The organism is Xenorhabdus szentirmaii DSM 16338 (assembly GCF_002632585.1).
Lineage (GTDB): Bacteria > Pseudomonadota > Gammaproteobacteria > Enterobacterales > Enterobacteriaceae > Xenorhabdus > Xenorhabdus szentirmaii.
Window position 1 is genome coordinate 1,630,561 of sequence record NZ_NIBV01000002.1, and the last position, 115,343, is coordinate 1,745,903.

General features: G+C 41.9%; 95 protein-coding genes and 3 pseudogenes (1 of these 98 running past the window's edge). 60 read left to right on the forward strand and 38 right to left on the reverse strand.

From position 1 onward, the window contains the following. The first annotated feature begins 142 nt into the window (after positions 1–142). Together Xsze_RS21865 and Xsze_RS17035 are read left to right on the forward strand one after the other, a co-directional pair. Positions 143–586, forward strand: a complete 444-nt coding sequence (locus Xsze_RS21865; RefSeq protein ID WP_141557196.1) for a carboxypeptidase-like regulatory domain-containing protein — start codon at positions 143–145, stop codon at positions 584–586. 313 nt (positions 587–899) lie between these two features. Next, the gene (locus tag Xsze_RS17035) at positions 900–1,436 is read left to right on the forward strand and encodes a hypothetical protein (RefSeq protein WP_038234929.1); all 537 of its coding nucleotides are present in this window, start codon (positions 900–902) and stop codon (positions 1,434–1,436) included. A gap of 126 nt (positions 1,437–1,562) precedes the next feature. On the opposite strand, the gene Xsze_RS22855 is transcribed toward Xsze_RS17035, so the two are convergent. The 3 genes from Xsze_RS22855 to Xsze_RS17050 form a co-directional block, all read right to left on the reverse strand. Then, positions 1,563–2,372, reverse strand: coding sequence for a VOC family protein (locus tag Xsze_RS22855; RefSeq protein WP_244431746.1), 810 nt, complete (start codon positions 2,370–2,372; stop codon positions 1,563–1,565). A gap of 248 nt (positions 2,373–2,620) precedes the next feature. Then, on the reverse strand, positions 2,621–2,836 hold the full coding sequence (locus Xsze_RS17045) for a DUF7823 domain-containing protein (protein ID WP_038234888.1): 216 nt from the start codon (positions 2,834–2,836) through the stop codon (positions 2,621–2,623). Positions 2,837–3,006: 170 nt separating this feature from the next. After that, the gene (locus tag Xsze_RS17050) at positions 3,007–3,693 is read right to left on the reverse strand and encodes a helix-turn-helix transcriptional regulator (RefSeq protein WP_038234886.1); all 687 of its coding nucleotides are present in this window, start codon (positions 3,691–3,693) and stop codon (positions 3,007–3,009) included. A gap of 215 nt (positions 3,694–3,908) precedes the next feature. Here Xsze_RS17050 and Xsze_RS17055 point away from each other — a divergent pair, with 215 nt between their 5' ends. The 7 genes and pseudogenes from Xsze_RS17055 (at position 3,909) to dauA (ending at position 11,292) form a co-directional block, all read left to right on the forward strand. Next, on the forward strand, positions 3,909–4,262 hold the full coding sequence (locus tag Xsze_RS17055; protein ID WP_244431745.1) for a hypothetical protein: 354 nt from the start codon (positions 3,909–3,911) through the stop codon (positions 4,260–4,262). 653 nt (positions 4,263–4,915) lie between these two features. After that, positions 4,916–5,548, forward strand: coding sequence for a CDP-alcohol phosphatidyltransferase family protein (locus Xsze_RS17060; RefSeq protein ID WP_038234882.1), 633 nt, complete (start codon positions 4,916–4,918; stop codon positions 5,546–5,548). A gap of 1 nt (position 5,549) precedes the next feature. Further along, complete coding sequence (locus Xsze_RS17065) at positions 5,550–7,328, forward strand: bifunctional alpha/beta hydrolase/class I SAM-dependent methyltransferase (protein ID WP_038234880.1); 1,779 nt, start codon at positions 5,550–5,552, stop codon at positions 7,326–7,328. Between the two features lie 5 nt (positions 7,329–7,333). After that, positions 7,334–8,677 carry a phosphatase PAP2/dual specificity phosphatase family protein gene (locus Xsze_RS17070; RefSeq protein ID WP_038234877.1) on the forward strand — a complete coding sequence of 448 codons (1,344 nt, stop codon included), beginning with the start codon at positions 7,334–7,336 and terminating at the stop codon, positions 8,675–8,677. Next, positions 8,677–9,078 (forward strand): hypothetical protein, encoded by a 402-nt coding sequence (locus tag Xsze_RS17075; protein WP_038234874.1) that lies wholly within the window; start codon positions 8,677–8,679, stop codon positions 9,076–9,078. The genes Xsze_RS17070 and Xsze_RS17075 overlap by 1 nt, the downstream gene beginning before the upstream one ends. Positions 9,079–9,164: 86 nt before the next feature. Further along, positions 9,165–9,353 (forward strand): annotated as a pseudogene (locus Xsze_RS23375) (transposase); the annotation flags it as partial. A gap of 232 nt (positions 9,354–9,585) precedes the next feature. Further along, complete coding sequence (gene dauA, locus Xsze_RS17085; RefSeq protein WP_038234923.1) at positions 9,586–11,292, forward strand: C4-dicarboxylic acid transporter DauA; 1,707 nt, start codon at positions 9,586–9,588, stop codon at positions 11,290–11,292. A gap of 79 nt (positions 11,293–11,371) precedes the next feature. Here dauA and Xsze_RS17090 read toward each other — a convergent pair whose 3' ends face one another. Beyond that, positions 11,372–14,374 (reverse strand): non-ribosomal peptide synthetase, encoded by a 3,003-nt coding sequence (locus Xsze_RS17090; RefSeq protein WP_038234872.1) that lies wholly within the window; start codon positions 14,372–14,374, stop codon positions 11,372–11,374. Between the two features lie 1,146 nt (positions 14,375–15,520). On the opposite strand from Xsze_RS17090, the gene Xsze_RS17095 reads away from it, so the two are divergent. The 3 genes from Xsze_RS17095 to Xsze_RS17105 are packed head-to-tail and all read left to right on the forward strand — an operon-like array spanning position 15,521 to position 16,847. Beyond that, positions 15,521–16,087 carry an alkaline phosphatase family protein gene (locus Xsze_RS17095; RefSeq protein WP_071991741.1) on the forward strand — a complete coding sequence of 189 codons (567 nt, stop codon included), beginning with the start codon at positions 15,521–15,523 and terminating at the stop codon, positions 16,085–16,087. Beyond that, positions 16,084–16,647: an alkaline phosphatase family protein gene (locus tag Xsze_RS17100; protein ID WP_051462299.1), complete on the forward strand. Its 564-nt coding sequence runs from the start codon at positions 16,084–16,086 to the stop codon at positions 16,645–16,647. The genes Xsze_RS17095 and Xsze_RS17100 overlap by 4 nt, the downstream gene beginning before the upstream one ends. Beyond that, the gene (locus Xsze_RS17105; protein WP_099138069.1) at positions 16,644–16,847 is read left to right on the forward strand and encodes a hypothetical protein; all 204 of its coding nucleotides are present in this window, start codon (positions 16,644–16,646) and stop codon (positions 16,845–16,847) included. Before Xsze_RS17100 ends, Xsze_RS17105 begins: the two co-directional genes overlap by 4 nt. Before the next feature lie 200 nt (positions 16,848–17,047). Here the strand turns inward: Xsze_RS17105 and Xsze_RS17110 are convergent, their stop codons facing one another. Further along, positions 17,048–18,226, reverse strand: a complete 1,179-nt coding sequence (locus Xsze_RS17110) for an FAD-dependent monooxygenase (RefSeq protein WP_038234862.1) — start codon at positions 18,224–18,226, stop codon at positions 17,048–17,050. Continuing rightward, a complete protein-coding gene (locus Xsze_RS17115) occupies positions 18,211–25,653 on the reverse strand; it encodes an amino acid adenylation domain-containing protein (protein WP_051462298.1) in 7,443 nt (2,480 codons plus the stop codon). Before Xsze_RS17115 ends, Xsze_RS17110 begins: the two co-directional genes overlap by 16 nt. A 446-nt stretch (positions 25,654–26,099) precedes the next feature. On the opposite strand from Xsze_RS17115, the gene Xsze_RS17120 reads away from it, so the two are divergent. Beyond that, on the forward strand, positions 26,100–27,074 hold the full coding sequence (locus Xsze_RS17120) for a methyltransferase (RefSeq protein WP_038234860.1): 975 nt from the start codon (positions 26,100–26,102) through the stop codon (positions 27,072–27,074). Between the two features lie 164 nt (positions 27,075–27,238). On the opposite strand, the gene Xsze_RS17125 is transcribed toward Xsze_RS17120, so the two are convergent. Continuing rightward, positions 27,239–29,170, reverse strand: a complete 1,932-nt coding sequence (locus tag Xsze_RS17125) for a sigma 54-interacting transcriptional regulator (protein WP_038234917.1) — start codon at positions 29,168–29,170, stop codon at positions 27,239–27,241. A gap of 263 nt (positions 29,171–29,433) precedes the next feature. Between Xsze_RS17125 and Xsze_RS17130 the strand changes: the two genes are divergently transcribed. Genes Xsze_RS17130 through Xsze_RS17160 form a run of 7 tightly spaced genes read left to right on the forward strand, consistent with a single transcriptional unit; the run spans position 29,434 to position 35,313 of the window. Continuing rightward, positions 29,434–29,916, forward strand: a complete 483-nt coding sequence (locus tag Xsze_RS17130) for an MSMEG_0572/Sll0783 family nitrogen starvation response protein (protein WP_038234857.1) — start codon at positions 29,434–29,436, stop codon at positions 29,914–29,916. 31 nt (positions 29,917–29,947) lie between these two features. Further along, positions 29,948–30,940, forward strand: a complete 993-nt coding sequence (locus tag Xsze_RS17135; protein WP_038234855.1) for a Nit6803 family nitrilase — start codon at positions 29,948–29,950, stop codon at positions 30,938–30,940. Between the two features lie 45 nt (positions 30,941–30,985). Continuing rightward, positions 30,986–32,086, forward strand: a complete 1,101-nt coding sequence (locus Xsze_RS17140) for an MSMEG_0568 family radical SAM protein (RefSeq protein WP_038234915.1) — start codon at positions 30,986–30,988, stop codon at positions 32,084–32,086. A 12-nt stretch (positions 32,087–32,098) separates the two neighbouring features. Then, positions 32,099–32,659 carry an MSMEG_0567/Sll0786 family nitrogen starvation N-acetyltransferase gene (locus tag Xsze_RS17145; RefSeq protein WP_038234853.1) on the forward strand — a complete coding sequence of 187 codons (561 nt, stop codon included), beginning with the start codon at positions 32,099–32,101 and terminating at the stop codon, positions 32,657–32,659. Further along, positions 32,656–33,717, forward strand: coding sequence for a sll0787 family AIR synthase-like protein (locus tag Xsze_RS17150; RefSeq protein WP_038234850.1), 1,062 nt, complete (start codon positions 32,656–32,658; stop codon positions 33,715–33,717). Before Xsze_RS17145 ends, Xsze_RS17150 begins: the two co-directional genes overlap by 4 nt. Next, on the forward strand, positions 33,705–33,995 hold the full coding sequence (locus tag Xsze_RS17155; RefSeq protein WP_038234847.1) for an MSMEG_0570 family nitrogen starvation response protein: 291 nt from the start codon (positions 33,705–33,707) through the stop codon (positions 33,993–33,995). The genes Xsze_RS17150 and Xsze_RS17155 overlap by 13 nt, the downstream gene beginning before the upstream one ends. Positions 33,996–34,011: 16 nt before the next feature. Next, positions 34,012–35,313: an MSMEG_0569 family flavin-dependent oxidoreductase gene (locus tag Xsze_RS17160; protein ID WP_038234845.1), complete on the forward strand. Its 1,302-nt coding sequence runs from the start codon at positions 34,012–34,014 to the stop codon at positions 35,311–35,313. Positions 35,314–35,432: 119 nt separating this feature from the next. Here the strand turns inward: Xsze_RS17160 and kdsA are convergent, their stop codons facing one another. The 5 genes from kdsA to hemA all read right to left on the reverse strand — a co-directional run bounded on the left by kdsA (position 35,433) and on the right by hemA (position 40,399). Continuing rightward, complete coding sequence (kdsA, locus tag Xsze_RS17165) at positions 35,433–36,287, reverse strand: 3-deoxy-8-phosphooctulonate synthase (RefSeq protein WP_038234843.1); 855 nt, start codon at positions 36,285–36,287, stop codon at positions 35,433–35,435. Positions 36,288–36,381: 94 nt separating this feature from the next. Beyond that, complete coding sequence (gene sirB1, locus Xsze_RS17170) at positions 36,382–37,191, reverse strand: invasion regulator SirB1 (RefSeq protein ID WP_038234841.1); 810 nt, start codon at positions 37,189–37,191, stop codon at positions 36,382–36,384. After that, positions 37,175–38,023: a peptide chain release factor N(5)-glutamine methyltransferase gene (gene prmC / locus Xsze_RS17175; RefSeq protein ID WP_038234838.1), complete on the reverse strand. Its 849-nt coding sequence runs from the start codon at positions 38,021–38,023 to the stop codon at positions 37,175–37,177. Before prmC ends, sirB1 begins: the two co-directional genes overlap by 17 nt. Beyond that, positions 38,023–39,105, reverse strand: coding sequence for a peptide chain release factor 1 (gene prfA / locus Xsze_RS17180; protein WP_038234835.1), 1,083 nt, complete (start codon positions 39,103–39,105; stop codon positions 38,023–38,025). The genes prmC and prfA overlap by 1 nt, the downstream gene beginning before the upstream one ends. 31 nt (positions 39,106–39,136) lie before the next feature. Continuing rightward, positions 39,137–40,399 carry a glutamyl-tRNA reductase gene (gene hemA / locus Xsze_RS17185; RefSeq protein WP_038234832.1) on the reverse strand — a complete coding sequence of 421 codons (1,263 nt, stop codon included), beginning with the start codon at positions 40,397–40,399 and terminating at the stop codon, positions 39,137–39,139. 288 nt (positions 40,400–40,687) lie between these two features. Here hemA and lolB point away from each other — a divergent pair, with 288 nt between their 5' ends. From lolB to Xsze_RS17210, 5 genes are all read left to right on the forward strand, one after another. Beyond that, positions 40,688–41,305, forward strand: a complete 618-nt coding sequence (gene lolB, locus Xsze_RS17190; protein WP_038234828.1) for a lipoprotein insertase outer membrane protein LolB — start codon at positions 40,688–40,690, stop codon at positions 41,303–41,305. Next, the gene (gene ispE / locus Xsze_RS17195) at positions 41,305–42,180 is read left to right on the forward strand and encodes a 4-(cytidine 5'-diphospho)-2-C-methyl-D-erythritol kinase (RefSeq protein WP_038234824.1); all 876 of its coding nucleotides are present in this window, start codon (positions 41,305–41,307) and stop codon (positions 42,178–42,180) included. The genes lolB and ispE overlap by 1 nt, the downstream gene beginning before the upstream one ends. Positions 42,181–42,238: 58 nt before the next feature. Further along, complete coding sequence (prs, locus tag Xsze_RS17200) at positions 42,239–43,186, forward strand: ribose-phosphate diphosphokinase (protein WP_038234822.1); 948 nt, start codon at positions 42,239–42,241, stop codon at positions 43,184–43,186. Positions 43,187–43,964: 778 nt separating this feature from the next. Continuing rightward, positions 43,965–46,148 (forward strand): autotransporter domain-containing esterase, encoded by a 2,184-nt coding sequence (locus tag Xsze_RS17205; RefSeq protein ID WP_038234820.1) that lies wholly within the window; start codon positions 43,965–43,967, stop codon positions 46,146–46,148. Positions 46,149–46,373: 225 nt separating this feature from the next. Then, positions 46,374–48,323 carry an autotransporter domain-containing esterase gene (locus Xsze_RS17210; protein ID WP_051462297.1) on the forward strand — a complete coding sequence of 650 codons (1,950 nt, stop codon included), beginning with the start codon at positions 46,374–46,376 and terminating at the stop codon, positions 48,321–48,323. Positions 48,324–48,649: 326 nt separating this feature from the next. Here Xsze_RS17210 and Xsze_RS17215 read toward each other — a convergent pair whose 3' ends face one another. Both Xsze_RS17215 and ychH read right to left on the reverse strand, forming a co-directional pair. Next, complete coding sequence (locus tag Xsze_RS17215; RefSeq protein WP_038234818.1) at positions 48,650–49,027, reverse strand: VOC family protein; 378 nt, start codon at positions 49,025–49,027, stop codon at positions 48,650–48,652. Positions 49,028–49,384: 357 nt separating this feature from the next. Next, the gene (gene ychH, locus Xsze_RS17220; RefSeq protein ID WP_038234817.1) at positions 49,385–49,660 is read right to left on the reverse strand and encodes a stress-induced protein YchH; all 276 of its coding nucleotides are present in this window, start codon (positions 49,658–49,660) and stop codon (positions 49,385–49,387) included. A gap of 315 nt (positions 49,661–49,975) precedes the next feature. On the opposite strand from ychH, the gene pth reads away from it, so the two are divergent. From pth to Xsze_RS17245, 5 genes are all read left to right on the forward strand, one after another. Continuing rightward, positions 49,976–50,566, forward strand: a complete 591-nt coding sequence (pth, locus tag Xsze_RS17225) for an aminoacyl-tRNA hydrolase (RefSeq protein ID WP_038234814.1) — start codon at positions 49,976–49,978, stop codon at positions 50,564–50,566. Positions 50,567–50,677: 111 nt separating this feature from the next. Beyond that, on the forward strand, positions 50,678–51,769 hold the full coding sequence (gene ychF, locus Xsze_RS17230; protein ID WP_038234812.1) for a redox-regulated ATPase YchF: 1,092 nt from the start codon (positions 50,678–50,680) through the stop codon (positions 51,767–51,769). A gap of 340 nt (positions 51,770–52,109) precedes the next feature. Then, positions 52,110–52,538, forward strand: a complete 429-nt coding sequence (gene umoC, locus Xsze_RS17235) for a lysozyme inhibitor LprI family protein (protein WP_051462296.1) — start codon at positions 52,110–52,112, stop codon at positions 52,536–52,538. A 300-nt stretch (positions 52,539–52,838) separates the two neighbouring features. After that, positions 52,839–53,840 carry an Rpn family recombination-promoting nuclease/putative transposase gene (locus Xsze_RS17240; protein WP_038234809.1) on the forward strand — a complete coding sequence of 334 codons (1,002 nt, stop codon included), beginning with the start codon at positions 52,839–52,841 and terminating at the stop codon, positions 53,838–53,840. A 248-nt stretch (positions 53,841–54,088) separates the two neighbouring features. Then, positions 54,089–54,412 carry an RpnC/YadD family protein gene (locus Xsze_RS17245; RefSeq protein WP_244590079.1) on the forward strand — a complete coding sequence of 108 codons (324 nt, stop codon included), beginning with the start codon at positions 54,089–54,091 and terminating at the stop codon, positions 54,410–54,412. An 892-nt stretch (positions 54,413–55,304) separates the two neighbouring features. On the opposite strand, the gene Xsze_RS17250 is transcribed toward Xsze_RS17245, so the two are convergent. The 3 genes from Xsze_RS17250 to Xsze_RS17260 form a co-directional block, all read right to left on the reverse strand. Then, the gene (locus Xsze_RS17250; protein WP_244431744.1) at positions 55,305–55,517 is read right to left on the reverse strand and encodes a hypothetical protein; all 213 of its coding nucleotides are present in this window, start codon (positions 55,515–55,517) and stop codon (positions 55,305–55,307) included. 75 nt (positions 55,518–55,592) lie between these two features. After that, positions 55,593–55,982, reverse strand: a complete 390-nt coding sequence (locus tag Xsze_RS17255; protein WP_051462294.1) for a hypothetical protein — start codon at positions 55,980–55,982, stop codon at positions 55,593–55,595. Positions 55,983–56,409: 427 nt separating this feature from the next. Next, positions 56,410–57,798 carry an amidohydrolase family protein gene (locus Xsze_RS17260; RefSeq protein WP_038234806.1) on the reverse strand — a complete coding sequence of 463 codons (1,389 nt, stop codon included), beginning with the start codon at positions 57,796–57,798 and terminating at the stop codon, positions 56,410–56,412. A 287-nt stretch (positions 57,799–58,085) separates the two neighbouring features. Here Xsze_RS17260 and Xsze_RS17265 point away from each other — a divergent pair, with 287 nt between their 5' ends. Then, positions 58,086–58,664 carry an NAD(P)H-dependent oxidoreductase gene (locus Xsze_RS17265; protein ID WP_038234804.1) on the forward strand — a complete coding sequence of 193 codons (579 nt, stop codon included), beginning with the start codon at positions 58,086–58,088 and terminating at the stop codon, positions 58,662–58,664. A 178-nt stretch (positions 58,665–58,842) separates the two neighbouring features. On the opposite strand, the gene Xsze_RS17270 is transcribed toward Xsze_RS17265, so the two are convergent. After that, on the reverse strand, positions 58,843–59,631 hold the full coding sequence (locus tag Xsze_RS17270) for an alpha/beta fold hydrolase (RefSeq protein WP_038234801.1): 789 nt from the start codon (positions 59,629–59,631) through the stop codon (positions 58,843–58,845). Positions 59,632–60,040: 409 nt separating this feature from the next. On the opposite strand from Xsze_RS17270, the gene Xsze_RS17275 reads away from it, so the two are divergent. Further along, on the forward strand, positions 60,041–61,057 hold the full coding sequence (locus Xsze_RS17275) for a TAXI family TRAP transporter solute-binding subunit (protein ID WP_038234799.1): 1,017 nt from the start codon (positions 60,041–60,043) through the stop codon (positions 61,055–61,057). 72 nt (positions 61,058–61,129) lie between these two features. Further along, a complete protein-coding gene (locus tag Xsze_RS17280) occupies positions 61,130–63,085 on the forward strand; it encodes a TRAP transporter permease (RefSeq protein WP_038234797.1) in 1,956 nt (651 codons plus the stop codon). An 80-nt stretch (positions 63,086–63,165) separates the two neighbouring features. Here Xsze_RS17280 and Xsze_RS17285 read toward each other — a convergent pair whose 3' ends face one another. The 4 genes from Xsze_RS17285 to Xsze_RS17300 form a co-directional block, all read right to left on the reverse strand. Next, positions 63,166–63,555 (reverse strand): hypothetical protein, encoded by a 390-nt coding sequence (locus tag Xsze_RS17285; protein WP_038234796.1) that lies wholly within the window; start codon positions 63,553–63,555, stop codon positions 63,166–63,168. Positions 63,556–63,819: 264 nt separating this feature from the next. After that, positions 63,820–64,101 carry a hypothetical protein gene (locus Xsze_RS17290; protein WP_038234793.1) on the reverse strand — a complete coding sequence of 94 codons (282 nt, stop codon included), beginning with the start codon at positions 64,099–64,101 and terminating at the stop codon, positions 63,820–63,822. Between the two features lie 129 nt (positions 64,102–64,230). Then, a complete protein-coding gene (locus Xsze_RS17295) occupies positions 64,231–64,800 on the reverse strand; it encodes a HutD/Ves family protein (RefSeq protein ID WP_038234791.1) in 570 nt (189 codons plus the stop codon). Positions 64,801–66,150: 1,350 nt separating this feature from the next. Beyond that, on the reverse strand, positions 66,151–67,566 hold the full coding sequence (locus Xsze_RS17300) for an aminotransferase-like domain-containing protein (RefSeq protein WP_038234789.1): 1,416 nt from the start codon (positions 67,564–67,566) through the stop codon (positions 66,151–66,153). A 375-nt stretch (positions 67,567–67,941) separates the two neighbouring features. Between Xsze_RS17300 and Xsze_RS17305 the strand changes: the two genes are divergently transcribed. From Xsze_RS17305 to Xsze_RS17320, 4 genes are all read left to right on the forward strand, one after another. Further along, positions 67,942–69,291 carry a cytochrome ubiquinol oxidase subunit I gene (locus Xsze_RS17305; RefSeq protein WP_099138064.1) on the forward strand — a complete coding sequence of 450 codons (1,350 nt, stop codon included), beginning with the start codon at positions 67,942–67,944 and terminating at the stop codon, positions 69,289–69,291. Beyond that, positions 69,281–70,288 (forward strand): cytochrome d ubiquinol oxidase subunit II, encoded by a 1,008-nt coding sequence (gene cydB, locus Xsze_RS17310; RefSeq protein ID WP_038234787.1) that lies wholly within the window; start codon positions 69,281–69,283, stop codon positions 70,286–70,288. The genes Xsze_RS17305 and cydB overlap by 11 nt, the downstream gene beginning before the upstream one ends. Beyond that, positions 70,269–70,427, forward strand: a complete 159-nt coding sequence (locus tag Xsze_RS17315) for a DUF2474 domain-containing protein (RefSeq protein WP_071991740.1) — start codon at positions 70,269–70,271, stop codon at positions 70,425–70,427. Before cydB ends, Xsze_RS17315 begins: the two co-directional genes overlap by 20 nt. 66 nt (positions 70,428–70,493) lie before the next feature. Then, entirely contained in the window at positions 70,494–71,720 is a 1,227-nt protein-coding gene (locus Xsze_RS17320; RefSeq protein WP_038234785.1) for an ATP-binding protein, read from the forward strand. A gap of 85 nt (positions 71,721–71,805) precedes the next feature. Here Xsze_RS17320 and phoH read toward each other — a convergent pair. Together phoH and Xsze_RS17330 are read right to left on the reverse strand one after the other, a co-directional pair. Then, positions 71,806–72,595 (reverse strand): annotated as a pseudogene (phoH, locus tag Xsze_RS17325) (phosphate starvation-inducible protein PhoH). Positions 72,596–73,021: 426 nt separating this feature from the next. Then, the gene (locus tag Xsze_RS17330) at positions 73,022–74,011 is read right to left on the reverse strand and encodes an endonuclease (protein WP_408909180.1); all 990 of its coding nucleotides are present in this window, start codon (positions 74,009–74,011) and stop codon (positions 73,022–73,024) included. A 287-nt stretch (positions 74,012–74,298) separates the two neighbouring features. Between Xsze_RS17330 and Xsze_RS17335 the strand changes: the two genes are divergently transcribed. After that, positions 74,299–74,481, forward strand: a complete 183-nt coding sequence (locus tag Xsze_RS17335) for a hypothetical protein (protein WP_038234783.1) — start codon at positions 74,299–74,301, stop codon at positions 74,479–74,481. Positions 74,482–75,004: 523 nt separating this feature from the next. After that, entirely contained in the window at positions 75,005–75,187 is a 183-nt protein-coding gene (locus tag Xsze_RS17340; RefSeq protein WP_038234781.1) for a hypothetical protein, read from the forward strand. 165 nt (positions 75,188–75,352) lie between these two features. Here Xsze_RS17340 and Xsze_RS17345 read toward each other — a convergent pair whose 3' ends face one another. The 7 genes from Xsze_RS17345 to Xsze_RS17375 form a co-directional block, all read right to left on the reverse strand. Then, on the reverse strand, positions 75,353–75,790 hold the full coding sequence (locus Xsze_RS17345; RefSeq protein ID WP_038234779.1) for a universal stress protein: 438 nt from the start codon (positions 75,788–75,790) through the stop codon (positions 75,353–75,355). 101 nt (positions 75,791–75,891) lie between these two features. Then, positions 75,892–76,320 carry a universal stress protein gene (locus Xsze_RS17350; RefSeq protein WP_038234776.1) on the reverse strand — a complete coding sequence of 143 codons (429 nt, stop codon included), beginning with the start codon at positions 76,318–76,320 and terminating at the stop codon, positions 75,892–75,894. Between the two features lie 568 nt (positions 76,321–76,888). Then, entirely contained in the window at positions 76,889–78,217 is a 1,329-nt protein-coding gene (gene adiC / locus Xsze_RS17355) for an arginine/agmatine antiporter (protein WP_038234773.1), read from the reverse strand. A gap of 17 nt (positions 78,218–78,234) precedes the next feature. Continuing rightward, positions 78,235–80,508, reverse strand: a complete 2,274-nt coding sequence (adiA, locus tag Xsze_RS17360) for an arginine decarboxylase (protein ID WP_038234771.1) — start codon at positions 80,506–80,508, stop codon at positions 78,235–78,237. A 580-nt stretch (positions 80,509–81,088) separates the two neighbouring features. Continuing rightward, complete coding sequence (locus Xsze_RS17365; RefSeq protein ID WP_038234769.1) at positions 81,089–81,337, reverse strand: hypothetical protein; 249 nt, start codon at positions 81,335–81,337, stop codon at positions 81,089–81,091. A 335-nt stretch (positions 81,338–81,672) separates the two neighbouring features. After that, positions 81,673–82,602, reverse strand: coding sequence for a hypothetical protein (locus Xsze_RS17370; protein ID WP_038234767.1), 930 nt, complete (start codon positions 82,600–82,602; stop codon positions 81,673–81,675). Positions 82,603–82,667: 65 nt separating this feature from the next. Beyond that, positions 82,668–83,096, reverse strand: coding sequence for a hypothetical protein (locus tag Xsze_RS17375; RefSeq protein ID WP_051462292.1), 429 nt, complete (start codon positions 83,094–83,096; stop codon positions 82,668–82,670). Between the two features lie 759 nt (positions 83,097–83,855). Here Xsze_RS17375 and Xsze_RS23380 point away from each other — a divergent pair. Further along, complete coding sequence (locus Xsze_RS23380; protein ID WP_407078827.1) at positions 83,856–84,068, forward strand: DUF6506 family protein; 213 nt, start codon at positions 83,856–83,858, stop codon at positions 84,066–84,068. Between the two features lie 302 nt (positions 84,069–84,370). Continuing rightward, the gene (locus tag Xsze_RS17385) at positions 84,371–85,687 is read left to right on the forward strand and encodes a hypothetical protein (protein WP_099138060.1); all 1,317 of its coding nucleotides are present in this window, start codon (positions 84,371–84,373) and stop codon (positions 85,685–85,687) included. 8 nt (positions 85,688–85,695) lie between these two features. Here Xsze_RS17385 and tnpA read toward each other — a convergent pair whose 3' ends face one another. After that, the gene (tnpA, locus tag Xsze_RS17390; protein ID WP_099138059.1) at positions 85,696–86,124 is read right to left on the reverse strand and encodes an IS200/IS605 family transposase; all 429 of its coding nucleotides are present in this window, start codon (positions 86,122–86,124) and stop codon (positions 85,696–85,698) included. 79 nt (positions 86,125–86,203) lie between these two features. On the opposite strand from tnpA, the pseudogene Xsze_RS17395 reads away from it, so the two are divergent. From Xsze_RS17395 to Xsze_RS17430, 9 genes and pseudogenes are all read left to right on the forward strand, one after another. Beyond that, a pseudogene (locus Xsze_RS17395) lies at positions 86,204–88,681 on the forward strand (DUF4132 domain-containing protein); the annotation flags it as partial. Positions 88,682–88,769: 88 nt separating this feature from the next. Then, positions 88,770–89,846 (forward strand): AAA family ATPase, encoded by a 1,077-nt coding sequence (locus tag Xsze_RS17400; protein WP_038239407.1) that lies wholly within the window; start codon positions 88,770–88,772, stop codon positions 89,844–89,846. A 64-nt stretch (positions 89,847–89,910) separates the two neighbouring features. Next, positions 89,911–92,526 carry a DUF5682 family protein gene (locus tag Xsze_RS17405; RefSeq protein ID WP_051462437.1) on the forward strand — a complete coding sequence of 872 codons (2,616 nt, stop codon included), beginning with the start codon at positions 89,911–89,913 and terminating at the stop codon, positions 92,524–92,526. Beyond that, complete coding sequence (locus Xsze_RS17410; protein ID WP_038239410.1) at positions 92,513–93,664, forward strand: VWA domain-containing protein; 1,152 nt, start codon at positions 92,513–92,515, stop codon at positions 93,662–93,664. The genes Xsze_RS17405 and Xsze_RS17410 overlap by 14 nt, the downstream gene beginning before the upstream one ends. Then, on the forward strand, positions 93,661–95,769 hold the full coding sequence (locus tag Xsze_RS17415; protein ID WP_038239412.1) for an SWIM zinc finger family protein: 2,109 nt from the start codon (positions 93,661–93,663) through the stop codon (positions 95,767–95,769). Before Xsze_RS17410 ends, Xsze_RS17415 begins: the two co-directional genes overlap by 4 nt. Before the next feature lie 346 nt (positions 95,770–96,115). Beyond that, positions 96,116–96,430: a phage holin, lambda family gene (locus Xsze_RS17420; RefSeq protein ID WP_038239414.1), complete on the forward strand. Its 315-nt coding sequence runs from the start codon at positions 96,116–96,118 to the stop codon at positions 96,428–96,430. Next, the gene (locus tag Xsze_RS17425) at positions 96,430–96,825 is read left to right on the forward strand and encodes a structural protein (protein ID WP_038239417.1); all 396 of its coding nucleotides are present in this window, start codon (positions 96,430–96,432) and stop codon (positions 96,823–96,825) included. The genes Xsze_RS17420 and Xsze_RS17425 overlap by 1 nt, the downstream gene beginning before the upstream one ends. A 343-nt stretch (positions 96,826–97,168) precedes the next feature. Continuing rightward, on the forward strand, positions 97,169–97,357 hold the full coding sequence (locus Xsze_RS22860) for a class I SAM-dependent methyltransferase (protein WP_244590080.1): 189 nt from the start codon (positions 97,169–97,171) through the stop codon (positions 97,355–97,357). A 29-nt stretch (positions 97,358–97,386) separates the two neighbouring features. Continuing rightward, positions 97,387–97,905, forward strand: coding sequence for a class I SAM-dependent methyltransferase (locus tag Xsze_RS17430; RefSeq protein WP_244431815.1), 519 nt, complete (start codon positions 97,387–97,389; stop codon positions 97,903–97,905). A gap of 313 nt (positions 97,906–98,218) precedes the next feature. Here the strand turns inward: Xsze_RS17430 and aphA are convergent, their stop codons facing one another. Together aphA and Xsze_RS17440 are read right to left on the reverse strand one after the other, a co-directional pair. Beyond that, positions 98,219–98,932, reverse strand: a complete 714-nt coding sequence (aphA, locus tag Xsze_RS17435; RefSeq protein ID WP_038239419.1) for an acid phosphatase AphA — start codon at positions 98,930–98,932, stop codon at positions 98,219–98,221. Between the two features lie 86 nt (positions 98,933–99,018). Beyond that, positions 99,019–99,888 carry a LysR family transcriptional regulator gene (locus tag Xsze_RS17440; protein WP_038239421.1) on the reverse strand — a complete coding sequence of 290 codons (870 nt, stop codon included), beginning with the start codon at positions 99,886–99,888 and terminating at the stop codon, positions 99,019–99,021. A gap of 372 nt (positions 99,889–100,260) precedes the next feature. Between Xsze_RS17440 and Xsze_RS17445 the strand changes: the two genes are divergently transcribed. The 10 genes from Xsze_RS17445 (at position 100,261) to Xsze_RS17490 (ending at position 110,237) form a co-directional block, all read left to right on the forward strand. Beyond that, positions 100,261–101,427, forward strand: a complete 1,167-nt coding sequence (locus tag Xsze_RS17445) for a serine/threonine protein kinase (RefSeq protein WP_038239424.1) — start codon at positions 100,261–100,263, stop codon at positions 101,425–101,427. Positions 101,428–101,517: 90 nt separating this feature from the next. After that, positions 101,518–102,618 (forward strand): tRNA pseudouridine(13) synthase TruD, encoded by a 1,101-nt coding sequence (gene truD / locus Xsze_RS17450; protein WP_038239427.1) that lies wholly within the window; start codon positions 101,518–101,520, stop codon positions 102,616–102,618. A gap of 16 nt (positions 102,619–102,634) precedes the next feature. Next, positions 102,635–103,978, forward strand: coding sequence for a B12-binding domain-containing radical SAM protein (locus tag Xsze_RS17455; RefSeq protein ID WP_038239429.1), 1,344 nt, complete (start codon positions 102,635–102,637; stop codon positions 103,976–103,978). Next, positions 103,975–104,604: a 2OG-Fe(II) oxygenase gene (locus Xsze_RS17460; protein ID WP_099138056.1), complete on the forward strand. Its 630-nt coding sequence runs from the start codon at positions 103,975–103,977 to the stop codon at positions 104,602–104,604. Before Xsze_RS17455 ends, Xsze_RS17460 begins: the two co-directional genes overlap by 4 nt. Before the next feature lie 20 nt (positions 104,605–104,624). Next, complete coding sequence (locus Xsze_RS17465; RefSeq protein ID WP_051462439.1) at positions 104,625–105,236, forward strand: 2OG-Fe(II) oxygenase family protein; 612 nt, start codon at positions 104,625–104,627, stop codon at positions 105,234–105,236. Positions 105,237–105,252: 16 nt separating this feature from the next. Continuing rightward, entirely contained in the window at positions 105,253–106,563 is a 1,311-nt protein-coding gene (locus tag Xsze_RS17470; protein WP_038239433.1) for a hypothetical protein, read from the forward strand. A gap of 23 nt (positions 106,564–106,586) precedes the next feature. Further along, entirely contained in the window at positions 106,587–107,702 is a 1,116-nt protein-coding gene (locus tag Xsze_RS17475; protein WP_038239435.1) for an aminotransferase class I/II-fold pyridoxal phosphate-dependent enzyme, read from the forward strand. Positions 107,703–107,718: 16 nt separating this feature from the next. Next, positions 107,719–108,414, forward strand: a complete 696-nt coding sequence (locus Xsze_RS17480) for a tyrosine-protein phosphatase (RefSeq protein WP_038239437.1) — start codon at positions 107,719–107,721, stop codon at positions 108,412–108,414. Further along, complete coding sequence (locus tag Xsze_RS17485; protein WP_051462440.1) at positions 108,404–108,931, forward strand: P-loop NTPase family protein; 528 nt, start codon at positions 108,404–108,406, stop codon at positions 108,929–108,931. The genes Xsze_RS17480 and Xsze_RS17485 overlap by 11 nt, the downstream gene beginning before the upstream one ends. 70 nt (positions 108,932–109,001) lie before the next feature. After that, positions 109,002–110,237 (forward strand): MFS transporter, encoded by a 1,236-nt coding sequence (locus tag Xsze_RS17490; RefSeq protein WP_244431816.1) that lies wholly within the window; start codon positions 109,002–109,004, stop codon positions 110,235–110,237. Positions 110,238–110,322: 85 nt separating this feature from the next. On the opposite strand, the gene Xsze_RS17495 is transcribed toward Xsze_RS17490, so the two are convergent. The 4 genes from Xsze_RS17495 to Xsze_RS17510 all read right to left on the reverse strand — a co-directional run. Further along, positions 110,323–111,657 carry a hypothetical protein gene (locus tag Xsze_RS17495; protein WP_051462441.1) on the reverse strand — a complete coding sequence of 445 codons (1,335 nt, stop codon included), beginning with the start codon at positions 111,655–111,657 and terminating at the stop codon, positions 110,323–110,325. Positions 111,658–111,757: 100 nt separating this feature from the next. After that, on the reverse strand, positions 111,758–112,999 hold the full coding sequence (locus tag Xsze_RS17500) for an ATP-grasp domain-containing protein (protein ID WP_051462442.1): 1,242 nt from the start codon (positions 112,997–112,999) through the stop codon (positions 111,758–111,760). Between the two features lie 49 nt (positions 113,000–113,048). Next, positions 113,049–114,932 carry a hypothetical protein gene (locus tag Xsze_RS17505; RefSeq protein WP_038239439.1) on the reverse strand — a complete coding sequence of 628 codons (1,884 nt, stop codon included), beginning with the start codon at positions 114,930–114,932 and terminating at the stop codon, positions 113,049–113,051. Between the two features lie 81 nt (positions 114,933–115,013). After that, positions 115,014–115,343, reverse strand: partial view of a 2OG-Fe(II) oxygenase gene (locus tag Xsze_RS17510; RefSeq protein WP_038239440.1) — the 3' end only. 336 nt of this gene lie beyond the right edge of the window; 330 of the gene's 666 nt are visible here — the last part of the coding sequence; its start codon lies beyond the right edge, outside the window; it ends in the stop codon at positions 115,014–115,016.

The following is a 115,343-nucleotide window of genomic DNA, read 5'->3' on the forward strand; positions in this document are numbered from 1 at the left end:
ACGCGCATAGGTCAAAAAATTAAAGTCAAAGTCACCGTCTAAAGACGGTGGTTTTTACCAATGATATTGAAATAAATTTCAAGATGCAAAGTTGTTGGCAAATACTTGAAAGACAGCAGGGACAGAGGATTCTGAATAAGCCATGAAAAAATCGATATATCGTTTAACTATAGCTGCATTGTGTTTTGCTCTTTCTGGGTGCATTGTCACAACCAGAACCATTACCTCACCATTCAGTGGGCAAATTATAGATAGAGAGACGAATAAACCGATAGCGAATGTGACTATTCATTCAACAGGTTTCGATCCTTCCAGTGACAAAACGAAAATAGAAACACAACAGTCTGACGACAACGGGAAATTTCACTTTAAGGGAATAAACAAATTAGTTGTTTACCCATTATTTTGCTGTGCATACCGGGCACCAGATATTCACATTCACATAAATGATCCTAAATATGGGGAATACAGTGATTCAATTGACTATTCATACTCATATTTAAAGAAAAATGTGATTATTTACTTACCACAAATAATCGACTCTACTCCAATGGATTTTCATTCAACAACACCATTATCTTATTAATAATAACGGCATATATTTTTCTTTTAATCGTCCGAAGAAGAAGATAACAAAACTTTATCATGCTTCAAAGGACGATTATTGTTCAAACATAACCCCTTTATTTTGCGAGGAAGAGTCACCTCCCTTTTCCAATCAAATCTTAGCCAGAAAATGATTAAACCATGTCATTGATTCAATGAATTTCAGAAAGGAATAGAGTGATATATTGCCATAGCATGATGATATTGTTTATCTAATCCAACAATGATAGAGTCGATGATAATGTCGTTTTTCCTTTAACAACTCATGTTTAAGTCCCAAGGAGAAACATATTGTGGCATTTTGTGGATTCGTCAGCAGGCAGGAGTATCAGGAATGGAAAAACCCTACATCCCTTTTACCCTGTTTTCATTTTTATGAACGTCATGAATCAAAAAAAATCAATGCACCCGCTAAAAAAATCATTCAAGAAGTAAAAAATTTCGATTTCTCAGACGATATATTCATTAATATTTTATCCGGCCTTCGAAATATCCCTTCTTACTTTTTTAAAAAAACACCCAACAATCATATTCAAGATGAGCCATTTGGTTTAAACACTTTTACGCTATTGAGTGAAAGTGATAATGAGATATCCATGGGATCAACAGGTCGATTCTGGCGAGCCGATTTAGGGATTATCCCCCAACCTGACCTTGAGTCATTTATGAATTTCAATGATGATTCAGCGGCTAAATTAGTTTTGCATTTTTTTGTTAAACCACATCCTGACGGGTATCACTCATTAGTCACCGAAACATTTATTTTCTGCCCGAATAAGAAAGTTAAAACGCGGTTTACGCCTTACTGGCTTACAATCGGGCCTGCCTGAGAGATTATCAACATTATTATTGGCAATTTTTCAGGCAATATCATTTGGAAAAAGAATGGTTTTAGATAAGGGGTAAACAGCCATGCATACCTTGATATTCAGAACCTGATCCCCTTCTCATGTGTTTTAATCCAAAGGACACACCCGGATAATGTGACCATCAGGATCTTTCACCAAAAAAGTACGGCCGAAAACATCAGTATATGGCTCTTGCTCAATTTTAATATTCGGATATTTCTTCCACTCTTCAAACTGTTGGTCAACATCTTTTCCGGATGGCAACATAATGCCGATTTCTGAAAACCGCTGAGTCACACTGTCCGGTTTTACCCCGCCACTCCAAATAGCGAAAAGTGCTTCGTTACCCGCAGAAAACGCCACGTATCTCGGGCTGGAAAAAACAGGTTCAGCATTAAAAATAGTTTTATAAAAATGAGTGGAATGTTCTATATCGGAAACATACACTAATTGAAGATTAGGTTTCGCAACAGCGGGCGCAATTACTTCGGCTTTTTCCACCACCGCCTTTAACCTTGATATGGTATCAACCAAATCTTGCGTAACCTGTTTAAAAAAACGCTCTGCCTGAATATCAGGAATGTCAGCATTAGGCTCAAAAGAGACGGTCACCTGCACACGATTTGCCATATTGTTTTCATCAGTCAAAATCTGGTGGCAAAAAGTTAATATGCCCATATGGGGAAAATTAACCTGATCCGTAAACTCTTTATTCACTTCGATTTTCACAAGATAAAAGCGGATCTCAGGCATACCATTCAATATCATTCTGCCATATTGCCCTGTCTTAATTTCTCCTTCGAATTGAAAGGACACTAAGTCAATTTCCCATTTTTTTCTCAATTCAAAATCAACATAGTGGGCCCAAATTCGGGATGGCTTTGCATGCAGCGATGTAGAAAAAGTAAGGGTTAGCATAAAAAACTCCAATGACCAGATAGATACTGAAACACAATATTAAGAGCCAGAAGAATAACAATAGGATGTGACAGTTTCTGTCAGCAGTGTTTTCATCACTTAGCCTTCAAATAAAATGAGTAAAAGTCCGCCTTCATAAAAAGCGGACACAATGTGGAAATAATGGAAATATGGAAGTGATTAAAGTGGCTGTGATGGCAAAAGCAAAAAAGCCATGTCAGAGCGTAGTCTTGGATTCAAGATTTAAGTTATTTCCAGTTGGAACAAAAATGCAACGTTTTGTCTACGTTTTGCTTCAATAAATCAACTAATTTTTTTGCATCGGCAGAATTATAGCGGAAAATTTTTCCATTATTAGAATATGAAGCGAAATCAAGATGATAAATTGAACCATCAACCATGACATCAAGGCTTTTATTCGGTAAATCTGGCTGGTTTTGAGTGTTAACGGTCAATTCTATCAAGTGAAAACTACCAACTGCATACGTATCCCTAATACACTGTAAGACCCCGTCCAGTGGGCTGTCTCCTGAGTGCGACCGGAAATCAAGAGACAAATGGATATTGATGACTGCCAATGATTATTAACAAATACAAATAACTAAATAAATGCATTTTGAATGAAGAATAAACGTTAATTGGGTATTTTTTCCTTTTCTCTCCATTCCTTAAGCAGAGATTGTCTTGACCGGGGATAACACCCCTTTTCTACGGTTAGATGGGCAATTCTATCCGACCTGAAGTGCCGGAATTCTGCCCGCAATTCACACCAACCGATGACAATAGTGATATTTTCAAAGTATCCCAATGCAAATGGCCATATTGTTCTTTCTGATTGATGGCCTTTCAAATCTAAATAAATGACTGTGATTTTATGCCTGTGGCGAATTGCCTGTCTTATTTGTTGAATATCAACAGTTGGCTGCGGGTTCTCAGAAGCAGGGCCAACCAATAACGCGCTGTTTTCCAAAAATTGTTTTAACTCTGCCGGGATCACTGCTGCGATTTTGTTTATTGCATTATTTGCAGCTGTTTTTAACTGTAAGTCTGTACGTTTGGCGACCCAGCTAATACCCAATGCCAACGCTTCTATTTCATTCTGTGTCAACATCAGCGGAGGTAAAACAAACCCCGGCCGCAGAACATAGCCTATACCGGCCTCCCCTTCAATGATGACCCCCTGAGCCTGTAAGGTTGCAATATCTCGATAAAGTGTCCTCAAACTGATGTTTAATTTCTGAGCGAGAACTTTACCTTGTACAGGAAAGTGGTAACCACGTAAAATTTCCATCAGAGATAACAAACGCTGCGCTCTGGACAATTCAACATTCCTTTAAACTGATTAGCCTATTTTTGTCATATCATGATACATCAATATCAGGCCCAATGGATTTCAGGATGCAGCACAGTATCAGAAGAGTTAACCCAGACACATGACAAACCGTGTATCGATAGAAAGAAGTATGAATTCAGGTAGTTTAGTGTTAAAAATTGGAAAGATTCATTATAACGCTTTAATTTAATATGGAACCGGTTATGCGGAACAAAGACTTAAATACCATCAATAAAATAGCCATATATAGCGATATGCTCGACAGAACCTTATCTCATATAAGAAGCATACAAACAAGTTCAATCTATAAAAAAGCATTTGATAAAACATGTTATCAAGAAGCAGAAATGTTGCATGATATTGTAAGATCATTATATCGACCAGAAGTGACCAAACATGATGTGTTTTTCTTAAACAGTCATGCCAGATACTATCTGGAACATGCTAATGAGAAGAAATATGCAAACTATAATGCCCATAAAAAATCTATAAAAGCTTTATTCAGTCTCGTTCCTGAACATTTGAGAGATAAACTTGAATGGAGTGGCCCACAATAATCTCTGTCAGAATATAATTATGATAGCGCTGGCTTATATTTATCATAAGAAATGGCTAATGAGGTCGCTCATTACATAAAACTAAGTTTATTTCTATATGAAGATGCTTGTTTATCCACCAAATAAGATATTTGGGAAATAATTTTTTTGATTGATGGAACGCTGATTGAACACCTCTGAAACCCATTTCAAACAGCGATTTTCATTTGGTTCATTATAGAAACTGACAATTCAATTCCCGCTAATTTAACAAAAAGAACAGAATGCCTTAATCAAAATAAAATATTTATTTTTACCGATATTGCGATATAAAATATCAAAAAATAGCAATGTAACAAGTAACAAGTAACAAGTAACAAAATCAATTATTTCAGTTATTGATTTAACAAGGTTTTTCAAATTCCTTGAAAAAACAATGAAGTTTACTAAGAAATGAAAATAATTGAATAATATGTCACACAAAACAACAACTCATTGTTTAATTAAAAAACTTTCTTTTTATTTAATTACCATTTACCATTTTTCATTGCATTAGAAACGATGCTAATGACTTCCATATTCAATCTGTACCCATTGGATTTCAAGATGTAACTTGAAAGACAACGGAGTATTTCAGTTCGAAAGTAAGAAGTATATAAAGGACTAAGGGCAATATGACCATATATAATCTTAAACCTCGTTTCCAAGAGCTATTACGCCCCACCGTAGCAATTCTGTATAAATACGGAGTTACAGCCAACCAAGTCACATTGGGTGCACTGTTCTTATCTGTCGCTGCGGGCTTTTTGTTAAGTTTGTATCCCTCTCCCGCCGTTTATGGGTTATTGCCCATTTTTCTGTTCATCCGCATGGCTCTCAATGCAATTGACGGTATGCTGGCGCGGGAGCACCACCAAAAATCTCATTTGGGTACCATTTATAATGAACTGGGAGATGTTATTTCTGATGTCGCACTCTATCTCCCTTTCTGTTTTCTGCCCGGTGTCAGCAGCGTTAATTTGTTCGTGGTTCTATTCCTGACCATTTTGACGGAATTCATTGGCATTTTGACCCAGGCTATTGGTGCATCACGGCGTTATGACGGCCCGATGGGAAAAAGTGATCGTGCCTTTGTATTCGGTTGCTATGGATTAATTATCGCTATTTCTCCTGCCGCATTGAGCTGGAGCCACTATTTGTTTCCTTTCATGATCATTTTACTTCTGGTGACTTGCTATCAGCGTGTTGTCAAAGCTTTGCGCGAAGTCCGGCTGGCTGAACAGTCACAATCCAAACAAAGGCACTAACATGATACAAAACACGAACCAACGCATTGCTGAAGAACATTATTTCACCACATCCGATCATGCTTCTCTGTTTTATCGTTATTGGCCACAACAACAGGATAAAACAGAGAAAGCCATTATCATTTTTCACCGTGGTCATGAACACTCAGGCAGAGTTCAACATGTGGTTGACGAACTTAATATGCCTGATGTGCCCATGTTTGCATGGGATTCCCGTGGACACGGGAAAACAGAAGGAATGCGTGGTCATAGCCCATCATTGGGAACCTCTGTTCGTGATGTCGATGAATTCGTCAGATTTATTTCCGCCGAATATGATATTGCAATGGGAAATATTGTCGTGATCGGTCAGAGTGTCGGGGCTGTTTTGGTGTCGGCTTGGGTACATGATTATGCCCCCAAAATCAGGGCGATGATCCTTGCCGCCCCGGCATTTGACATCAAATTGTACATCCCCTTTGCGGTTCAAGGGTTGCAATTGATGCAAAAAATGCGGGGGTTGTTTTTCGTCAACTCTTACGTCAAAGCAAAATTCCTGACTCATGATGAAACCCGCATCGCCTCTTATAACAATGACCCGCTGATCACCCGTGAGATCGCCGTTAATATACTGCTGGAGCTTTATCAAACTGCACAGCGTGTCGTAAAAAATGCAAACGCCATTACCTTACCTACCCAGCTGTTTATTTCTGGCAGCGATTATGTCGTCAATCATAAGCCGCAGCATCAGTTCTACCAGCGGCTGAATACGCCAATCAAAGAAAAGCACGTGATGGAAGGGTTCTATCACGATACGTTGGGTGAGAAAAATCGTCATCTTGTTTTCGAGAAAATACGCGCTTTTGTCGACCGTGTTTTCGCTATTCCACGTTATCAACATGATTACAGCCATGAAGATATCTGGGGCTATACCGCCGATGAATTTAGGTCACTGCTTCTTCCCCTGCCTCGCCTGTGTCCGAAAAACCTCAGCTATAAACTCATGCGAAAAGCCATGAACACATGTTGGGGACGGGCTTCTGAAGGTATTCGCATCGGTCTGGAAACCGGGTTTGATTCCGGCTCTACTCTGGATTATGTCTACCGCAATCAACCACAGGGCCTGGGTATTTGGGGGAGGATTGTGGATCAACAGTACCTCCGGGGGAATGTTGGGTGGCAGGGAATACGGCAGCGTAAACTCAATATGGAGACATTAATTCGTCAGGTTATCCACCAATTGCAACAACAAAACCAACCTGTTCATATCGTTGATATCGCTGCGGGACACGGCCGCTATGTACTTGATGCCATCAATGATTTCAGAAAAATTGATTCTGTTCTCTTGAGAGATTACAGCGAACTCAATGTCAGCCAAGGGCAAGCCTATATTGAAGAACGCAACCTGACTGACAAAATGCGCTTTGTCATTGGAGATGCCTTTGATGCAGCCAGTCTTGCGTCCATTACACCGGCAGCCACATTGGGTATTGTCTCCGGCCTTTATGAGCTGTTTCCCGACAATGCACTGATTAAAAATTCCCTGAGGGGTTTCGCTGAGGCTATCGTTGAAGAAGGTTATCTGATTTATACCGGCCAGCCCTGGCATCCACAACTTGAAATGATCGGCCGCGTTCTTTCCAGCCACCGTGAAAATCAGCCCTGGATTATGCGCAGGCGCACCCAGGGGGAGTTGGATGCATTAGTTGAGGCCGCCGGTTTTGAAAAGCAATATCAATTGACGGATGACTGGGGCATTTTCACTGTATCCATTGCCAAACGCGTCCATCGCCGAGAATAAAACAGATGAAAAACCCACCACGACTTCCCTTTGACAGCCTTCGGCCCTTGTGGATGAGTGCCTTTATATGGCTGTTGTTTCTGGCCCCATTCTTTTTTTTAACTTATGGTCAAGTTAATCAATTTACCGCGCAAAGAAACGATGTGGAAGTTGTTGTGTTCAGCTGGGAACAGGGCATTCCTTTCTGGTCATGGACGATCATTCCTTATTGGAGCATCGACCTCTTTTATGGCATATCCCTGTTCATCTGTGCCTGTCGCCGTGAACAATGGTTTCACGGCTGGCGATTGGTTACGGCATCAGGCATTGCCTGCCTCGGTTTTTTACTCTTCCCGCTGAAATTTTCGTTTTCCCGCCCGACAAACGAAGGAGTATTCGGCTGGTTATTCGATCAACTGGAGCTGTTTGATTTACCCTATAATCAGGCCCCTTCCCTGCATATTATTTTGCTGTGGTTACTCTGGCTGCGTTATTCGGCCCATCTGCATGGCTACTGGCGCTTTCTTCTGCATTTTTGGGCAGCTTTGATTGCATTATCCGTTCTCACAACCTGGCAGCATCATGTTATTGATGTGCTGACTGGCTTTGCCGTGGGTGTAATAATTAGTTACCTGTTACCCATCTCACACCGCTGGCATTGGCAACCAAATACAGATCGCCATGCACGAAAACTGTTTGTTTATTACCTGACAGGCAGCCTGTTATTTGCGATACCGGCATGGGAAATGGGAAATGCTTTTTGGCTTCTGCTGTGGCCCGCCCTTTCATTATTGATGGTTGCTCTTGGCTATGCAGGATTAGGCAGCTCGGTATTCCAAAAACAACCCGATGGCCGGATGTCATTGTCCGCTCGCTGGATACTGGCTCCCTATCAATTCGGAGCCTGGCTCTCTTATCTTTATTTCCGACGCAAAAGTGAGCCTTATAACGAAATTGTGAAAGGGCTTGTTCTCGGTAGTTTACCTTCTCAATCTGTCATCATATCCGCCAATGCAGATTGTGTATTGGATATGACGGCAGAATGGCACAGAAAACCCGCCTTCCCTCCAAAAGAGTATATTTGCCAACCGCAAATCGATTTACTGCCGCTGACGCCTGAAGCACTGCAATCCGCAGTATGTGAATTAAATAATTTGTATCATAAAGGCAGCGTTTTTATTCATTGCACATTAGGGTTATCCCGCAGTGCAATGGTGGTGGCGGCATGGTTACTGAAAAAGCACCCTGAATATAACCTTTCCACAGCCATGAGCATTTTGCGCCAAGCAAGGCCTCAGGTTGCTTTTAGGCAGACACATATGGATGCGCTGACTGATTGGGAAAAGATTTACCGGGATCAGGAAAATTAATGATGCAATCAGAAAATTTCACCCAAAAAGTCGTAATTGTCACATTGAAAAGCTGGCGCTTTGTTTCTGGTTTATCTCTGTTTATGGCGATTATGACAACCGTGCTATTTATCACTACCCAAAATGGTTTGGTAATTTATATTATATCGCTAGTCTTCGCTTTGTTCAGTCAATACTATTGCTGGCGCGTATGGCTTGATTGCCATTATTTTCAGCTCCTTGATTTGTATCCAGAGAAAGAGACAGAGTTCGATCAGGCGTTATTTTTGATATTCAATAAAAAACCCCGCATACGAACACCAAATGACCGCTTTCAAGGAGCAATAAAACTATTAAAACGCGCGGTTATCTGTTTTCTTCTGCAATTATTGTCTGTTTTTCTGTCTATCCAAATGAGGTAGTTACGACGCGCTAGTTAAAATAGCAAGAAATCCAAAATCTGTTCAAACTCAAGGATTATATCCCGATATTTTCCCACGATAATTACTTGGTCAGCGACAATCGAATGATAACCTTGAAGAAAAGCGCCCTGATCCCTTTGTGCGCTTTTCTTTCTTCACGTAAAGAAAAATCACAATGTATTGCCTTTATCGATCCCACCAAAATTGCGGTTTGTCATAACCTTCGCATTCCCCGTCATCGGGTATTTGAGGGAATAGCACAACGAGGAAAAACAAGATCACAAATTGAAATGAGTTAATATCCTGCGCTTCTAAGCTCCAGCTTCGTTTGCTTTATTATTTCACCGCATTGGCAAAACATGCTCACGCATTTGATTTTTGTTTTATGAGCGTTAATCTATTAGTTAACTTTTTGACATATAACACCTTTCTGGTCTGATAAAAGCGATATGCTGGCAACTCTTTTTTCAAACCGTCATGCGACGTTTTACTTTGGCTTTTATTTCAATGAATACTCGTAAAATTAAGGGCATACGCCCATTTAGTGCGTTTATTGACTCATGTTGGAAGGAATCTTACTCTTTTCCCCGTTTTATCAAGGATATGATTGCCGGGATAACCGTGGGAATTATTGCCATTCCATTGGCGATGGCATTGGCAATCGGCAGTGGTGTGGCGCCACAATATGGATTGTATACTGCGGCGATTGCCGGCATTGTCATCGCCATCACAGGCGGTTCTCGTTACAGTGTTTCCGGCCCCACCGCAGCTTTTGTTGTGATCCTTTATCCGGTTTCACAACAGTTTGGCCTGAGCGGCTTGCTCATCGCCACACTCATGTCAGGCATCATACTTGTTGTCATGGGGCTGGCACGATTGGGGCGACTCATTGAGTATATTCCGCTCTCCGTCACGCTGGGGTTTACATCCGGTATTGCCATCACTATTGCCACGATGCAGGTGCAAAATTTCTTTGGCCTGACGTTGGAACATGTGCCAGAGAATTATATCAATAAGGTCATCGCTCTTTTTCACACCCTGCCCTCGCTGCAAGTCAGCGATACACTCATTGGCTTAACGACTTTGCTGGTGTTGATCTTCTGGCCGAAACTGAGATTAAAGTTACCGGGTCACTTACCCGCGTTGATTGCCGGCACCGGCGTGATGGGCATCATGCATCTTCTGGGCCATGATGTGGCAACTATCGGTTCATCGTTCAGTTATACCCTGCCTGATGGGACGCAAGGCCAGGGCATTCCTCCCATTCTTCCTCAATTCATTTTGCCCTGGAATTTATCCGATACCCATGCTTTCGACGTCAGCTGGAATACGGTGTCAGCACTACTGCCTGCCGCGTTTTCAATGGCCATGTTGGGTGCAATTGAATCACTGTTATGTGCCGTTATTCTGGATGGCATGACCGGCAAAAAGCATCATTCCAACAGTGAGCTGCTGGGTCAGGGAATGGGAAATATCGTCGCGCCTTTCTTTGGCGGGATCACTGCCACTGCGGCAATCGCCCGTTCAGCCGCCAATGTCCGTGCCGGTGCAACATCCCCCATTGCGGCGGTCATTCATTCTCTGCTGGTATTACTGACATTGCTGGTTCTCGCCCCCATGCTCTCTTATCTGCCACTGGCTGCAATGTCAGCCATTTTGCTGATCGTGGCGTGGAATATGAGTGAAGCCCATAAAGTTATCGACCTCATTCGTCGTGCTCCCAAAGATGACATCGTCGTCATGCTGCTGTGCCTGTCTCTGACTGTTTTGTTTGATATGGTCATTGCGATCACAATCGGTATTGTTCTGGCTTCACTTCTGTTTATGCGCAAGATTGCCAATATGACCCGCATCAGTACATCACCTTTCACGAACTGCGACAAAGGGGTGCTGATTGTAAGAATCAATGGCCCTTTGTTCTTTGCTGCCGCAGAACGTATTTTTGCTGAACTCAAAGAAAAAAGTGCTGATTACAACACCATTATTATGCAATGGGATGCGGTTCCCGTGCTGGATGCCGGAGGCCTGCATGCCTTTCAGGGATTTATTCGGGACACAGGGAAGGAAAAGCATGTGGTTGTGTGCGATATCCTCTTCCAGCCCCTGAAAACATTGGCAAGAGCCAAAATCTCTCCCGTTGAAGGGAAATTGAGTTTTTACGCAACATTACCCAAGGCACTGGATGAACTTGGGGTTGATTGTCATTCAGACTGAATACCAAAGAAAACGGCACCATATACCGTTATTTTTGCGTGGGTGCTACCCGACAATCGTCGGGTAGCTGAGCGTTATGTCAGATTCCGTTAGGAAGATAATAGTTGAGGTATTTCGAGAGCAGTTCTTTTCCCATCGGCGTGAAATGCACCGGATACGTTGCATTGGACAATGCTGAAACGGTATTAGTGGTATCAAAAATTGGCATGTTTTCATTCACTTCCCAGCGTGTTAACTGTTTGTAAACACGTTCAGAAAGCATGGGGAGCAAGGACAATAAGGCATTGTTGTCCAAATGAGGGTCGGCGAGGAGTCTGGAAAGCCATTCGCTGTAAGGAAGTGACTGCAATGGATGTCCACAGCATTCTTCCAGAAGGCGGAAAAATTCATTAACGTCCGGGGACTGTGTTTCTCTGTCCGGCGGAACAAGGTGATAAGATTGCCCCAGATTTTTAATGTCACTTGCGATAGCCAAAAGCGCAGAACTGACATAATCAACGGAGACAAACTCCTTCCACTGACAGGGCAATTCCGGGCAAGCCCCGATGGCAATACACCCCACTATCAAGCGGGCAACGAAATCATTCTGATTACCAATACCAGTGACACTGTCACCCATAATGAAACCCGGCCGGTAAACAGACAACGGAATACCAAGTTCCCGGGCCTGCCAGACGAGCCGTTCTACAACCCATTTGCTTTGCGCATAACCGACATCATATTTCAGGCCTTCCATATAAGGAATGAGGCAATCATTTTCGTAAATATGGGTCGTCGAGTGCAGTAATCCCACGGGGCCAAATGCCGCAATCGTTGAGATATGATGCATGGATTTGGCTTTACCCTGCGTGGCGAAACGAAGAACGTTCAGTGTGCTATCGATATTGGAGGCACGTTGTGTTCTGTAAGGATGAATGTAATTAACATCTGCTGCTGAGTGAAAGACGACGTCGCTTGCGTTGGTCAATTCGTCATAGAGTTCATCGCTCAACCCCAATTTCGGGAGAGATAAGTCACCCGCAACAGCCCTGATGCGCTCAGCAAATATAGGGCTCCACAACCCGTATTTTGTCAGCGCACTTTTAATGCGTTTAAGTCCGGCGCCATCGTCTTTCGCTCGAACGAGGCAAATAACCTGTTTTATATTTTTTTGTATGTTTTCAATGGAGAGGAGATCCCGTAATAAGAATGACCCCAGAAATCCGGTCGCTCCCGTCAGAAAAATGGAGGCATCAGTAAGACTCGCCCAATCTTGCGGTGCTTCCGGCAATGGCCTGATGTCATCCGGCAGTTGCCCGTCGCACAACCATTCTTCTGTTTCATCATCCTGTGAATGCAGGAAGTTGCCTTGTGAAACAATTTTCGCCAGTTGGCGGAGAGTCGGTACTTCATAAATGGTCTGTGCCAAGAAATGTTGGTTAAACTCGCGGGCAAGTTCAATCACAAGGCGGGATGCTTGCAGGGAACTGCCTCCCAGTTGAAAAAAGTTATCATCAAGCGAGATATCACAGTTGTGCAGGATCTTGCCCCAGATGCGATATATCGCATATTCGGTATCAGTGAAACCAGCAGGCCGTTCATCACATGATTCCCGCGTTGTTAGCAACTCCATGAGCTTACGTTGATCTGCCTTTCCGTGTGGTGTCATTGGAATGTCTTCAACGACAAAAATACGGGGCAGCATGTACGCAGGCAGGTATCCGCTCAATTGCTGTATCAGTTGCTCCCGGTCGAAAGTATCCGGTGACTGCGGAACCACAAATGCAGCAAGGAAATCATCTTCCCCTTCATTTTTCACTGCGCAGACTTTGGTCAGGCGAACCTGCTTGTTTTCTAAAATATGAATTTCAATTTCTTCCAGCTCGATACGGTGACCACGGATTTTCACCTGGCTGTCAATGCGTCCTGAAAACATGAAGACACCGTCGTCACGTTGCCAACTGAGATCGCCGGTTTTATAAAGCCGCATTGGTTCAGAATGTCCGGGAATGGCCACATTGACGAAACGATCTGCGTTAAGTTCATCGCGATTCCAATATCCGCGCGATAGCCCTTCTCCACCAAGATAGAGCTGGCCCATGTTTCCCGGTTCCAGTGGCTCCAGGTTATCATTCAAAACAAATGCACTGGTGTAGTTGATGGGTACTCCGATGGGAACACTGCCATCAGCCAGATCATCCAGCGTGATATCGTGTGAAAGTGCAAATATCGTGCTTTCCGTTGGTCCATACGCATTAAGAAGGTGTTTGGGAGGCATGTCCGTTTCCAGAACCTGCTTCACCATGTGAGCATTGGGCGCTTCACCCACCAGCAAAAGATAGCGAATATTACGGAATGCCTGGGGGTATGTTTTTGCAATCAAATTAAACAGTGTTGCCGTAATGGAGATAATAGAAATTTCTTTCCTTTCTAGTTCAGCCTGAAAATACTCTATGTCCAGCACATCACTTTTAGAGGGCACGAAAACCATCGCGCCATTGAGAAGGGCTCCCCAGATTTCGAACAATGAAATATCAAATGTCGGGTTGCAAGTACAGGCAATGCGATCTTCAGGTGTAAAACGAACATACTCCGTATCAATAATCGTACGCATGATGCTTTTTAGCTCAATCTGCACGCCTTTCGGCTTGCCGGTTGTGCCGGAAGTAAAGAGAACATGGCTTCGGTGATTTGGCGACAAAGCGGTCATTTCACTATCATCTAAGCGCTTCCCTTTACACAGTTCAGAAAATGCAACACATGTGGTGTGTAATTGAAGAGAGTTGTCAGGTGAATCGGTGATGGTCCATTTCACATCCAAGTCCCCCAACATGTCATTCAAACGTGCAGGAGGTACATTAGGATCAAGGGGGACACAACTTCCACCCGCCATAAGAATGGCAAGTTGACTCGTGATTTGTTCAATACCCGGTGATAACAGGATCGCAACAGGCTCTTCATGTGTTACGCCAAGTTGCCGCAGTGACCCCGCAACGGAGGCTGCTTGCTGTTTCAGCGTTTGATAATCAAGTGAGTTTTCAGGTGTGGAAATGGCTATCTTGTCCGGATAACGACTAACCTGTTCCAGGAAATTAGGCAACATTCAAACCTCCAATAAGGCGATGGGATAATAATAATGTTTGTTTTGCAATTATTAGCTTTGTTATATTAACTAATGAAAATAGTAACGGTTATTTATTGTCCCGATAATGAATGAAGCCAATTTCGAATACAAGCCCCCTTATCCGACTTTTTAGCCTGTTTTTTGAGATCTATTTCAAAGATTTTTCTTTTTTTCTGACCAAAGCCTTCATCGGCTACCGAATGAACCGCTTTTTATTGAGATGGAATGGTGTAATTGAAACAGCCAAAATATCCGTGTTCTGATGAATTTAAGCTGGAAGGAATTCATGAGGTCGCTTGTCGTTATTCCTTTAACAATGAAGGGGGTCGATGGATCTGGATCCTATTCTTTCCCATTTAATCCGAAAAAATAAGTTAATTACATCTTTAATATCAGTTAATTAATGACTTAACAAATAATGGGCCGTTAAACCAAATCATGGATTATCAGTGATTGAGTGCTTTTTTCATCAAGTGGCGTTCGTTTTACGATTACGATATCGAAGCTATAATTAACATAACTCAGCTCACTTCGATGGGTGATTTTTTGGGTTTGTTGATTCATCAGATCGCTCAATTCGGATTGAGTCCTCTACCTGTGATTTATTACTTGGAATAGCCATTGACTCTGGCAGCAATGCCCCGTTCTTCAGTGCAAAATAAAAATAAGCTATTTGCTCACTGTTAAATCCGAAGCACAGGCCGATTTCCTGCCTTCCTTGGTCACAGAAAGCGATCTGAGCACGGAATTGGACCCGACGACCGAAATCATACCATTAGGTAATTATCTGCTGCTGTATTGGCCAAACACAGGTGCTTACCAGTGCCGCCGTTTTGATCCCTTCAGTAGTACCTTGATGCTTGCTGCTGAGAGTCCACAAAATCTCACCGGAAAATGGCGAACGATTAAAAACGCCGAGTTAATTCCGGTCGCAGGCTATGTTGTTAGTCGATACCGACATAACGGTGAATGTCATACGTGGATGTTCGATGGCGGAAATGCATCGAATATCTTACCGGGCAACAAAGTAACCAATATGCAGTGGACTATCGAGCCAAGTAAGAAACTCTGTACACTAGGCGACCGAATAGTGGCCTGGAGTCCCTCTTCCCGTGATATCACTCTTTGGCCTGTCGATCCCACCCAAGCTTTAATAGGGATGAATCCGGGGAAAAATTCTATCAAACCCAATACCCAGGGCAGAACGTTAACTATCCAACCGCAGATCCAGATCATTCATATACCGGAGTCAGCCAGCAGCTATTTGATGATTTCAGCGATCAATGGGAGCATGTTCAGCCGATCATGCCTCCCTTTGGCTTCTCAGCGAAGGAGGGGCAAGCAACGCCTCAGGCTCCTGATATGAAAGGCTTCATTAAAAGTTACAGTTCTCGAGGAAAAGAGCCATACGAAATGATGGGTTACTATGGCACGAGCTTAATGGAACCCCTCTCCTCGTTAGCAAAACAATTTGCGGTTTACGATGCTTGGTTCTGTTCTATGCCAGTCCCTACCGATCCGAACCGGGCTTTCTCATTGACAGGCTCATCTTTTAGCCAAGTGAGTAATTTCGAGACCGGAGAACTCTATACCAATTGGCCTGATGCACCACGCGGCCCTTCTGTCTGGATTGGAAACTCTACTACCACGCTACATGGGGAGATCTCTTCTATACCCATCAGTTGTTCTTGAAGGGACACATCCAGGAAGTAGACCAGAATCCCGATACCTATCTGGGAAAGATGGGCGATTTCTGGTCCGACGCAAAAGCCGGGACGTTGCCCGCCTTCAGTTTCATCGAGCCGGCATGGGTAGGAAATTCATCTGATATAGTACCAAACTCTTGCCATCCGCCGTCAGATATGGAATCTGGGTTAAAGTTGGTGTCAGACATATACAACGCCTTGCGACAGGGGCCAGACTTCGATCACACGCTACTGGTCATCACTTTCGATGAACATGGAGGCATTTACGATCACGTTCCGCCTCCCCTTGCAAACAACGCCTACCGCAATGATACTGACTGCGGGTTTGCTTTCGATCTACTGGGTGTACGTGTTCCGACAGTGCTCATCTCACCGTGGATAGATAATGCAACCGTATTCCGATCAACACAGGACGGGCGTGAATACGATTCCACTTCGTTTATTGCAACTTTATTGCGGTGGCAGGGAATTCCTGCATCGAATTGGTGGTTGGGTGATCGCATACGCGCAGCGATACACCATCCAGCGTGTTGGCTCCTGCTTTGAATCCCGAACAACGTGATATGCCGATGCATGATCTGCATCTACTCTTTATCACCCGCATTGTGCATAACTTGTGTAAAGGAATTTTATCCCCTGAAGAAGCAGAACGGGAGGCGAAAGGCATTTGTGCCCTGGGCAGCATCAGGCTCGCAGCAAAAGCGTTGGATAATCTGGAGACTCGCCTGCGGCGATTATGTGAGTGACTTACAGATTAAGGACAAGGATGAAGGATGAAAGAACAGGAAAGCCATCAGTCTTGTAAATTTGCGACACATTGTCAGGTAATGATGGAATTGTGAGTATGAGTCATAAGAGTTACCGGTTTTGTATAAGGATTACCTATCCCCATCAAAACCGGTAACTCTCAATCTTTCAAGACGCAATGTCAGATCAAGTGCCAGGACTATGCTGAAACCACATCAAGCTCATTCACAGGAAACTTCAATAAATTTTCAAAACTTTCCCGCAGTTTTTCCGTTGGTTCAAACCGCAAGGCGTCTTCCCTTTCCTGACAGGAAGTAGGCGTAGACAGCTGTTCAAGTTCACTTTGTGTATATGAAATATCCACAAACATTTCCGCCCTTGGAATGCGAATTTCTTCGTACTGACGCAGTGCCGCAACCGGATCTGTCTGCTGCTTCAGCATATGCCCCAAAACTGCCGCGTCTTCAATGGCCATACCGGCTCCCTGACCAAGGGTAGTTAACATGGGGTGTGCGGCATCGCCTAGCAATGTGACCCGGCCTTTCCCCCAAAGAGACGAAAAAGGCCTGTCTTGTGCGGCTACAGAGATGATATTTTCTGACGGCGTTTGTGAAATAATGTCGGAAACAATATCCGGCCATCCTTCATAATATGACAAAATATCACGGTTACTTCCTTGCCAGTGGTTGGCCTGTTCGGTCAGCATATTTGCCGTTCCCCACCAATAAATTTCACCGCCACCGATATCAATTATACCAACCCGTTTTCCCTCTCCCCAATAATGGGCAACGTAACCCGGTGTGATTTGCGGGTGCTGATAGCGAATAATCGCCAGCCAGCAAATATAATCGGCCTCACGGATTGGCTGATTTCCGCGGACATAGTCACGGACAAAAGAGTAGAACCCATCCGCACCAATAAGCAAATCACCCTGAGTTTCTCTGCCATCCGCAAAATGGACAGAAACCCCCTCGCCACTTTCAGTAATTTGAGTTACTTTCGTTCCGACATGAATGATATTCTTATCCAGCTGCTCCAACAGTGCTTCCTGAAGTGCCTTGCGTGAGATACAAACACTGTCAAATCCGTTGGAGGATGAAACCTCTGGGATAGGTAGTTCACGGATCAGCTGATCTTCGATGTTCCTGATTTCAACACATTTAACCGGAGCACCAAAATGCTCCAGATTCAGGTCAACACCAATAGAAGATAAGGCAGCAACCGCATTGGACATCACAGATAAACCTGAACCGGCTGTGCGCAACGTTGGCGCTTGTTCATAAACTTCAACCTGGCAACCAATATGACGTAAAACAACAGCCGCTGTTAATCCGCCAATACCGGCTCCAGCTATGATAACTTTCAATGGATGGGACATTCTTCCTCCGGGTACGCTAGTACTTGTTTTTTAGAGGACTTGTTCATTTCTTGCAAAATGACTTTTGCAACTTCCTCTATATAGGGTTCTTCCATAACTTCCAAATGATCACCGGGTACATCGATGACATTGATATGACCTGTTGTCTTGCTCCCCCAGCCATTTTTAGGGTCACGGTATTCACTTCCGACGGCATCATGCATGGAACGCAGAACCTCAGGTAACGGCCGTGTCGCATGTAATAAAGTCATGCTGACATCAGCCTTGCAAGCCGCGTAATCTGACGCCGCTTTCCAATTGGTTCTGTACACATCAAACAGCCTTTGTATTACCGCCCGGGAACTGCCTTGCGGAATTGCGCCGGTGGCAATCGCCTGTTCGGTGATGTATTCGAATTGTTCCTGCAAAGAAATCGTGTGCTCCGGTAAGCGTTGCGCAGGGAGCGTCGCCCCTTCATTCAGCCACAATAATTCCCAGAAAAACCAACGCAGCAACGCTTCTTCATTCACTTCCCGCTTCATTTCATTGCTGACAGCAACCGTATCCAGAACAAAAAGATCAGCAACCTCTTCTCCCTGCTCTTTCAACTGGCGAGCCATCTCAAATGCGACAAAACCGCCATAAGACCAGCCTCCGATTGAATACGGGCCATCAGGCTGAATTTGACGCATGGCTTGCAGATAATTTGCTGCCTGCTCCTGCACACTGGCCAGAGGTACAGATCCGGCATCAACGCCATGGGATTGCAACGCATAGAAGGGTTGATCCTCCGGGAAATATTTCACTAACCGCAAATAAGACAACACATTTCCCCCCATAGGATGGACAAAAAACAAAGGGGATTTATGGCCTGTTGTATTCCTGCCGTTTGTCCCTGTGAAGATTGGGCGCATGGGGACAAGCGGGCTGAAGGTGGGCAATCCTCCCTTTTCTCTGATATGTTCCGCTAACTGTGCAACTGTCGGATAACTGATAAAAAGGGATAAAGGGATCGTGGCGCCGAAATGTTTTTCGACCAGAACCACCATTCTCATCACTGTCAGTGAGGTGGCTCCGATATCAAACAAATTCTGATGAACCGATACTTCGGGTATTTTTAACAAATCCGCAGCCAAATCACACAGTACCTGCTCATATTGGTCCCGCGGAGCAATGCCCTCTGCCTGAGCATGTCTGTGAGTGATCCGCATTTGCCGTAATGCGGCATCGTCACGCTTGCCACTCGGTGTTTTGGGCAGTGGATCCAGCCACTCCATTTGAGATGGGAGCATGTGCTTGGGAAGCGTTTCAGACAAATGTCGCTGTACTTGCGCAACAAATGCGTCATCCTTTTCACCAATCAGGAAAGCCACCAGATAACCATCGTTTTCACCGTGTTGTTGAACAACAACGGCAACATCTTTCAATATGGTGTCAGCACCGGGCGCATTCGATATCGCCAACTCTACTTCTCCCAGCTCAATACGGTAACCCCTTACTTTAACCTGAGTATCTTTGCGGCCTAAACAGAGCATATTGCCATCCCTGAGTTTCACGCCCAAATCACCGGTGCGATACAGTGGGTTATTATCACCCTTGAGCATGATAAAGCGCTCTGCGGTCAATGCTGGCTGGCAATAGTAGCCCTGTGCGACAGGTAAACCACGGGCATAAATTTCCCCTTGCTCACCAAATGCAACTTCTTCTAACTGATCGTTAAGCAGCACAACCTCTGCATTGCTGATACTTTTACCAATAGGAGGAAGTGCAGGGAAAGAAGCCGGATTGCCCTGCATGGTAAATGCGGTGATGACATGTGTTTCCGTAGGGCCATACTGATTCTCAAGGATACCATTATTGATTTGACCAATAAGCAAGCGAATATCGTCAGTCACCCGGAGTTGTTCACCGGATGAAATAACCACTTTCAGGTTTTTCGGGTAAGTTTCCAGTGCGACGGCCGTTTCAGCCAATTGCTGAAGTGCCACATAAGGCAGATAAATTCTTTCTGTCTGGTAAGTATCGATAGTACGCAGTAACTGTAAAGGATCGCGCCGTTCATCTTCACTGATGAGGTGTAATTCTCCCCCAGCAGCGAGCGTAGAGAAAATTTCCTGGAAGGAAACATCAAAACTGAGCGGTGCATACTGCAAAGTCGAGCGAATGTTTTTACCTGTAACTGTCTCATTCTGCCAAACCACCATATTTGACAGGCTACGATGCGGCATTGCCACACCTTTCGGTTTACCTGTTGAACCTGATGTAAACAGCAAATAAGCCAGTTGTTCAGGATCTATTTCTCTCTCAGCCCCGTTTTCCAGCTCTCCACAGGATACGTGAGTATCGAGGTTTATCAGCGTGTCGGACCTCATTGTCGGAACAGCGACAACATCGAGTAACGGCTCTGATTTTTCATCGACAAGGGTCAGTATCGGTTGCGCCTGTTCCATCATGGCTTCAATACGCTGAATCGGATAACTCAGATCCAGAGGCAGGCAGATCCCCCCTGCTCTCATCACGCCAATTAATGATGCCACAAGTATTGGAGAACGTTCGAGCGCGATAGCCACAGGGGTATTTTGCACTGAACCTTGATAAACAGTTCCCCTATAAACCACACCTTCAGAAATCAGTGCAGAAGCAATTTTGCCTGATTCTGACCAGAGTTTTTTATAACTCCATTGCAGATCATGATAACGAATTGCGATGGCATCGGGTTGTTCCCGTACATTTTTCCCAATCATATTCAGCACTGACATAAAATCCTGACATGGAATTTCGTTGCTGCCTGGGATCTTATGTGTCATTTGTGCAAATGGCTGACTCAGCGTTGCCGGTTGATCACCATGACTGACCATCTTGTTCAGGACGGCCATATAGGTATCCATATAAGTGTCAGCCTGCACTTGTGAGAAAACACTGCCATCAAAATCACACCGCAGGTAATGCTGCCCTGTGTTGAAATCAGTCATGACATTAAACAAGACTTCGAAGTTAGTCTCTTCCCACGGATCAAATGCAATGAGGGATAAATCCGAGCCACCGAAAACGTCAGTCAGTATATGGAAATGAATATAATTAAATGCAGAGCTGATTTTGGCACCTTCACCCGCCACTTGCTGGATAGCGTTAAGCGGGTACTTACGGTATGGCGCATGACGCTGTTCAGCACTGAATACCGAATGGATACATTCTTTCCACGTCTTATTTTCGACAGAAAAACGAACGGGCAAAGTATTCAGGAATAAACCCAACGTTTGTTCTGAATGCTGTACATCCGGCCTGCCGTGAGTCACAAGCCCGGTCGCAATCTGATCTTGGCTCGTCACACCGGCCACTGTTAAACAATGCGCAGCAAAGAATACCGATTTAATTGAAACCTGTTCATGCTGTACCAAAATGCCCAGTTTTTCTTCAATCTCTTTGGGAATGATCGCTTTCTTTGCAAAAACCCGCTTCTTGGGCTGATTTTCATGCGTTCGGTTTTCATATAAGCGATAGGCAGGGAATTGGGTTCTGGCAAGCCCTTCGAACATTTCTTTCCAGAACAGGAGATGTTTTTGATCCTGTAAGACGTGAAGCTCAGCCTGTACATATAAAGCCGGTGACGGCAGGACATTTGCCTCAGATTCATTTTCCTCATTCTCATTCAGGTAACGGGAAAAAAGTTCATACAGCAAGTTTGCCACACTGCCACCATCCAGCAAGGCGTGATGGAAACTGAATACGACTTCTATAATGTCAGTCGCTGCGGTCTTGAATACACAGATGCGATATAGCGGTGCGTGATCAAACAGGTAATCCTGCCGACTGCTTTTTTCCATGTGCTCTTTGATGATGGATTCAGACTCATCCCATGTCAGCGAACTCAGATCTTCAATTTTCACTGCCTCATCAAGATCAATATTGTGATTGATGATTTGCAGGGGTTCACTGAAATCAGCCAGATTAAAGTGAGAACGAAGCACAGGATGCCGCTGAATAGTTGCTGCTGCACTTTGACGGAAGAGTTCCGGCTCCCATTCTCCTTTCCGCATATTTAATTTCAGTGTATAACGGAAAACATCTTTATAAGTGGCTGCATTTTTGCTCTGCTGACTATGGTAGATAAGGCCAAGCTGGAGCTGCGTCGCGGGGAATGCATCCGCATATTGCGCAAGCGACGCCCGCTCTTTTTCTTTGATCAGTGCAAAAGGCAGCAGTGCATTCTGGCGATTATTTTTTTGCGTTTCACGGTGATTATCAATGTGTTGGCTAAGTTCAGCTATTGTCAGGTACTGTGCCAGATCAGAGAGTGTGGCCGTGATCCCCGCCTTTTCTGCTTCGGAACGCACTTTTAACATCAAGATTGAATCACCGCCCAATGTGTAAAAATTCTCCTGCACACTGAGTTTTTCAATTTTTAATATTCGTTTCCAGATTTCAGCGAATTGATATTCAGTTTCAGTTTGGGCATCATCACGACTCCCTGAATCCTCTGTTTTCACCAATGACACGAGAGCATGGCGATCCACTTTGCCGTTTGGCGTAAGGGGAATAAAAGGAACGCGGAAGAATTTCTGTGGCACCATGAAATCAGGTAAAAACTCCAGCAACACGTTGCGCAGTTTTTCAGAAGTAAAATGCGCGTGATCTGCGGCACTTAATTCATTGGCCACATTTTGGGCATTCGCCATGTTTGGGGTATTCAGCGTGGTATTCAACGTATAGTATGCACAAAGGTAATCATCGCCCTGACTGTTCTTTTGAGGTAAAACCTCTGCCCGGTTGATTCCCTGAATACGCTCAAGGGTATTTTGGATCTCCCCTAATTCAATGCGATTGCCTCTGATTTTTACCTGATTATCAATTCGGCCCAAGTATTCAATGCTGCCATCAGGTAACCATCTGGCTAAATCCCCTGTGCGATACCAACGCTCACTTCCGGACAAAATGAATTTTTCGTCAGTTAATTCAGGCTTGTCATGATAACCACGGGCTAATCCAACACCGCCGATTTGTAACTCTCCGGCAATGCCGATTGCCTGCCGGGTGCCGTGCTGAGACATAATTCTCAGCGAAGTATTGTTGATCGGGTACCCAATAGGTACTCGACTGATAACATCATCATTTTCAGGGAAAAACTCGAAATATGAGACATCTACGGTTGCCTCTGTCGGGCCATAAAGGTTAATCAAAGCAGGCGCGTTTAAGCCAAGGACGGAGAAAATTTTACGGAACTGATTCACCCGTGTCGGAGGAAGGGCTTCACCGCTGGTAAATACCCGGCGCAGGCTGTTGAGTTCCTTCACTAACTCTGGTTGAGCTTCCAGAATATCCAGAAAAGGCTGGAGCATTGAGGGAACAAAGTGCAATGTTGTCACTCGGTGTGTACTGATCGCTTTTATTATCTCTAATGGATCTTTATGCGCTCCCGGTGGCAATAAATGGACAGAGGCCCCGGTAATCGACCACCAGAAAAGCTCCCAAACGGATACATCAAATGAAATCGGCGTTTTTTGCAATATGACATCGGTATTATCCAGCGGATACCGTTCTTGCATCCACTCAATCCGGTTCACCACGGAATAATGATTGATCATTACACCTTTTGGTTGCCCGGTAGAGCCGGAGGTATAAATCATATAAGCCAGAGAATCTGCTGTCGATAAATTGGCCTGCTCCGCACGGCTCTGAGTGCCCTGAGCGACAACCTTATTGCCATCAATCATGGTATAGGATCGGGCGCTCAAGGACTGATTCAGTTTGTCAGCGATGATGACCGTAACACCACTGTCCTCCAACATATAATCAATCCGCTCCTGCGGATAGTTAGGATCTACGGGTAAATAGGCAGCCCCTGCCTTTAATGCAGCAAAGATAGCCGTTAGCATTGCCGGGCTGCGGTCCATCAGAATCGCAACAATATCCCCTTTCCTGACCCCTGCTTTCAGTAAAACAGTGACCATATTGTCAATACGGGCCTGAAATTGAGTATAAGTCAGCGCAGATTGCCCGCCAGCATTGGCAATCGCGACAGCGTCTCCGTGTAATGAAACCTGAGCATCAAATAATGTTGATAACGTTTCCTGTTCTGAAAAACCAGTGACTGGCCCCTGTTCAAACAGCGCCAATTGGGCCATTTCTTCTGCGGAAGAGAGCGTTACCTGAGAAACTGTTTTTTCAGGTGAAGCAATAACTTGATCAATGACATGCCCCAGAGATGCAGTAAAGGTTTCAAATGAATAGTCTTCATCGAAAATATCCTCCGCGCCTGTGATATCAATGGCAACGTCACTATTGCCACCGTAGGTGTGCACATGAATCGCAATCGCATCATTTTCATGGGCAGTAGCGGCTGCATAAACACCTTCGTTTTGATAGGTGTCCCTGGAGGCGCCGGTCATCGGTGAATAGTTATGAGATACCGTCACATCAAACCCTTGGCGCACTACTGTTCCCATGAACTTCAGCAAACGCCCCAGAGGAATATGCTCAAACGTTTTTAGTTCTTTAGTTCCTGTTCTGATACGGCTTGCCAGTTCTGCCAGAGTATCTTCTGCGTTGACCGTCACAGCCAATGGCAATGTATTGGCCCATTGACCGGCAATATCAAGTTGGCTCATGCGCCGGTTAAGCAAAGGCACGCCCATTGTTAACCGGGTATTATTATGTATCCGTGACAACAAAACGGCGACCGCAGACATAACCGCCAGATACGGGTTAATTCCCTGAGAAAGGGTTTTCTCCATTTCTGCCTGAGTTAATATATGCCGGTGTTGCACAAAACGGGATAAATGCGTTTTCTTTTTCCGATTAAAAAAAGCAGGGTCATGATGCTGTGCAAGCGCAGCCAATGCTGTTATTTGTTGTTCTGTTTCCGGCTGTGACAGAATTTCTTCTTGCTCAAGGATAGCTGAGGTATATTTCTCAACATTTTTTTCAAAATGGCAAGGATCAGACAATACCTCTTCAGTAACTACATTATCCTGAATCAGGAGACTATCGTGATAACATTTAGCAATTTTTTTTGCTAGTTGGTTTATCCCCCAACCGTCACAAACAATATGGTGGGCACGAATAAAAATAGCCGTATCGTTATTTTTCAGGTTTTGTAACAGGGCAATTTCAAGCAGTGATTTTTCATCCAGATTAAAAACCCGCTTTGACCATTTTTTGAAGAGTTCATTCACTTCTTCCCCTTCAGCATTAATGATCTTGGCTTGATTGGTGACCGTATTCTGTATTTCCTGCTCCAACATCCCTTCATGTTCAATAATACGCAATCGGCATGTTATATCATTCTCAAGAACGGTATTAACAGAATGAAAAAGTTTTTCAAAGTTAATATTATTTTTTAATACGCGTGCAATGCTTATTGTAAATTGATTACTCTCCGGATTACGTTGAGTTTCGTAGTAAATTTCTTTTTGGTACTGAGTAAGAGGTAATGCCTGTAATGTGTACATAGCAACTCACATTATAATTAGGAAGGTTGATGCCTTTGGATTTCAAGATGCAACACGACGGCAAGGGAGCAATCCCCAGGAGCATAGATAAGTTTATGACTGAAGTGAGCGAAGCCAACAAAGCTGAAACTTGAAAAATGACAGGAGTATTCTATTAATTACTTGCTCGTCTATACAAGTGACATTGTTTTATATTTCATGACATTTTTTCTTCGTGGTATAACAAAAAACAAAATAGAAAATAAAATAATTTTTAAAATCGGAAAGATCAGATAATGAAATCATTATCTGATTTAAAAGTTTGAATATTATTTGTAATAGGAACTAAAACTATTTAATACATAGTTATATTTAGATATTCTCTAATTTAACGTAATGTAGTGTTAACATAAACCGATTATAACCTGAAACACTCTCTTTATAAGATTTTAATAAGGAATGAATGAATGTTAGTAGACATAGCCATAGCATATCGTAAATCCAGTGCCCTATTTGCTTTTGTAGAATCCCAAGCACCATTATATTTAAGCACTGAAAATGGCAAAACTGCAGAGCAACTCGCTCAATTATGCAATGTTTCTCAGGATCGGTTCCTTCGGTTATTGAACTACATGCAGTCACTTAATGTATTAACAAAAAAAGAAGACAAATTTTACCTTACTGAGTCATGTTCATCACTCAGTGATCCAAATAGCTTCTCAACAATGCATATAAAATTCGAATTAAGCCCGTCAACCTGGAGCGCCTGGTCAAAATATGGTCAGTCCCTAAATAAAATGAACGAAAAATCGGCTTTTGAACTCAGTCATCAAGAATCATTTTTTGAACATATTAGTCATGAACATAATAAGCCCCTTAAAATGGTTTTTGATAATCTTATGTCAAAAACAACCGATATAATGAGTGAACATATTCTTGAAAATATGCCACTGGAGGGTATTCATTCAATGATGGATATCGGTGGCGGTTTGGGGGCTTTAGCAAAATATATAAAAACTCACCGTCCACATATTCAATGTCATGTGATGGATCTGTATGATTTTGACAGACAGGAATCAGAAGGTGTAACCTTTATCAAAGGTGATTTCTTTTCCACTATTCCGGCAGCATATGATGCTTATAGCATAAAAAATGTTTTGCATAATTGGACAGATAATAAATCGGTTGAAATCCTGAGTAATATCCATAAAGCCATGCGGGAAGATTCTGTTTTATACATCATCGAAATGGTTAAAGAACCCCATGAAGCCGATTCAGAATCATTTGATTTATATATGGATATAACAGTATCAGGAAAATCCCGGAGTCTGCCAGAATTTGAATCAATAGCAAAACAAGCAGGGCTTTCTATCACAAATACTTACAAGATGCCGTTTTCCCTGACGGGAAGTAGTCAATATATTATTGAAATGAAAAAATAGACTGCGTTGTGCATGATATTCTTTTCCTTTTTGAAAAATGGGTATTGGCAAAGGCCAAAATTGCCCCTGTTTAAGGGCAATTAAACTTTCATGCAATTTTATATTCAAGGTACAGGAATAAATGGCAATATATTAATCAACCAGACTACTTCCGGATACGATTTTTAATAATCAATCCCCAATTTCTTTAAGCGTGAAATCAAGGTTGTTGGATTTATTCCCAACAACTTTGCTGCACCGTTATCCCCAAAAATTTTCCCTTTGCATTGTGTGACGGCAAGGGAAAAGTTTTGTACCTCTAACTCCTTAAATTGTTTTATCGTCAGCACCCCTTCTGTTTGTTGATATTCATGATGAATATTCTGATGCGGGATATTGGCTGGCGCTGGCGCTTGATCTTGTTCCAGCAAATATTTAAAAGAAACTGCCCCCTGCCTTGCCGTAATGAGCGCTCGTTCAATAACATTTTGCAGCTCGCGGATATTACCGGGCCAGTCATATTGTTGAAGTTCCAGAATATGCTTTTGTGAAAACGGCAGATATTTAATCTTACGGTTATCACAAATCAGTCGGGTGAAATGTGTAACCAACAGCGGAATATCTTCTTTACGGTCACGCAAGGCCGGAGCATGGATCGGAAATACATTCAAACGGAAATACAGATCTTCACGAAAGTGTTTTTTTCTCACATCTTCTTTTAAATTCCGGTTGGTGGCAGCAATAATTCGCACATTAACATGCCGTGTTTTTTCTTCACCGACCCGCTCAAAAGTACCTTCCTGCAACACACGCAGTAGCTTACTCTGCAACTCTGGTTGAATGTCACCAATTTCATCTAAAAATAATGTGCCTTGATCTGCCAATTCAAAACGGCCGATACGGTCACGCACGGCGCCGGTAAATGCCCCTTTGACATGCCCAAAAAATTCACTTTCAAACAGTTCCGAAGGAATGGCGGTACAATTGACCCGAATAAGTGGTTGCTGTTTACGGTGGCTGGATTGGTGAATAGCGCGGGCAATCAGTTCCTTGCCTGTACCGGATTCACCATAAATCATCACATTGGCATCCGTTGGGGCAACAACCTTGATTTTGTCGATAATCTGCAAAATCGAGGCGCTATTGCCAACAATTTCGTGGTATTTATTTTCTTGTAAAATTTCTTCCTGCAAATATTCGTTTTGCTGTTCCAGCCGGCTTTTTAAATCTTGCAGTTCTTCAAGGGCATGAGTCAGTTGTTTTTCGGTGTTCAACCGTGCGGTAATATCACGGAATACCACGACAGCCCCAATAATTTCACCGTCACGAATAACCGGGGTGCTGGTAAATTCCACCGGAAAGTAACTGCCATCACGCCGCCAAAAAATTTCCTGAATGCCTTCATACACAATGCCGTCATGTACAGCCGCGTAAATCGGACATTCCTCTACAGGATAATGATCACCATTTTCATGGGTATGGTGATGAATTTCATGAATATTATTACCCAGCACATCTTCAGGTTGCAGCCCCAGCATTTTGGCACCGGCAGGATTGATGAAGGTGCACAACCCTTGTTTGTTGATACTGTAAATACCATCACCGGCTGAACTCAGCAATAAATGTTTGCCTGTATCGGAGTCAATAAACAATTCTTGCAAGGATTGCCATTCTTTTAAATCTGTACGAATCGCTTTATCAGTATCTTGCTTGAAGCGACGCAGTTCTACATCCTTAATATCCACCAGCGACCAGATCAGCAATGTTTTGTTTCTATAGGGCAATGAAATGGAAGTGATATCTAACCGGATTTTTCCCCCATGTTTATCAAAGCAACATAACTCATTGCTCCAGGCCCAATCGTTTTCCAACGCTTCTTCGGTAAATGCCAGTAGTTGTGGTAGTTGGCTGAGGTGACCAAAAACGGAGCTGACTGTTTTTTGAATAATTTCATGACGCTCATAACGCAATAATCGGGTAGCACTGATATTCATATCAATAAACTGGTTTTGATGTGGGTCCAGCACAATTAATGCCTGTGATGTGTGTTCAAATGCCAGCGGGCGAATCGAATTTTCAGAAATGACCCAATCCGAAATGAAATCAATTTTATTCATGTTATCCATCATATTCGTATTATGAATTTCCGTAGTTTTAATTATGAAAACTCATAATACTACGAAAAATCATAGTGCAATAGCGACTTCAGTTATATTAATAAAAATATCTTATATAAATTTAAATTATATTTTTCAGTAAGTTAAACGCCATTACCTGCCCCGGAATATAACTTGGCACAGTTTTCGCTTTAACCCATAGCACAGCACTGGAAGACGACACATCGATTCATTCCAAAATAACATTGAACTAGGAGCGAGCTATGCCAAAAGTTGATATCGAGCAATATAAAGATGGCGATTTTCTTGTTGATTACGAAGAAAAAGTCTTTGAGGACGTCAAAGCACAGCCGGGTGAAAAAGCATTGCTGACTTTCCATACTGTTGCATTTGAAGGCTCAATCGGCCTAATCAATGTCTTGCAGGCGAAGCGTTTATTGCGCAAGGGTTTTGAAACCAAAATATTGCTTTACGGCCCGGGGGTGCAACTGGGAATTCAACGCGGTTTCCCAACGTTAGGGGCTGAGGCGTTTCCGGGCCATTTGGCCGTCAATAACCAGTTAAAAGCCTTTATGGAAGAAGGTGGGGAAGTCTATGCCTGCCGTTTTGCATTACAAGCCATGTATGGCCAGACAGAAAAAGCCCTTATTCCGGGAATTCGCCCAATTAATCCATTGGATGTGATGGATCTAAGACTGCTGATGCGTCGCGAAAATGCCGTAGTTATTGATACCTGGACTGTTTAAGTAAGCGCCAATTCTATAAGGGAAATAAGACATGAACCGAATCATTAAAGCTGCCGCCGTACAATGTAGCCCCGTGCTTTATAGTCAGGCCGAAACGGTAAAAAAAATCTGTGGCATTATTTCAGGGCTTGGAAAACAAGGGGTGCAATTTGCCGTTTTTCCTGAAACCGTCGTGCCTTATTACCCTTATTTTTCTTTTGTACAGCCGCCATTTGCCATGGGAAAAGAGCATTTGAAGCTGTTAAACGAATCGGTGGTGATACCTTCTGAAGCCACGCTCGCGATCGGTCAGGCCTGCCTTCAAGCTAACATGGTGGTATCAATTGGCGTTAATGAACGCGCAGGCGGTACGATTTATAACGCACAGCTGTTATTTGATGCCGATGGCTCAATCATTCAGCACCGCCGCAAAATTACGCCGACTTACCATGAACGGATGGTTTGGGGCCAGGGTGATGGCAGTGGCCTATGTGCCATTGACTCCGCCGTGGGGCGTGTTGGTTCACTGGCATGTTGGGAACATTACAACCCGCTGGCACGTTTTGCCTTAATGGCTGATGGTGAGCAAATCCATGCATCCATGTTTCCCGGTTCGTTGGTAGGACAGGTTTTTGCCGACCAAATCAAAGCAACCATTCAGCACCATGCCTTAGAATCCGGCTGTTTTGTGGTCAATGCCACCGCATGGCTTCATCCCGAACAACAACAACAAATTATGCAAGATACTGCTTGCGACATCGGCCCGATTTCAGGGGGATGCTTTACTGCCATTGTGTCTCCCGAAGGTAAGTTTTTAGCTGAGCCGCTCACACAAGAAGAAGGTTACTGCATTGCCGATCTGGATTTAAGCCTGATTGATAAACGCAAACGCATGATGGATTCGGTGGGACATTACAGCCGCCCTGAGTTGCTTAGTTTATTGATTGATCGCCGGCCGACAAATTTATTACACGAACTGAAAATTGAAACATCAGCACCGAATCACCCCGAAAAAGACGCAATATTTGATGAATCACAGATCTAAATCGTATTGACTAAACCCAAGTAATAGGGGGTAAAGATGTCTGCAATGCCATTACCTACAGTACCGTTACCGACAATACAATTATTGACCGATTTGCAATGCAACGGCCTGAAATGGGAAGGTGAATTTGGTTTATCCCGTAAAGGTGGTGCAGGCCCAAGCGATCATAAAGCGCTGAGCCTTGATGGTAAAACCATGATGATCCCGGTGCTGAACCTTGCAGCACAAGATTCGCCTTATACGGCAAAGCCTGAGTTGAACTCAGATAAGGTGACAGTCTTTAAAAACCGGATACCGGTGGCAACGTTAACTGTCCCTGCACGGCCCCGATTTTATGATTTAAAAACCGCCGAAGGGATTGCCTATGAGCAAATTGCAACCTTGCACAGCCATGATGTGTTGGCAACCACGGTGTTGCAACGTTGCATCCGCATGGATGATAAGGCAACCGCGTGTCAGTTTTGTTCCATTGATCAGTCCCTTATCGGCGGGAGAACCTTGATCCGCAAGCGTCCGGAACAACTGGCAGAAGTCGCGAAAGCTGCCGTTGAGCTGGATGGTGTCAAGCAAATGGTGATCACCACCGGAACACCCAATGCGAGAGATCGCGGCGCAAAAATATTATATGACTCCGTCAAGGCGATTAAGGCACAGGTCGATTTGCCAATACAGGTTCAGTGTGAGCCACCTGATGATTTTACCTGGTTTCAACGTCTGAAAGATGCGGGAGCGGTATCAATTGGCATGCACCTTGAAGCCGTGAGCGAACGTGTGCGGCAAAAAATTATGCCGGGCAAAGCTGAAGTTTCGCTGGAAACGTATTTTTCCGCATTTGAGGCCGCCGTTGCAGTATTCGGCCGCGGACAAGTCAGCACGTATATTTTGGCCGGGTTGGGTGATACCGAATCAGAAATCGTGGAAATGGCTGCCAAATTGACTGAAATGGGCGTGTATCCATTTGTCGTGCCCTTTGTTCCCATTCAGGGCACGCCATTGGAACATCACCCTAAACCGGATCACGCTTTTATGCAGTCCCTTTATCCAAAAATCGGATTGCAACTCAAAAAACATGGCCTGAACTCAGAAAACACTCAGGCAGGCTGCGCCAAATGCGGGGCTTGTTCCTCACTGAAAGCGTATGAATAAGGAGAATGTGATATGGAACTTTCTCGTTATTTTTGGCGGCTTCAACCCAATGAAAAGCAGAAACAATTTATCAGCGATGACATTGCCATCAAAATTGTGTCGGAAGATTGGGAACGTCATCAATATTATCACTTGCGTGAAGTCACCTTTCGCGATGAGCAAAAAATATTGAAAGAAGATCGTGACGAATATGATGTTAAGGCATTGGGTATTGTTGCCATTGGGAAAACACCCGGTCAGAGTGGCCGCGTCATTGGTGCCGTGCGAATTTTCCCCGGTGGGGCTCAAACGTGGTATGGCGGGCGTTTATGTGTCGAACCACGCTATCGGCGTCACCATACCATTGGGAAAGCGTTAATCAATGCTGCGGTATCAACGGCCAAGGACTTGGGCTGCCGTACTTTTTTAGCCACAGTGCAAAAGCAAAATGAACATTACTTCCAAAGGTTGGGTTGGAATAGCTTGCAGCAGCTCATTGTCGCCAATATCCCGCATGTGTTGATGCAGGCACAGATTGAGAATTATCCGTTGCAGTATATTCCGATGCAAAATCATACGCAGGGGGAGGTATGACAATGGAACTCAATGCATTGCTGGATCTATTGAAACACACCCCTGCCATGCGCTCCAAACAGGCGATTGAATCCAGTGTTGTTTCAGTCAATTCAATGGCAAAAAGTACCGTTTCATCAAATACAACTAATCATATTGATGCATGGGATCGGGAGAGTTTATATGCCTGCCCCGGAGATGACACGGCGGTACTGCCGTTAAAGGGTCAATATGTGTTGCACGCCTGTGAAGGCATGTTGCCAAGTTTTGTCGCCAATCATCCCTATTTTGCCGGGTGGTCTGCGGTAATGGCGAATATCAGTGATATTGCCGCGATGGGAGGTCGGGCGTTGTCAGTGGTGAACAGTATTTGGCACATCAACAGTGAACAGGCCCAATGGGTCATGCAAGGCATACGGGATGCCTGCCGTGTCTATGGTGTGCCATTGGTCGGCGGACATACTAACCTTGATGCCGCCTATCAACCCGCTTTATCTGTTGCGATCCAGGGTACAGCGCAAAAATTGCTCTCAGTGTTGCATGTCAAACCACAACAAAAAATCCTGATCGCCTTAAATCTGCGAGGACAATTCCATCCCAATACCACTTATTGGAAATGCTTTGAGCAAGTCTCTGACCGTATTTTGCAGTCACAAATTGCCCTGTTGCCGCAATTGGCGGAAGCCAATCGGGTTCATGCAGCCCGTGATATCAGTAATGCCGGCATTTTAGGCAGTTTGTTGATGTTGCTTGAAGCGACTGCGTCAGGCGCGCATATCAGCTTGGATGCAATCCCCAAGCCTGATGATGTGGATTGGCCTGAATGGCTGCAAATTTTTCCCAGCTTTGGGTTTTTACTGACGGCCAATGCCGAACAATGTGAAGAGATTATCACGTTGTTTCACCATCAGGGCATTACCTGCACTGTAATAGGTGAAACCAATGCCAGTGGTGGTGTTACGGTACAGCAGCAGCAACAGCAAAGCCTATTTTGGGATTTTAACAATCAACTATTTACCGGTTTTTGTTACGCCGATGCCTTGAAATCGCAGCAGGAGTCTATGTTATGCCCAGCGTGAATTTTACTGTGAAGTGGCCCAATGGGGAGCAGATTCAATATTACTCCCCCTCAACCGTGATTTATGAATATTTGTCCATGGATAAAAGTTACCCGAGTGCGCTGTTTTTGCGTCAGGTTGAAGAAGGTTTGCATGCTGCATCGGAAAGAGTGCGGATATGTTATGGCTTTGCCTGTAGTTCGGCCATGGACAATCTGGCACTGATCAAACATCAAGCCAAACGCTTCGAACTCACCCCGGAAGATCAGATTACCGTGATTGAAATGACGAACGAATAAATGAGAGGGATGTTCCATGTTAACTAACCAAGATCAAGTATTGCAGCCAAATTATGATGTGGTCATTGTGGGGGGTGGTCAGGCGGGTTTATGCATCAGCCACTATTTGCAAAAATCAGGCATTGAACATGTGGTGTTGGAAAAAGAATCCGAGTTGACCCATAGCTGGCGCCGTAAACGCTGGGATAATTTTACGTTGGTGACACCGAACTGGCAGTGTTTGTTACCTGAACACCCTTATCAAAAACAAGATCCCGACGGGTTTATGAAAAAGCACGAAATTGTGGAATATCTTGATGAATTTATTGAAAAACTCAATCCACCAGCCATTTTAAATATTCAGGTAGAACATGTGAAAAAAGTGGCAGCACATCAGTTTGTCATTAAAACGAATCATGGCACGACCACAGCCAAACAGCTTGTCGTTGCCGCCGGCGGGTATCATACCCCGATTTACCCCAGTTTAAGTGATGATTTACCTGAACACATAAAAGTCATGCATTCAGAAGAATATTTGAATGCGGATCAACTGCCTGAAGGTGCGGTGTTGGTAGTAGGTTCAGGACAATCTGGGGCACAAATTGCCGAAGATTTACACTTGGCAGGCAGGAAAGTCTATTTATCGACTGGTGATGCGCCGCGCTGTGCCCGCTTCTATCGCGGCAAAGATGTGGTGAAGTGGCTGTTTGATATGGGTCATTACAAAATGACAGCGAAAGATCACCGTTATAGTGAAAAAGTCCGCGACAGTACCAACCACTATGTGACAGGCCGTGATGGCGGGCATGATATTGACCTGCGTAAATTTTCCTTAGAAGGCATGCAGTTGCTTGGGCGTTTTGATGATTATCAAGCGGGCCAACTCTGGTTCAGGCCAGATTTATCAGAAAACCTGAGCCGTGCCGATGCGACGTATAACCGAATTAATGCCTCTATTGATGAATACTTAGAGAAAAACCATATTGCGACTGAAGAGCCTGCATCGGTATATCAGCCTGTCTGGGAGCCAGAACAAGAAATCACCCATATTGATTTGGCAAAAGAGAATATTACTTCTGTGATTTGGTGTATCGGTTTTAAACCGGATTATTCATGGATTGATTTAGATATTTTTCAGGGCAATGGTTATCCCAAACATGACAGAGGTGTCACCGTTGATCCGGATGTCACGTTTATTGGTTTACCGTGGTTACATACATGGGGTTCCGGGCGGTTTTTGGGAATCGATCAGGATGCGGCCTATGTCGTCCGGCATATTGAACAAAACATCAGCCGGCTGAATAATCCTAACAAGCAGATTGCCGCAATGGCCGAATGAGCTTTCCCCCTCCCCTGCACACTTTTACCTGCCATTTGGCAGATGCCGGATAAAAATAAACGGTTACAAGGCAAAATGCCTGTAACCGTCTCACCAAGAAAACCTGACTGTTTCAGCGATTATTTGCTGGTATCCAGTTCAGGAAAACCTTTCACCACATCATCAATGGCTTTCATTTGCGCCAGGAAAGGTTCCAGTTTTGCCAATGGCAGTGCTGACGGGCCATCACATCTTGCATTTTCAGGATCCGGATGTGCCTCAAGGAACAGACCCGCAATTCCGACGGCCATACCCGCGCGAGCCAGTTCAGCCACTTGCGCACGGCGACCAGCAGATGCCGCACCGAATGGATCACGGCATTGTAAAGAATGAGTCACATCGAAAATAACTGGAGCGCCGCCAGTCGCTTGCTTCATGACACCAAAGCCCAGCATATCAACAATCAAGTTGTCATAACCAAAGTTACTGCCGCGATCACACAAAATCACCTGTTCGTTGCCGCCTTCCTTGAATTTCTCGACGATATTTCCCATTTGGCCCGGGCTGACGAACTGAGGTTTTTTAATGTTAATCACTGCACCTGTTTTTGCCATCGCCTCAACCAAATCAGTCTGGCGTGCAAGGAAAGCCGGAAGCTGAATAACATCAACCACATCTGCAACAGGCTGAGCCTGTGCCGGCTCATGCACATCCGTGATGATTTTCACGTCAAAAGTGTGTTTCAGTTCCTGAAAGATTTTCATTCCTTCTTCCAGGCCCGGCCCGCGATAGGAATGAATCGAAGAACGGTTGGCCTTATCAAAAGACGCTTTGAAAACATAAGGAATGCCCAGTCGTTGCGTTACAGTGACATAATGCTCACAAATACGCATGGCCAAATCCCGTGATTCAAGGACATTCATACCACCAAACAGTACAAAAGGCAGATCATTTGCGACCTTGATGTCACCAACGTTAACCACTTTCTGTTGCATGCTTATACCTTCTCTTGTTAAGGGCAAATAAATTTGCTGTTATCCATAAAAAAAATAAATGAAGCTCAAAGGCGCTTCGCCTTGATGGAAAGATTCAATGAAGAACGATCAGCCTTTGCTCAATGGAGTTAATTTGCATTTTTATCATTTCTGAAATCGGATCTTCAGGGCAATGCTCAACAAAATAACTCAAATCCGAAACCGCAATGTGATTACAATCTAGCTGAGCATATATCAGCCCCCGATCACGGATTTCATACGGGTCATCAGGGTCGAACATCAATACGGCTTCACTGGCTTTCAGCGCCAATTCCATCTTCTTCTCTTCCATCAGGGAAACTTTGATGGTGTCAGTCACTTTACGCACGATGCTGATGTTATCCGCCTCTTGCAAGTCTTTCTTTTCAAGGCGAACCATCGGGCCGAGGTTACCTTTCAGCCAGACATCCAGCGTATGTTCGTTGAGCGTATCGCCATTCATGGGGTTAATAAACCGTGTCGGTTCATCGGGAAAATCAACTCTCAGGATAAGCTGAGTCGGGAATATGACGGGTTGCACAGGCAACGCCAATGATTGTGCAATATGTGAGAAGACGATCCCCAATGCAACGGGGGCACCCTGATGTGTCTGCAATACACAGTCCAACCACAACATATCAGACAGGCAATACACTCCGTTTGCCCCGCCAAATTTCCATTCCCGGTAAAACAGTGTCAGCAATGAGTGTAATTTTTCTTTTCCATCGGTAATAACAGAAAGTTTCTGCCCGGCATCTTCAACCAATGCCGTTAACTTTTCGGTCACCAATGTTTGGGGAAAGTCAGGGCGAATAGCCTGTGTTACTAGAATAATACCGTCAATTAGGGAGGCATTATTGAATTCATAATTAGCTATGGATTTCATTTTTATTCCATCGACCTACCGTGATACGTTCGTTACCACCATAATCCCGGAAAGTTGCTATCTGTTGATAACCTTTCTCCAAAAAGAGGTTTCTGACAACGACTCCCTGTTTCCAACCATGTTCCAATAACAGCCATCCGTTTGGGAACAAGAAGTGGCGAGCCTGTTCCACAATTGTTTGCAAATCTGCCATGCCGTTTTGGGCGGCAATTAATGCAGTGGCGGGTTCAAACCTGACATCCCCTTCACGCAAATGAGGATCTGATTCATCAATGTACGGGGGATTACTGACAATGATATCAAACTGTTGATTTTCCATCGCTGTAAACCACTCACTTTGCAAAAAATTCACATTGTGGACAGAGAGTTTTTCAGCATTTCGTTTTGCCAGTGAAACAGCAGCGGAATTAATATCGACGCCGGTGACGCGGCAATCATGTCGTTCACTTGCCAGTGCCAGCGCAATTGCGCCGGTTCCTGTTCCAAGATCAAGGATCTGCGCCGGTGAATCAGGCAGCAATTCCAGTGCCTTTTCAACCAAGCATTCTGTGTCGGGGCGCGGGATCAAGGTCGCTGGTGAGACTTCAAGCGGCAACGACCAGAATTCACGTTCTCCCACAATATAAGCGATTGGCTCACCTTGCATGCGGCGGGCCAGCAACTCATTAAGCTGATGAACTTCCTTTGATGAAATGACGGTTTCACTGAATGCAATCAAATAAGTACGGGAGCGCCCCGTGACATGTTGCAACAGAATTTCTGCATCACGCTTGGGGCTGTCACTTTCAGTCAATTGCATTGCAGCATGCCGGAGCCAATATTGATAGTCCATCAATCCTGCTCTGACAATGCGGATAATTGGTCTGCCTGATATTCTGTAATGATAGGCTGAATAAGCATATCCAGTTTACCTTCCATCACTTCTTCAAGGCGGTATAACGTCAGGTTAATGCGGTGATCCGTAACCCGGCCTTGCGGGAAGTTATAAGTACGGTTACGATCGGAACGGTCACCGGAACCCAGCAAATTGCGGCGTTCAGAAGCCTCTGCTTCCTGACGTTTCTGAACTTCAACGGCACGAATGCGCGCAGCCAGCACTGACATCGCCTTTGCTTTGTTTTTGTGCTGTGAGCGTTCGTCCTGACATTCGACAACAATGCCTGTTGGAAGATGGGTAATCCGAATGGCGGAGTCTGTCGTATTGACGTGCTGTCCACCTGCACCAGAAGAGCGGAATGTATCAATTTTCAAATCACTGGCGCTGATTTCCGGTAATTCTGCTTCAGGGATTTCCGGCAGAACAGCCACTGTACAAGCCGACGTGTGAATACGCCCCTGAGATTCAGTTTCAGGAACACGCTGAACACGATGACCACCGGATTCAAATTTCAGGTGACCATACACTTGCTCACCAGATACTTTGGCAATGATTTCTTTATAACCACCATGCTCACCTTCATTGGCACTCATGATTTCAACCCGCCAACGGCGGGATTCCGCATAACGACTGTACATGCGGAATAAATCCCCGGCAAATATCGCGGCCTCGTCCCCTCCTGTTCCAGCGCGGACTTCAAGGAAACAGTTACGCTCATCATCCGGATCTTTAGGCAGCAACAATACCTGTAGTTGCTGCTCCAGTTCTTCATTACGAGTTTTTGCCTCTTTAAGTTCTTCCTGTGCCATTTCCCGCATTTCAGGGTCATCAAGCATCATCTCAGCTGTTTCTATATCATCCTGAACACTTTTCCAGGATTTAAAACAATTCGTCACATCAGTAAGTTGAGAATATTCCTTTGATAATGCACGAAAACGATCTTGAGAGGCGATCACTTCAGCGTCACCAAGATGAGCCAAAACTTCTTCATGGCGTTCTTGCAATGCTTCCAATTTAGCAACAATAGAAGGCTTCATTCGTAATATCAGACCTTATTTTAGAATAGGGTTAGTTATGATCCAGCCCAAGGCTGTCCCGTAATAGATTCAGGCGTTCCACATCACCATCACTGGCAGCCTGTTGAAGAGATTTCGTTGGTGTATGGATCAGACGATTCGTCAATTGGTGAGTCAATTGCTGGATGACCTGCTCAGCATCAGCGCCTTGTCTGATGGACATCAATGCCTTCGCCGTCATTTCAGCCCTGATTTTTTCTGCCTGTTCCCGATACTCGCGAATTGTATTGACAGCACCCTGAGAACGCAACCAATCCATGAAATGGCAACTTTCTTGTTGCACTATATCTTCCGCGACAACCGCCGCGGCTTTGCGTTGGGCGAGATTCTGCTGAATGATGGCCTGTAGATCGTCCACACTGTACAGATAAACGTCACTCAATTTTTCGACATCGGCTTCAATATCGCGGGGAACGGCGATGTCGATCAGCAACATGGGCTGGTTACGGCGCAATTTTAATGCTCGTTCAACCATCCCTTTGCCGATAATGGGCAATGGGCTGCCGGTAGAACTGATCACAATATCCGCTTCCGCCAGACGGGAATCAATATCCGGCAAGGAAATGACCTCCGCATTGACTTCACTGGCAAGCTGTTGTGCCCGTTCCGTTGTGCGGTTGGCTATCATCATATGGCGCACGGTGTGTTCCCGGAGATGGCGCGCCACCAGTTCAATGGTTTCACCCGCCCCCACCAGCAGGATAGTCAGCTTGGAAAGCGATTCAAAAATCTGCCGGGCGAGTGTACAAGCCGCAAACGCAACAGAAACCGCATTTGCACCGATATCCGTTTCTGTCCTGATCCGCTTTGCAACAGAGAAAGATTTTTGGAACAGGCGCTCCAGTTCCCCTGACAGGGATTGATAATTCTGCGATTCAGCGAACGCTTTTTTCACCTGCCCCAAGATCTGGGGTTCTCCCAACACCAAAGAATCCAAGCCACTTGCCACCCGCATCAAATGGCTGACAGCGTCACTGTCCAGATGCCAATAAAGACTTGCGATTAAATCCTCAGCATTAATTTGATGATATTGACACAGCCAACAAACCAGCTGCTCTTTAACGTTATCATGCTGTTCAACACTGAGATACAGCTCCGTGCGGTTGCACGTAGACAGCACAACGCCGCCCCGTACCAATGGCTGCTGGAGCAAATCATCAAGCGCAAATCCTATCGTGTCAGGAGAGAATGCCACCCGCTCACGTAAAGAAACAGGCGCGGTTTTATGGTTAATACCAAGTGCTAATAAAGTCATCTTAACGACATTGGGTTATCACTGGGGACAAATTCATGATTGATATTAATAACTATTCTCATAAATCTGCACCTTTCATAAGGACTCTCATTGGTCCGGCATTTTACTTGATGCGCCGGAGCAATAAAAGCCGATCAGACAGTTATGCTGTAATTTATTCGAGAATTTTTATGAAATTTTCGCTAAATTACCCCCTTAATTATAGAATTGGATGGCATGTTATCTATCGCCATGTTGATACCCTGTTGATTTAAAATCTTAAATTTTTCTGTTGCCAAGGGTTACCGTATGAAAATGCCTGCTTTTTTTCGTTTGCTCCCCCTCTCCGCTGTTTTACTGACCGCCTGTACCCTTACACAGCCACCTACGGGAACAGGATCAGCGAATACGCCTCAATGGCACGCCCGCGAACACCAATTGCAAAAACTGTCGCACTACCAAACCCGGGGATCGTTTGCTTATATTGCGGACGGGAAAAAAGTTTATGCACGCTTTTTTTGGCAGCAATATTCGCCTGACAATTATAAGTTGCTATTGTTAAATCCGTTGGGGACGACGGAATTAGAATTATTCGTTAAGCCGGATTTTACTCAGCTAACTGATAATAAAGGTGAAAAACATCTCAGTAGTGAGCCTGAATCCTTGATTTATCAACTTACCGATATGCATATTCCATTCGATAATTTGAAAAATTGGATTATCGGTTTACCCGGTGATGCCAAAAAGTTTGAGTTGGATGCAAACTACCTGCTTAAATCAGTCAGTGACCAAAGAAATGGTGACATCTGGCAAGTAGACTATAAAGGTTATGATATCTCAACAACGCCTGCATTGCCCAACCGACTGGAACTCATCCAGGGAAAGAACCGCATAAAATTAAAAATGGATAACTGGACAATTCAATAATGACTTTAACTTGGCCTTCACCAGCGAAATTGAACTTATTCTTGTATATCACAGGGCAGCGCCCCGATGGCTACCACGAACTGCAAACGTTATTTCAATTCTTGGATTATGGTGATGAAATCACCATTACACCCCGTCAGGATAATCAAATCCAACTGCTGACCCCTGTTGCAGATGTCGCCCATGAGGATAACTTGATAGTCCGTGCTGCCCGATTATTGCAACAGCACTGTAAGGTACACAAAATAGGCAATGAACATCTGGGGGCAGATATTCACATTGACAAATGCCTGCCGATGGGCGGTGGCTTGGGAGGAGGTTCATCCAATGCCGCGACGGTATTGATTGCGCTGAATTACCACTGGCAAGCCGGCCTGAGCGACGAAGAGCTGTCACAGCTTGGTATTGCACTTGGCGCAGATGTCCCTGTATTTGTCAAAGGACATGCTGCTTTTGCCGAAGGTATAGGCGAAAAACTGCAACCTGCCTCTCCCGAAGAGAAATGGTTTTTGGTTGCACACCCCGGAATCGAGATCTCAACCCCGACAATCTTCACAGATCCTGAATTAAAAAGAAATTCTCCGATCCGCTCTCTGCCCGCATTATTACAGGCACCATTTGCAAATGATTGTGAACCAATCGCAAGAAAACGTTTTCGTAAGGTTGAACAGCTACTTTTATGGCTGCTAGAATACGCCCCGTCACGCCTGACCGGAACCGGTGCCTGTATTTTCGGCGAATTCGAATCAGAAGCATCGGCCCGTAAGGTGTTAAATCAAGCTCCAGAGTGGATGCAGGGTTTTGTTGCGCGTGGCGTTAACATTTCTCCGTTGCATACATTCCGCTCTGGGATAACTATGTTATTGAGCCAATGAGCAATTTTGTTCGATTGGTCAACAATATCTCTCTGGACACAAGCCTGAGGTTTTTCTCGTGCCTGATATGAAGCTTTTTGCTGGTAATGCCACCCCTGAACTAGCACAACGTGTTGCCAACCGCCTGTACACTAGCTTGGGAGACGCTGCCGTCGGTCGTTTTAGTGACGGTGAAGTCAGTGTTCAAATCAATGAAAATGTGCGTGGTGGTGATGTTTTCATCATCCAGTCCACCTGTGCACCGACCAATGACAATCTGATGGAATTAGTTGTCATGGTTGATGCTTTACGTCGTGCTTCTGCTGGCCGTATTACCGCTGTTATTCCTTACTTCGGTTATGCCCGTCAGGATCGTCGTGTCCGTTCAGCACGTGTACCTATCACAGCCAAAGTCGTCGCGGACTTTTTGTCCAGCGTTGGCGTAGACCGTGTGCTCACAGTTGACCTGCATGCCGAACAGATCCAAGGTTTCTTTGATGTTCCGGTTGATAATGTATTTGGCAGCCCAATCCTTTTGGAAGATATGCTCCAGAAAGATCTGGAAAACCCGATTGTTGTTTCTCCTGATATCGGTGGTGTCGTTCGTGCCCGCGCAATTGCGAAATTACTGAACGATACCGATATGGCTATCATTGATAAACGTCGCCCGCGTGCAAACGTTTCTCAGGTGATGCATATCATTGGTGATGTTGCTGGCCGTGACTGTATTCTGGTTGATGACATGATCGATACCGGCGGTACGTTATGCAAAGCTGCGGAAGCCCTGAAAGAGCGTGGTGCCAAGCGTGTGTTTGCTTACGCGACCCACCCTATCTTCTCTGGCAATGCAATTGAGAATATCAAAAACTCCATGATCGATGAATTTGTGGTTTGTGACACTATTCCTCTGTCTGATGAGATCAAAGCATTGAACAAAGTACGCACTCTCACATTGTCTGGTATGCTCGCAGAAGCTATCCGCCGCATCAGCAATGAAGAGTCAATCTCTGCAATGTTTGAGCATTAATACTTGGATTTGAGTGCAAACTTATTCAAGTGATTAAATAACTCATCATCAGGAAAACCCTGTCAGTGTCTTTACACTACAGGGTTTTCCTGTTTATACGACAAACAAAATTAATAATTTAACTAATGTTTTATACTATTTCAAAATATTAACTTGATGTAAATAATTATTTATATCAAATAGTTGCTAAATTTGATTTAAATTCACTCTACAAGAATAACTTTATTTATTTATTGTTTATCGAATATTTCTGTGCCGTATACCTTCCTTCCATCTGGTACGTCCAGTTATCCAATTCTCTAACAATACTGGTGTCATCGAAAAGTTGCTGCTAACCTTTAGCAAAACCGATAACGTCTTGTTTTTATTTTATAACGTTATAATAAAATATTGATGAACCGTATCATTGGCAATATAAAAAATAATTTTTACTAATAAATAACCCTTTACCACCTCAATTTAAGGTGGTGTTTTTTTTGGCCTAAGTACAGCAAAGGTTAATTTTTTAATCAGATTATTTCTGGGGATATTTTTAACAGGTAAACACACAAACTTCACATTGTATAGAAAAAAATCAAATACGTATGGCCTATCAATAACAGAGAACCATACTTAATTGTAGGCGATCATTATCAATAATATTTATTGTCTATCAAAAGTTATTCCAAATATTCAATACATCAGCACCGCGCTTCTCAGCGAAAGAGGCATCGCCAACCGCCGTTTATAACAGGCGAAGTGCTGACCAATAAAAAAACAACTTTTAAGGAGAATGCCAATGAAAAAGGCATTTTTATTTACACCTGCACTGTTAGCTCTCTCAATCAATGCCATTTCTACAGCCAACGCTGTTGACTATAAAAACATTTATGTTTTTGGCGATAGCCTGAGTGATGGTGGTAACAAAGGAAGATACACCGACGGTCAGAAGCAGTTATATCATGAATATTTTGCTGAACACATTCTGGGAATTAAGTTAATACGCTACAGCGACAGCAAACTTGGCGGAACGAATTACGCTCGAGGTGGCTCTACGGCCCATATCATTAAAGGATATAACCCTGACGGATATAACCCTGAAACAGACACATCAGCACAACAGCTCAAAAACTACCTGAGTGCCCATAACAACCGAGCAGATTCTAATGGGATATATTTTCATTGGATTGGAGGCAATGATCTTGCCGCAGCTTCAATAGCTGGAGCACAAATTGCTGATCCCAAAGAAGGCCGAGAACTTTCCTTCAAAATGGTTAAAGCCAGTGCAAACGCAGCAGGCGATCAAATCAACCTGCTAGCCAAAGCTGGAGCTGGGCTTATTGTTGTGCCCAATGTTCCAAATGTAAGTACGACTCCTCGGTTCTTAGAAACATTATTGGGAACAGCGATAAACCAAGAAGCAAAAGAACCTATAAAAGAAGCGGTGTGGAACGCTCAAGGAATTAAAGATATTGAGGCTTTTAACAAGTTATCTAAGGAACAGAAAGAAGCAATTAATAACGAAATAAATAACCAAATTAATAAAAAAATCGATGAAGCTTTAAATGATGTCCATAAAGGTATCAATGTACAGCTTACACAGAATGGCGAGATTCGCCATCTGGTTATTGAAGGTGTTTTAAGGCAGTTTGCAAACGGAGCAGCCATTGAAAAAGATGAATCAGGAAAAACAAAAACTGCCGAGGATGGAACGCCAATAATTGACAAAACCAAATCTGATGAAATATATGATAAGCTTTATGCCGCTTATCAAGTTCAAGAAAATAATGCAACAGAATTAACCAATGAATTAAATAAATTAGTTGATGTAAAAATCAGTGAAGGACATGGCAATGTTTTACGCGCTGATGTCAATGGCCTGTTGAATGAAGTTATCGCCAATCCGTTGATTTATGGTATCGACAATACATTGGGTTATGCCTGTCCATACGGTGTTAGCTCTGCTGATTGTTCTGAGAACGATACAGGATTTACTAAAGACAAAAAATTCCTGTTCGCTGATCCATTCCACCCAACATCATGGGGACATCAGATTATCGGTCAATACATTGACTCTATCTACAATGCGCCATTACAAGTCATGACATTGAACCAGGCCAACCGTGCACCGGTCCAGAGTGCCCGTGCTTCCCTTGACGGCCACATGCAACAATTGCGCAACAGCGACAATCAACAAGGCAAAGTGGGCATCTTCGGGGGCTACTCTGGCAGTCAGAATAAAACCTTCACGCTGGGCGGGGATTATCATGTAATGGATAATCTGGTATTTGGTGCAATGTACTCCAACTATAAAGACGAGCGCTCTCCGACAGCGGATTTCACTTATGAAGGACGCGGCCATGTCTTTACGGCTTATGCATTGTGGACAGATTATTTCAACGGCGGTTGGTTAAGTGGTGACATCCACCATTCAAATACCAATTATGACAGCTTGATCCGTGACATACACCTTGGTCAGGCGACCCTCCAAGAGGTTGGCTCTACCACGGGTAAACAGTACGGAGCCCGCATTACCGCAGGATGGGATATTCCCGTCACTAAATACCTGACCACTGGCCCAACCATTCAGTACGCCTGGGATAAAGGTGAGGTTGATGGCTACCATGAATCAGGCAACAACTACACTTCTATGCGATTCAGTGATCAACGCTACACCTCTAAAGTAGGCACTCTGGGCTGGCGGGTGGACACGCAATTAGGCCGCTTTAATCCTTATGCTTCAATCTCATTTAATCACCAGTTTGATAATGAGCGCTACAAAATGCACAGTGCCATTAAATCTGCGCCAACAGACTTTGTACTTGAAAGCAAGAAACAAGTTAAAGACTGGCGTCAATACACCGTTGGCATGAATGCCATTATGAACGATAAATTGCGCGGATTTGCGTCAGTAACCCGCAATGACGGTAATGATCAGGATGCTAACTACACATTCAGCTTAGGTATCAACGCAACGTTCTAAAATCTGTGCCTTTCTAAAATCTGTGCAAATAACTACCCTGTGGGCGTGATATCAGAGACAGAAAGGTGAAGTCCCATCAAAAACGCAAGGCGATAGATGACCAACGCCTTGCGTTTTTTTATCATCATTCACCCTTTGTATATCTGCACCACTATCCCGTTGAACCTTCATGTAAATAAATAGAAGTAACATCAAGCTGAAAATCATCTTTCAAGGAGACTCAGGATGAAAACAGCATCTTTTTTGATCTCAGCAACGACCGCATTTTTATTTAATTTCATACCCAATACTTATGCTTATGACGATATTTATGTTTTTGGCGATAGCTTAAGTGACGGTGGGAATATCGGCAGATTCACAACAGACGGAAAAAACGCTGAACTCTATGATGAGTACATCAGCCAACAAATCACGGGGAAAAAACTCACTCCTTCTAAAAACAAAGGTAATAATTACGCTCTGGGACGTGCGCTAGCGAATGGTTTTGGCCCTACAACACAAAATCAGCTTAATAGCTATCTGCAAAAACACGGCAATCATGCCGATCCTAATGATGTGTATATCCATTGGGTTGGCGGTAATGATATTAATAACGTACTAGAATTCAAACATGAACATAATGATAAGGAAGCCGAAAAGACGATCAATGATAGCTCAGCCGCTGCGGCATCCCAAGTTAATCAACTGATCAAAGCCGGAGCGGGTTTGATTATTGTACCGAATATTCCAGATATTGGTACAACTCCCAGAATCATGGAAGCCGTGCTTAAAGGCGCATTGGAAAAACGTGAGTTTCCTGATAAAAAAATCAACGAAATCCTGCAGGATATTCATAAAAAAATCAATAAATACCCCACCCCCAATGCCGCTGTTCGTAATCAAGTTATTCAGGGTGTTTTTAAAGATATCGCAAATGAGGCATCTCCCAAAGACCCGAAGGAAGCCCAAAAAATCTATAATGAATTGCTTGATGCCTACAATAAGAACAGTCAAATCGCCTCTCAGTTCGTTGATCAATATAACCAGAAAGAAGAAGAGCAATTCAGCAAAGGTAATATCCTGCGGGCTGATGTCAACCTTCTGTTAAAAGAGGTTATTGATAACCCACTGATATACGGCGTTACCAATACTCTCGGTTATGCTTGCCCACAAGGTAAACTAGCCATTTTTTGTTCTTCTGGCATTGATAAAAGCCAATCATTCTTGTTTTCTGATGACCTACACCCAACGCCAGATGCACATAAAATCATCGGCCAGTACATTATGTCCATTTATAACGCCCCTTTTCAGGTTATGGTGTTGAATCAGGCTAATCGTCTGCCGGTCAAAAATGTTCTGGCCTATCTTGACACCCACCTCCAGCAACTGCGCAATGCCCGTACCCCTAAAGGAAAAATAGGTATATTCGGGGGTTATACCGACAATGGCGATAATACATTTACATTGGGGAGTGATTATCAACTAACTGATAATTTTCTTCTTGGTGCAACCCTTTCACACTATCGGAAAGAACAAAGTTCAATATCTGATTTTTCTTATGACGGACGCGGTTATGTTCTGGCAGCTTATGGATTGTGGAATTACAACAAACAAGGTTGGTTAAGTGGTGACGTGCACTATTCACGAACCCATTACGATAGCCTGATTCGTTCCATACAACTTGGTCAGGCTTTACGCACCGAATCAGGTACTACCAGCGGTAAACAATGGGGTTGGCGGATCACGGCGGGCTGGACAATTCCTGTTACTGATTACCTGAGCACCAGCCCCATCCTTCAATATGCATGGGATAAAGGCGGCGTTTATGGTTATCGTGAGTCCGGCAACAGCAGCTCGGCCATGCATTTCAGCGCTCAGGGTTATCAATCCAGAATAGGATCGATGGGCTGGCGGATTGATACACAATTGGGTCGTTTCAATCCTTACGCCCTTATTCTATTCAATCATCAATTCAATGATGAACGTAATTCACTTTACAGTGCCATTAATAACACCAAAACCATTTTCGTCCAGCAAGGAGAAAAACCAGACAACAATAACGTTCAATACACGGTGGGAGTGAATGCCAACCTGACTAAAGATTTTCACGCATTTGCAGAGGCAACACACAAAACAAGTGACAAAGCATCAAACCGTGATTATGACTTCAGTTTTGGCCTTAGTGTCAGTTTCTGATAATCCAAAAAAATTAAGCCGCTGGATTTTAATAAGGTAATGACTCTATTTTATTGGATCCAGCTCACCTATATCAAAATAGGCGGAGTTAAATATATCTGCATCGTCGGGCAAGGCCGCATCAATAGGCAGTTTTTTTTAACAAACCGTCATTAATGGGCAAGTATTATCAAGTGGTTCATAACAACAATGATTATTATAGGCTTCATGCATGTTTTGACATATTAGCCTGACAGCTATTATCCAATAACAAATGAAGCCTTTTTCTCTCTTAGATAACGGGGGATAATTCAAGCCCCGGTATATATGAATACTAACAATAAGGATTATTTCAGTGATATATAGAAAACATTCAATTTATGACCATCAAGATCTCTGAAGTAACCTGTATAAAAATCATGATCACCACGGAGGCCAGGTTTTCCTTCATCCGTTGCACCAAGCGCAATAGCTTTGTTATACAATAGATCAACCTTTTCCGGGCTGTTGACATTAAGTGCGACCATTCCGCCATTGCTCACGGTTGCCGGGTTGCCATCAAACGGTTTAATAATGCAAAAATTCGCCACACTAAAATCCGGTCCCCAAGCGATAAAAGTCGGTGTTTCCATAACACGTTTAGCGCCTAACTCAGCAAGCAGTTCATCGTAGAATTGAGCTGCGCGGGAAAAATTATTCGTACCCAATGTGATATAACCAATCATTGTCAATTCCCCTATATTTTATTTTTAAAAATGAGTTTATTGAAAACAGATGAAAAACCGCAATTAATTGCTTAAATTCAGTAGAGACTTAACAAAATAGAACAAGGTAAATTTTAATATAATTACGGATTAATATGACTACGGTTGTTTATATTACATCCTCATCTATCACACCTCGGTTACTCACTCTAACCTACCTTAGATTTAACTTGTCATTTTTATTGATCGGGCATTTCATAACCCTTTCATACATCTAGAAGATATTATTTCAATCGCAACCTGCCATATCCAGTGCACATAAATAAACAAGGCGACAAAATTTACCGCCTTGTTTTAATTCATTGAGTTTTTACTTTATCATGGATGCCGGTGTTTTTTGCGGCGGTAACGTTCATCGTAATTCTTTAACCACCAATATTTATCGGTAACCGTTTCACGCCCACCGACACGAGCTCCGGCCAACCAAACCAATGCGCCAATAAACAATCCCATCATCGCACTTCCAGTCAATAACTCAGCTTGCGTAAATCCGAAGATCTCACTGAGCAAGACAAAAGCCAGGCTGACCAGCATCATAATCATCCCCAATCCCATCAGGATGTTGCCTAAAAGAAAAGCATTTTTACGTTTCATAACCAACCTCCAATACTTTTTTTGAACGTAATTTGCCAAAACAGAACGAACTCAAAAGCACGAAAGCAGATATCTTCCTTTGTTTTAATTATAGTCTTATTATTTAAAAGGTTATTGAGGTGCCGATCACAGGCTATACAAATTTGAACCTAATAATTTACATTCTGTTAGATTAATATTTATTATCAAATTAGAACTTAAAAGGGGACGGAGACAGAACGCGTTTCAATATCACAATGAATTTTGTACTCAAGCGCTGAGATAGGTAAACTACCCCTCTTTTTTTATCTTATTGCCAATAAGCGACCCCAAACTGTGAGTAACATAAAATTAATCGTTGGCCTGGCAAACCCTGGGGCTGAATATGCACAGACCAGACATAATGCCGGGGCATGGTTTGTCGATGCATTAGCGCAACGCTATAACCAGTCCCTGAAAGAAGAAAGTAAATTTTTTGGTTATACCGCCCGCATTAATATAAACGGGCAGGATATTCGCCTGCTGGTGCCCACCACATTCATGAACCTCAGCGGAAAATCTGTCCTTGCCCTTGCCGGATTTTACCGCATTCAACCCGATGAAATCCTGGTGGCACATGATGAGCTGGATCTGCCGCCCGGTGTGGCAAAAATGAAGCTGGGTGGCAGCAACGGCGGCCATAACGGCTTAAAAGACATCCAGAATAAATTCAGCAATAATCCTAACTTTCATCGCCTGCGGATTGGTATAGGCCATCCGGGTGACAAAAATAAAGTCGTGGGATTCGTACTTGGCAAACCTTCTGCCAGCGAACAAAAACTGATTGATGATGCCATTGATGAAGCATTGCGCTGTACCGATATTCTTATCAAAGATGGTATGAACAAGGCAATTAATCAACTTCATGCATTTAAAGCCAGCGCCTGACTGGAGTACGTGGCGCAACAGGTTATTGCGTGTATAATGGCGCCAATTTTGTATAACTCGCCGGCAAGCGCATTGTTTGTTGGTTTATAAGTGATTTAAGGTGATAAATATATGGGATTCAAATGCGGTATCGTTGGCCTGCCTAACGTTGGGAAATCTACATTATTCAATGCGCTGACCAAAGCAGGTATCGAAGCAGCAAACTTCCCGTTCTGCACTATCGAACCAAACACGGGTGTTGTGCCGATGCCGGACTCGCGTCTCGATCAGCTGGCTGAAATTGTCAAACCACAGCGCATCCTGCCAACCACAATGGAATTCGTGGATATCGCAGGTCTGGTAAAAGGGGCTTCAAAAGGTGAAGGTTTGGGTAACCAATTCTTGACCAATATCCGTGAAACCGAAGCGATCGGCCATGTTGTGCGTTGCTTTGAAAACGACAACATTGTTCACGTTGCCGGTCAGGTTGATCCTGCTGCTGATATTGACATTATCAACACTGAACTGGCTCTGTCAGATTTGGATACCTGCGAACGCGCCATCCAACGTGTGCAGAAAAAAGCCAAAGGTGGTGATAAAGACGCTAAAGCAGAATTGGAAGCTTTAGAAAAATGCCTTCCTCACCTTGAACAAGCCGGTATGCTGCGTGCTTTAGATTTAAGTACGGAAGAAAAGGCAGCGATTCGCTACCTGAGCTTCCTGACTCTGAAACCAACGATGTACATCGCCAACGTCAACGAAGATGGTTTTGAGAATAACCCTTACCTTGACACCGTTCGCGCCATTGCAGAACAAGAAGGCTCTGTCGTTGTTCCGGTTTGTGCTGCTATCGAAGCAGATATCGCAGAGCTGGACGATGCCGATCGAGAAGAGTTCATGGCAGAAATGGGCCTGGAAGAGCCGGGCTTAAACCGTGTTATTCGTGCTGGCTATAAGCTATTGAACCTACAAACTTACTTTACCGCAGGTGTGAAAGAAGTTCGTGCCTGGACCATTCCGGTAGGTGCTACCGCACCACAAGCGGCGGGTAAAATTCATACTGACTTTGAAAAAGGTTTTATCCGTGCCCAAACCATCGCGTTTGAAGACTTTATCACTTACAAAGGTGAACAAGGCGCGAAAGAAGCAGGCAGAATGCGTGCAGAAGGGAAAGACTATATCGTTAAAGACGGTGACGTGCTGAACTTCTTGTTTAACGTTTAAATTGATTCTGTTGCCCTAAAAAGCCTTACAAAGGCAAAGAAGCATCACAAAATCCACGCAATTGCGTGGATTTTAATTGCGTGGATTTTTCTTTTTTCGCAGTGTGTCCGCCAAAGGCTGGTATGTTTAATTGGTGAATTCCCAACTAAACACCTTCATCTCTCTTCCCCAAAATATCTTTCCCTTTCGAAAGCAACTTTCTATCGAAAATAACCAACTTAAACGCCATTGTACGATTAGGAATAATCGGTATTTTTATATTACGGCAGAATAAATATTGTAAAGGTGTCATCAGATGCGTTAAAACCTATCCTGAATAAATATGAAGGAGTTTCTAACCGTGAAATTCAATCTAAGCCTGCTCTCTGTAACTGGTATCATTCTCTGCTTACCATTTTCCAGTATCGCAAATACCCACTCTGATAAGGACGTGATGGCAGATACACTGACCCAATGTTATAACCAGATCGGTGACGCCCCGCGAACTGCACTACAGGGATGTCTCACATCTAAACTAACCACTGCCGACAGCGCAATGGCCAAGGCGGTACACGACAACAAAACAAATCTTGAACAAACTGGTTCTTCAGCAACAAAAACCGCTATCGCCTCACTCAAAAAATCACAGGAAGATTTTTTGAGATTCCGTGAGAGTGAGTGCCAGCGACAATCTGACGCGATGTTAGGCGGCAGTGGTTCCGGCGATGTTTTTCTTTCCTGCAAGGTTGAACTGACATATTCACGTATCAAGTCGCTTCAGAAAGAATAATTGCCATATCAGCATCAGCGAGATAACTGATTCCTGAAATCTTGTTACATCAACCCACTCCGGTATCATAAACGTCACTTACGTAATGGGCCACAAAACATCGGAGTGGGATTAGTTAATGAAATATGCCATTGAGGTATCAAAACTGATGGCATAAAGCGTTTAACAAGCCGATTATACTCACACCCTTATTTAGGTGGATCTCTTTCAGATACCATGCCGATGTTAACGGTATCACTATTTTTTTGTCCTGTATGCTTACTGTACACTGAGTTCAGGGATCATTTTGGATAAAAAAACATGAAGAATAAAAAGGCAATCCCCACAGCTCATGATGCAACATTCAAAAAATTCATGGCGCAGATCGAAAATGCCCGTAATTTTTTTGACATTCACCTGCCAGAAAAAATTAAGAAACTTTGCGATTTTAATACATTAGCTCTGACTAACTCATCATTCATTGACCATGAGCTGCGTTCAAGAATTTCCGATGTGCTCTATTCAGTGAAAACGCAACAAGGTGACGGGTATATTTATGTCCTGGTGGAACACCAGTCGACGCCGGATAAAATGATGGCATGGCGCCTGATGCATTACGCGTTTATGGCAATGAATCAGCATTTGCGACAAGGTAATAAGGCACTTCCGCTGGTTGTGCCCGTGCTGTTTTACCACGGCGACAGCAGCCCTTACCCTTTTCAGCAACGCTGGACACAGTGCTTTTCATTACCGGACCTGGCGGAAGATATTTATTTCAACCCCTTCCCTCTCGTCGATGTGACCGTGATTGATGATAATGAACTGATCAATCATCGCAAAATCGCCATAATGGAACTGGCAATGAAACATAAAAATTTGCGTGAAGGTTTCAAGGCCGTAACTACGCTATTGGCACAGGTTCTTAAAGACAATTATAATAGTGACAACGATGTGGTTACTATTCTCAACTACCTGTTTGCCATAATGGATTCACCCCATTTTGAGCAGGTACTCCAGCAACTGATTGAACAGGTAGACAATCATCAGGAGGTGATTATGAGTATTGCACAACGATTACATGAAAAAGGCCGGAAAGAAGGTATACAACAAGGTATGTCTCAAGGTATTCAACAAGGTATATCTCAAGGCATACAACAAGGTATATCACAGGGTATACAACAAGGTATATCTCAGGGCATACAACAAGGTGAAAAACGAGCATCAGCCAATATTGCCCGCACTCTCTTAAAAAATGGAGTCAATATTGAGCTGATTATGGAAAGCACCGGTCTTAGCCGAGAAGAAGTTCTCTCCCTGCAATAGCCTTTTTTGTATTCTTACCCGCTTTTCTGGGGTGGGTAAGAGTTGTATTTAGTGGTTTGCCCTTCACCATCCATTATGGTCATGAATCTGCCGGCTTGATCGTAGCTTATTGTTGCTTGACTCTACCTGATTGAATGGTTTCAGTGACATTACCATTAAGATTGGCATTAAATAGACTGTATTGGTAGTGAGGTTTCCGATCACAATTAGAGCAGCTTCTTGAAGAGAATTATAATAGTGACAACGATGTGGTTACTACTCTCAATTACCTGTTTGCCATAATGGATTCACCCCATTTTGAGCAGGTACTCCAGCAACTGATTGAACAGGTAGACAATCATCAGGAGGTGATTATGAGTATTGCACAACGATTACATGAAAAAGGCCGGAAAGAAGGTATACAACAAGGTATGTCTCAAGGCATACAACGAGGTATATCACAGGGTATACAACAAGGTGAAAAACGAGCATCAACCAATATTGCCCGCACTCTCTTAAAAAATGGAGTCAATATTGAGCTGATTATGGAAAGCACCGGTCTTAGCCGAGAAGAAGTTCTCTCCCTGCAATAGCCTTTTTTGTATTCTTACCCGCTTTTCTGGGGTGGGTAAGAGTTGTATTTAGTGGTTTGTCCTTCACCATCCATTATGATCATGAATCTGCCTGCTTGATCGTAGCTTATTGTTGCTTGACTCTACCTGATTGAATGGTTTCAGTGACATTACCATTAAGATTGGAATTAAATAGACTGTATTGGTAGTGAAGCTGCTAGTTATATAAAAAACCTCGTCATTTTAACCGAGATTTTGAGCTTAAAATTTTATTATATCTTCCAGTATCTCATCTAATGAGAAAAAACATTCGTATGATATCTAAAATTATTTTTTTAAAAATACTCTGGTGAGAGAGCAACATCATCGTAAATAGCTTTAATAAATATAAGATAATGCTCGGTAAGGAAGGTTAACCTCCTCCCTTTAATTTGATTTTAAGATAGAAGTCATCTTTCAATGAATATATTTATTTTTGAGTTTACACTTGAAATATATGTTTGCCTATCTTCTGGATCGTGATTTAGTGCGCCATCAGAATTATCAATAATAGTCATCATATAAAACGCAATAGATTTTTGAATATCTTCTTTTTCCTCATATTCTATACATACCTTGTCAAATATTGACTATAGTTCATTAATCATATTTTCAAATAATTCCTCTGTAAATCTAAGTTTTTCAACGACTGAAATTGCTAATTCAGAAGATATTTCAATATATCTATTCATTCTAAACTCTTTGATTAATTTTATCATCATTAGCAGAAAATAAATATTAAACAACATTGATTATTTACAGTAAATAATACCAAGATGTATTAAGATACAACCGAACCTCTTTGTCAAAGCACAGCATATTACATAAGTATCCTGAACAAATTAATGACTAAGATCCAATAGATAAACACAAACTAAGATAAGAGTTGAGTCGCTTTATCTTGCAATTCAATTCCTATATCTTCTAGCTTATTTAACATTTTTTCATCGTACATTCCCTCTCTAAAGGAAAATGCACCATACACATCCACGAAAGCAAGGGCTAGCTTTTTAGGTATTTCAGTTTTCTCATGATAAAAGTCAATTAAAAAATCTAAAGCATGGTAAAGGATCTCTATTTCATTCATGGAAAAAGAACATTTTGTTCTTAATCTTACAGGTATAGAATTTTCACCGAGTAATTTATCAAATACTATGTATAATCATTCACTAACTATCTGTTCTATATTGTAAAATATACCGTAATCGCTCTGATTAAAATGTTCCACTCTATCAGCCAACAATACTAATTTCCTATTCCTGATTCTTTTCCTGACTAATCTTGAAGCTTCAAACAACTTCATTCTTAATTCTATTAAATCATCTTTATTAGGGAGTTCATCAGAAAGAATTTTACCAAAACTCTCTAGTAAACGACATACCATAAAACGCTCTTTAGCATTAAGTTGTTGTTTGCGCCTAAAGAAAATAAATAAAATAGATTTCTTGAATTTGTTACAATGATAAGGTGAGCTTGAATTTAATACCTTCACTAAACCATCAGACAAGTTTCTGTCTTTAAAATAACCTTTAACATTCGCCCATTCGCCCATTCACCCATACCTCTATCTAATGACAATTCGGCTTGCCGTAAATATGCATATAAAGTTAATAAAATTCATTCTCATAATAAATGTTCATGGCCTATTGAGAGATCCCATACGCTTTAAATTTGCAAATAGTTCAGATTCAACATGTGCTCCTTTTGAATATCCTTTTGCAATATTGATTACCTATTCTCCATTAATGCCATCAAACTCACCTAATCAGGTCAGACTCTAACTAAAACCATTCAAATATTCTATCAAATATCGTATTCAGCTTCAGGGTATTGCATTATTTATCATAATAAGAAGAACCACCAGCGCAAAAATATAGTTCTCATTTTATGCTTAACTATTTGCCTATAATTGCCTATAAAATCTTATATTCGCCCGGTAGTTCCCTCTAAATATTCATTCTAAATGGCAGATACAGAATTTATCCCACTTTTCCCACACTCCCCCACACCATTTCCCCGCGGTGGAATGTAGCAATGCGCGGAGAAATTCTCGCCACTGCCTCCGCCGAGCAGGAAGCATCCACCAGCACAAAGCTGGCGTCGTCCAAGACCTTAGGCCACATTTGCTCACCTTTATCATTAAGTGGCAATACATCGCCGGTTGCAATTGCCAGCGCTCGGGATAACGTATATTCGTTCGGACGAATATACAACTGGGCATATAAATTAGCTTTCTCCAACATGTCCCCCAAACCATACGGTGACCAATGGTCAATAACACTGTCCGTCCCGGTCATGACAACAACGCCCTTATCACGTAGTTGTTTGAGTGGCATGTGCAATGTCCCGATAGGCACAGTAGAAGCAACAGCAACTTTTTGTGCAGCCATGCGCTCAGCTATTTCATCCACCTGCTGTTCATTGAGCGTTGCCAAAACAAAAGCATGGCTGATGGTCAGTTTCCCTTTTAGCTGCGGTGTTTTTTCTACGGTTTCCAACATGTAGTTCATCGCAGCCATGCCCGCTGAATTAGATTCATGTAAATGAATATCCACCCCTTTGCCATAATCCAGTGCAATCAGGAACATTGCATCAAGTGATTTTTCCATTGAACCATCAACATTCGTCGGGTCCAGACCACCTACATAGTGTGCTCCCATTTGCATCGCTTCACGCATTAAATCTTCTGATTTTGAGAGCAATAAACCATGTTGCGGAAAAGCAACAATTTCACAAGTGAGGCTAGATTGATGCCGAGTCAATACTGTTTGCAGGGTTTCGAGATTTTTCAAGCCTGATGTCGGTTCAACATTGCAATGGCTGCGGACAATTGTTGTTCCTTTCGACTGAATCAGGTCGATCAGCTTTTCCGCTCGTTCTTGAATATAAGGTTGCAACTCTGACAGGAGTTTCTGCTCAAGTTTGATCATATCTCGGATAGTCGTGCCTTCCGGTCGATTGGGAGCACGCCACGGGCCACCATAAAATGTTTTATCCAGATGAATGTGCATATCCCGCATTGCTGGAAGCATCAATTTACCGCCGGCATCGTAGCGTGGCAGAGCGTTATTCTGATTGAGTTGCTTCTCATGCAGAGCAACAATTTTTCCATTGTTAATTTCCAATGTTTTCAGCTCTGTCAATGTATGGACAACCACCTTATCTTCAAATACAAATCCAGATTCCAGTAAGACATTATCCAGATAATAGTGTTTATCCGTTATCTTGAAGGCATTATTCACCTTACCGCTTTTTACTGTCGATTGAGCTGCATAGGAGGTAGGGCTAAGCGCACCAAGCTGCGCACAGGCAGTGATTACTTTTCCACTCTGACTCAAGAACTCATGACGGTTTTTATTTTCGTTCATCTCTGTTTCCTTTTCAGTCATTAATATTGATATGTGCCCAATGGTGAAGTCATCACCATTTATGCACTCACCAAACAACTTGTCGAAAATAGCATTGATGGCTCTACGTTTCACCGGCAAATTTACTTAGTAGTGCACTGATTAATAATAATGAAAATAAAAAAATCTCCTCCAGACAGGTATCTTTGGAGGATCAGGCAAAGATTGAAAATGAATAGGCACACCTTAAATCAAAAATAATCTTAATATATCCCCAAGTTATCAATAAAAGAAAACAGAGGATCATTATGTCACGAATTTTAGTAATTAATTCAGCAAAAAATTTTAAAGAATCGAAGGGAGAATTAAATAACCTGCTGGCAAATGTTATCAAGGATCATTTAACTGGCTTAAAACATGAAATTCAGGTCACTCACGTAGATAAGGGTTATGACATTCAAGCAGAAATAGATAAGCTTTTATGGGCAAATAGCATTATTTACCAAATGCCGGGTTGGTGGATGGGGCCGCCTTGGATCTTAAAAAAGTATATCGATGAAGTCTTCCAAATAGGGCAAGGAAAATTATATAAAAATGATGGAAGAACCCGTAATGACCCAAACAAAAAATATGGTTCTGGCGGTTTGCTACACGATAAGACATATATGCTATCAGTGACTTGGAATGCACCACTTGAAGCATTTGAAGATCCAAACCAATTTTTTGAAGGAAAAGGTGTGGATGGCCTTTACTTTCATTTCCATAAGGCAAATAAATTTTTGGGTATGTCTCCATTACCAATATTTAATTGTTATGATGTAATAAAAAACCCACAAATAGAATCGGATATCGAAAAATTAAAAATACACTTATCAAATTTATTCTAATAGTTAACCTGCTATCCTCTTTTCTTATTTAGAATAAATTGAAACAAATAAAAAACCCACTGATATACATGTGGGTTTTTTTTATTTTCTTAAGACCATTTAAATATTATAAATATAAGAGATAGAAAAAAACGTAGAGATGATTGAAATCAGAATTTACGAACCGATAATCATCGCCTTAAAACTGTTCCAGGAATTCCAGCAAAACAGGATTAAATCGCTCTGGCGCTTCCCAGAAAGGTGCATGATCAACGCCTGCCAGTCTAATTACTTTTTCTTTCCAGAGATTTCGATAACTTAAGCTATTAATGTAGTCAGCATTAATGAATGGATCACCTGCACCATTCACAATGGCTAATGGTATTTCACTGGTTTCCACCAATAGTTTCTGATCAGTCGCCTGAGGAGAAAGGAAAAACTCGAACATATATTTTCTTGCCAATCCATCTGTTCTTGCCACGGCTTCAAAAATGAAAGGCTCATGCGGAGCATTCACTCCCGTTGTTTCGGCAGCAAAGTTTTTAATATCTTCCTCAGTAAATTCAGCTTTGCCAGCCAGCCCCATATGTTCGCTGGGCTGAAAACCAAGCGCCACATTATCGGCTCCTACTGATACCGGAGGTGTACCGCAAATCATCAAACCAATCATTTTTGGGTACAGAGCCAGCATCTCCAATCCAATATGTCCCCCTAATGACCAGCCAAAAACGACAACTCTGTCTATATTTTTTGCTTCCAAGACATCAATAACCGTTCGCGCATAGCCAGGCATCGAATAAACCTGACGTGGTTCACTGGCATTTTCCGAAGCACCATGTCCCGGTAAATCTAACGCTAAAACCCGATATTTTCCTTTTAATGCATTAATTTGATGGCGGAATATTTCCTTACAACTTGAATTACCATGAATTAAAAGCACAGGCATACCCTCTCCGCCTGTATCAAACACTGAAATATAGTCACTCATAAAATCACCATTTTAAAATAGAAGTTGAAACAATCGACTTAAAGCAATCGCCTGAAGGCAGTAGAATTTAAATAATAGCGTTAAAATAATAGGTTTAAAAACAATAGGATTAAAAAAATAGGCTTAAAAAACTGGGGTTGAAGTCTTGTCATTTTCCACCTTTTTCACTTGAGATCAGGTTAACGACTTATCGATATTTCATCGAGGAACTTCCTGTATTGTAAAATGTTTTTTTGTATTCTATTTACTTAAAAAATATCAATCATTTCATATTTTCTGCCCGGTAACTAACACCAACGAAACATTTATCACAAATCTATGACATTTAACTCTAATTTAGAAGAAGAATGTTGTATACAACATAATGCAAATATTCAGTGTTTGTTACACAACATCTGGTAATCACATTATGACAATAAAAAGAGTAAAACCCCTTCTAACGATACTTATCTTCTGTGCATTGGTCGTCATGGCTATTACAGGAAAAGTGGAAAATGCCCATAAACGTTTTCTCTCCGTAGCAACAGCTTCCACAGGCGGAACTTATTACCCTATGGGGGTCGGGTTAGCCAATATCTGGAGCCATCATCTGAAACAGGAAAATATTCAGGTTACCGGGCAATCTTCTGCCGGTTCAATTGAAAATATCGACCTACTCAAGAAAAATGAAGCTCAACTTGCTATTTTACAAAGTTTAATTGCTGTTGAAGCCTATCAGGGTGTGCGTAATTTCGAGAATCGCCCCTATCAGGATCTTCGATCTATTTCGGTGCTTTGGCCCAATGTAGAGCATTTCGTTTTATTAAACGAGAAAATAAAAAAGGGTACGCTGGATGATATTGCAAGTACCCGTTTTTCTGTTGGGCCACAAGCCAGTGGTACTGAACAATCCACATTAATTATTCTGCAAGGCGTTAATCTAAACAAGCAGTCTATTCACCCTGAATATCTTGGTTATGGTGAAACCGTTTCTGCTATGCGGGACGGGCGTTTGGATGGCGGCGCATTGCCTGCTGGCGTCCCCGCTTCTGCCGTCACTGATATGTATGCCAGTGGCGTTCCTGCTCAAATTTTGGCGGTGACAGACGATCAATTAGAAAAAATTAATTCTATCGCGAATTCATGGTTTCGTTTTGTTATCGAACCAGACACTTATCCACGCCAGAAACAGGCTGTCCAAACGATGGCTCAACCCAATATTCTTATGACAACACGCTTAATTGACGAAAAAACAATCTACGAATTAACCAAAGTGATGTTTGAAAACCAGAAGGAGGTCCATCAAATTCATAGCGCTGCACAATATATTTTACCTGAGAATGCGCTCAAGGGAGTTTCAGTGCCATTGCATCCCGGTGCTTACCGATATTATCGGGAGATCAATCTGGATATTCCTGATTATCTGATCCCCCCAGAACTGAAATAACGGCTTCCTAATCATAATTCCCATGCTTGATTTTTCTCATTGTGTTATTGACCATAATATTATGGAGTTACCATGAGCATTGACAATATAACATCATCTTTGATTGAGCCGGATAAAGAAACGGGAACAGGTACCCGCCAGTTGGATGGCATTTATTTGAAACTCACCATCGTTCTCGCGATTGCTGTTTCTCTTTACGCTATCTATTCCAACTCCTTATCCAATACTCAGGAATTTTATCGCAATGTCACTTTTCTTGGCGGTATTCTTGTTTTGGGTTTTATTTTATTTCCAATCTCCAAACACCATTCAACACCAAAGTTAAATTTTTGGGATTATACTTTTATTCTGCTCACATTAATGAGTTATGGATATTTTTATTTTATTTACACTGACTTACATGTCGTACGCAATAGTATTCCCAATACTCTGGATTACGCCATGTCAGTTATTGGTATCGCCGTATTATTTGAAGCCACAAGAAGAACCACTGGCTATTTCATACCGGGTCTATCTATTTTTGCCATTATCTATGCCCTTTTCGGCCAATACTTTATGGGGATCTTCGGGCATGCCGGATTTTCGCTTGAACGTCTATTATTCCGCTTATTTATGACCAGCGAAGGTATTTTTGGCATTACCTTATCTACGGCATCAACGGCAATCATCGTTTTTATCTTATTTGGCACATTCTTAAGTGTCAGTGGAGCAACTGCACTATTCAACGATCTTGCTTTGGCAGTTGCTGGACGCCGTCGGGGAGGACCTGCTCAGGTTGCCGTTATTTCCTCTGCCCTGACGGGTTCACTCAGTGGTAGCGCCGTAGCGAATGTCGCCACAACAGGAACTTTCACGATCCCGCTGATGAAAAATATTGGTTTATCTCCACGTTTTGCAGGCGCTGTCGAAGCAACGGCATCAACAGGAGGGATGATAATGCCGCCTATCATGGGGGCCGCAGCATTTATCATGGCAGGGTTTTTGGGTGTTTCCTACACCACTATTGTCATTGCAGCCATTATTCCGGCATTGCTCTATTACGCCGCGCTCATCATTGCCATTGATTTGGAAGCCAAAAAGCAGGGTTTAAAAGGCATCAGTAAAGAAAATATTCCTCAGGTCAGGGCCGTCCTGAAAGCCCGTGGTTTACTATTATTGCCACTGTTTATTGTGATCGGTACTTTACTGACCGGAAAAACCCCCATTTATGCGGGGTTCCTCGGCATTATCACGATTATTATCGCAAGTTGGATCACACCGGATACTTCTGTGCGCATGACCCCAAAGAAAATCGCCACTGCACTGAATGATGCGGCTTGTGGTGCGATTCAGGTTACCGTTGCCTGTGCCAGCATTGGCGTTATTATCTGTGTTGTCACTATGACAGGGATAGGGTCTGCTCTTGCTTTCAATATTGTTTCCCTGACCGGCAATACACTGTGGTTGATCCTCCTTGTTGTGATGATAGTTTGTATCATTCTCAGTATGGGGCTGCCCTCAACGGCTTTATATATTGTTGTCGCCGTGACAGCGTCACCTATATTAATTAAAGCAGGGGTTTTGCCCTTGGCTGCCCATTTCTTTGTCTTTTGGTTTGGCGCACTTTCCAATATTACCCCTCCCGTCGCTCTTGCCAGTTACACTGCTGCCAGCATTGCCCGTGCAGATCCCATGCAAACTTCATGGAGCGCAGTACGCCTGGCTTTACCGGGCTTTATCATTCCATTTATTCTGATATACAACCCTGAGTTATTAATGCAAGGCAAGGAGTTAAATACCTTGTCCATTAGTTACATGATATTGACAGCCTTGATGGGTATTTATTCTCTTTCCATCGCTACCGCCAATTTCTGGCTGGGTAAAACGCATTGGCTGGAAAGAATTCTTTTTGCAAGCGCGGCCATTCTTTTAATTAAACCGGGTATGCTGACTGATTTAACAGGAGTCGGATTGATTATCGCTGCTGGGGCTATGCATTTTTTCCGCTATCAATTCAGGCGATTAGAAAATAAGGACGTCACAGGCTGATTTCCTCTAGCAAAAACCGGGGCACAAAAATGCGCTCCGGTTTATATAATTCCATTATTTATTGCTCAAGATGAAAAAGATCAATAGGAACCACTCAGTTTCCAGCTCTCATCCATAAATGCTTTATCCCCCGAATAGAAGCTATATTCATGCCTCTTTGTACTAATATATGTATATACACGACCAGCATACGTGATATTAACTTGTATATCATATTCCCGGTCTTTAATTGGCTTCCAATTTGGGTAATCCATTATCAATTTATTAGATTTAATATTAGCCCTTTCTGATTTAATATCCTTTTCAGTACGGCATTGAACGGAGGCATTACGAAGTGCGTAAGCACTATTAAGTCCGGTAGAGTAAATATTCTGACCATTATAAGCCTTTACTTCAATAGAAATATCCATGGGCGAAAGCAAATTACGTCCTCCAAAGTTAATCTCACTGCTTTTTATCCAGAGAATCATTCCACTCTGATATCTGTCATTGGGCCATGGATTATCATGCCTGCGTATAGGCTCCAGTTGTGTATCTACCCGTAAATTTTTCCAAATATCATGGGGAGGACGATTTTTTATGTTGAAAAAATGTGATTCCTCTTTATGTACAGTAGAGACTTTGCCTTTTAAAATTACTCTCGCAAATACTCTCTTGTTCCAATAATGGGATTTTTCTTGAAAATGGCATCGTCAGGAACCGTTGGATTCTGGATCAGAGCGCTGACATCCTGATTAACGCCATGAAACCATTACCTCTTCCAATGGGTTATTATTGGCATCAATGACTTTCAGTGAATAGCTCACGGGATTGCCCGCCAGCACCGGATTCTGGCTGACAGTGAATTCCACCTCTCCACTTTTCGTTCCATTGATGGAAATAGTGTATTCTCCGGGATGGATTTTATCTTCGATCACTTGCGAGGAAATATTGATGCCACTCGCTTCTGGCGCCGCAACTTTAATCTGCGTTGATTGGTCAGGTATTGCATTTTTCTGCGTATCATACAATTTCACCGTGAGCGTCGTTGTATCCTTGCCATCCGCCTTGCGCCCTATTGATAAAGTTTTTAATAATTACAATAAAACAAACGGCTTGATACAAAACCAAGTCGCTTGTTTTATTGTATGCAATATTTATTTAATTCATCCACAAGGACGTAAGTCCACCCACAATAACTGGCTATCCGCAACCAATGGCTTAATTGTTCCTTCCCTGATATCCGGTAGCCACCATGCCCCTTGACCAAATGCAAGCTGAACACAATTTGCCCCTGTCATTTCCCAACGCCCTTTTAACACATAAAGAACACCACTGTGTGATGTCGGCAATAAACGTTCATCAGAAACGATTGAAATCTCTGAAGCCCAACACGAACGGCGAGTCATGATATTAAAGCATTGAACAGGCCCCTCCAATAACTCGGCATTTCCCCGAATATCGCCTGAAAAATGGAATGGTGTCATTTTTTTCACCAGTTCGTGCTCCAAAAAACCCGGACTGGTCAAGCGCACCCCCTTTCCTTTCAATAAGATAATTGAACGCTCAATATCAGGATACTGATTCAATTCTCCGCTTTTATGAATCGTTGTGAAACAAGCACGCCAGGAAAAGTCATCAGACACTGGCCAGCAAACGATATCTCTTGTTTCACCCCCTCCCTCAGACCATAGATCTCTTGGCAACGTTGCATAATCGAAACATTTCATTTTCATGCCACTCCCTCACCACGTTTATATTCTCTTTACAGCACCAAAAGATGATTAACGTCAAATTATTGAGATAAACATTCGCAAATAATTTATTCCACGACAATCTCGAAGTCGTTGAAGTGTGACTGATTACCCAATATCCCCTTAGTATTTCAAGTTAACACGATGAAGAAAGGGTTTCATTACCCTCTCTGGAGACAGTTGGAAGATATTTAACCGATTTTGTCCATGCTCGATGAGAATGGTTTGATTGCATGGCCTGAAATTTGCCCGGATGGCAGCAATGGTTTTACCAGCAAATGAGAATTAATAGCATTATTCCTGATAAGACAAGTGAAAAAGCAGTTCAGAGGGCTGCACTATATCAATTAGAACCTGATGGAGATCCTAAAGGTGATTGCGGGCATATGCGACGAAAGTGAGCTTGGCGCCAGCGTACCGTAAAAGCTTGATGCTATAGAAGGAGAAAATTGGCTTTCTGGTTGCTCTTGTGAAGGGTTTTGAACAGTGCCTGAACTTCTTTGCCCTGAAATTGATGACCCGATACCAGAGGGTTCCGGTTGAGAACTTTCGGCTTCAAATGACCCAATTCTCTGAAGTTCAGCAATTTCTTATGCCACATTTCCCAAAAAAGCACAGGAACTGGCTACTCGCTTGACTGATATAAACACAATAAAAAAACTCCCCCTCTTTATACGGATGACAATTTACTTTTTTTAACGCATGACTCATATATTCTGGCAGTTAATATAAATTTTCCATTAAAGGTATCATCCATGATTCTGATGTTTTTCCCATATCTTTCAATATATTCATCATGTTTTTAAAAAATGATATTTATCTATAACCAAAGGAATGACTATGCAACCTCCCTATCTCTTTTAAAAGAAAATTATTATCAATAACATTCATTTTCCATTACATAAATAAGGCTAAAAGATTTTCATGATCTTTTGGCCTTTTACAATAGGATGATTAATAAGTTCTATCTTTCTGGATAGTTTCAAATACGATACTTAAATGAAAAAACCTTGTTTTCTAATTTTATATTTTCTTTGGCTGACAACGCGGTTTCATAAAATGAAGAAAGTCATGCTTTCCGTTATTCCAAATAAAGTAAGATGATATACGCCCTTTAGAGTCATTGATATCAATAACATCTCCATTTGATTCTAAAGTGCTGTCTAATTCATACAATATCATTGTCATCTCCTCTGTGATGCACAAGTCTATTTTTCAGTTTACAATCCAGTCTTCCTGCATTTTTTCTACTGTACCCGTAAAAGTGGCAGCTGGGTTCAGTTGTACTAACGTCCGCCTTTCATTCCCAGCCCTGCCAAGTGTTTTCCAACCTCACTCATTTAAAAGCATATAACACATATTCCCCAAATCTTTCATCGCCGAAGCTTGAGTTTCATTCCAAGCAAACGAAGCATTCAGGCGAAAGGCATGATCAAACTGGGAACTGGTGGAAAACATGCTCCCCGGCGCGATACTGATATTTTTAGCCAGCGCCATCTGATAAAGCCGGCTACTACTGAAAGGTGGTTCAAACTCCAGCCAAAGAAAATACCCCCCACAGGCTTTGTTGACTTTCACTGAGGGAGGAAAATATTCACTGATCGCCTTCAACATCTGGTTTTGCCGCTGTTCCAATTGATGCCTGAGCCGCCGCAAATGATTATCGTACCCTCCCTGCGCCAAGTAATCCGCGATCGCCAATTGTGTTGGAATACTGGCTGAAACGGTACTCGTCATTTGCAATTGCTGGATTTTCTTTGCATGTCGCCCCGCCGCAACCCAACCTACCCGATATCCGGGGGCAAGGCATTTTGAAAATGACGAACAGTGCATGAAATTATTTTTTGTATCCCATGCTTTTATGGGCGCAGGCGGCTCTTGCTCAAAATACAACTCGCCATAGACATCATCTTCAATCAGCGCAATTTGGTTTTGATTCAAGATTTCGACCAATCTCTGCTTATTCTCAGAAGGCATTGTGCTGCATAGAGGATTTTGGAAACGCGACATCAGCCAGCAGGCTTTTATCGGGTATTTTTGCACTATCTCTTCCAGAGAATCCAAATCAATGCCGGTATATGGATCTGTTTTAATCGCGATGGCTTTCAAGCGCAGCCGTTCTATCGCCTGCAATGCACCATAAAACGCGGGGGATTCAATCACGACCCAATCCCCCGGGGAAGTGACGGATTGCAAACTGAAACTCAGCGATTCCATCGCTCCCGCAGTAATGACGATTTCATCCGGTGAAACGTGAATACCGTGGGAAGCGTAACGACGAGAAATATTGCGCCGTAATTTTTCATTCCCGGGTGGCAGATTTGCCAGTGCACTGTGTGGAACAAAGCGGCGGGCAACAGAAGCCAGTATTTTCGACAATTTGGGTTCTGCCAGCAAAGAAGGATCGGGAAATGCTGAACCAAAAGGGATAATTTGTGGATCTTTGCAGGCCTGCAACACATCAAAAATAGAAGCGCTGATCTCAACATTTTCACTTAAATTCAACCCTTTCCCTCCTTTTGCCGAAGCAAAGGGTTTTAAACGGGCAGCGACATAATATCCGGATTGAGGGCGAGCGATGATCCATCCCTGACTTTCCAGCAATTGGTAAGCCTGCAACACCGTCATCAAACTCAGCCCTGACGACTTCACAGATTCCCGCAATGAGGGTAGCCTGTCACCCGCTTGCCAGATATCATCCTCTATTTGTTGGCGGATCATGCCAGCCAACTGTTCGTAACGTGTCATATGTCAGACCTTTATTAAAATTGTTATATTTATCAACAATAAAATTATAACTGTTATGCTTTGTGCTTACATTCTACCTTGAGCTTTAAAATATTTAAAATTCCCTCTTCTCCCCTTTCTCTGATAAAGAAGAAAAAATCACTAACTCTTTTATTTTTCATAATATTACCTCAAAATGAACTGAGTGTTTATTCATCAGGTATGTTTATAAAAATAGATTTGAACACGATTTGGCCTATTAATAAAAAGACTAACTGTTATATATGATTTTTAACAAATTGTAACTATTACAGTCTGACAACCTATGTTTTACTTGCCCCTATCTTCTCAGTTCGCTTATCCGGATACCCAATAAAGTTCAAATAAGAGGTCACTATGTTTGGGTTAAATGCCTTTGAGCTTGCAAGGATACAATTTGCATTCACAGTCTCTTTCCACATTATTTTCCCCGCCATTACAATAGGCCTGGCCAGCTTTCTCGCCGTACTGGAAGGCTTGTGGCTAAAGACACGTAATACAGACTACAAAACGTTATACCATTTCTGGTCAAAAATTTTCGCTGTCAACTTTGGTATGGGCGTCGTTTCTGGTTTAGTCATGGCTTATCAGTTCGGCACTAACTGGAGCTTTTTTTCTGATTTTGCCGGTTCTATCACAGGCCCTTTGTTGGTTTATGAAGTCCTGACAGCTTTTTTCCTTGAAGCCGGGTTTCTTGGCGTTATGCTGTTTGGTTTGAACCGGGTTGGCGAAAGGCTGCACTTTTTTGCTACCTGCATGGTAGCGCTCGGCACCCTGATTTCTACATTCTGGATATTGGCCTCCAATAGCTGGATGCAGACACCACAAGGCCATGAAATCATCGACAATCAGATTGTCCCGGTTGATTGGCTTGCAGTCATTTTCAATCCATCTTTTCCTTATCGCCTTTTGCACATGGGCACAGCGGCCTTTCTCTCCTCCGCTTTCTTTGTTGCAGCGTCTGCCGCCTGGCATTTATTGAAAGGCAATCATTCATCAGCGATGAAAAAAATGCTGTCCATGGCGATGTGGATGATCCTGATTATTGCTCCGTTACAAGCACTGATTGGCGATTCACATGGGATAAATACACTGAAACACCAACCGGCCAAAATTGCCGCTATGGAAGGTCACTGGGAAAACACCCCCGGTGAAGCCACCCCATTGATTTTGTTTGGCATTCCTGACCAAGCTGCCGAAGAAACACAATATGCTGTCAAAATTCCCTATCTTGCCAGCCTGATCCTGACACACAGTCTGGATAAACAGGTTCCGGCGCTGAAAGAGTTTGCACCAGAAGATCGCCCTAATGTCTTGATGGTGTTCTGGTCATTTCGCGTCATGGTGGGGCTGGGAATATTGATGATCTTTGCCGGGTTCTGGGGATTGTGGTTGCGTCATAAAAAACGTCTTTATGAAAACCGGATTTTTCTCCGTTTTATGCTGCTCATGGCACCCTCTGGCCTGATTGCGATTTTGGCTGGTTGGTTCACGACAGAAATCGGCCGCCAGCCTTGGGTTGTTTATGGGCTTATGCGCACCAAAGATGCGGTATCTGCACATGGCGAAATGCACATGAGCATTAGCCTGCTTATTTTCTTTGTTGTCTATGGTGCCGTTTTCGGGGTCGGTTATGCCTATATGATAAAACTTATCCGCAACGGCCTGTCTCAATCCCCTGATAAGGAGTCAGCAAATGGGTATTGATCTTCCTCTTATTTGGTTTCTGATCATCATATTCAGTATCATGATGTATATCGTCATGGATGGCTTTGACCTCGGCATCGGTATTTTGTATCCGGCGGTCAAGGGGCAGGCAGACCGTGATTTAATGATGAATTCTGTAGCGCCGGTCTGGGATGGAAATGAAACCTGGTTAGTATTGGGAGGGGCAGGATTATTTGGTGCATTTCCTTTGGCTTATGCCGTTATTCTGGATGCACTGGCAATTCCGCTCACTATCATGCTGTTGGGGCTTATATTCCGCGGCGTCGCTTTTGAGTTCCGTTTCAAGGCTGCACCAAAACATCAACATTTTTGGGACAAGGCATTCATTGGCGGCTCCATGCTTGCCACCTTTATGCAGGGCCTTGTTGTGGGTGCGGTCATTGAAGGGTTTCCTGTCGAGGGTCGTGTGTATGTCGGTCACGATTTTGATTGGTTGGCCCCTTTCCCTCTTTTTTGTGGATTTGGTCTTGTCGTTGCTTATGCCTTATTGGGTTGCGGCTGGCTGGTAATGAAAACCGAAGGCCATTTGCAACAACGAATGTATCGTGTTTTGCGCCCCCTGGCGCTATTGATGCTTGCCATTATTATCATTATCAGTATCTGGACACCACTCGCTCACCCAACAATTGCAGAGCGCTGGTTTAGTTTGCCAAATCTGTTTTTCTTCATGCCCGTACCATTATTGATTCTGTGGGCGAGCTGGCAGTTATCAAACGCTAACTTTAACTCAAGCCACTACACGCCATTTTTAACCGCATTATTACTGATTTTTATGGGCTTCAGCGGATTGGGCATCAGTATTTGGCCGAATATCATTCCGCCTTTCATTAGCTACGAAGAAGCTGCGTCTCCACCTCAATCATTAGGCTTTATGTTGGTCGGCGCTTTGTTCATCATCCCGATTATTCTGACTTATACCTTTTGGAGTTATTATGTCTTCCGAGGAAAAATCAACCATGAACAAGGTTACCACTGAATCAACCCCACTGCACTCACCGCTATGGAAACGTCTGGGTTGGATGGTAACCATCTGGTTTTGCAGTGTACTTGCGTTATATGCCGTTTCCACGTTATTTCGTGTCTTAATGACAACGGCCGGAATGAAAATCAGGTGATAATTAACCTTTTTTAACTAATTAGGCTAAGGTTTTGATCAGGGCAGCAAGAGGATTGTTTAACTGATGAAAACCTTTTTTAGCAATCCAGTCATTTCAATAGGCGGGCTGTGTGGTGCGGCAGTCATTATCGATTTTTTTGTGTTTCTGTTTTTAGGATTCAGCACCCCACTTTCACTCATTGAAAAACTGTGGATGACATTTAATGTACTGAATATTATCTATTTACTTGTCTTACTTCATAAATCGAACGTGATTTCGTTCCGCATCATGCTTTTTCCCAGCAAGGAGCAGAGAAAAATAACCCTCTTAAAACAGGAAAAGCATTATCTCCGTTTTCTCATCGCTGTTCATTCTCAACTCAGTCTTAACACTTCATTATTTGATAATTTTTATCACGTATTCTTTCAACTTAATCAGTTAATTCCTTTTAATGAAGTCAGGATCATACTTTATCACCCACAAAAGAAGTACCACTTTCAGTACCCAGAGAATACATCGGATACTCACCTCACACGGACGCTGAAATGGGATTTACATGATAGGCACAGTTTCCACGGTATGATCCAAATCACTATCCATCAGGGGCAGGCGCTGTCTGCTCGTGAACGAAATTTAATACAATCTGTTGCCGATGCCCTCGCAAAACATTTGTCTTTGAAAAATGCCATGCGCCAACAAATCCAACAACGCCTCAAAGATGAGAGAAAGGCTATTGCCAGAGATTTGCATGACACCGTCGCACAATCATTTATCTTTCTAAAGATTCAGATTAATAACTTACACTTTCGTACTGATAAATTTTCACGGCAGGGATTGCTTTCCTTAAAAATGATCAAGGAAGAGTTAGATATCGCAGGCCAACAAGTCAGAAAAATGCTGTTCTCATTGCGGACAAAAAAAAGCCACCACAATTTGCAGGATTCACTGAATGATCTTATCAAAGAATTTAACCAACGGCTGGGATTCAATATTGAATTTCATTATCGGATCACCCATCAAATAATCCCTGTCGGTCATGCCCGGCATTTGGTACAAATTATTCGGGAAGCTTTAAATAATTGTTATAAATATGCCTCAGCAAGCTGGATCAGCATTCGCATTTATCCTGTCGGGAAAAAAATCATTACGGTAATTAGTGACAATGGCTGTGGTATTCCCCAGACATTGTCAGAACGAGAACAATTTGGACTGGTAATTATGCAGGAACGAGTATCTCTGATGTCAGGGCAAATGAAAATTAAAAAACATAAGAAAAGTGGAACGGAAATTGAAATCCAATTTCCGTTATAAGATGAAAAGTAAAGGTATATTTAAGGACACCGTGACGGCTGTTTATCTATGCCAACGTGCTCCGTGCTTCCACATTGGTTGACTATCAGCTATATGCCAATAACGCTTTCTGACACAGTGCAGAACGTACACAATCTTGCGGAGAAAAACGAACCACACTCACGGTGTCATCATCGTAAAATCGTTCCAATACATCGGCCAAACCAGATGTGATATTCTCCGGCAGATCACACTGGCTGATATCACCATTCACAATGACTGTGATATTTTCTCCCAAACGGGTCAGGAACATTTTCATCTGATTGATAGTGACGTTTTGTGCTTCATCTAAGATCACAAACGCATTTTCAAATGTTCTCCCCCGCATATAGGCAAAAGGGGCAATTTCAACTTTGCCGATTTCAGGGCGCAGACAATATTGCAAAAATGAAGCCCCCATCCGTTTTAGCAACACGTCGTAGACAGGACGAAAGTAAGGAGCAAACTTCTCTGACATGTCTCCCGGAAGAAAGCCAAGATCTTCTTCAGCCTGTAGCACCGGACGAGTCACAATAATTTTATCAACTTCTTTATTGATCAGTGCGTCAGCGGCCATGGCTGCACTGATGTATGTTTTACCACATCCAGCTTCACCATCAGCAATAATCAATTGCTTATTATTAATCGCCCTCATATAACGATACTGGGCTTCAGTACGCGGAATTATTTCACTGGTATCCTTGTTTTCGCGGGCCATTCCAATAGCTTCTATTCCTCCTATCTGTACCAAATGAAGTGACATTATCAGGATGCTGATAACGAGATTGCTTCATGTCTTTTTTTAGCATTCTTCTCACTTCACGGCGTGCTCTGGTCACTGCTTTTTGTCTACCCATAGTCATCCACCTTGTCGTTTTCTCATATTTGCGGTGTTCTATCTTCGATAGAATAACTGAGTGATATATCTGTCATTTTTCAGGCAATAATCTGAAAAGTTCAGTCTATATATCGAACAGGTAGGAGCTCCCTTTTAAGCTCATTATGCCCATAAAAAAACCGACGCAGAGACAAGCACTTTTCTATTTGTGCCATGATCCCAAGCGCCGGTCCCAATCGAGAATGTCATTTCAGTTTCTGCCATTAACATTCCTCATAATCTTCCGCTTTCACTGATGTAAATTAACGGACTACTATGTCAGTATAATGACAATTTTTTATTTGAGACAAGGTCGAAAGTTAAACTTTACTGAAATACTTTTTAACTTTTTACTGACAATATACAATGATGTCGTTATAAAAAGCCGATAAGTCTGCTTCCTCAATTATTTTTTGCAATTACCTGCCAAACGATATCCTTCCTTCCTGGCTTCTGCCTCAGAGCGAAAATAAATTGCGTTTTTATCTGCTACGGTCTTATAACCAGAGCAATGCTCAAAATGGTAAATCTGACTAGTTTTATTGCCTTTGATCCTCTCATCATGCCCCTTTTTTGATGCACTTCTTTGAACTGCCAGCGGATTATTCTCATTACTCAGTCTATTCTGCGCCGGCGATTTTTTTTCTGTGACCAAACCCTGGCCTGAGTTTTTATGCCCCAACTCCCACTTCTTGCTGCCGGTTACAAATGGGTTATGATGCCCCATGATCCGGGCAATTTTGTTATCTCTCTCACGCTCCCAGGCACTCACGGGAAATTGCCGATCCCACGCCATCATCAATTGTTGTTGCTGACGAGACATCGACAAATTATAGCGGTCATGCATATAAAAATAGACTCTCGCCACTATCCCTTTCACACTGTCGCGCGGTTCAAACAAACGCGATTTAAAATCAACCTTACTGCTACAGGCGCCATACATATTCGGTGTACTTCTGACTACCATCCCGTAACCAAAATTACTGCGATCCCCGTTGACCTCACCAATTGACGGCGCCAGATTATGCATATCCGACTCTATCATGCGAAATACAGGGTCAGTATCAACACAGTTTTTTCTTCCACCATTTTGCCAACACTGACGCTGATGCCCGAATACCCAAGCCGGCACCATATGTTCCCATTCAATTCGTTCAGCCCTTGTTTGCTGTGACCTGGCCCGATAACCACAAGATGCCAAATCAGTACGTCCGCCACTCTTGCCAACCCATTGCCAGTCACACCCACAATATAGCGTTCCTATTCCTGACTTGGTTGGTCCTTCGTAGACATTTTTTCTCGATTCCATTTTTGCTTGTTCAAAATTAGAGGGGGCACTCCATGCATTAAAAGATACAGCGATTAAAACCAAAAGATATTTCGCCCATTGAGCAATTTTACTATCCAAAATCATACCCATTTACTTTTTGTATAAAATCCAGTTATTATCCTGCCTGACAATGCCATAAAATGAAATAGCAGATATTATTTCTTATATTTTTCTTCATAAATTCCATAAAATTAATTCATTGATTTTATCAACATTAACACAACCTGAACCACTCCATAGCTTTTTTATTCAAGCTTTAAACACAAAAACATTACGTTTATTAAACTATCGATTTTTTTTCATTTGGGTATTATAAAACCAAATTTAAACATTAACTGAATGTATTTTAATAAATGAGCATTAAAACAAGAATCGAACAGCTTGAGCAAGAACTGCTGGAAGTTGTAAAAAAATATTCAGGAGATGAAGAAGTCACCGTTATTACCCGAAACAATTCAGAGAGTAATTTACAAATCCAAGTGATTATAGCCGGAAAAAAACAGTTAGATATCACACTGAATTCGTTTTCAGACTAGCCGAGGCTGACTTTCTCCTTATGCAAAACTGTAAAGCGGACCATTATCCAATAACGGTTAATGGTTCGCGACAAATTCCACTTATATACCCGTCGTCTTTCAAATTGCCTCTTTGTTGGCTGCGTTCATTCACTCCGGTCACCATTTTTATAAACACACGGTTATCTATGCACCCGGGGATGATGAGAGGTTCCTGCCTCTCGACCTTTGGCTGTTCAAATTCATTCCCGACGAATTTATCATTCTCTTGCCGCCGCGACACATCTTGAAATATATAGGGTATATCTAAAAATAGAGCAATTTATCTATTTTATTTAGTCAAAACAAATCATTCGTTCAATTAATCAGTTGAATACCTTAAATTGATTACTTGTTAAAATAGATGTTAATTTCTCAGGTAGAAAAATGAATATCTATGAGTTCATTAAGCAGTGAAATATCACGCTTATTAAACTATTGAGCTAAAATTCTTTAGGTAACATTAAGCCAGATTTTTAATATTCACTTTAATTTGTTGGGATAAATGACCATTAGCACTAAAATCAAACAACTTGAGCAAGAGTTGCAGGATGTTGTAAAGAAATATTCAGGGAATGAAGAAGTGACTGTCATAACCACCAACAGCTCAGAAAATAATTTACAAATTCAGGTTATTATCGCAGGGAAAAACCAGTTAGATATCACGCTGAATTCCTTTTCTGATTAACTCATTTTATTTCTCTCATTATTAAATTTTAAGAATTTAGCCTTAGCCATACAATTTATATCGTTTATACCATTTTTTATATTGAGTTACTGAGTAGCATTCCCTTGCTACCCACCTGAAATTCAAATCACGATAGATATATAACAGTAAGTGGAATAAAATTCATTATCGCACAACTAAAACTGAAATATTGGCATACCCTACAATGCCTGATGCATTTGATCCTAATAAATGAGTTGAAATATCCGGCCTACGTGAGCCAACAACAATTAAATCAGCACCAATTTCGCGAGCCGTAGATAACACTTTGTCTCGTGGAGAACCAAAAGCGACAGAAAATGATAACCGGCTTTCAGGTAAGTCGATTTTTTCTATGACTTTTTTAAGTTCCTCTTCAGAGTTTGCAATGGCTTTTTTAGCAAAAGCATTCAGTAAATCATAATGATAGCTATAACTCACTGAAAATCTTGAAATATCAGGCACAGCGTGAAATAAATGGATCTTTGCATTTGATATTTTTGCCAAATACTCCGCATGCTTAATCGCATTATCGGTTAATGGATCTTCTGAAATATCAACTGGAACTAAAATCGTGTTATACATAAGACTCCCCTGCAATGACTGCTCGCTTATTGGATGCTAAAAACAAATAATCACAAAAAAAACCTTAAAAATCAATAAACTGAAAATACAGGCCGTGATAGTTACCGTACTACCAATACCGATATTTTTGCGTATCTGACAACACCGGCAGAGTTGGAGCCTAACAAATGAGTCGTGATATTAGGCCGTCTGGAGCCAATAACAATTAAGTCGGCTTCGATTTCATCCGCCGTCGAAGTGATTTCGTCTCTGGGTGAGCCAAACGCAATTGAATAGGAAATGTTGCCATTCGGTAAGTCTATGGAATCAGTCAATTTTTTCAGTTCTTTTTCCGCTTTGATAGTCGCTTTATCTTTAATCTCCATATAGCCTAATGCATAGGCATTAATAATCGCTGATGAAATAGGCAACACATGCAAAAAATGGAGTTTTGCTCCCGTTTCTCTGGCGATATTAAGCGCACAGTTGACGGCCTTGTTGGTTAAGTCTTCTTCTGAAATATCAACTGGAACTAAAATAGTTTTGTACATATGCACGCTCCTATCACTGAAATACCCAGTTATTCTGATTTCATTAGTATATTGAAATCCAGCCAACTTACTGTGAGTTATCTAACACCTATATCCAATGCATTTCAAGATGTAGCGCGAAGACAAGAAAACAGAGACGAGTACAGCAGGAAAACGGGGGTTATGAGGAACACGAGTGTAAGAGTCATGAACTGGCGGTGTACGTTCACAAAAAAATGACAAAAAAACGGATAACAATATCGCTAAGTACCTACATTGTTAACGACATTGAGTGGATAGGCTCCAAAGGTCATCAAGGTCATGTAAACGTGAACCGGTGAGTACTCCTGGCAACTCACCTAATACGAAGAAGAGAAGAAACGCTATCATGTCATATGCTGGAATACGGCGGTAGTATTATAAGATATCCAAAACTATCATTCGCCTACACCAAAAATAGATTAACGGGTTTCTCCCCCTATCTATTTTTTCCATGAAATTGACATGCCTTCACTCTTAGGATAAACACTAAAAGAAAAAAGGTGCTGTAATACCAGCACCCTATATTTTCCTGTCTTATAAAAAAACCTTACTCTTTTTTGTCCAATGGAAAAGGCACCGGGTGTTTTGTATTGTAATTAAACGTATACATTGCAGTAATAATCATCATTGCAATCAATGTCCATACCACTTCTTTTGCTCCTGTACCCAAAACAGCCCAGATACAGTAAACAAACGCGATAAATGTAACGACAACGTATCGCATTTTCTCTTGCCCAAGGTGGCCGTGACCAATCAGCAATAACGCTGCACAGGTATATAAATAAGGTATCAGGGTAAAGATTACTGAAACCGAAGAAACTAACCCGAACTCTTTTGCGGCATTTGGCGAGATGCTGCTGAGTTGGAAAATCGTCATCAGAACACCCAGGATCAACAATCCGGCAACCGGCGTTCCTGCTTTATTCACTTTGGCAAAAATAGCAGGAAACAGCCCGTCATCAGCCGCTGCTTTCGCTGTCTGGCCGGCCAGCAAAGTCCACCCTCCCAATGATCCCAAACAGCCTGCCGCCGCACAAAAAGCAACCACCGCACCCGCCGTGTCTCCCAATGCCAATCTGGCTGCATCACCAAATGGTGAGGAGGATATTTTCAATGCCGCATTTGGGATCATTCCCATGATGACACTGCTGGACAGGATGTAACAAACAGCTGCAATCAGCACACCACCAATAGTTGCAATCGGTACATTACGTTTGGGATCTTTAACCACGCCCGCAGCCACTGAAGCACTTTCAACTCCGATAAAAGACCACAATGTGACGTTTAAAATACTTTGAATCGCACCAAATGTGTTCAATCCACTCACATTCCACGCATCCATGTAAGTTTTGCCATTGAACCAGAACCAACCAAATACTGCCGTTGCCACAATGGGAATCAACGCAAGTGTGGTTGCGACTGCCTGCACCCGGGTAATGACATGTGGCCCAATGATATTCAAGAAAACAAATACCCACAGGATAGCAGTACACGTAATGGTCAGAATAACGGGATCTTTCAATATCGGGAAAAAGTAACTCAAATAACCGACACCAATCACGACCATCGCGATATTTCCGATCCAACAGGCCAGCCAATACAACATGTTGGTCTGATAGCCCAAAAATGGCCCAAAAGCGCGTCGGGCATAGGCATACGATCCCCCCGGGCTATCATCAAGTGAAGACATCTTGGCATACACAATTGATAATCCCACTGCACCAATGATAGTGACCAACCAACCAAGAATGGCGATGCCTCCTGTTGATGCCAGACTGGCAGGCAGGAGAAAAACGCCAGATCCCATAATGTTACCCGCAACCATCAGTGTCACAGGGATCAATCCGACTTTTTTCGTCTCTGAGACTGTAGCCATAATTCATCTTCCCGCTTTCACTTTTTTATACACATAACGTGATAAATACCGTTGATAATTTCAGCACCTTCTGTTTCGTGCTCAAAACCCGGAAATTCATGATCCCATCTTTGCAACGCATTCAGGTAACCTATTTGCGGACTGGTCTTATCGCCGAAATTTTCTCCCGACAATAACATCGGAATACCCGGTGGATACGGAATGATTGAATTCGCAGCAATCCGGTGGGGAAGATGTTCAAGAGCCACCATCTCAACATGATTGGCAACAATGGCTTGATAGGCATCCCGGGGAATCATCGCCATTTCAGGTAATTCCGCATAGGCATGGTTCAATTTATCGCCCGGATTATCCTGACGTAAATAATCAAACATCTTGTCACCCAAGTCTTTCAAACCTAAATGGCCGTAAACCCCCGGATACTGGGTCACCAGATCTGGCAATACCTTGCTCAGCGGTGTATTGGCATCATAATGATGTTTGAAAGAAAGTAAGGTATTGAGTAATGTTCCCCATTTTCCCTTGGTTATTCCCATAGAGAACAGGAACATAATCTGGAAATCCGTCGTACGGGTCGGGACAATACCATGCTGGCTTAACCACGCCGTGACCAATGCTGCCGGTACTCCCTGTTTCTGCAATTTGCCATTTTGACCCATCCCCGGAGCTAATATACTGACCTTAATCGGATCGAGCATACTCCAGTTTTCCGGCAAATCCTCAAAACCATGCCAACTGTCTCCCGGCGCCATGGCCCAACAGCTTTGTTCTTTCGTCAGCAATTCTCTTGGTGCATCTTCAAAAGCAAATTTCTTACCCGTTGCAGGATCGATCACTTGTTCCTGATTCCAAGGCTTAAAGAACCAGCTCCCCTCTTTAACAAACTCCCGGTGCAAACGCCCCAGTGCTTGCCGAAAATCAACGGCTTCCTCAATCACTTCCTGAGTCAGGGAGTAACCGCTATTGCCGTCCATCATAGAAACCGCAATGTCATTTGAGGCACATATCGCATAAAGGGGAGATGTTGTTGCGTGCATCATGTAGGCTTGGTTAAACCTTGAGAAATCAACAGGATTGCGTCCGTCCCGCACATGAATGAAAGAGGCTTGTGATAAAGCATTCAGCAATTTATGGGACGAATGCGTGGCAAAAACTGTCGGCCCTGAGTGGTGTTCAGGCTTTCCCCGCATGGCGTAATGATCATGGTAAATCGGGTTAAAACGCGCATAACCATACCATGCTTCATCAAAATGAATCCGATCAACACTTTTATCCAATAACTCCTGTACCTGCTTGGCGTTATAGCAAACGCCATCATAAGTACAGTTCGTCACAACACTGTAGGCCGGTTTCTGTTTCGCCATGCCTTTGGTCAACGGGTTCTGTTCCAACTTTTTCCGGAGTGTTTTAACCTGCATTTCTTGCGGATAGATTGGACCAATAATGCCATAGCGGTTGCGGCTCGGCAGCATATAAACGGGTTTCGCCCCTGTCAGGATTAATCCCTGCTCAATGGATTTATGGCAATTCCGGTCAATGATGACGACATCATTTTCCGTCATGCAGGCCTGCATAATTGTCCGGTTAGATCCCGATGTGCCGACGACAACTGAATACGAATGATCTGCCCCAAAGACTTGGGCGGCATACTTTTCACTTTCACCGAATGCGCCGGAGTGGTCCAGCAGTGATCCCAATGAAGCCCGTTCAATTCCCATATCCGTACGGAAAAGATTCTCGCCATAATAATCATGATACAAACGGCCTACGGGTGTTTTATTAAACCCGACGCCTCCCTGATGCCCGGGTGCTGCCCAAGAATACTCATAGATTTTGCTGTATTTCATCAACGCTGACATTAAAGGTGGCAACAATTGCCGACGATAACGGTGCATTGCCGCAATCGCCCGCCCTGCAATAAAATCGGCCGAATCTTCCAATATCCATGCGAATTCAGCCAATTGCTCTAACAACTCATGGCTCAGCAAAAATATGGTTTTTTCCCTATCACTTAATAAAAAGACAGGAACATTTTCCTGACGCTCAGATAATTTGTTCAATAATCGTTGTATACTGAGGCATAAATCATCATCCATCAGAGCACAACTTACCATTAAACAATCAAACGGTTCATTGGCTGAAATTATCGTATAGCTATCATCAATCGAATCTGCAATAACAACATCCACCTCTTTCTCGACTAATTTATCTGCTAACCGCTGCACTGCATTTTCGATATAGTGATTATGATATTGTGTACCTACTTCATTTTTCGCTATCAATACTTTCATGATATTTTCCTTACACTATTTCTACTTGAACTAATCGATTCCACTTAAACTAATAAGCTCTGCCTGAACCAACAGGTTCTACTTAAAACAGCAGGATCTATTTGAATTAACAGGACAAATTCAGCATTACCCAACCACAAAATTGCATTTGATAATTATTTGTTAAAATATAATTTTTCAATTAAAAATTACATTAATTAATATAGTGTTTATTTTTAATTGTGCAATTTAGAGAAGTGACGGTAAATTACCGTTATTAACCAGAAAAGCAGGTATGAATATTGACGTGACAGGAAAACCAACCCATCACTTTTTGCGTTAGTTTGCCATGTGCATATTTGCCGAAATGCGTTTACCCTCTGATCCTATATGAAGTGTGAAATTTAGGACAACCCGTATTCACTCTATATTCAGGTGCCTATTTTTTCAATTATAACCAGGCTCAGACACCCTCAAAATATTTATCTCTGCCGCCCTGAACGTTGCCATTTTGTTGGCTACACGGTTTTATTTTTGACTACAGAGCTAAATTACCGAATTTTGTATCACCTTCCGTAGTGAATATTTTCTTATATAAAATCTATGCCCTTATAAAATCTATGCCTTGCCAGAAGCCAAACGCCTTTCCCATATGAGAACGATGGTCAATACGGTGAATGGCAAACCGTAGAATATAATGATGACAACGGAAGGTGGCAGCAGACATAAAAAGGGGCAACCAACAGCATACCGATTCCAAAGCCCGTGATACCGTCTTTTCAGGTATGGTGAGGAAGCGTAACGGGGTGATTAATACCGATGCCAGCAAATAAGTGACGATATTAACCATAAACACCATCTCATAACCACTACTGGCAATAAGTAAACCGGAAACCAGACAGCTTCCCCACTATTCAGGAATAATTCCACTCAATGTGGCTATACTATATGGTATGAATACTAAGCACCCACACCATATAGGATTAAATACAACAAAAAATAGATAATTATATTTATTCACCCTCTAATTATGCATGAAATGGAATACTCGTATAATGGGGAATTAAACAAGTATACCATCTAAAAATAATGTAATTTAGCCAAAGCCACATTGTTTATCGGAGGATACTTTTCCATAAAAATGCTACTGACTATAATTGTATCGATGATAAAAAAACACTTTTATTAATATGGCCCACAAATAGTCATGTTGGGTACTAAAAAATACCCATGAAATCTATTATATCCGTGATTTTTAGCATCTGCTTCAGGTTCTACACCATCCCCCAGACGTTTAACTTGGCTACTACCTAATTTATGTGCCCAAAAATAGTTTTGGGACTCATTTCCTTCCCATACTTTTCTATACCAATGATAATCCCATTCTTGATCTGTACCAACATATCCAGAAACTAAGGCGACAAGCCATACAGGATTATTTGGATCATTAGATTGCGTTGGGCACGTCATATCTTGTTTAGCAAAGACTAACCCATCTTTTTTGACACCCTCTATTAGAGCACTGTCACCATCTGGCACCCGGCCTGTATGGCAATAACCTGGGTGTGGTATCCTAGAACTTGCCGGCACCCTAATATTAACGGCATAAGAATAACAATTGTTAGATTTAATGATATCAGAATTAAAATTCCAAAATAGATCATTAAAAATACCTAAATTAACCCAACATTTCACACCTGTAATCACAGGAAGGCCAGATTTAATTTTATCTTTTCCAACTGCATCCTGATTAGATTGAGAACGAATATATTGCCTTCCACTCAATCGGCGATAATTATTTATAACATAATTATTTACATTAAATTTATCAACAACATCCATCAAGAGCTTAACCAGATTCTGGCTACCTGAAACGTCTTCAGCATCCCCATCATCAACTCTAAATATTGTTGGCAAATCAAAATAATTAGCAATTAATGGGTCCATTATTTCTACAATAAACCCTTTATAACCAAGAATTGAAGGCCCTTTCCCATAGTTTAAAGATTTTTTATTCGTTGCTATCTCATTTAAAATATCATTAGCTAATACTTCTGGAATGACCCAACTTGGATTTTCTCGTCCAGAAAAAATATCTTTTGTAACTTTAAGCATGATTATTACCTCTCATAATATGTGAGGCAGGAACCTCACATATTATTATGAAAAATCTAAGTCAGTTAACTAGAAGAAATAGAAACTTGACAAGAACTTGAATGTGAGAATGTTACATATAATTTTTTATCAGCCCCATCAACTCTCAATTTAACATTACCATCATCACTGGAAGAAACGCTACAATAAAAATTGTCTTTTATTTGATATTCTTTCCCAGAATTTGTAATGAATTTTATCCACCAATAATCAAATGATGATCCAGCTCCTGTTTCGTATGTAAAATCCATTACTTTTATTTCTTTTCCAGAAGGAATATTATAAACAGCCTTTATTTCTTCCTCACCAGGATCATTACTTCGACGATGGCGTACAGTCAAAGAAGAAATATCTTCACCCCAACCATTTTTAAATGAAACATGTCCTGTATGTGTTGTAATAAATTCAGTAACTTCATCATTAACATCCTCTATATATTTTCCTTTATCTATCATATGTAACCTCACATTATCGAACAATATAAATTTCAAAAAATGAGATTATTTCCTGAAGTTTCACAAAATGATATATCAAGAAATATTATGCACTACTGTTATGAATAAATCATAGTATCATTATTCAATGATACTATGATTTATTTTCCTTGGAAAATAAACCATAAAATACGTAGTGTATTATACACAACACTATTATTCATTATCTCATCAAGAAATCATTCTTAATTTTTATTACTTTATTTTACCACCTATAAAGAAACCCAGAGTGTTGGAATAAATTAAGTCACACAATATTATAGGCAGCCGTATCTGCCTACAGGTTAACTTCAACTCAATTGTGTGATTATGGAAGCATGAAAATAAGCAGGTAAGAAATAATTTCCATTTTCAAAAATAGCCAAATAAAATATTTAGTTATTATTCATGACAGCCTCTAAATTGAAAATAAATAACTATTCATTAATATAATTGATTTGGTTAATCTATTTTATTTCACCAAAGAGAATAAATGACTGAAACCAAACCCTTACCCGCTATAGCAATAAAAGACAAATCACCTCTTTAAAAGGGGCTAATATAGATGGGATTTTCATAAGCTAAACACGTTGAAATCCAACAGGGATATCACATTACCCGATAATTTAAAGGTATACATATGGCACTGGCAAATCTGCGTAAATGGGCGTTTTTTATCTCTCTCCCGGGTTTCCCCAGAAAATAACATGATTATTCTCTGCCAATTGTGAGGTCATCACAATTGGGTTTGATCCTTCGGCAAAAAATGACGGTACTGTCATACATTGGGCAAAAAAACTTAAGGATGAAAACGTTCAGTTTATCGAGCTGTGTGGCGGGTTTGGCCCTGCATGGATCACAAAAATCAATGAAGCCTTGGATTATCAAATACCTGTTGGCGGGGTTCTGTACGGGCCAGAATTCAGAAATCAATTGTACAACATTATGAAGTGATGTCAGGGACAGGGATGTAACGTATTATCGGATATGTATATTATCGGCCTAAAAGCAATGGAAAATAAATTATTTTGTGATGACGGCAAAAACTGATGATCAGTGTTTTTTGCTAACAAAAATAAAAAAATAAAAATAAAACTAAAAAATAAAATTCATTGGTAAGGTTTTAAAAAATATTATGCAGTTTTTATATAAAACCCATATAAATCAATTTACTCCGTAAAAAATATTAAAATTGTCGGTTTTCCTGTTTCATGGTAAATAAGGCTGTTTATTCATACATGGCTTAAGGAACTGGCATGAAAAAAAAACTCATTGAGGCTCACCGTATTTATGCACAAAAAGATGTTTCTGCAATAGAGAAATATCTGCATGAGTCTCTCTTGCTCCTTTCACTCTTTGACGAAATGTTACCAACGAAAACAATAAATTACGTTATGACGGGTGAATATCCAGAACTCCTTTATGAATTAAAGAAGGTTGATGCAGATAAGGCAGTCTCTTTATTTGATAATCCGGGCACATTAGGTCACTACTGGTCTGGGGCGAATACCGGGCAATACGATAGCTTAAAGAAAAATGGATTGAAAGCCCGCCACGCTTTATATACCGAAGTTGGAAAAGCGTTCACCATCGAACAGGCAGCCCGTTTTGCCAAAGTACTCGCCGCCGCTTGTCAGGATAAAAATATTCAGCTCATTACCCCCGAAGTTCCCTCTTGGGTACTGTATCTGTTGATCGATGCCTTTTATACCACGTATAAAAACCACCATAATTTCAAAGAAGAGCAACGGAACGGGTGGTCGATGGCACTGATTGCCAAAATACTCGACAAGGAGACAGAAAAATCAGGGGCATACGTACTTTTCGCTGCATTTGATCGCCAAGATATCTACGATTATCATATGGATAATCTGAACAATCTTTATCAATTATCTGATTTTAAAGAATTTGTACTTAATCATCAGGATTTTGTCCGTCAGTCACTGGTGGAAAAATTATCAGCAAAAGGATTATCGCAGTTCATAAAATACTTAAATACCGATAGCAAATTGCGTAACCATTTTGCTGATGCGATTGTGCTGTTGGCAACTCATCCACAAAAATCTGTATGCAAAGATGCAGAGCCTATCCTGAATACACTGCCTCCTTACATTGTTAAACAACAATTAAGCCATATTTTATTTCATGGTACGCCGAAACAGCGCATGCAAGCCGCCGATCTTGTCGCCCGTCAGGGAGAAAACCGTGCACTTCTGGAAGAAGCACTGAAAACTGAGAAAGGAAAAGCCGTTATCAAAAGCATTGAAAATGCTTTATTGCGTTTCAGTGTATTAGATGAAGCCAGTACTCGGGAAGAAGCAGAACTTCCCCCTTTTACACCATTAAAAGATACGCCTTTGCCGGAAAGTGCCAAAGAGATCCTGGTGGCCAATTTCCATGAAATATTGGCTAAAGCAGCAGAACGTGCCGAACGTGAAATAGAAAACAATAAACACAATAATTACAAGTCTGACTGGGCTCAACGTGAATATAAAGAGCTAACTCAACAACCACCGACTAAAGTCGGTGGGTTAGTGATTAACGGACTGAAAGTCCGGATACGCATCGGCTGAACGATGCGTCAATCGTCCATCTTGAAATTATCATTTGGGTTCGGTTCAAAATGGTGGGCAAGATAAGCCTCAATCATTTCTTCTGTTAACTGACCCACCGTGGCACAAAAATAGCCTCTGCCCCAAAAATGCTGACCCCAATAGCGTTTTTTCAGATGAGTAAACTCCTCAAACAACTTATTCGCTGTCCTCCCTTTCAGCCTCCTCATGATTTCTGAGGGTGCTAATGTCGGCGGACTATTCACCAATATGTGAACATGATCTTGGCTCACGACACCACTTAATATTCTGATTTCAAATGTTTCACACATCTGACGGACTAACTCTCGCACCCGAATACCGACTTCACCCGTCAGCACCTTGTACCTGTATTTTGTTACCCACACAAAATGATATTCGATATTAAATACCGTGTGGCTGCCATATCTGTAATCCATGTTGCACCTCCCGTGCAACACAGTATCGCAGCTAAAGCTGACCGACTAAAGTCGGTGGTTTTAACCTTTAATATGGAAGAATAAACTCAATGATAATAAATGCCGCTTCCTGATTGACAAACTCAATGGTCATGTAGGGTGCTTGAATATCAAAGAACTTGAAATCATCAAGCACAAAAACCGGATCGCAACACTGCCTGAATTTACCTTATTCCATGCTGTACGCGTGATGACTAGTAACAGTGAACATAATAGGTATTTCTATTCTTACCATTTTAATAATGATTTCCCCACAAGGATCCTTGATGGTCTGGAACTGCGTCATATCGAAGATGTGTTGACCCGATGTCATTTTGAAGATGCCTCAAGAGTCACTGCGGAGTTCTGCCTGGAATCCTCTCATGGATTGCAACTTTTGCCCCATCCGGAACAAATATGGCCATTCTATTCTCAACACCCAGAATATATTGCTGAAGTCTTGGGGCTCATGCCAGATAACAGAAGAAACCGGTATAACGGATTTAGTCTGGAGAATACCCTTGAGGTTCTGGCCAAATATCCGGTATTACCAGCACAATTCATTCCCCGCATCATGGAATTGGCACTGGGCAGCAATAAAACCCATCGGGTTTCTGCACAGAATTTACTGGAATCACTGTCGAATATCCATGAAAGCGCCCAGGAAGCGCTAAGCTCCACCAAACAGGATATCCGCATTACCGCCATTGAATGGTTGGTTCGCCTGAAAAAATCCGCCTCCCTTCCCCACCTTTACGCTTTGCTGAAAAAAGAGAAACAAGAAACGGTCCGTGCTGCATTACTCACTGCATTAGAACAATATGGTGAAGATATTGCCGAATATCTGTCGCCAAAAGTATTACTGGCAGAAGCACAAAAAGGGCTGAAAGGAAAAATACCGGCAAGCCTGAGCTGGTTTAACTTTGAGGCACTTCCTGCATTAACCTGGGAGAACGGGGAGGCGGTTGATCCCGACATCTTCCGTTGGTGGGTTGTTCTTGCCGTTAAATTGAAAGTACCGTCGGGTAACGGATTATTGCAACGTTATATCAGTTTGTTGTCGCTGGGCAGCCAACAAAAGCTCGGCAATTTTATCCTACAGAGTTTCGTCGCTCAGGATCTGAAAGGCCCGTCATTGGAAGAGGCCATGGATGAAGCTCAGCGTGAAGCGCCTTCCCGTCTGAACCGTTATCAGCATTCAGCAAGACGTTATCCTGAATACTACGGTCAATATAAAGACATTACGCTGGAACAGGTGGTTGAGGAGATTAAAAACGAAGTTCTGCGCCGTTATCTCGGCTCAGCGATCCGTGACAAGGGAATGCTGGCTCTGGTCTGTGGCATTGAAGGGCATGTCGCCGTTTCTGTCCTGCGCAATTATATGCGTGACCATTATCAGCGCCGCGCCCAAATTGAAGCCATGGTTGCAGCGCTATCCATCAACAATGACCCGCTGATTATTCAGTTTTTGCTCTCCCTGTCCCGCCGTTACCGCACAGCTTCGATTCAGGAAAAAGCCCGTGAATTGGTTATTCAGATCGCAGAACGCAATGGCTGGACCGCCGATGAACTGGCTGATCGTACCATTCCTGCCGCTGGATTGAATGAAACCGGCACATTGGTTCTTGAATATGGTGAGCGGACATTTACTGCCCGTCTGGATGCCAAACAGAAATTGGCCTTGTTCAATCCGGAAGGCAAAGCGATCAAAGCTCTGCCGGCCCCACGCAATAACGAAGATGAAGGGCTGGTCAAAGAGGCGAAAAAACTGTTCACCAACAGCAAGAAAGAACTGAAACAAGTGCTCGAATTACAGACCGTTCGCCTCTATGAAGCGATGTGTGCCCAGCGCCAATGGCTCAGCAGCGATTGGCAAGAGTACATTCTTGCTCACCCGGTCATGCATAAATTAATCGAGAAATTGGTATGGCTGGAAATAAAAGACGGTGAAGTGATCAATCAGTTCCGCCCTTCTGATGATGGCTGTCTGCTGAACCTCGACGATGACGAAATTGCTTTACTGGATGATTCATCGATTCAGCTCGCACATGCAACACTCATCAGTGATGCAGATTGTCAGGCTTGGCTTGCCCACTTCAAAGATTACAAAGTGAAGTTCCTGTTCTCTCAAATCGAAAACAGAATCCCTGATGTCAATTTAACGCAGGATGAAATCAACGATCGCAAAGGATGGGTAACAGACACGTTCACTTTACGTGGCGTTTTAACCAAGATGGGTTATCAACGCGGTGCGGTGCAAGACGGGGGATCATTCACCCACTACCATAAATACTTCACCAACCTGAAGTGCTACGTCAATATCGAATTCAGTGGCAGCTATATGCCGGAAGAGAATATCCCGGCTGTATTGCTCAACTTAAATTTCAGCAAAGAACCCATTTATTACTGGAGCGGCCATACGTTAGAACTTAAAGATGTCCCGCCGATTTTGCTGGCAGAAAGCTACGCTGAATATCTGAAAGCCGCTGAAGCCTGTTCAGGATTTGATCCTGACTGGGAAAGTAAAACACCTTGGTAAGGACAATATGGGTGCGGTTCAGTCGCACCCGTTAACATTATTTCTAGGGAAATAACATGGGCAAAAAAAATCACCTGAACAAAAAGCCATTCGGGAAAGTGCAGAAATTCGCTTTGCCGGTGAGCTGGAACGCCTGACCAAGGCAGATAAAAATAACCCTAAACCGCAAGGTTGGTTGCGCTCTCCCCGGGCAGTACGCCAGTTTATTCTTGGTGATGATGAATTGGATATCACGCCAAAATTTTTCGGCGATAATGCATTGGTTGACCGTGCGATTGTCACACTACTCGGAAAACAAGGGCTAATGCTGGTTGGTGAGCCGGGTACCGCGAAGTCCATGCTTTCAGAGCTTCTTGCTGCTGCAATCAGCGGTGACTCAGGCTTAACCATTCAGGGAACCGCAGGAACGACGGAAGATCATATTAAATACTCATGGAACTACGCCTTGCTGTTAGCCGAAGGGCCGACAGAAAAAGCGTTGATCGGTTCTCCTCTTTATCAGGGCATGTTACAGGGGAAAATCGTTCGCTTTGAAGAAATCACCCGTTGCCCGCCTGAAATTCAGGATGTCTTGGTTTCCCTGATGTCCGAGAAACAACTGATGATCCCGGAAATGGGAGAAAGCGCCCGCATCAGTGCCAGACCCGGCTTTAATCTGATTGGCACGGCTAACTTACGTGACCGTGGCGTTCATGAAATGTCTTCCGCACTGAAGCGCCGTTTCAATTTTGAAACCGTGAAACCCATTCAGGACCCGCAATTTGAGATTTCGCTCATTAATATGCAGTTGGAAAGAGAATTGGGTGATCTTGCAACCTCTATCACCATTCCTGCAGGGGTTATTGAATTGCTGGTCACCACTTTTCAGGAACTGCGCTCAGGGAATACTCAGGATGGCGGTAATATCAAAACACCTGATGCAGTGATGTCTACAGCAGAAGCTGTCAATATCGCTTATGCCTGTGCATTGGAATCTCACTATCTGGGTGATGGTGTATTAAACGGCGGTGCAATTGCCCGGCAATTAATCGGGGTTGTATTAAAAGATAATACGGATGATATCAAACGGATACGTTATTACATGGATAATATCGCGAGGGAACGTGCCAGACAAAATGAAGACTGGAAAGCGTTTTTTGACGCCTCCCGTGAATTTTGGCAATAAGGCAATTAAATAGCAGAACGGCAGACCATGTTCTGCCGCCTGTTGAATAAAAGGGATCATTACGGTGAGTATATCTTCAATACCGCTTCCTGAACGAATCGACGACGCTTTAACAAAGTGGGCCTCGCTCCAGCAGCAACATCTCTATTTTGCCCCTGTCCGCCATCACAGCCCTGCTTGTGCATACGGTGTACTGTCGCTGATTGAATCCATTAAACCTGATTACATCCTGATTGAAGGGCCAGATAGCTTTAATGCCTTGCTTCCCGGCTTGTTACATCAGGATGCTCATCCGCCGGTGGCGATTATGGCACAAGCGGAACAGCTGACAACCTCCAGCCAATCGGAAGATAGGGAAAAATTTCACCAATCCGCATATTTTCCATTTTGTGAATATTCACCGGAATGGCAGGCACTGCGAGTCGGGCACACTCATCAGGCCAAGCTGGCATTTATCGATCTTCCCTGGGCAGCACAACTAAAAGATGAACAAGAAAAAGATGAGCAAAAAGAGGAAGATAACACCCAAATCCAGAGCCGTAGTTTGCAAAGAGAGCGTTATCTTACCCATAGCCAATTTATCACTCAATTAGCGAAAAAGTGCCATTGTCGTGATCATGATGATGTTTGGGAACATCTGTTTGAACTGCGTTCAATCGACGCGCTGGCAGATTGGCAATCACTTTTTCATGACATTTTTATCTGGTGTGCGCTTGCCCGTCTGGATTATGAACCACAGGTACTGGAAGCGGAAGGTTCCTCACAACGTGAGGCTCATATGCTAATGCATATCACAACCATTAAGCGGCATAATCCTGAAGCAAAAATTCTGACTGTAACCGGCGGATTTCATACGTTGGCGCTGATAGAAGGCCTTGCGGAAGCATCCGAGCGGCAATTTGTTCCTTCGGATGATCAGCAAAAACGGTTCGATGGGATGGCGAAACTCCGGGAAAATGACAGCGCCTGGCTTATTCGTTACAGTTTTGACCGGCTTGATGCCCTTAACGGATACGCTTCAGGTATGCCCTCACCTGCCTTTTACCAAACAAGTTGGCAGAGCCTGCTGGAACAACGGCAAGACCGGCAAGCCAATCATCTGAATGCAAATCAACCGACACAAATTTACCGCAATAAAATGGGGGTGGCATTCCTGACAAATATCGCAGAAGCGATACGAAAAAAAGAATTCGACAACCCGCCCAGTTATATCACGGTAAAAAATGCCGCTGAGCAGAGTTTGCGTTTGGCAGCTCTGAGGGGTCACGCAGGACCGGGGCGTTATGATTTACTTGACGGATTACAAAGTAGTTTTATCAAAGGCAGCCTTAATGATAGCCAAAATGAATTGTGGAAAGAAATCACAACCTATTTTTCGGGCTTTCTTCTCGGCACTATTCCGGTAGGCACTGCCACGCCCCCTTTAGTTGCTGAAACTTACGGGCGTGCGAAAGCTTTTCGTTTCAAACTTGATGATACCCTGACAAAAGTGACCAAACTGGATGTCTATCGCAATGCCCAACATCGTCTGCGCAGCCGTTTTCTGCATTTACTGGAATTTCTGGAGATCCATTTCGCCCAGCGGATTAACGGGCCGGACTTCATTACCGGCCATCAGCTCGATCTCTTGTTCGAAGAGTGGCAATACGCATGGACACCTGCCGTTGAAGGTGAACTGATCGTTCTGTCAGAAAAAGGTTCTCAACTGGAATCTATCGCGCTGGGCAAACTATTGAAGCTGGAAAAACAACTGGAAGAACAAGGACACAGCCGTTCCAGTCAAAACGCGGTCGCATTATTAATTCAGGCTGTACTCATTGGCCTTCATCAATGCATTCCGGCACTGTTCCGCCTACTCGACAATTATATTCAGCAAGACGTTAATTTGGCCTCCCTGACTACCTGCGGTCATAAACTTATTCATCTTTGGCGTGGCCGTGCGTTTCTTGGTATTGAAGATCACACTACGTTAGAAAATCGACTGCATCAGGTGATCCCTCAGGCGTTTTTCTGTCTGGATCAAATAACCCAAGGTGATGAACAACAGCAGGAAGCCCATCTGCAAGCCTTGCTGCTATTGCGGGAACTTGTTGAATTTATGCCGGCCATCAGCCAGACACAAAACTACCTGCATGATTTTTATCAGCAACTTAATCGACTGGGAAACGACTTGGACAACGTGCCTTTGCTCAAAGGTGCGGCAGATGCCTTACGTTATCTGGGGGATCAGGCAGAAGAACAGCTGCTTGTTGACGGCCTGAATAAAGCATTCAGTACCGGCACCGATCCGGAAAATGCCATTAACTATTTTGTCGGCATTATGCGCACCGCACCTGAGCTGGTCATCAAAACCCCAATATTGGTTGATCATTTAAACCAATTACTGGGTGAATGGGATGACCCGCGTTTTATCCAAATCCTACCTGATTTGCGTTTTGCGTTCAGTCAGCCGACTCCCAAACAAAATGAGGAACTGTCCCGCTATATTGCCGGAGAAATAGGCCTTCCGACACATGAACTGGCATTATTGCAAACGGAATTCAGCGCAGAGCAGATGCTGGAAGCCACACGGTTAAACCACCAACTGCAATCCCGTTTGTCAGAACAACAGCTACTCGGATGGTTTAATGCCAATGAGGGTTCAGTGCCAGTAAAGGAGAACATCCATGAGCCAACATGATGACATGTCTGATGAGCAAAAACAGCGCGCGAAACGCTGGCGCCTTGTACTCGGGCAATATGCCGATAATGCGTTGGGGAAAGCCTCATTTAACGCAGAAGATTTAAAAATTGAACGAACCCTCGATTTTCTTTATCGCCGGGAATACCAACGCAGAGGATTGCGTCAGGAACAAGGGCGTCACGGTTCATTGGATGCTTCACAAATCACGGCGGTGAATTGGCTCAATCAGGCTCGTAAACTCTTTCCCAACAGTACATTTGAGCGTATGCAGTCGCAGGCACTGGAACGTTATGAGATAAGCAGCTTCTTGCGCGATCCGCAGGCACTGAAAGCAATGGAACCTACCAAGGCATTGGCGAAAAGCCTGATGAGCTTGCGGGGACGGATGAGCGAAGAAACCCGGGATGCGGTCAAACAGATTATCCGTAAGGTCGTGGAAGATATCCTGAAACAAATCCGCAATAACTTCCGTCAATCCCTGACCGGGCGCAGAAACCGCTTCTGCCGCTCTCTTATTCCCAACAGCCGGAATTTTGACTGGCGGGCAACAATCGCGGCCAACTTAAAACATTATGACACCAACAATAAACAATTATTGATTGAAACACCGTACTTCAATGCCCGAATGCAGCAACGCATGCCCTGGGATATTATCCTGTGTGTTGACCAAAGCGGATCAATGTCCAGTTCTATTATGTATGCCGCCATTTGTGCCAGCATTCTTGCATCTCTGCCCACAGTCAGGGTTTCTCTGGTTGTATTTGATACACAAGTGGTTGACCTCAGCCATCTTGCCCATGATCCGGTTGAAGTTCTGATGACAGTACAACTGGGAGGCGGAACCAATATCGCCGGTGCGATGCGGTATTGCGAGACATTGGTCAGGAACCCTAAACGTACCGTGATCTCACTCATCAGTGATTTTGAAGAAGGCGGCTCTTTGAGTCAATTACTGGACTGTACCCAGCGCCTTCATAGCCAGCAAATCAAATTATTGGGACTTGCTGCCCTGGATGAAGAAGCCATGCCGGTTTATGACTCCACCATCGCCCAGAAGCTGGCAGATCGGGGTATGCATGTCGCAGCGTTAACACCGGAACATTTTGCGCAATGGTTGGCGGAGGTCATGCAATGAGTTGGCAAACAATTTATCACCATTATGATGAAGACGCTCTGGTCGTGTTTGCTAACACCGGCTTGCTGCGGCGGGCACGTAAGGACGTCGATAGTGGCAAAGTGGCACCACTGAAAGCAACACAAGATTCAGAAACACAAAATGGCGTTTTCAGCAGCGATGGGCATCAGGTTGTTTTAAATGCTCAGGGCATACAACAAGCGCAGTGTGATTGTTCCTCATCAGGTTGCTGTAAACACATTCTGGCAGCCATTTTATGGTTACAGGCGAACAATGCAGAAATCACACCGGCGGAACAAATCATTGAAGCAACACCAACGCCCTCTTCTCCCCTGTTACCTGAATTACTCGCCCTGTCCCCGGCAGAATTAATCAAACAGACCGGCAAAGCCAATTGCCGCCTGACAATGCGCCTGTTACAACAATGGGAGCGGGATCAAAACCAGATACATGTAGAAGATATGGTTTCCCAATTGAAAATTTACCTGCCCGAATTTGAGGAACCGGTAATTTTCCTGCGGGAAAGTGGCTATGAAGGAATGCTTTCTTCTTTTCCTGAGCATCAGCGCAAAGCCCTTCATCTTGCGGCAGTGGCTAAATTGTTCCAGCAGCACCAGAAACCTTGGCAGTGGCCGGACTATCTGGATATCGTCCCCAACGGCAAACGGTCACTGAGTGAGGACGAAAAAAACCTGATTGCAACGATTAATCAGGTCATTCAGGATATTTTGCGACAAGGCTTATCTCACGTCAGCCGTAGCAGTGCAGCTCAATTACATTTGCTGAATATGTCCGCCAGATCAGAAGGCTTACCACTGCTCGCCTCTTATTTGAGGGGATTGAGCGGACAAGTAAAACTACTGGCGGACCGGCATTTCACCATGGATGAAGGGCAGGTTTTACGTTTTTTAGCCCAAATATCTGCCTACCTCTATCGGTTAAACCATGCCTCCCCTGAGCAATTGATGACATTACGGGGACAATTGCGTAAACACTATGATGAAAAAAGTGCCTCTTTATCGCTGATCCCCATCAGTGCAAATTGGTGGACATCAAACGGGGGCGCACAGGGAACAACCTTCACTTTCTGGGATAACGAAGAGAAACAGTTACTTCAAAGTATTCAGGCGCGGGCCAACCAACTTGATAACCATTTTAACCGTCATGGCGTCTGGTCAACATTATCCATGTGGAAAATGACGGCGGATAAATTGATGCGCCGTCCATTTTCTCTTCACTCGCCGAAATTATCAGATGAAGGAAAACTATCAGCCAGTGGCGACAGCTATGCTGAAAGCCAAAGCAGTTTTCTCAGCATGACGCAGTATCAATCACTGCGCCCGGCCTTTGGGATACAGGACTGGAGCGAACTCACGGGCTATTTTTCGCGGCAACCCGATGGTTTTTTACAACCCGTGCTATTGCATATCGAAAATTACCAATCATTGATCTGGCATGAAATTGAACAATGTGTGATATGGGAAATAAATGACCAACACAATAACTCTGCCTTTTTGCGGCTTTACTGGGAAGAAAGTAAACAAAGCAGCCTTAAAGAACTACGTTACATCACGCAACGGGAGTTAGGGATCCTCGCCGTCTGTGTGCAGCCTGTCCGTCAGGAACAGCATATTGACCTTATTCCGACAACGTTATGGTTGAAAAGCAATGGTTTAAAAAATAATGAATTGAAAAATAATGATGATGTCGAATTGTTTTATCTTGATTTTGACCATTATCCCCGTAAAAAGAAACAGTCTACATTTATCAGTCATATTCAGGACCATATGGCGAAAAAGAAACGCCATAATGCCATGCATCATTCAGAACCCACACTGGCGCAGAAACTGTGTCGTCCAATCTTTTCAGTACTGGAGACTCAGGCTTGCACTGGCAGGCATACCCTTTCACCATCGCAGAAAGAGCAACTGGAACTGAGCCGCCAAGCTGCTGAAGAATTAGGATTAGATTTGCTGGCTTCTTGTTTGAAAAGCTATCTGACATTAACGACAAAAGATACGGGATCATTGCTGCGCTTAATATGGCTATGTGACAGATTGCAGCAACTGCAAAGCCAATTACCTCTCCAGTTACATAATGGTTAAATGTTCCTGAAATGTAAGCGGTTATTTCAATAAAAATTGCTCCTTATTTTATGGCCATAACCGCTTACAACCGTGACCAACTCTGGGCTATTACTGTATATGCCATCGGCGGCCAGCGATTTATCATCAAGCTGGCCGCCTGATACAAATGACAAATACGCATTTTTTAATAGTAAGCAGAGATCTTTTCCTCCATTTTCTCATTTCCCTCCTGCCTTTAACTTTTCAATTCTCAATCAAATAAGCCATTAGTAAGAAAAAGCGCACAATACCCTATCAATGTGAATTTCATTTCGTGAAGTTACTATAGATAAGTACAAAATATCATTAAATCACAGGACAAAGAATGAAAGAGCAACCTGATCTATGGGCTGATGTATTGAATGGTTTAAAAAACTCATGGCCACAGATATCCGGCTCTATTTTAGCCATTATGATCTGCTATGGCCGGCTTATTTATGACGGTGTCGAGCGAAAAAATCGTTGGGTTGAACCGTTACTGTGCGGAGCATTGTCTTGGGGATTTTCCAGCGCACTAGAGCTATTTGGCATTCCGAGCAGCGTTTCACCCGCACTTGGCGGTGCTGTCGGTTTTATCGGGGTGGAAAAAATAAGAGAGTTTGCACTTCGGGCTATTAACAAACGTTTAGGAGATAAATAATGACTAGAGGAATTCGTAACCATAATCCGGGAAATATTCGTCATGGCGACAAATGGAAAGGGTTAAGCGAAACACAAACAGACAAATCATTCTGCCAATTTATTGCACCAGAATATGGCATTCGGGCAATGCTAAGAATTCTGCAAAATTACGATAAAAAATATAAAATGAATACCATTCGACAAATGATTTCCCGTTGGGCACCCCCAAATGAAAATAATACCGAAGGATACATTGCCTATGTCAGAAAATCCACCGGCATGCAGGATAATGTCGTATTAGATACAAATAACGTTGCCACCATGACCAAATTGATTAAATCCATCATCCATATGGAAAATGGTCAACAACCTTATTCAGATGCCATTATCGAAAAAGCATTTGAATTGTTGTAAAAATAAAATCGTGCAGGATAAGACAGGAATAATAATATTTCCTTAACCTTGACATTATCATTTTCCATATATAATACCAATTCATGAGAAATATTATTTATTCAATCACGATCATGAATTATTTTTAACTTAATCCTCTTTGCCACATTGCCTTGGTAATGTGGCAAAGAAAACATTGACAGTCATGCAGACATCATTCCCCCACACAATAAGACCATCACAATTTCATTAAAAAAATAAAATAATAAAAATAATTAGAAATAATTTTTATTTAACATTTTATTTTTTAATCACAATATACCATTCTAATTTTTTACAAATTTTATTTTTATCCAGTGACAAAATGAAAGAAAGAACACAATATGATTATATTTGTGATTCTTATGAATCGTTATACAACTCAGTACTCCAATGGCAAACGGAGCTTACCAATATACTCAAGATGGCCGGGGATATTGAAGTAAAATCTGTTCTGGATTTAGCCTGTGGCTGTGGTTATTTTGGCCATGCACTATCTCAGCGGGGGCAATAAAAGTAGTTGGCATTGATATATCTGAGGGAATGATTGCTGTTGCGAAAAAGAAATCTGAACAAGCGGGTGACAACATCGAATTTCATGTGCGGAATGTCAGCGAAATGGAGTCATTCGGGAAATTTGACATCATTGTTGCTGTTTTTTTACTCCCTTATTCACAGTCAACGGAAGAACTCGAACATATGTTTCAGGTTGCAGCTAACCACCTGAACCCATCCGGTAAATTAGTCGTTTATACTGTTTCCCCGGATTATCAGTTAACATTGGGAAACGTCGAAAACTATGGCGTAAGGTTTTTGCGTGAAGAACCCTGGCTAAATGGTTTTCGTTGTCACGCAGAATTTCTGTCTACGCCACCAACTCTTTTCACATGTTATCGCTGGAGTCGTGAAAACTACGAAACAGCCATCAAAAAAGCGGGATTCAATCATTATAGATGGGAAAAACCAATCGTTGCAGACAGTGAAATTGAACGTTATCCAGCGGTTTTTTGGGATAGTTACCTGAACAATTGCGCTCACATCGGGCTTGTCTGCCAGTTTTAATCTCTTCCTGTCACCTTTCAATTTTCAGCTCCATTAGCTATACAAAGCGAGAGCCCACATTTTAATATGGTTATTTCGCTTAACTAAACACCCACCGACTAAAGTAAGCAAGTTAGTGATTAACAGACTAAAAATGAGGAAATTACCAATAAGGCCGTAAAACGATATTGATCATAGAACCCTGCTATGCTCCTCATATAAGCTTCCAATAATGTTAACCCTTGAGCACTTTTATTAGTTTTGAATTAATCTGAAATACTAACTTACTAATCTCTTTATCCATTAAATCACTAAAGCCCAACTACTTATTGGATTAATAATCAGATTTAACAACTACTTCTTCTCCAAACTTCCCTGCTTTCGGCAAAGGTTGATAAGTAGAATTTGAAGCTCTTAAGATACGAATTCCACGAATATTTAGCTCACGGGCGGCCATAATATCAGCATCTGCATCTCCATAATAAATTTTCAAATTATGTTTTTTTATCCAACTTGCTTTATCATTTTTATTTGGCTCATCACCGGCAAAAATTACGATATTCATTTTATCTTCAGGAATATGCAAGCTTTTCTGTATGTGTTGAGTAACTGATTCTTTTTTTGTTCCGGTGCGGCCTGTAATAAAATAAATATTATCTCCTCTCTTTATATGCATCTGTACTAGTTCAATACCGATCTTCTTAGGGATACTGAATTTATTCCACTCATTATTCATTTTTTCCCAAAATTCTGTTTTTTTTAGATAGCTCTCATTACCGGGAGAATATTCTGACTTTCCTCGATAAAATCCTGGGCTGGAAAATATGACTGTATCATCAACATCAAAACCCACAGCCATTGGTGGTTGATCCTCCAAACTTTTCTTGATCTGATTAACTGAAACCCAATGTACAGCATGGCGCACGGTCAAATCAGCAGAAGTTACTCCAGACTCAACTCTCTCAGGCATAAACTCGTTCGCTTGAACGACACCATTTAAACCTAATACGAATGTGATCATACTGAATATTTTCACTATGTTACTCATTATTATCCCTTATGCACTATTATCAGAAATATATTTAATTTACTTAACAAAACAGCATTTTTATTATAAAATGTGCTACTGTAAATTTAACACTCAAGAAAATTAATTATAAATTCTTTTAACTCTAATTCCTTTCTCTTTAAATAATAAATATAACTGAACACGTTAGATGTAAACAGAGCATTATGAATAAATTCTAAATCATTGACTTTTAGATATCTAGTATTCACTGTCGAGCTATTAATTATTGAATAACCAACCCCCAGAAAAACAAGCTCCATAATATGATTAATATCTGGAATGATTAATATTTGATTTTTAATTTTATGATCAGTTCTGTATTTTGACAAAGCATAAAACAATGGGTGGTTTTTCATTTCGGAATGCAAGACAACTTTTTCATTGCGCATGATATTATCTAGCGATTTATTCTTGCTCATTATTTCTTTGGAAAAAACAAATAAATATGTTTCGTTTTTATATTTCTTGTAAGAAATTCGCTCTAATTCATCTTCTATAGGCGGGTGAGTTGAAATAAAAATATCCAACTCTCCTGAAAGGAGTTTACTACAATGATCTTCAAAGTTACATATTTCACTAATAAAATCAACCTGACCGTTTTCAGTTATTTTATTTGTTAATTCTTTAAATAATTTATTATAACTATCTATACCTACTTTAACCTCTTTTTTTTTACATTTTTGCAAAAAAATTGATTTTATATTCTCAACATTATCACATATGGGTAGTAAATATTTGTATAGATTGACTCCTTCTTCCGTCAGAGTTACTCCAGTATTAGAACGATTAAATAGTTTAAATCCCAATACTTCTTCTATATCAGCAATACTTTTGCAAAGTGCTGGGGAACTTATATGAATACTTTTAGAAGCATTTTTGAAAGACCCATATTCTACGACACTCAAAAAATGACTTATTTTTCTTGATAAAATCATAATAATCTCACCAATAAAAAAACAAATAATTAATATTATTAATATTATTAATATTATTAATGTGAATTTATATGCCATATATAAGTATGTCAAGATTATTTTTAACTACACTCACCCAACACCCTAACCTAGGATTAACTTTTAGTTAACATTAAAAGAAAAAATTTGAGTTGCTTTTGAAGTTGATAAATATCATTTTTAGTCATAACAAGGTTTAATATTTAAATAAATGATGCATGACAATTTTTAGTACATATTAACCAAATATTTTTCTATGGGAATTATTTATTTTTTAGCATATAACACGATAAAAATGTGATAGTTGTTTTTTAAAAAATATAAATGTGAAAAGGAACATTGAAGGAAAATATTGTGACTAATTCTATTATTAATACCAATGACGATCTAAAACCAAACTATCCCTCTACCCATGTTGAATGTTATACAGAATGGGGAAAATTAAGGCATGTTATTGTCGGTCGTGCAAATAATGCCTGTATTCCTCCTCCAGAGCCTGCCTTTATGGCCCGCATCCCAGAAAATTCGGATATGCGTGGTCGTTATGGCCCAAGAAGCCAAGAATCTATTGATGCAGCTAATGAACAATTGGATGGATTATCTTCGCTACTGATTTCACGTGGTATCCGTGTTGATAGACCCACTCCATTAGATTTCAACTCTCCTGTACAGACACCCGATTTTACCCAAGGCACGATGTTCGGTTGCCAGCCACCAAGGGACATTATCATCACTATTGGACGAGAAATCCTTGAAGCAACAATGAGTTTCCGATCCCGTTTCTTTGAGTATTTGTGTTACCGCCCTTTGATTGCTGCTTATATGCAAGAAGATGCAACCATGCGGCATGAATCAGCGCCTCGCCCCCGGCTTTCAGATAAGAGCTACCGGCATGGCTATTTATCTGAAGAAATAAGCCTAGAAACCCGTAAAGAATGGGTCATGAAAAAAGAATTTGTCACAACAGAAGAAGAACCCATTTTTGAAGCAGCCGATATTGTCCGATGTGGAAAAGATCTTTTCGTACAACATGGCTTTACTACAAATATGAAAGGCATTGATTGGTTACGGCGCCATTTCCCTGATTATCGCATTCATGCTATCAATTTTCCCGGTGACCCTTTCCCAAGCCATATAGACTGTACTCTGTTACCTTTACGCCCCGGTTTAGTTTTAAACAATCCTGATAGGCCATTACTGCCCGAGTTCAGGAAACTATTTATTCGTAATGACTGGCAAATTATAGAAGCAGCACCTCCTGCACACCACAAATCGCCTCCATTATGTTATTCAAGCACATGGCTATCAATGAATATGTTGTCACTTGATGAAAAAACAGTGTGTGTAGAAGAAAGCGAAATTTATCAAATAGAACAATTGGATAAATTAGGCTTTGACGTTATTCCAGTACCTTTCCGCAATGCTTACCCTTTTGGTGGTGGTTTGCATTGTGCCACAACGGATATCTGGCGAGAAGGACATCTTGATGATTATTTCGCTAAAGAAAACTCACAGTATTAATACATAACCTATTGGTATTTTGATTATACAAAAACAGTGAGTCTTATTTTGACTATTGAAAATCATGGCCTGAAAATTGGAAATATTTCAATGAATAATATAGAACTCAATACAAATTCTTCCAAGTATTCACCGAATACCTTTCTCAGAAAAGATGTTCAATATTGCCTTAAAAAAGTGCCTGCCGATTTTCTTGTAGAAGAAGTACCAAATTTTTATAAGCCCTCGATAGAAAAACAGATTTGGCATTTTCAATTACGCAAAGAAGGAATGACAACCTCTGAAGCAGTTACAAATATTGCCAATATATTAGAAATACCAGAAAGTCATATTGGATACGCTGGGTTAAAAGATGAAGATGGAATAACAAGTCAGAGAATATCTATTCAATCTCCATCACGGAATATAGACACCCATGCCATCAATGCACATTTGGATATGACATCAGGAAAATGGCTTTCATTGCATGAAGTAGGTTGCTTTGAAGAAAATATCAAGATTGGCCAACTCGTAGGTAACAGTTTTCGGATTGTCATACGTAACTTAGATAAGCCCATCGCACATACCTTGGCAAAGCAGGCTTCCTATCACCATGCTTTCATTAACTACTATGACACACAAAGATTCGGTGTCCCTGGCGGGCCATCTACCACCCACCTTATTGGTCAAGCTCTTCATCACGAAAAATGGGAAAAGGCCCTGTCATTGTTATGCCAATCAGCATCACCGGAAGCACAATCTGCTCAAAAATGGCGAGGTAAAACTGAGCATTTTTTCCATCAATTAGATCCCAGGCGGCTCTCTTTTTATTATGCGTCTTATGGCTCTTATCAATGGAACAATCTCGTCGCCGAAGAATTCCAGCGCTACCATCAAGGGCTCCATACCGTGCGCTCATCAATACCCTACGTTTTGCCCACTGCTTATTCTGATGTCATGACATTTGCTGCTAAGACATCTTGGTATCCTTTTATTCGATTTAATATCGTCAATGGAAAAAAAGTGGAAAAGCAAAGTCTTCGCCCAACCATTGCGCATACTTTTATAAAAATTATCGATCTCAATGAAGATCATGAATTCCCTGATCGTTCCAGTTTAACAATCGAGTTTTTTCTTCCTTCCGGCTGTTACGCAACTATGGCAGTTTGTCAATTTATCCACTTGGCAAATCAGCAGATTTTCACTGTTTAATTTAGGAGGTTTACATATGCGCATATTATTACTGATTCCTCCCTATATTCCTTCTTATTTCAATGCCGGTCATCACTTGCCTTTATTTCAAGTTGCAACCTATATCAGGGAAAGAAATTCATCATGGCAAGTTACTGCGTTAGACGGCGGAGCATTAAATCTGACTTGGCATGAGTTAGCTCAGGAATTGGCAAAAGGTTATGATTTTATCGGATTATTTAATGATTTTGATGCCGTGGATAGTTTCGGGCGCACAGCGATGTACTGCCGAGAAATTCTACCTCAAGTAAAAATATTTACTTTCGGGCGATTATCAAAACAAATTCCTGATTGGTTTAAGCAATTTGATTTTGAGGGCATTGTTTTCAATGGTGATTATGAAAGTGGTGTTGAATCTTTCCTGCTAAATTACGCTCCCGACACAAAGGGTATTCCTGGCCTTATTGTGAAAACGTCCCTTGGTTATTTGCAAGGTGATGCGGGTCAGATGCTGAGTCCAGAAGAGTGGATCCTCCCTGATACTTTAGAAATCCCTTATGCCGCATATGATCGGATGTATAAGAATGACTTGAATAAATTCTGTGGTATTCCTGATCGGCGTGAACTCGTCATTCCTGTAGCACGAGGGTGTCCGGTGGGTTGCGAGTTTTGTGATGTTCCCCCTATGCAAGGTAAAAGTGAACGGCGGCTTTCCGTTGAACGTGTCATCGAATACATCATGGAACAACAACGTATCCAGCCATTTGACTATGTCTCTTTTTATGCCCCTACCTTTACCTTGAACCGCCGGTGGGTAAAAGAATTGTGCCGTAAATTCATCGAATTAAGGCTGCCCATTCGATGGAAGTGTGTGACAACAATTTATCATTTGAATAAAGAATTAATTGAATTAATGGCACAAGCTGGCTGCATTAGAATCAGTTTGGGAGTAGAAACCATTTCCGTCTCACCGAACCTGAACTTACCCAAAATAAAACTAAACACTGAGGCCAAAGTTGAAGAGCTACTCGCCATTGCCAAGCAGAATGACATAGAAATCAATGCGTTCATTATTCTGGGCTTACCCGGTGACACAATAGAAGCATCAATTAAGACTATTGACTGGCTGATTGATGAAGGTGCCAGAGTCCGTCCAACTGTTTATACCCCTTACAATGAATTGCATGAAAATTCCTCAACAATAGAGGTGGGTAAATATAATCGCCAGCTTTTTCACCAATTTCCTCAATCTCTGGAAGAACGGCAAAAAGGCTATGCCTTGCTATTTGCTAATCAAAAAGATCGTGCCACTGAAGTCATGAAAAGAATTATGCAGCAAAAGGAATATGAGCAAGAATCCACTTCAGGAGATCACATATGAATATCCGATGGTATTCACCCAACTTCAAAAAGAAAAAAGAACCTTTTGAATGGTTTTGTTCAAATCATTTTTTACCATCGAATGTTTTCAAACGATTGCAAGCAGAGTTTCCTCATATAGGCTATCGTCAATCTCACCGTGAAGAGGGTGACGGAAAATACTATAGTACTTGGGATCTGCTGGCTGTTGATAACGGTATTCCTGAACCGGAAACATGGAATAATCTGACCCCAGCATGGAAAGCAATGCTGAAAGTTATCTTGAGTGATGGTTACCGTCACTACTTTTCAACATTGATGGAGCGCGATCTCTCAACGTCCCGTCTACATGTACGCTTCACTATTTACCATGAAAATTGCTGGTTGGCCCCCCATTGTGACCGCCCTGACAAGATCCTGACTCAAACCCTCTATTTTCCGACAGGTAATATAGAGGGCGGAGAATTATTGATCCTTGGTTCATCTGATCCTGATGATATCAAAGAAGCGGTTGCTCCTTCTCCCAACCGCTCGGTTATCCTTCTGCCTTCCTCCCGCTCTTGGCATAGTGTTCGTAAGGTAGTGCCCGGTTCGCAACATGCCCGCCGAGCCTTACTCCTTCATTATGTCATCTCTGAAAATCTCTAAAAATAAGGATAATGAAATTTATGTTTAATTTATTACTTCCCCAAGTATTAACAGATGTTCCCTACCACTGGGGTATGGTATCTCCTTTTACTGATGAAAAAACAGCCAATGATCTGATGGAAACATTTCCTCATGAAGGCTTTGTCATGGCAGAAAAAATGGCTGAACAAACCGATGATAAAAAAACCTATAGCCTGGAGGCATTAGTCGTTGAAAAGGAGATCCCTCTTTCTCTTGTATGGACCAAATTTTGTGATTATCTAAAAAGCAATCAATATCGGGAGCAGGTAGGAAAATTGATTGGCAGAGATCTCAGTTCAGCTCATTTAAGCCTAACATTCTGGCGATATCGTTCTTCTCAATGGTTAGGGCCACATACAGATAAAACTGAAAAAATTGTGACTCAAATTTTTAACTTCAATCAAAATTGGTCCCCTGATTGGGGAGGATGTCTGCGTATTTTACACTCTGATGATTCACAAGATATTTATCATGAAATTCCGCCAGAACTGAATACGTCAGTGATTCTACAACGTTCAGATCAATCATGGCATATGGTAACCCCCATCTCAGCTTCTGCACCTGAAGGGACTTATCGGCGCGTGCTCACAGCTGTTTTTAATTTGGAATAAGGACTGGAGAAACAATATGCAAGAAATTGAAGTGATAGGCGGAAATCGATTATCAGGGTGTGTACATATTTCAGGTTTTAAACATGCTTTCCCACCATTATTTAGCCTGGCCTTGTCATCAAAACAACCTTCTTTAATCAAAAATGTTCCTGATATTGCAGATATCAGAATATTGGGGAAAATAGGCCAATCACTGGGTGCCAGAATATTGCACAAGCCAGAAAAACGCACTATGTATATTGATCCCCGTGGTTTGAAGAATACCAAAATACCTGAAGATTTAAGTACCTTGATCCATGGTGCGTGGTATCTGGCTCCTGGAATATTGGCCCAGGAAGGCCATGTCATATTAGGTGAAACGGGTGGCTGTAAAATTGGAGTCGGCCAAGGAGGAGAGCGCCCTATAGAACAACTGTGTACCGTTTTACAACGCTTCGGCGCCAAGGTCGAAAACATAGAAAATACGATACAAGCAACAGTCACACGTTTTTCCCCCACTAAAATCGATATGGCTAATTTTGCCGTCGTTGAAAAAAGCACTGGAAAATTGACTGGCCCACTTTATTCTGGCGCAACAAAAGCCGCATTATTATGTGCCGCGAGAGCTGAAGGCATCAGTGAAATTATCAATCCTTATTCTAAGCCAGATGTTATGGCATTGGTTGAAGCCATCAGAGATCAGGGAGTTGATATCACTTGGGAAAAAGACCGCATTGTGATTGCAGGGAAACCTGAAGCGGATGGTTTTGAAACAACTCTTGGCCCTGATCTCATCGAAGTTATGACTTACTTGACCCTTTCCGCTTATTGCAATGCTCCAATTTCTATTACTGGTGTTTCACAACATGCTATCGAAACGGGGCTTTCTGCTGAAATCGCTTGTTTAGAAAAATTGGGTTATCAACTCCTGTGGAAAGATAATACTCTCACCATCGTCCAAGTGTCTTCTCCATCCCGATTGGATATTCAAGTCACATCACATGGAATATTCAGTGACAGCCAACCTTTTATGGCTCTGTTGCTGATGGCATCTCAATTGGGTGGAAGTATTACAGAACAAGTTTGGGTCAAACGTTTTCAATATATTGAAGAATTGGAAAAAATGGGAGCTAAAGTTATTCACAATACCAAATCAGTAGACATTGTTCCCCATGTTCCCTGCAAAAGTGGCTTAACCGTACAAGCCGCTGATTTACGTGGAGCCGCAGCTCTGGTTATTGCAGCATTAAAAATATCAGGGAAAACAAAAATAGGTGGTATTGATCACCTTGAACGCGGTTACCCAGATTTACTGGGGCAACTTCGTGCATTGGGAGCACAAATTTAAATCATCCGCTACGGAGTGTATTAATGGCTAATACGACACTTATTAATAATCATTACCCACTGCCTCAGATCCCCAAATATCTTTCTCGTCAACGGGAATTTTTATCTGATGGCATAAACTTACGCAGTGGTGAATTACACCATAAAGCATTAACAAAAATTATTCAGGACATTATTATTCAACCACAAAGACATCAATTTTATCCTTACCCACAAATTGAACATGAACATGCCGCAAAAGTATTAGGAATGAATTCATCTTCTATTTATTTCACCCCGGGATCAGATATCGCGATTGGCTTGATCTTACGTTTGATTGCTTGTACAACAAAAAGATTAATTATTCCTATACCTAACTATTTTGGCTGGATTGATCATGCCAATCTTAATCAAATAGATATATTGCCCATTTATTTCAATGACCAACATGCGGAAAATTTTTGTATCAAAACATTACTAAATATAATCCAAACGACTCCACCCTCTATTGTTGCAATTTCAAATCCCAATAGCCCAACGGGGATAGAATTTGATAATAATGCCTTATTGGCGATTTCTCATGCTTGTGCCAAACATGGTCATTTATTGGTTATTGACGAATGCTTTATGGCATTTGGCAATATTAACCATTTAGATCTTTTAGGCCAACCTGAGCACATTATTTATGTTCGATCATTTTCTAAAGGTTATGGTTTAGCGGGTGCTCGTATTGCTGCCATAATAGCCTCTCCTGAGATAATAAATATCTTGTCCCAGGAACGGACTGAATCAGCAATCTCAGGTAGTACCTGGACATTATTTCAAGGAATTTTAGCTAAAAAAGAACATATTAAACAAATTTGTCAATCCATTATTCAAACACGGGAATATGTCAGTGAAACTATCATGAAGCTACGCCCAAATTGGAAAATTATTCCCTCAGGTGCCAATTTTATCAATGTGAAGACTATTGGTGAAAATCCCATGAAATTAGTAGAAAACGCGGCTTTAGGTGGGTTTTATATCCGTGATATGAGTACACAAGAGAGAATGAATGGCTATGTCCGAATCGGTATTGGAGAATTAGAATTAATGATGAAATTTCTAAAACAAATTTTTCCTTCAACATACGATGATAACGAACAAATCCACAATCAATGAATGACAGTGAACACTAATGAAAAAACCGTTAAATAATTTAAACCGACTAAATATCTACCCAATACATCACGCTGATATTCTGAATGGACGAATATTAAAAATCAAGCATACTTCAACAATCAGCCATGGCATGCTAATTCGTTGTGGTATGCAGAAAGGAAAAGAAAAAGCAACATATAGTCAGTTATCAGGAATATTGCCCATCAATACTTGGATAGATCTACGTACACCTGAAGAATATGAACCTCAATTCAACTCTCATATTCCAACATCAATTCAATATATCAATTACCCCATTAGATTTAAGCCACCAAAAAATAATCAGACACGTATTGTCACAGAATCTGATTATATTAATCTTTATTTCACCATGAGCCATGTAGCATGGGATATTGCCTATAAAATAAAAAACTTACTTAAAACAGGGAATGTCATGCTTCATTGCAGTTTAGGAAAAGACCGCACAGGCCTTGTCACTGCTGCTATTCTTCACCAGCTCCAATTTTCCACTTTAGAAATCGCCCATGATTTTGCTTTGTCTGCCAGATTCCTCCGCCGTCAATATCAATTGATAGAAAATAAAGCCAACATAAATGGCGTCCCTAAACATTTGCAAGCCCGCCGTTATGAATTATCGAAGGGAACAATTATCCCTATATTGCATGAATGGACAAAAATAATCTCATGTGGTGGAAATACATATGATCAATAATATGAAGCGTATCTTAGTCATTGGCTCTCCTGGAGCAGGAAAGTCAACCTTTGCCAGACAGTTAAGCCAAATTTGCTCTATCCCCTTGTTTCATCTTGATAAAGAGTACTGGCAAAAAGGTTGGATAGCTCCTTCAGCAAAGGAATGGCAACAAAAATTATGTACCTTGACGAATAAATCATCATGGATTATTGATGGTAATTACGGTTCAAGCTTGCTACAACGGTTAGAAAAAGCAGATACAGTTATTCACCTCTACTTACCAACCTATGTTTGTTTGTTCCAGGCAGTAATACGTATAGCTAAATGGCATGGCAAGCAGCGTCCTGATATGGCCCTTGGTTGCCATGAAAAAGTAAATTTAGATTTTTTACGACAAATAATAAAATATAGAAAGTATCAATTCAAAAAAGATAAATTATTATTGGATGATTTTGATGGGAATTACATTAAATTGACATCAAGAACAGAAGTTAAAGTATTCTTACAAAAAATATCTCATAAATATAATCATTGAACGAATATTTTTAATCTGTACCTGAAATACAAAGGGTATGAGCTCATTAATTACATGAGAGAAAAAAATCATGGCATTAAACCGTCAAGAACACCTGTTTTTACTGGCCATGGCAATTGGTAGTATAGGCGGAGGAATTTGGCGCCCTATAGCAATCTTTTATTTAGTCTTAGTACAAGGGTTAAATATTGTAGATGTTGGGCTGGCTATGACGATAGGTGCGATGATCGCATTACTTATTACTGGTTATCCAGCAGGCCTATTAGCTGACAGATTAGGGCCAGCTAACTCAACGCTGGTAGGTAGTTTACTGCGATTTAGTGCATTCCCTTGGATGCTGGTTGTTTCAACACCCTGGCAAGTTGCTGTCATCGTCATGTGTGTTTCCATCGGTGAACGTATTTACTGGTGTGCCAATCCTGCTGCAATAAGGGTCCTATTCCCTATTAAAAATACTCAAATGAATATTTTTGCCACCATAAATAGTTGTAGAAATATTGGATTAGGTTTTGGCGCATTATTGTCTCTATTTTTTATTGATAAAAATGGAATATCTAATATCATCGTTAATTTGATTATTTGGGGAAACACTTTTGGTTATTTTATATCTGGATTTATTATTTTTATAATAACTAAAAAAGCTATTAAGGGATCTAATCAAATCACTCCAAATAAAATACAATCACATAAAGACGTTACTCTTTCCTTTTCTATTCTGAAAGATATAAAATATCTTATTTTCGTTTTTTTGATTGGTATATTTCTGTTGGCAGGAAAAAGCATTGAGCTTGTGCTGCCCTATTACTTTCTTATTGAGCGCGATTTACCCTCTTGGTTTGCAGCTTTTGTGTTTACTGGCCTTTGTTTTGGTATTCCTTGCTTTCAGCAAGTTGCGTTAAAACTGGGTGACAAACTGGGATGCCTGAAATCTTTAGCATGGTCTGGGTTTTTACAAATGATTGCCTATAGCATTATTTTGTTTATTCACGGTGAATTTATATTACAATTTATCTTAATTTTTATTGTAACTATACTGCTTAGCCTTGCTGAAGCCATTCTCGGAGCACAACTAGGAATTGCCATTTTAATTTTTTCTCGGTCTGGTTATGAAGGGCGTTATTCTGCTGTTCTTCAGTTTGCGTTCGGAGGAGCCACTGTAATATCCCCTTGGTTATTTACCCAGTTTATCAGTTTTTCCAGCACATTTTTGTGGATTAATATCATATTATATGTTGCTTTAGCAGGCATTGGATTTATTTTTCTCGAAAAATATTACAATACAGGTAATGGCCTAATAAAGAAATAACAAAATAAGCTTGGAGAGAGTTTCATCTTCAAGCTATTAATATATCCTATAATTCTTATTCTCAGTATGTTTTTAGACTCTGACATCAGCCGTTTTTTATATCATGGTTGACGAAACTTATATAATGTCGATTAGAAACTTGACTGAGCAATTCAGCGACAATACTTCCAAGTAATTTTTCCTGACACAATGGTCGGTAAATAAGTGCATTGATGCCTTCAGAAGGTACTCCCAATACGATCATCTGGTCATTCACTTCAATTTCAACCACTTTTTGTTGTTTTTCATTGCCATCCAACACAGTAATATCTTGGCCTGAATAATTCTGGATCATATCACGCCAAATGATTTCAACTTGGGAAGGATCAATGTCCGCAACAAATGCGCTATTTTCCTGAATGGCCCGATTAAATAAATAATCAGGAAACAGAGGCACTGCACGACTGAGACCCAACCCGGACGCATGGCGCGGATTAATTTCTGTTGCAAAAAATTCACTGCCTGTCCATATCCCATCAAGGCTGAATATTCCTCTATAACCGACTTCCTCTGCCAGTTTTTCTCCCACCAAGCGGGTATGACTGCGCATAATTTCGCTATGTTTTCCTGGCCGCCAACGATTCGATGAACCACAAAACAAAAGTTGATTGGTTGATTTTTCAAAAACTGTCAATATTTCTATCGGATCAAAAACAGCAACACCTTTAGGCAAAACCATCGCCATAATACTGCATGGAATTCCTTGTATAAATTCAGCCATACGAAGTTTTTCAGTTTGATCGTGGAATTTATCCAACGCCTCAGCAAGCTCATGATGATCCTTAACCCAAGACAAGCCTTCTGAACCTGCATGAAATGACTTTGAACTGTCGGCAGCCAATATAACACCTTTCCCTTTATTAAGAAGACAAAATGCAGCCAAGGCATCATTAAAGTCAGGTGCAATGATTTTATAAGGTGGTGTATTAATTCCCCATCGACGAAAATTGCCATCAATATAGGTCTTATCTTCAAATTTTGCCCATTCTGGCCTTTGCCTGCCATAAACAGGCCGATCAGCTAATGAAGAAAATTCGCACCTTATTCCCCCTAAGAAAGTGATATTTTTTCCTGGATCAATTTTATCCAACCAGTGTTTAATACAAATAAATTCTTTTTGCAATAACGTTTGCAGTGGATGTTTTTCAATATTAACAATATGCCAACACAATACCCCTTCAGGCCGCCATATTTCCTCTGATACGGATATTAATGCTTTTATTTTGGCACCACATATTTGCAGTTCGAACATCAAACTTTTCAACGAATTCAAACTATCTGAACAATCAATCAACAAACCAACTTCATGATCTTGCCAGTACTCTTTCAAATGTTTTTTTATTTCTGTAAACCAACTATTTGATACCCGTTGCCCTGTCATTTAGTTTCCCCATAAGACATGAAAATAAAATATAATTTTTATCTTTCAAGTTGGTATTTTTTCGACTATGTCATATCATGTAAAAACTATCAGGCTTTCCCTAATGATTTGATTTACTCTCTTCATTTTCCCAAATTACATTAGTTTTCCACCAAGCATCAACTTCAGTAATAACCTCAGCCGGATCACGATCAACCGCCTGCAATGCAAATGCCTTGGCGATATGATCTGAAATCGAACCAGGAGCCTGATAATGTCTGCCTGTGCTCGCCATTAATTGATAATCCACAATGCCAGAAACTGGGCAACTGCTTGGAGCATAACGAAATACCCCTTCTTTGGGAGGAAACCAGGCAAACCCTGCCATCATCTTAGGCTGAATATGTTGATAAGTTTCCTGAGCACGCAGCCCTGCCTGACCAAATAGTGTTTCTTTATACAAATTCAAGCCAAATGCCATTTCATATACAGGTACATGCCCTGCTCCGCCGGGGCGGCAAGCAATCTCACACATTACAAGACGATGTGTTTTTTCACAAAAGAACGCCTCTGCATGAAATGCCGTAGTATCCGGTGTTGGCGGCAAACTCATAATCACCTGTGACATGAGCCCAGATAATTTTGTTGTTAACGGATTATCTGACAATAGCATCCAACTGAGCAGCGCAGAGTCACCGTTAACGGCCGAAAAATTAGCGGTTGTATGTGAAGGCCAACAGTGCAGCATTTCACCGTTTCTCATCAGCCCATCAATCGTGAAAAATTCTCCTTCAATCCATTCTTCAACAAGATAACCTGATTTTAATAACTCAAAATTAATATCCTGCAACTGTGCGGCATGGTGAATGATCTGCACACCGACTGATCCCCCACCATCAACCGGTTTAATAACGATAGGAAAACCACACTCATCAACAAATTTTTCTACTGATTTCCTGTCAGTCACTTGTCGCATTTTAGCAACCGGGATCTTATTCTTCTTCAAAAGAGATTTCATTATCCACTTATTTCTATAAGCCAGGGCTGATATTTCGTTCTGCCCCATTAACCCCGTTTTTTCACGCAATTTTGCAGCCCGTAAAACATCAATCTCTGTTGCCGAAACAATACGATCAATTTGCTTTTCTTCTATTAATTTAAGAATGAGATTATTAACTAAAGGTGAATCATAATCTTCAACAGGATAAATTCCTTTAATATTACCATATACTTTATTAAGAGATTTTTCCAAGGGGTATAATAATGTCTTGGGTGTTACAAGAAAAATGTCAATTTCAGCTTCAGAAAACCATAATGCCATCTTCTCTATAATAGGACGACGATTAAGAACCAGTACTCTCATTATATTTTCCTGCCGTAATTTGATGACACGAAAAATGTTATCCTTATGACTATTTAGGTAAGCAAGCCAGACGGATGCGGAGAAAAGCAATATCAAAACCAGATACAGCGATAACTCGAATACTATGTAAATCACATCCCTGATTTTCATCCAATGTAAATTCAAACCTTATGATATTATTATGTTTCAATTCTGCTGTTTTTATTTCAGAAACAAAACACTGCCCCGTGGATTTATCATATCCACGAAGTTCCAAATGCACTCGCTGAGAAATGGGATGAACAATATGAGAAGTATGGAGACGAATTTTTACAGTCATCCTTTCTCCTTGCCGAGCAACCCATTTTTCTGTCAAATATTCCAGGCGAATACCACCATAACGGTAGGCCGCAAGCGGACCACAAACCCGACACATATAAGTTTCACTACATCCCGTTATTCCTCCTATTTGACCAAATGAAGAAACTTCCATTAATGTTCCACATCGCCGGCACGGTTCAACTATTTTTAATTCATTCATCAATTGATCGTAATGCAGCAAATCAAAGACATCAAAATCTTCACGCCCCTCATGTAATAGGGATACCAAAATTTTTTCCCATTGAGTCATCAATAGTTGGATAAGTCCGTTATTTCGCACAAGCGCTTTCTTATCCTCCTGAAGATAAGAAACCTCATATTTTTTCAGAGAAAAAAGAGCCAACCTTTCAATATTGATCAGTTTTTCTCGCAAACAGGATAATTTATCTGCTACCGTTTCACCTAGCCATGCATCAATTGAACGTAATAATCGATAACCATAAATTCCTTCCTCCAATACTTTTTTAATCCCTATCATAATCTGACGGTTTGATTCTGGTTCAACATGTTCATGCAGGCTTTCTGGCAAGGATGGATTTTCATCTTGCAATGATAATTGCAAGGTTGGATCGCCAATTAATGCAAAAGTAAAAGGTTGTCCAAGCTCAGCACAAGCATCATTCAATGATGCCACAATTTGCCCAAGCGGCATTTTTCCTTTCGCCATTTTTCTGAATAATGACAGAAAGTGATCCGGAGCAATCAATGGGCGAATTGGCGCTAAAACAGCGGCTGGCCACCCTTCTGTCAATGCCAGGATCATGGATACCGGAGAGGGATAAAGTTCTCCAGCCATATTAAAGCCATTGCAACATATATAATTAATGGCATAAGCACGAATATCTGCCCCATAAAATACCTGAGTTTTTCCATGTGCTCGTTTGCATCGCCGAGTCAGACGTGAACATCCACATTCAGGCATCAGAGGAAATTCTGTTTCTTCAAGCAATCCACAAACAGTTAATGAAGGCAGTTTCGCATGACTTCCTTCACCATGGCTTCTAATCGTTTTTAGCATAGCGGGTTGTGAGAGTAATTTTACTAATTTTTCTGGCTGACTCTCATCGCTTGTATATTTATGTTTCGGTGCATCAATAAGAAATTCATTCTGTTCTAATAAAGCGGGTTTTAATAATGATTTGGCAATTAAATAGCTAAGACCAGAGAGAGTTCTCCCACACAAAAAACCGATATTTTTGCCAGAATTAGAGGATATTTCTAGTGCATTGGCAACAAACCCCACTTTCAGCTCATGTGCCAAGGTAATAAAAATAATATTTTTTTCTCTGACTTCTTTTAATAACAAAGTGACATTATCAATGTCATTGACTGAAATAATGAAATACCCCATGACCTTTGCATATAATAAAGCCATAGAATATGTATTGATCCCAACATTAATTATCACAACATCCTGATTGTCACTGCTACGAAGTTCTTTCGCATACATTTCTTCTATAACTTTACGCCAGCGAACTTCCTGAGCGATATTTTCTGGCCGGATAATAGGGATACCCAAGTCAGAAGCAACCGCATCATTATATTCAGAAAGTGTATTCAACCAATTTATCATGTAACTATACCTAACCGTTTAATAGTATTATTAGCCAACAGTTAAATGTTCATTATTTGGGGCAACACTTTGAAATTGACCTCAGCTCGCAGGCGTATCCCAAAACCATACCTGCAACACTTTTCTTACTGTCTGCATGTCGCTAGGAATAGGTGTAACCGCATGCCAGGCTGAATCTGTTCTGCGAATAAGTACCGATGTATTTTTTCTCGGTGCAATTTCTACTACAACATCCTTTGGATCTGCAGAACGCAATAATTGTAAACACCCTCCCATTTCAGGCACCCAATTGTCCGTTAAGTACATTAAATGCGTTACTATTTTGTGCGGTTTATCTACATGAGGCTGAAAAAATGAACCAGGGCCGAATTCCCAAAAATGTGCCTGAAATTGCAATTTTCTGACATCATA

Bases quoted from the DNA above. Each gene is read 5' to 3' on its own strand.
- Xsze_RS17090 (WP_038234872.1), bottom strand. From the start codon at position 14,374: ATGTTGCCTAATTTCCTGGAACAGGTTAGTCGTTATCCGGACAAGATA.
- adiA (WP_038234771.1), bottom strand. From the start codon at position 80,508: ATGAAAGTATTGATAGCGAAAAATGAAGTAGGTACACAATATCATAAT.
- truD (WP_038239427.1), top strand. From the start codon at position 101,518: ATGAATAATATAGAACTCAATACAAATTCTTCCAAGTATTCACCGAAT.
- Xsze_RS17365 (WP_038234769.1), bottom strand. From the start codon at position 81,337: ATGGTTAATATCGTCACTTATTTGCTGGCATCGGTATTAATCACCCCG.
- Xsze_RS17345 (WP_038234779.1), bottom strand. From the start codon at position 75,790: ATGTATAACACGATTTTAGTTCCAGTTGATATTTCAGAAGATCCATTA.
- Xsze_RS17250 (WP_244431744.1), bottom strand. From the start codon at position 55,517: ATGAATGAAATAGAGATCCTTTACCATGCTTTAGATTTTTTAATTGAC.
- Xsze_RS17500 (WP_051462442.1), bottom strand. From the start codon at position 112,999: ATGAGAGTACTGGTTCTTAATCGTCGTCCTATTATAGAGAAGATGGCA.
- Xsze_RS22855 (WP_244431746.1), bottom strand. From the start codon at position 2,372: ATGCTAACCCTTACTTTTTCTACATCGCTGCATGCAAAGCCATCCCGA.
- Xsze_RS17060 (WP_038234882.1), top strand. From the start codon at position 4,916: ATGACCATATATAATCTTAAACCTCGTTTCCAAGAGCTATTACGCCCC.
- Xsze_RS17340 (WP_038234781.1), top strand. From the start codon at position 75,005: ATGACCATTAGCACTAAAATCAAACAACTTGAGCAAGAGTTGCAGGAT.
- Xsze_RS17470 (WP_038239433.1), top strand. From the start codon at position 105,253: ATGCAAGAAATTGAAGTGATAGGCGGAAATCGATTATCAGGGTGTGTA.
- kdsA (WP_038234843.1), bottom strand. From the start codon at position 36,287: ATGCAACAGAAAGTGGTTAACGTTGGTGACATCAAGGTCGCAAATGAT.
- Xsze_RS17285 (WP_038234796.1), bottom strand. From the start codon at position 63,555: ATGATTCTCTGGATAAAAAGCAGTGAGATTAACTTTGGAGGACGTAAT.
- sirB1 (WP_038234841.1), bottom strand. From the start codon at position 37,191: ATGAAATCCATAGCTAATTATGAATTCAATAATGCCTCCCTAATTGAC.
- Xsze_RS17115 (WP_051462298.1), bottom strand. From the start codon at position 25,653: ATGTACACATTACAGGCATTACCTCTTACTCAGTACCAAAAAGAAATT.
- Xsze_RS17415 (WP_038239412.1), top strand. From the start codon at position 93,661: ATGAGTTGGCAAACAATTTATCACCATTATGATGAAGACGCTCTGGTC.
- Xsze_RS17145 (WP_038234853.1), top strand. From the start codon at position 32,099: ATGGAACTTTCTCGTTATTTTTGGCGGCTTCAACCCAATGAAAAGCAG.
- Xsze_RS17315 (WP_071991740.1), top strand. From the start codon at position 70,269: ATGAACAAGGTTACCACTGAATCAACCCCACTGCACTCACCGCTATGG.
- Xsze_RS17275 (WP_038234799.1), top strand. From the start codon at position 60,041: ATGACAATAAAAAGAGTAAAACCCCTTCTAACGATACTTATCTTCTGT.
- Xsze_RS17260 (WP_038234806.1), bottom strand. From the start codon at position 57,798: ATGAACGAAAATAAAAACCGTCATGAGTTCTTGAGTCAGAGTGGAAAA.
- Xsze_RS17410 (WP_038239410.1), top strand. From the start codon at position 92,513: ATGAGCCAACATGATGACATGTCTGATGAGCAAAAACAGCGCGCGAAA.
- Xsze_RS17295 (WP_038234791.1), bottom strand. From the start codon at position 64,800: ATGAAAATGAAATGTTTCGATTATGCAACGTTGCCAAGAGATCTATGG.
- Xsze_RS17350 (WP_038234776.1), bottom strand. From the start codon at position 76,320: ATGTACAAAACTATTTTAGTTCCAGTTGATATTTCAGAAGAAGACTTA.
- Xsze_RS17215 (WP_038234818.1), bottom strand. From the start codon at position 49,027: ATGATTGGTTATATCACATTGGGTACGAATAATTTTTCCCGCGCAGCT.
- Xsze_RS17270 (WP_038234801.1), bottom strand. From the start codon at position 59,631: ATGAGTGACTATATTTCAGTGTTTGATACAGGCGGAGAGGGTATGCCT.
- Xsze_RS17070 (WP_038234877.1), top strand. From the start codon at position 7,334: ATGAAAAACCCACCACGACTTCCCTTTGACAGCCTTCGGCCCTTGTGG.
- Xsze_RS22860 (WP_244590080.1), top strand. From the start codon at position 97,169: ATGAAAGAAAGAACACAATATGATTATATTTGTGATTCTTATGAATCG.
- Xsze_RS17475 (WP_038239435.1), top strand. From the start codon at position 106,587: ATGGCTAATACGACACTTATTAATAATCATTACCCACTGCCTCAGATC.
- aphA (WP_038239419.1), bottom strand. From the start codon at position 98,932: ATGAGTAACATAGTGAAAATATTCAGTATGATCACATTCGTATTAGGT.
- Xsze_RS17265 (WP_038234804.1), top strand. From the start codon at position 58,086: ATGTCACGAATTTTAGTAATTAATTCAGCAAAAAATTTTAAAGAATCG.
- Xsze_RS17385 (WP_099138060.1), top strand. From the start codon at position 84,371: ATGAAAAAAAAACTCATTGAGGCTCACCGTATTTATGCACAAAAAGAT.
- Xsze_RS17335 (WP_038234783.1), top strand. From the start codon at position 74,299: ATGAGCATTAAAACAAGAATCGAACAGCTTGAGCAAGAACTGCTGGAA.
- Xsze_RS17440 (WP_038239421.1), bottom strand. From the start codon at position 99,888: ATGATTTTATCAAGAAAAATAAGTCATTTTTTGAGTGTCGTAGAATAT.
- Xsze_RS17125 (WP_038234917.1), bottom strand. From the start codon at position 29,170: ATGAATAAAATTGATTTCATTTCGGATTGGGTCATTTCTGAAAATTCG.
- dauA (WP_038234923.1), top strand. From the start codon at position 9,586: ATGAATACTCGTAAAATTAAGGGCATACGCCCATTTAGTGCGTTTATT.
- Xsze_RS21865 (WP_141557196.1), top strand. From the start codon at position 143: ATGAAAAAATCGATATATCGTTTAACTATAGCTGCATTGTGTTTTGCT.
- Xsze_RS17425 (WP_038239417.1), top strand. From the start codon at position 96,430: ATGACTAGAGGAATTCGTAACCATAATCCGGGAAATATTCGTCATGGC.
- hemA (WP_038234832.1), bottom strand. From the start codon at position 40,399: ATGACTTTATTAGCACTTGGTATTAACCATAAAACCGCGCCTGTTTCT.
- Xsze_RS17420 (WP_038239414.1), top strand. From the start codon at position 96,116: ATGAAAGAGCAACCTGATCTATGGGCTGATGTATTGAATGGTTTAAAA.
- Xsze_RS17055 (WP_244431745.1), top strand. From the start codon at position 3,909: ATGCGGAACAAAGACTTAAATACCATCAATAAAATAGCCATATATAGC.
- prfA (WP_038234835.1), bottom strand. From the start codon at position 39,105: ATGAAGCCTTCTATTGTTGCTAAATTGGAAGCATTGCAAGAACGCCAT.
- Xsze_RS17110 (WP_038234862.1), bottom strand. From the start codon at position 18,226: ATGTCCCATCCATTGAAAGTTATCATAGCTGGAGCCGGTATTGGCGGA.
- Xsze_RS17430 (WP_244431815.1), top strand. From the start codon at position 97,387: ATGATTGCTGTTGCGAAAAAGAAATCTGAACAAGCGGGTGACAACATC.
- Xsze_RS17495 (WP_051462441.1), bottom strand. From the start codon at position 111,657: ATGACAGGGCAACGGGTATCAAATAGTTGGTTTACAGAAATAAAAAAA.
- Xsze_RS17155 (WP_038234847.1), top strand. From the start codon at position 33,705: ATGCCCAGCGTGAATTTTACTGTGAAGTGGCCCAATGGGGAGCAGATT.
- Xsze_RS17280 (WP_038234797.1), top strand. From the start codon at position 61,130: ATGAGCATTGACAATATAACATCATCTTTGATTGAGCCGGATAAAGAA.
- Xsze_RS17305 (WP_099138064.1), top strand. From the start codon at position 67,942: ATGTTTGGGTTAAATGCCTTTGAGCTTGCAAGGATACAATTTGCATTC.
- Xsze_RS17255 (WP_051462294.1), bottom strand. From the start codon at position 55,982: ATGGGCGAATGGGCGAATGTTAAAGGTTATTTTAAAGACAGAAACTTG.
- Xsze_RS17300 (WP_038234789.1), bottom strand. From the start codon at position 67,566: ATGACACGTTACGAACAGTTGGCTGGCATGATCCGCCAACAAATAGAG.
- Xsze_RS17075 (WP_038234874.1), top strand. From the start codon at position 8,677: ATGATGCAATCAGAAAATTTCACCCAAAAAGTCGTAATTGTCACATTG.
- Xsze_RS17370 (WP_038234767.1), bottom strand. From the start codon at position 82,602: ATGCTTAAAGTTACAAAAGATATTTTTTCTGGACGAGAAAATCCAAGT.
- ychH (WP_038234817.1), bottom strand. From the start codon at position 49,660: ATGAAACGTAAAAATGCTTTTCTTTTAGGCAACATCCTGATGGGATTG.
- Xsze_RS17485 (WP_051462440.1), top strand. From the start codon at position 108,404: ATGATCAATAATATGAAGCGTATCTTAGTCATTGGCTCTCCTGGAGCA.
- cydB (WP_038234787.1), top strand. From the start codon at position 69,281: ATGGGTATTGATCTTCCTCTTATTTGGTTTCTGATCATCATATTCAGT.
- Xsze_RS17150 (WP_038234850.1), top strand. From the start codon at position 32,656: ATGACAATGGAACTCAATGCATTGCTGGATCTATTGAAACACACCCCT.
- tnpA (WP_099138059.1), bottom strand. From the start codon at position 86,124: ATGGATTACAGATATGGCAGCCACACGGTATTTAATATCGAATATCAT.
- Xsze_RS17490 (WP_244431816.1), top strand. From the start codon at position 109,002: ATGGCATTAAACCGTCAAGAACACCTGTTTTTACTGGCCATGGCAATT.
- Xsze_RS17465 (WP_051462439.1), top strand. From the start codon at position 104,625: ATGTTTAATTTATTACTTCCCCAAGTATTAACAGATGTTCCCTACCAC.
- Xsze_RS17135 (WP_038234855.1), top strand. From the start codon at position 29,948: ATGAACCGAATCATTAAAGCTGCCGCCGTACAATGTAGCCCCGTGCTT.
- Xsze_RS17480 (WP_038239437.1), top strand. From the start codon at position 107,719: ATGAAAAAACCGTTAAATAATTTAAACCGACTAAATATCTACCCAATA.
- Xsze_RS17375 (WP_051462292.1), bottom strand. From the start codon at position 83,096: ATGATAGATAAAGGAAAATATATAGAGGATGTTAATGATGAAGTTACT.
- Xsze_RS17240 (WP_038234809.1), top strand. From the start codon at position 52,839: ATGAAGAATAAAAAGGCAATCCCCACAGCTCATGATGCAACATTCAAA.
- ychF (WP_038234812.1), top strand. From the start codon at position 50,678: ATGGGATTCAAATGCGGTATCGTTGGCCTGCCTAACGTTGGGAAATCT.
- Xsze_RS17140 (WP_038234915.1), top strand. From the start codon at position 30,986: ATGCCATTACCTACAGTACCGTTACCGACAATACAATTATTGACCGAT.
- prmC (WP_038234838.1), bottom strand. From the start codon at position 38,023: ATGGACTATCAATATTGGCTCCGGCATGCTGCAATGCAATTGACTGAA.
- lolB (WP_038234828.1), top strand. From the start codon at position 40,688: ATGAAAATGCCTGCTTTTTTTCGTTTGCTCCCCCTCTCCGCTGTTTTA.
- adiC (WP_038234773.1), bottom strand. From the start codon at position 78,217: ATGGCTACAGTCTCAGAGACGAAAAAAGTCGGATTGATCCCTGTGACA.
- Xsze_RS17460 (WP_099138056.1), top strand. From the start codon at position 103,975: ATGAATATCCGATGGTATTCACCCAACTTCAAAAAGAAAAAAGAACCT.
- Xsze_RS17455 (WP_038239429.1), top strand. From the start codon at position 102,635: ATGCGCATATTATTACTGATTCCTCCCTATATTCCTTCTTATTTCAAT.
- Xsze_RS17505 (WP_038239439.1), bottom strand. From the start codon at position 114,932: ATGATAAATTGGTTGAATACACTTTCTGAATATAATGATGCGGTTGCT.
- Xsze_RS17205 (WP_038234820.1), top strand. From the start codon at position 43,965: ATGAAAAAGGCATTTTTATTTACACCTGCACTGTTAGCTCTCTCAATC.
- Xsze_RS17120 (WP_038234860.1), top strand. From the start codon at position 26,100: ATGTTAGTAGACATAGCCATAGCATATCGTAAATCCAGTGCCCTATTT.
- ispE (WP_038234824.1), top strand. From the start codon at position 41,305: ATGACTTTAACTTGGCCTTCACCAGCGAAATTGAACTTATTCTTGTAT.
- Xsze_RS17160 (WP_038234845.1), top strand. From the start codon at position 34,012: ATGTTAACTAACCAAGATCAAGTATTGCAGCCAAATTATGATGTGGTC.
- Xsze_RS17210 (WP_051462297.1), top strand. From the start codon at position 46,374: ATGAAAACAGCATCTTTTTTGATCTCAGCAACGACCGCATTTTTATTT.
- Xsze_RS17130 (WP_038234857.1), top strand. From the start codon at position 29,434: ATGCCAAAAGTTGATATCGAGCAATATAAAGATGGCGATTTTCTTGTT.
- Xsze_RS17320 (WP_038234785.1), top strand. From the start codon at position 70,494: ATGAAAACCTTTTTTAGCAATCCAGTCATTTCAATAGGCGGGCTGTGT.
- Xsze_RS17065 (WP_038234880.1), top strand. From the start codon at position 5,550: ATGATACAAAACACGAACCAACGCATTGCTGAAGAACATTATTTCACC.